Here is a 110,550-nt window from a genome sequence, read left to right as displayed (position 1 = left end):
AGAAGCACGTCCTTGCCCTCGAGGCCGGCGAGCAGGGCGTCGTCGGGCAGCCCGCCGTAGGCGTCGTGCCCGATCTCCCGGGCGAACCGACGATGGTCGGCAAGGCCGCTGCGCACCAGCTTGACCTCGTCGAGGGTCAACGTCGCGGAGCTCGCCGAGGCGACCGGCGCGCCGTCGAGCGCCTCGACCCCGGTCGCGAAGAACAGCAGCCAGGCCAGCCCGACCGCGACGGCCGCCGGCACCGACAGCCGCAGGCGGCCGACGGCGACCCGGGTCAACCGCAGCACCGCGAGCGGGAGGCCGACCAGCGTGGCCAACGCGAGCAGCGCTGCACCCACCGCGACTGCGCGGGCCCAACCGTCCCCGATCGAGTCGCCGAGCACACCGACACCTGGGCCGAGGTAGGCCCAGTCCCCCACCGGGTCGAACCGTCGGTCGAAGACGGCCCCGAAGCCCAGGTCGAGCACCTTGACCAGCAGCAGCAGAGCGATGACGAAACCGACCCCGAGAGCGGCGGCGGTGCGCACCCGCGGCCACGGCACCAGCGCCAGACCGGCGAACACGACGATCTCCAGCGGCAGCTGGAGCACCGCACGCCAGCTCACCCGGTCCACGTCGGCCGGCGCGACCAGGGCCAGCCACACGAGGGCGAACGCCAGCACCGTGAGCGCGACGGAGCCCACGCGGCGCAGCCGGCTCGGCTCAGCCACGGCTGCCTCCGAGCATCGGTACGGCGGACCGGGCCCGGGCACCGACCCGCCAACGGTCCACGGCCTCGTGGGCGAACGACTCGGCCAGGAGCACAGCCACCAGCACGAGCGCTGCCGTCTCCACGGCGAACGGCAGGAGTCCGATCGCAGCGACCGCGAGCACGGTGCCCACCGACGCGGCGACCACCTTGCACCACGGCCGCGGGGGCGGCTCGTGCTGGAGGCGCGGGACGAGGTGGACCACGACGGCGAAGACGTATCTCACCAGGCCCAGACCGAGCACCCAGGCTCCGTGGTCGGTCGCGACGACGGCGCTGAGCACGAGGATGAGGAACGCGTCCGCCTCCATGTCGAGGCGGGCGCCGAACGGGGAGGCGGTCCCCGTCGCACGCGCGATCCGGCCGTCGACGAAGTCGCTGAGCAGAGCGGTGACCAGCACGGCCGCCAGCGCGGTCCGCGGCGCGTCGACGGCGGCGAACACCGCGACGAGCCCGGCGAGGAGGATCCGACAGCCGGTGACGACGTCGGCCGCGGAGCCGCGACCACCTCGTCGTGGCCCGCGTTGAACCCGATGCACCGCGCCTCCGTGTCTTGGGGTGTCAGGGGCAATACGGGCATCGACGGGCTCCGGTTCATCCGGGCGGGCAGGTGGCGCTGGTGGTGGGTGGTCAAGAGCAGGCGTTCTGGGTTCGCGAGCCCGGGCGCGGCGAGATCCGTCCGGTGACCGTGCCCGCCCCCGGCGACGGTGAGGTGCTCGTGCGCACGCTGGTCTCCGGGGTGAGCCGCGGCACGGAGACGTTGGTCTTCCGTGGCGGCGTCCCTGCGGACCAGCACGACCGGATGCGTGCCCCGCACCAGGACGGCGAGTTCCCCGGGCCGGTGAAGTACGGCTACCTCAGCGTCGGCCGGGTCGAGGACGGCCTTGCCGCGCTCCGGGGACGCACCGTTTTCTGCCTGCACCCGCACCAGACGGCGTACGTCGTGCCCGCGACCGACGCGGTCGTGGTGCCCGACGACGTGCCCCCCGCCCGGGCGGTGCTCGCCGGCACGGTCGAGACGGCGGTGAACGCGCTTTGGGACGCCGCCCCGATGGTCGGTGACCGGGTCGCCGTCGTCGGTGCCGGAATGGTCGGCTGCTGCGTCGCCCGCCTGCTTTCTGCTTTTCCCGGCGTGGAGACGACGCTGGTCGACGTCGACCCGGACCGCGCGCCCACGGCCGCGGCGCTGGGCGTCGGGTTCGCCTTGCCCACAGACGCCCCCGACGGCCTCGACCTCGTCCTGCACGCGAGCGCGACGTCGGCGGGCCTGCAGCGCTCGCTCGAGCTCCTGGCGCCCGACGGTCACGTCGTCGACCTGAGCTGGTACGGCGACACCCCGGTCCGCCTCGACCTCGGCGGAGCGTTCCACACCGGCCGGCTCGCGGTTCGGGCCAGCCAGGTCGGCGAGGTGGCCCTCGCCCGCCGGCACCGGCGCACCCGGTCCGAGCGGCTGGCGCTGGCCCTCCAGCTGCTGCGCGACGACGCGTTCGACGCGCTGCTCACCGGCGCCTCGCCGTTCGCCGAGCTGCCGGAGCTCATGGCGGAGCTGAGCTCCGGCGCACGCGCCGCGCTGTGCCACGCGATCACCTACCCGGAGGTGCCGTGTTCAGCGTGACGGTGCGCGACCACGTGATGGTCGCGCACAGCTTCACCGGGGAGGTCTTCGGTCCGGCACAGCGACTGCACGGGGCGACGTACGTCGTGGACGCGACGTTCCGAGGCCCGGAGCTGGACGAGGACGGGATCCTCGTGGACATCGGGCGCGCCGCGGTGGAGCTCCACCAGGTGCTCGGGGACCTGAACTACCGCAACCTCGACGACGAGCAGCAGTTCGCCGGCACCAACACCTCGACGGAGCTGCTCGCCCGCTGGGTCGCGGACCGCCTCGCCGAACGGTTCCCGGCCAGCAGTGGGCCTACCGGTCCGACGGGGCTGGTCGTCACCTTGCACGAGTCCCACATCGCCTGGGCGAGCTATGAGCGGTCGCTGTGACAGCCCCGACCGTGTGGTTCCTCGTCCCGATCGGCATCGACGACCCCACCCGGCCCAGCGGTGGCAACATCTACGACTACCGGGTCCGCGACGGCCTGTCCGAGCTCGGGTGGGAGGTCCGCGAGCTGACCAGGCCCGAGCTGCTGGCGGCCGTCCCCGACGGCGAGCTCGTGCTGGTCGACGGGCTGGTGGGCTCCGCCGCGAGCGACGTACTCCTTCCCGAGACGGAGCGTCTGCCCCTGGTGGTCCTGGTGCACATGCCGTTCGACACCGCCGGAGAACGTCGGCTGCTCGAGGCGGCGTCGGCCGTGGTGACCACCAGCCGCTGGACCCGGGAGTGGCTGCTCGAGCACTACCGCCTGCCCGATCACCTCGTCGCCGTCGCCCCACCGGGGGTCGACATGGCCGACCCGGTGGCCGGCACCGAGGGTGGCGGCGATCTGCTGTGCGTCGCCGCGCTCACGGCCGGCAAGGGCCACGACGTGCTGGTGGCCGCGCTGGCGCAGGTGCGAGACCTCGACTGGCGCCTGACGCTGGTCGGCCCGCTGGACCGCGACCCCGGGTTCGTCGAGGCGGTGCGTGATCAGGTCGCCGACCTCGGTATCGGCGAGCGGGTGAGGTTCGCGGGGCCCTGCAGCCGTGAGGAGGTCGGGAAGGCCTATGCCGAGGCGGACGTCCTCGTGCTGGCGTCGCGGGGTGAGAGCTACGGCATGGTCGTGACCGAGGCTCTCGCGCACGGCCTGCCCGTCGTCGCGGGAGCGGTGGGCGGGGTGCCCGAGGCGCTCGGCCAGGTCGCGGACGGGAGCACGCCAGGCCTCCTGGTGCGGCCGGACGACGTCGATGCGCTCGCCTCGGCGCTGCGGAGCTGGCTCACCGACCCGCTGCTCCGCCGGCGGCTTCGGCGGGCAGCCGGGCAGCGGCGCCTCACCCTGACCGGCTGGGCGAAGACCACGGCCGAGCTCGCGACGGTTCTCCTCCGCGTGCGGGAGGTGGCCCGGTGACGGTGACCTGGTGGCGCTGGCTGCGGCTGCTGGCCGGTGTCGCGATCCTGGGGGCGCTGGCCGTCCGACTGGGCTCGGAGCCCGTGCTGGCCGGGCTGCGGGCCACGAGCGTGCCGGCGCTGGTCGTCGCCCTGGTCGTCACCGCGGGCACGACGTGGTGCTGCGCCCGGCGCTGGCGCCTCGTCGCGGCCTGCCTCGGCGACCGGTTGCCCGAGGGCGCGGCGTACCGGTCCTACTACCGCTCCCAGCTCGTCAACGCGACGCTCCCGCTCGGCGTCGTCGGCGACGTCGACCGAGGCATCCGCCACGGCCTTCGCGCCGTCGTGTGGGAGCGGGGACTCGGCCAGCTCGCGCAGGCCGCCCTGACGATCGCGCTCCTCGTCCTGCTTCCGTCGGCCGCCGGCTGGACCGCAGGGGTGGTCGCTGCGGCGGCGATCGCTGGGGTCCTCGTCGTCCTCCTCCTGGCCAGGCGGCAGGTCCGGCATCTGCGCTCCCCCGGGTTGCTGGCCCGCGTGGCGCTGTTGTCCGTGGTGGCGAGCGCCGGGCACCTGCTGGTCTTCGTGGTGGCCACCAGGGCCGCCGGGGTCGCGGTGCCCCTTCTGGAGCTGCTCCCGCTGGGCGCGCTCGTGCTGGTCGCCTCGTCGGTGCCCATCGGCGTGGCAGGCTGGGGGCCCCGGGAGGGGGTCGCGGCATGGGCGTTCGCCGCCGTCGGTCTCGGTGCCGACACCGGGCTCACCGTCGCGGTGACCTACGGGGTGATGTCGCTCGTCGCGACGCTACCCGGGCTGCTCGTGGTGCTCAGGCCCGCTCGGACGGCGGTGGCCCATGGCTGAGCGTCCCTACACCGTGCTGTCGTGCTGCATGTCGCTCGACGGCTACCTCGACGACGCGTCCGAGCAACGGTTGCTGCTGTCCAACGATGAGGACTTCGACCGGGTCGATGCCCTGCGGGCGGCGTGCGACGCGATCCTCGTCGGCGCGGCGACCGTACGCCACGACGACCCGCGGCTGCTCGTGCGTGACGCCCGCCGCATCCGCGCCCGCCGCGCGTCGGGCCTGCCGGACCAGCCGGTGAAGGTCACTGTCACCGAGCGGGCCAAGCTCGACGCCGAGGCGCGGTTCTTCACCGCGGGGACCGGCACCAAGCTGGTCTACTGCGGCAGCGACACGGTTTCGATGGCGCGCGAGCAGCTCGACGCAGTCGCCACCGTGGTCGACGGAGGCAGACCGGTCCGGCTGGACGCGGTCAGCGACGACCTCTACCAACGCGGGGTGCGGCGGCTGATGGTCGAGGGCGGTGGCTCGGTGCACACCCAGCTCCTCCGCCTAGGACTCGCAGACGAGCTCCAGCTCGTCGTCGCGCCCTTCTTCGTCGGCAACCCCGAGGCGACCCGGTTCGTCGGCCCCGGGACCTTCCCCTGCTCCGCCGGCCGTCGGGCCGAGCTCGTCGAGACCCGTCCCATCGGTGACGTCGCTCTGCTCCGATACGCCCTGTCCGCGCGCTTCGACGCCGCCGAGCTGTCCCGGTGGGCATCGTGACGGCCGCGCCCGCCGGCATCCGCACCCGCGTCCGCCTACCGCTGCGGCTCGCCGACGGCTTCGAGTGCGCCGCGGAGGTGATGAGCTTCGAGGGTCTCGTCGACGCGGGCGAGCACATCGCGCTGTCGCTGGGCGACCCGGGACCGGTGCCCCTGGTGCGGGTGCACAGCGAGTGCCTCACCGGTGACGTGCTCGGCAGCCGCCGCTGCGACTGCGGCCCGCAGCTGCGCGAGTCGGTGGAGCGGGTCGAGGCCGCCGGCGGCTACCTGCTCTACCTCCGCCAGGAGGGTCGCGGCATCGGGCTCTACGCCAAGCTCGACGCATACGCCCTCCAGGACGAGGGGCTCGACACCTACGACGCCAACCTCGCGCTGGGGTACGCCGAGGACGAGCGTGACTACACCGTCGCCGCGCAGATGCTGGGGGCGCTCGGCGCACGTCGGGTCCGGCTGCTCAGCAACAACCCCGACAAGGCGACGCAGCTCACCGCCCACGGGATCGACGTGACCGAACGGGTACCCACCGCGGTCCACCTCTGCGCGACCAACCGCAGCTACCTGGCCGCGAAGGCCCACCGCGGCCTGCACGGCCTCGACCTGGGAACCACCCGGCCGGCCTGACCGCGGAAGGCTCGCGTGAGCAGCGACACAGGATCTGTGGGCCTCTTCCGGCGTTAGCCTGAGTGACGGTCCGGGGACTCCACCAGGGAGCTGCGAGACCGCGCACGAACGGAGCCCCTGATGAGCACAGGGATGACCCAGCCCTCACCCGAGGAGACCGCGCCCTACGGCAGCGGCCCGACCGCGGCCCCCGCGCCGGTCAAGAAGGTGCGCACCCACCACCTGCGCGAGATGAAGGAGCGCGGGGAGCGGTTCACGATGCTGACGGCGTACGAGCAGTACGCCGCGCAGACCTTCGACGAGGCCGGCATCGACGTGCTGCTCGTCGGGGACAGCGCGTCCAACAACGTCTATGGCAACGAGACCTCGCTGCCGGTCACGGTCGACGAGCTGATCCCGCTCACCCGCGCGGTCAGTCGCGCCACCAAGCGCGCCCTGGTCGTCGGCGACCTGCCCTTCGGCTCCTACCAGGCCTCGCCCGAGCAGGCCTACCTCACCGCGGTCCGGTTCATGAAGGAGGGCGGCGCCCACTGCGTCAAGCTCGAGGGCGGCGTCGAGATGGTGCCTCAGATCGAGAAGCTCACCCGCGGGGGCATCCCGGTCATGGCGCACATCGGGTTCACCCCGCAGAGCGAGCACGCGCTCGGCGGCTACCGCGTGCAGGGCCGCGGCGAGACCGCGGCCCGGGTGCTCGCCGACGCGGAGGCCATCCAGGACGCCGGCGCGTTCGCGGTCGTCATGGAGATGGTGCCCGGCGACGTCGCCGGCGAGATCACCCGCAAGCTCCGAATCCCCACGATCGGCATCGGCGCCGGCAACGAGACCGATGGCCAGGTGCTCGTGTGGCAGGACGCCTTCGGCCTGCGGACCGGCCGGATGGCCAAGTTCGTCAAGCAGTACGCCGACGTGCACGGCGTCCTCCTCGACGCCGCCAGGGCCTACGCCGAGGACGTCAAGGCCGGCACCTTCCCCGGCCCCGAGCACACCTTCTAGTACGCCCACCCCCATGGGCTCGCGTAGCCGAAGTCGTAGGCCATCGGCGGGGCGTCGCCCTTGTGCACCGCGCAGTAGGCGTCGCGCGCGGTGGTGGAGGTGAACGGCGGGTTGTAGGCCTGGGTGAGCAGCAGGCTCTCGGCGACGGCGTTGGCCTCGGCCTCGATGGACGCGGCGACCAGGGCCCGATCCGACTCCGTCGGTGCCGACACCAGCGCCTCGGCGTTGCGCCACGCGGCCTCGCGCCAGCTCGAGACCATCTGGAACGTGCCCCAGTAGCCGAGCCCCAGCGGGTCGTTGGAGTCGTCCATCGTGGGGTCGAACCTGGCCGCGAACTCGGCCATCAGCGGTGCCGTGGCGTCGTAGAGCCACTGCTCCACCGCGTCGTAGTCACCCTTGATCGACGAGCCGTCCGGGGTGATGAGGCCGGTGGCGGCCAGCACGAACGCAAGGTCACGGTTGATGTGGGCGTTCATCCCGAGCAACAGGTCGCCTGAGCCCGTCACCGTCTTGTTCTTCGCCGCATCGAGCGCGACCAGCCAGGAGTGGGGCACCGCCGAGCGGTTGCCGCTCTTCCAGCCGTTGTAGGCGTCGAAGTAGTACTTCGCGAAGACGGCGTCGAGGTGGTTGAACGCCGGCAGGTCTTCGTAGTAGCCGGGGATCTCGCGGGTGTGCCCGTAGAGCTGGGTCATCCGGAGGTAGGCGCGGGCGAACACCGCGTCGTGACCGCAGCTGCTCGCGGTGGAGTCCGCGATCCGGCTCAGCTCCTTGAGGGTCGCCTTCAGGCAGTTGCTGCGGCCGGCGACGCAGTCGTTCTCGCTGGTGGGCACGTACTCGTCGGTCCAGCCGGCGAGGTAGGACGACCAGGGCACGTACGGCAGCGCGCCGTCGGCGTGCGCGGTGCTCGCCGTCAGACCAGGTGCGAGCGAGATGGACAACGCTGACGCGACCGCCGCGGCCACCATCCGGACGCGCGGACGCAAGGACTTCGCGAGCATGAGACTCCCTCCCCAGGGTGTGCTTTGCCCGAGGAGGCGATCTTCTCGATCCGTCCACACGAGCGCCACAGATTCGCCAAGATTGGGCCGGCAGGTCTAGACGCGCTCTTCCGACAACCCGCCCATATCTCGCCCGAACCGAACCCCGTCCGGCTACCTTGTCTCAGGGCTCACATCCTTCTCGGGTGGTTGTGGGTGAGGGAGTTTCGACAGATGGGCGACACGCCCAGTTCGAGGGATGCGATGACCGAGGCGCCGAGGCTTGCGCGACCGCAGCTGCTGCGCGGCGACAGCACGCCCACGCACGTGGACCCTCGTGTCTCCATGGTGCTCGCCGTCCTCAGGGGCCGGACGGTCGAGGACGTGGCCCGCGAGTGGGACATCGAGTCCTCGCTGGTGCACCGCTGGGTCGGTGACTTCGTGGTCGCCGGGTCCGGCGCGATCACCAACCAGCCCGACCCGGACGCCGCCCGCCAGCGCGACCGCTTCATGGCCGCGCTCGCCCACGAGCTGCGCACCCCGATGGCGGTCGCCAAGGGGTGGGCGCTGACCCTGGCCGAGGGTGGCCTCTCCGAGGACCGGGCCGCCGACTCGCTGCAACGGCTGCTGGGCGCGCTCGCCCGGCTGTCCGAGCACATCTACGACGTCGAGCTCGCCGCGTCCACCTCCCTCGGCCTGATCCAGGTCACCCTCGAGCCCGTCGACGTCTCCGCCCTGACCCGGCACCTCGAGGGAAGCCCGGAGGTGCGCATCGGTGCCGACGTGACCGTCCAAGCCGACCCTCGGCTTCTCGGCCGGGTGCTCCGCGACCTTTGGTCCACGATGCGCCGCGATCCCCAGCCCGACACGGTGGCCATCGATGTCGTCGAGGCCGGGTCGTGGCACGAGATCCGCATCGTCCGCGAGGGCTCCCCGATCAGCCCGATCGTCCTGCGCGCGCTGTTCGACCCCTTCGATGCCAATGACGACACGACCGGCGTGACAGACGGCCTCTACCTGGCGCGTGCCCTCGTCGTGGCTCACGGCGGTTTCCTCGGGGCAGAGGGCGATGAGGACGGCACCGTGCTCTACGCGCGGCTGCCACGGCAACCCGATAGCGAGCTACCAGGGCTCGGGATCGCTGACGAAACTCACTAGGGAAATCGCTAACGAAAGAGGAGACAGATGAAGTTCAAGCTCTCTTGCGGAGACGCCGTTCCGGGCTGCTCGGCGCGCTTCGAGGACGACAGCCGCGAGCGGATCCTGGAGCAGGTCACGCGGCACGCCCGCGAGGACCACGGCGTCACCGACGTCACCCCCGAGATGCTCGAGGCGATCGGGGCCAACATCGTTCCAGCATGAGGTCGGCGAGGGCTACGGTGAGGTTCATGCGCCTTCTCCCCCCGGTCGCCGCCGCCGCCCTCGCCCTCTCCCTCTGCGCCGCTCCCACCCAGGCGCACCCCGTCGCTGACACTCGCGCGGGTTCAGCCGCGGCCACACCGGCCGAGGCGACGTACGCCAAGGCGCCGTCCCTCAAGGTCCGCAAACTCGTCAGAGGCCTCGACCTGCCCTGGGACGTGAAGTCGATCGGCAGCGGCAAGCTGCTGTTCACCCAGCGCAACCGCGCCACCCTGTCGACCTGGAAGAACGGCAAGACCCGCAAGGTCAAGGGCTTCCCGAGCCACCGGATCTGGGTCTCCGGCGAGACCGGCCTGCTCGGCCTCGCGGTCGACCCCGACCACGCCGACAACGGCCGCGTCTACACCTGCCAGGGCTGGCGCCGCGGCGGCGGCCACGACATCCGGGTGATCGCCTGGTCTCTCGACGCCAAGGCGCGCCACATCCGCAAGGAGAAGGTCCTGGTCAAGGGCCTCCCGACCACCAGCGGCCGGCACGGCGGGTGCCGCCTCCTCATCGCCGAGGACGGCTCGCTGCTCGTCGGCACCGGTGACGCCGCTGTCGGCACCAACCCGCGCAACCTCGACTCCCTGGGCGGCAAGACGCTTCGCCTCAACCGCTTCAGCGGCGCCCCCTGGCCGAGCAACCCCTACGCCGGGGCGAGCTCCCCCCGACGCTTCGTGCACACCTTCGGCCACCGCAACGTCCAGGGTCTGGCCGAGCGCGCGGACGGCTCGCTCTGGTCGGTCGAGCACGGCCCGGACCGCGACGACGAGGTCAACCTGCTCGTCAACGGCGGCGACTACGGGTGGAACCCGGTCCCCGGCTACAACGAGTCGGTCCCGATGACCGACCACGGTCTCCCGGGCACCCAGATCGACGCCAGGTGGAGCTCCGGCTCCCCCACGGTGGCCACCTCTGGCGCCGCCTTCGTCTACGGCGACGGGTGGCGCGGGTTCGACGGCGCGCTCGCCGTCGCCTGCCTCAAGGCCAGCCGCGTCATCTTCATGACCTTCGACAGCTCGGGCACCCTGAAGCGGACCCGGGTGCCGGCCGCGCTGCGCAAGTTCGGCCGGCTGCGCGGTGTGACGTTGGCCCCCGACGGCGCGCTGCTCGTCACGACGTCCAACGGCGGCGGCTCCGACTCGATCCTCCGGGTCACGCCCGCCTAGTCAGCACACGACGAGCAGGTTGAACGGAGCGCCTTCAAAGGCGTGGTTGTCGTTGCGGTACAAGCCCACCCGCACCATGGAGACCCCCGAGCTGGTCGGTGCCGCGGAGGCATGATGGACGAACGTGTCATCGGTGAGCCCACCCACCTGGACCGCGTACGTGCACATCGACACGTCGCGGTCGAAGGTCACCACATTGGCGCCGTTGCTGCCGGTCGACGCGATCGCGCCCTCGGACCTCTCGACGACCAGAGTCCCGTTGGACCGGACCACAGCACGCAGCACGTCGCCAGAGTCGGCTGCGACACCGGAGGAGACCGCCGTCGACGCCGCTGGCACTTGTCCAAGCGACGCCTCGTCAATGTCGGCACCGCCCAGCGAACCGTTCGCCACCTGACGGCCGGTGATCGCACCGTCCTTGAGATCGACCGTCTTGACGGTGCGGTTCTTGATCTGCTTGGACCTCACCGAGTCCTTCGCCAGTGCCTTCCCGAGACCGATGTCCTGGTCGGCGACGGCAAGTCCGCCGACTCCGGTGACCGCGACGACCAGGGCGGTGGCCGAGGCGATGTTGGCGAAGGTGAGATGACGTCGTACGGGCATGGGATCCTCCTCGAGTGGGGAGGCCAGGGTCCCGCGATCCGGCGTCGAGCGCTACGCCGTCCAGTCGAGGAACGCGCCGCCGGCGGCGATCGCGCCGATCCACACGACAAGAGCCACGACCGGCATCACCAGGGTGCGCTTGGGGTACGTCATGAACCATCGGCAGGTCACCACCATCTGGACCAGCCACACCACGATGAGGACCCCGACGGCCCAGTAGGGCGCGACCAGACCGCTGGCGGCGTAGGGGAAGAACATGGCGGCCATGCCGGCCACGCCGACGAACCCCCAGGGCGAGATCCGTCGGTCCTGGATCGCCACCCGGTCAGTCCTCCACCACGTCGTCGTTCCATCGGGGGTCGTTGTCCCACGCCTCGTTGCGTTCCTTGACCTTCTCCAGCGCCCGCGCGGCCTCGGCCTCGGACGCGTAGGGACCGAGCCGGTCCTTGTAGGCGCACCCGTCCGGACCCTCCACGGCGTGGTGGTTGAGGCAGAACCAGTACTTCGTCATGTGCCCGAAACTATCGCGGGCCCCACGCTTTGTAGGGTCGTGAGACATGAACGCCATGTTCGAGGGCTACGGCTCGCGCGGACCGGCGTACGACGAGATGTTCGACGGCAGCACGCTGCGCCCGCCCTACCGCCGGCTGCGCTCCTCGCTCGACGCGATGACCACCCCGGACCTGGTGGGTCGGGTCGAGGCGCTGCAGGCGAGCTATCTCGACCAGGGCGTCACCTTCGACATCGGCGGCGAGGAGCGGGCGTTCCCCCTCGACATCCTGCCGCGGGTCATCGAGATGGACACCTGGTCCACGATCGACCGCGGGGTCCAGCAGCGGGTCAAGGCCCTGGAGCGCTTCCTCGCCGACGTCTACGACGCCGGGCAGGTGTTCAACGACGGTGTGATCCCCCGCCAGGTGATCGCGACGTCCTCCCACTTCCACCGGGCCGCCGCCAGCGTCCGGCCGCCGAACGGCGTCCGCGTGCACGTCTCCGGCATCGACCTGATCCGTGACAACGCCGGTGAGTTCCGGGTGCTCGAGGACAACGTGCGGGTGCCCTCCGGGGTCTCCTACGTGATGACCAACCGCCGCGCGATCTCCGCGGCGCTGCCCGAGACCATCTCCGAGCACCGGATCCGCCCGGTCGCGGCCTATCCCCAGCGGCTCCTGACGGCGCTGCGGGCCGCGGCCCCGGCCGGCGTCACCGACCCGACGGTCGTGGTCCTCACGCCCGGTGTCTACAACGGCGCCTACTTCGAGCACGCGCTCCTGGCCCGCACCATGGGCGTCGAGCTGGTCGAGGGTCGCGACCTGGAGTGTCGCCGCGGCCGGGTGATGATGCGGACCACCAAGGGGCTCGAACCGGTGCACGTGATCTACCGGCGGGTCGACGACGAGTTCCTCGACCCGGTGCACTTCCGTGCCGACTCCGTGCTCGGCTGCCCGGGCCTGGTCGACGCGGCCCGGGCCGGCAACGTCACCCTCGCCAACGCGATCGGCAACGGCGTCGCCGACGACAAGCTCGTCTACACCTACATGCCTGACCTCATCCGCTACTACCTCGACGAGGAGCCGGTCATCCGCAACGTCGACACCTGGCGGCTCGGCGAGCCCGAGGCCCGCGAGGAGGTGCTCGACCGGCTCGAGGAGCTGGTCCTCAAGCCGGTCGACGGGTCGGGCGGCAAGGGCATCGTCATCGGCCCGGTGGCGACCCGGGCCGAGCTCGACGAGCTGCGCAGCAAGGTGCTCGAGGACCCGCGGTCCTGGATCGCCCAGCCCGTCGTGCAGCTGTCGACGGTGCCGACGTTCGTCGACGGCCGGCTGGGCGCCCGGCACGTCGACCTCCGGCCGTTCGCGGTCAACGACGGCGACCGGGTGTGGGTCCTGCCCGGCGGCCTGACCCGGGTCGCCCTGGCCGAGGGCGAGCTGATCGTCAACTCGTCACGGGGCGGCGGGTCCAAGGACACCTGGGTCCTGGCCGGCCCGACCCAGACCGACCTGGAGGACAACGCCGACGAGGAGCGCCCGCCACCACCCCCACCCGCCGGGCCGAAGCACGTGGCCGAGGCAGCCCCTCCGCCTCCGGCGCCTGCCAAGCACGCGCCGGAGATGCCCAGCGGTCCGGTCCTGCGCGAGATGCAGTCCCAGGCCGAGCAGCAGCAGCAAGGGCGCGCATGCTGAGCCGGATCGCGGAGTCGATGTTCTGGATCGGCCGCTACGTCGAGCGCGCCGAGGACACCGCCCGCATCCTCGACGTCCAGACCCAGCTGATCCTCGAGGACTCCGGCATCGACGAGGCCACGACCTGCCGGTCCCTGCTGTCGGTCATGGGCGTCGAGGACGACGACCCAGGGTCAACGCCGGCCCACGTCGACCTCGCCCAGACGCTCGACCTCCTCTGTTACGACCCGAGTTCGCCGGTGTCGATCGCGTCGGCGTTCGGTGCCGCCCGGGAGAGCGCCCGCCGGGCCCGCGAGACGCTGTCGGTGCCGATGTGGGAGGCCATCAACACGACCTACCGCGCCATCCCGTCCGGCCAGTTCCACGCCCAGCGGCCCCCCGCGATCTTCCAGTGGGTGCGTGAGCGCGCGGCCCTCGTCAACGGCACCGCCGACGCCACCATGACCCGCGACGAGGGCTGGCACTTCCTGATGCTGGGTCGGTGCGTCGAGCGCGCCGACATGACCTCGCGGATGGTCGCCACGGCGGCGATGTCGGGCGGCATCGGGGCGCCGTGGACCACGACGCTGCGGGCCTGCGGCGCCTACGAGGCGTTCCTGCGCACCTACCGCGGCCTGGAGACCGAGCGCGGCGCCGCCGAGTTCCTGCTCCTCGACCGGCTGTTCCCGCGCTCGGTGGTGTTCGCCCTCAACCGCGCCGAGCAGTGCGTCGACAACCTCGAGGCCTCGGGCCAGCGGGCCGGCTTCCAGAACGAAGCGCAGCGGCTGCTCGGCCGGATGCGCGCCGAGCTGGAGTACCGCTCGCTCGCCGACCTGATGGACGACCTTCCGGCCCAGATGGAGCGGCTGCAGCGCACCTGCGCGCAGGCGACCGAGGCGGTCACCCGGCGCTACTTCGCCGGCTCCGAGGCGCTGGTCTGGCAGGGGATCCAGGGGTGATCGGCCGGTGAGAGGGCGGTGAGCATGCAGCTGCGGGTCGTGCACACGACCGGCTTCGACTACGACGGCAAGGCGGTCGCGTCCTACAACCAGGCCCGGATGACGCCGGTGACCTCGCCGGGCCAGATCGTCGTGCACTCCCGGCTCGAGGTCACGCCCAAGCCGTGGACCTACGAGTACCGCGACTACTTCGGCACCCACGTCACGGCGTTCGAGGTCGTCGACCCGCATGACTCGTTGACCGTCCGTGCCACCTCGACGGTCGTGACCGACCGGCCCCCGACGCCACCACCCAGCACGACCTGGGAGGCCCTGGGCGAGCGCGAGGTCGCCGACCGGTGGACGGAATACCTCACGCTGCCCGAGCTGGTCGCACCGCCGGCCGACTTCGCGCGCCGCGCGGCCGCGGTCCGGGCGGACTCGGCCCTGCCGGGCGAGGCGGCGCGGGCGCTGTGCCGTCTCGTGGCCGACGAGGTCGAGCACCGGCCGGGCTCCACGGACGTCCGGACGCCCGCAGCGGCCGCCTGGGGCCAGCGTGCGGGCGTGTGCCAGGACATGGTGCACCTGGTCATCGGCGGGCTCCGGTCGCTGGGCATCCCCGCGCGCTACGTCTCCGGCTACTTCCACCCCTCCGCCGACCCGGTGGTCGGCGAGCCGGTCGCAGGTGACTCGCACGCCTGGGTCGAGTGGTGGGACGACGGGTGGCACCCCTTCGACCTGGCCAACGACCGCGAGCCCTCCGACCACTACGTCACGGTGGCGACCGGCCGCGACTACGGCGACGTCAAGCCGCTCTCCGGCATCTACTCCGGGGCCGCCACGTCGCAGATGTTCGTGCAGGTCGAGATCACGCGACTGGCTTGAGCGCAGCCGTCACCCAACCGCCGGCCAACCCCCGCGGTGCGACGCTCGTCACACCATGACGGCCGTGCTGACCGACGAGGGACGCGCCTGGAGGTCCGGACAGGACACCCGGGCGCTGTCGCGTTCGCTGGCGACGGCCCACGACCGGTTCCTCGAGACCGGGCGGGCCGGGTCGAACGTACGCCCCCTTGTCGCCAAGTCCTGGAAGCGCTGCGTGTCCACCGGAGTCGACCCGGAGCGGGCCGCCGCCCCGGTCGAGCTCGCGGACGACGAGCTGGTCTCGTGGCGCGAGGCCCATCCGCTCGCACCCGTGATGCCCGTCATCCGGCGCCTGCTCCTCGACGACGCCGTGGAGGCCGGCCTGCTCGTCGCGGTGAGCGACGCGGTCGGACGGCTGCTCTGGGTGGAGGGACAGCCCGGCGCCAGGCGCCGCGCCGAGACGATCCACTTCGTCGAGGGCGCCCGCTGGAGCGAGGACTGCGTCGGCACCAACGCGCCGGGTACGGCGCTGGCGCTGGACCAGCCGGTCCAGATCTTCGCCCACGAGCACCTGTCCCGCCGGGTGACGGCCTGGAGCTGCACGGCGGCGCCGATCCACGACCCCGACACCGGGTCGGTGCTCGGCATGCTGGACCTCACCGGTGGCGACGACGTCGCTGCTCCGCACACCCTCTCGCTGGTGCGGGCCACCGTAGCCGCGGTCGAGAGCGAGCTCCGGGTGCGCCGGATGCTCGGGACCGACGTCACGCCCGTGCCGGCCGACCGGCGGGTGCTCCGCAGCCTCGGCCTCGCCGGGGCCACGCTGGGCGACGCGACCACCTCGGTCCGGCTCGGCCTGCGACACAGCGAGCTGCTGGTCCTGCTGACGGCCCATCCCGACGGGCTCTCGGGCGAACGCCTGGCGGCCCTGCTCAACGAGCAGGACCTCGCCGCGGTGACGCTGCGCGCGGAGGTCTCTCGCCTGCGCTCGATCCTCGCTCCGGTCGCCCTGCACTCACGGCCCTACCGGCTGGCCGAGCCCCTCGCCACCGACGCCGGCGACGTCCGGCAGCTGTTGGCGCGCGGTCTGGTGGCGGAGGCCGTCGAGCTCTACGCCGGCCCGCTGCTGCCGACGTCGGACGCGCCGGGGGTCGTCGAGCTGCGGGAGAGCCTGCACGCCCGGATCCGGGCGGCCGTCATCGCCGAGCGCGACCCGGCCCTGCTGCTGCGGTTCGCCGACAGCCCGCACAGCCGCGACGACTGGGATCTGTGGCAGGCCGCGACCCGCACCCTGCCACCGGGCACGGCGCTCCACCAGGCACACGCGCACCTGCAGCTGCTCGACAGCCGACTCGGCTGACGAGCCACGCTGGCCGGCCACGTCGCTCGGCAACGTTGCTGCAACGTCCTCGTCCCTAGCGTCGGGCCACCGGACGCCGGTCCGGGATGACCACGACATCGGAACCACATCGAGGAGACAGCGATGACCGTCTACGCCCAGCCCGGGCAACCGGACGCCAAGGTGACCTACAAGTCCCGCTACGACAACTGGATCGGCGGCGAGTGGGTCGCGCCGGTCAAGGGGCAGTACTTCGAGAACATCTCGCCGGTCAACGGCAAGGTGTTCTGCGAGGTGGCCCGGTCCACCGCCGAGGACGTCGAGCTCGCCCTCGATGCCGCCCACGCCGCCGCGCCGGCGTGGGGCAAGACCTCGGTCACCGAGCGGGCGGTGATCCTCAACAAGGTCGCCGACCGGATCGAGGCCAACCTGGAGATGCTCGCCGTCGGCGAGACCTGGGACAACGGCAAGCCGGTGCGCGAGACCCTGGCCGCCGACCTGCCCCTCGCCGTCGACCACTTCCGCTACTTCGCCGGAGCCATCCGAGCACAGGAGGGCCACCTCTCCCAGCTCGACGACGACACGGTCGCCTACCACTTCCTGGAGCCGCTGGGCGTGGTCGGCCAGATCATCCCCTGGAACTTCCCGCTCCTGATGGCGGTCTGGAAGCTCGCCCCCGCCCTGGCCGCCGGCAACGCCGTGGTGATCAAACCGGCCGAGCAGACCCCCGCGTCGATCATGCTGCTGATGGAGCTCATCGCCGACCTGCTCCCGCCGGGCGTCGTCAACGTCGTCAACGGCTTCGGCACCGAGGCGGGCGCGCCGCTGGCGTCGTCCAACCGGATCCGCAAGATCGCCTTCACCGGCGAGACCACGACGGGCCGGCTGATCATGCAGATGGCCAGCCAGAACCTCATCCCCGTCACCCTCGAGCTCGGCGGCAAGTCCCCGAACATCTTCTTCGAGGACGTCGCCAGCAAGGACGACGCGTTCTACGACAAGGCGCTCGAAGGCTTCACGATGTTCGCCCTCAACCAGGGCGAGGTCTGCACCTGCCCGAGCCGGGCGCTGATCCAGAACTCGATCCTCGACCAGTTCCTACCCGCCGCGACGGAGCGCACCAAGCTGGTCAAGCAGGGCAACCCGCTCGACACCGACACGATGATCGGAGCCCAGGCCAGCAACGACCAGCTCGAGAAGATCCTCAGCTACTTCGAGATCGGCGTTCAGGAGGGTGCCCGCATCATCACCGGCGGGGAGCGGGTCGACCTCGGCGGCGACCTGTCGGGCGGCTTCTACGTCGCCCCGACGATCTTCCAGGGCCACAACAAGATGCGGATCTTCCAGGAGGAGATCTTCGGGCCCGTCGTGTCCGTGACCGGCTTCGACGACTACGCCGACGCGATCGACATCGCCAACGACACGCTCTACGGCCTCGGCGCCGGTGTCTGGTCGCGCGACACCAACACGGCCTACCGCGCCGGCCGCGACATCCAGGCGGGCCGGGTGTGGACCAACTGCTACCACGCCTACCCCGCGCACGCGGCGTTCGGCGGCTACAAGTCCTCCGGCATCGGCCGGGAGAACCACGCGATGATGCTCGACCACTACCAGCAGACCAAGAACCTGCTGGTGAGCTACTCCGAGAACGCCCAGGGCTTCTTCTGAGCCGCGCCCGGGCGACGCGCATGACGGTGGAACGTGTGGGGATGACCCCGGAGGCCGCGGACCTGCTCCGCGACCTCCGGGCATCCCACGGCAAGCCCCTGATGTTCCACCAGTCCGGTGGCTGCTGCGACGGCTCGGCACCGATGTGCTTCACCCAGGGCTTCTACGTCGTCGGGCCTACCGACGTGCACCTCGGCGACCTGGATATCGGCCCCGAGCCCGGAGTCGACGAGGCGGGTCTCGTGCCCGTGCACATCTCGCGCGAGCAGTTTTCGTACTGGTCGCACACCCACCTGACCATCGATGTGGTCCCGGGACGCGGCGCCGGCTTCTCCATCGAGGCGCCCACCGGCCACCGGTTCGTCATCCGCTCGCGGCTCTTCACCGACGAGGAGGCGGAGGTCCTCGCTGGCCTGCCCGCGCCCTGACCTGCGACACTGGACGAGCGGATGGGCTGGCCGGACGACCGCGTCGGCGTACCTCTCGGGAGACCGGGGATACGCCGCCGAGGAAGGTCCGGGCTCCACAGGGCAAGGTGGTGGGCAACACCCACCCGGGGAAACCCGCGGGACAGTGCCACAGAGAACAGACCGCCCCGCCCCGAGAGATCGGAGCAGGGCAAGGGTGAAACGGTGGTGCAAGAGACCACCAGCGGCCCGGGCGACCGGATCGGCTAGGCAAACCCCACCTGGAGCAAGATCGAACAGCGCACGTTCGAGGGCGGCCCGCCCGAGTGCGCGGGTGGATCGCTTGAGGGCACCGGCAACGGTGCTCGTAGATGGATGGTCGTCACCCGGACTCCCGCGAGGGACCCGGGCACAGAACCCGGCCTACAGGCCAGCCCGTCCGCACTCCCGCCGGCGCCCCGCGACCGCCTGGGTCAGGTCAGCTCGCTGAACCGCTCCACGGCGTCCTGCCCACCGGACACGATGATCAGGTCGCCGTCCTTCACCACGGTCTCGGCGGTCGCGTGCGTGAAGTCCTCGCCCGCCCGCTTGACCCCGACGATGGTGACGCCGTGAGTCGAGCGGATGTGGGTGTCGCCGAGCGGGATGTCGAAGATCCGGCTCGGCGGACGGGTCTTGACGATCGCGTAGCCGTCGTCGAACTCGATGTAGTCGAGCATCCTGCCGCGGACCAGGTGCGCCACCTTCTTGCCCATGTCGTGCTCGGGACGGACGACGTGATGCACTCCGACCTGGGTGAGGATCCGGGCGTGGGCGTGGCTGATCGCCTTCGCCCAGACGTTCGCGACGCCGAGCTCGAGGACGACCGACGCCGAGAGGATGCTCGACTCGAGATCGTTGCCGACCCCGATCACCGCGCGGTCGAACTCGTGGACGGAGAGCTGACGCATCGCCTCCGCGTTCGTCCCGTCGGCGACCACGGCGTGGGTGAGCCGGCCGGCGACCGAGTCGACGATCTCGCGGTCCCCGTCGATGCCGAGGACCTCGGTGCCCTCCTTGACCAGCTCGAGGGCGAGCGACTTGCCGAATCGGCCGAGACCGATCACCACCACGCCGTCGGCCTTGTTCGACCTAGCCAATGATCGGCCGTCCTTCCGGTAGCTCGTACATGCGGTGGCGCTCACGCAGCGCCAGTGCCGACACCAGGGTGATCGGCCCAAGACGGCCCAAGAACATCAGACCCACCAGCAGATAGTGCCCGAAGGTCGGCAGCTGCGCGGTGATTCCCGTCGACAGCCCGACCGTCGCGAAGGCCGAGGTGACTTCGAAGAGCACGTCCTCGGTCTCGAACGTCGTGCCGGCCAGCAGGATCAGCGATGCCGACACCACGGCAGCGATCGACAGCAGCGCCACGGTCAGCGCCTGCCGGATGGCGCGGTCGTCGACCTGGCGGTCGAAGACGTTGACCCGTCGCTCGCCTCGCACCTCGGCGTAGATGACGAAGAACAGCAGGAAGAACGTGGTCACCTTGATGCCTCCGGCGGTGCCGGCCGAGCCCCCTCCGATGAACATCAGCACGGTGGTCGCGAGCAGCGTGCCCTCCTCCACCTGCCCGTAGTCGACGCTGTTGAAGCCCGCCGTGCGCGGCATCACCGCATGGAAGAAGCCCGCCAGGATCCGCCCGGGTGGGTCCAGACCACCCAGCGTCCCGGGGTTGGTCCATTCGTTCGCGGTGACGAAGAGTGCGCCGCCCAGAAGCAGGATCCCGGTGCCCGTGAGGGTCATCTTGGTGTGCAGGCTCCAGCCAGGAGGCCGCCACAGCTCGCGCCGCAGCTCGAACAGCACTGGGAACCCGAGGCCGCCGGCGATCACGGCGCCGGCGATCGGCAGGCAGATCCAGGGATCGTCCACGAAACCCACCAGGCTGTCGCTGTAGAGGGCGAACCCGGCGTTGTTGAAGGCCGACACCGCGTGGAACACCCCGAGGTAGGCGGCCCGGCCCGGGCTCTCGTCGTAGCCGATCGCGAACCTCAGCGTCAGCAGGAGCGCGGTGACGCCCTCGAAGATCAGGCTGACCTTGATGACGCCTCGCACCACCTGACCCATGTCGCCCAGGCCGAGGGCCTTCGTCTCCGCCGCCGCAGTGAGACGGGTGCGCAGGCCCATCCGCCGCGAGACGAGCAGGCCGAGGACGGACGCGAACGTCATGATCCCGAACCCGCCGACCTGGAACAGAGCCAGGATGACCACCTCGCCGAAGGTCGACCAGTACGTCGGCGTGTCCACGACGACCAGACCGGTGACGCAGACGGCGCTGGTCGAGGTGAACAGCGCGTCGGTGAACGAAGCACTGCCCGCGCCGCTTCGCGATGCCGGGAGCATCAACAGGGCTGTCCCCACCCCGATCGCCACGGCGAACGCGAACACCAGGACCTGACCCGGATGCCGGAAGAACACACGGCGTCGGCGCAGCCCGCCCGCGGTCGTGCCCCTTGCGTCGCCCATGATCCGCCCTGCCTCGGTGCTTGTCGTACCGCGGGACACCGTAGGGCAAGTCATCATCGGCGGCCCGCTGGGTCGACCTCACGGCTGGGCGACCTGACCCTCGGGCCCAGGTCACGCCCCTACGGGGTCGGTTGGGCGCAGCGGGGCCACCTCGCAGACGGACGCCCGCAGGGGTGAGCTGCCACTGATCGGGTCGCTCGGCGTCTGTCGCAGCACCAGGTTGAGGTTCGCGCTGTCCGGCCCGTACGCCGGGTAGCCGGGAAGCCCCAGCTCGTCGCAGGCCTCCCACCAGCCGTGCTGGCCGAAGACGACCTGCGGGTCGAGGCTGGCGTTGAGCTTCGCCCGGGCCCTGACGCTGCCGTGCGGTGTGTCCAGGGATACCCAGTCCCCGGCGGCGATGCCGCGGGCCCCGGCCGTGGCCGGGTGGATCTCGACCTGCGGGTCGGGCGCGCTCTTGCGCAGCGCGGCGACCTGACGGTGCTGGGTCTCGCAGAAGAACAGCGACTTCGCACAGCTGAGCACCAGCGGGTAGCGGTCGGCAAGATCCGGCCGGGAGCGGGGGCTGGTGAGCGGCTCCACGAACTCCGGCAGCGGCGAGTAGCCATGGGCGGCCAGCGTGGCCGAGTAGAGCTCCACCTTCCGTGACGGGGTCGCGAACCCTGTGTCGGTGTACTTGCGGTACCGGGTGGTCAGCGGCACCCGCACGCCGGCCGGGTTGGCCCGCAGCTCCTCCAGGGTGATTCCGCTCGGCGCGAGCTGATGGCGGAACGCCGCCTCGATGTCGCCGCCCCAGAAGTGCGAGCCAAGGCCCAGCCGGGCCGCGAGGTCGAACACGATCTGCAGGTCCGAGCGGGTCTCGCCGCGCGGCGGGACGAGCGGCTGGCGCAGCTGGACCAGCGACTGCGCCTCCTGGCTGTACTCGAAACCGATCTTCAGCGCCTCGGACTCGAACGGCGTCGTCACCGGCAGCACGATGTCGGCCAGCTCGGCGGTCGGCGTCATGAACAGGTCTGCCTGGACGAAGAAGTCCAGGCTCCGCAGGGCGTCGCGTCCCCGGGCGCTGTCGCCGTGGGCCATCACCATGTTGCCGCCGAAGCTCACCAGCGCCTTGATCCGCCCGTCGAGGGCAGCGGTGTAGAAGTCCTCCCCCGTGACGAACTCGAACCGGGCGGGTCCCAGCGGTCGCTGCGCGACGCCCACCGCCGGTGGGCGTCCGTCGGTCAGCAGCTCCATCCCGTCGATGGGGTTTGACGGCACCGCCTCGAACAGCACGTTCCCGCCCGGGACGTCCAGGCTGCCGGTCAGGGCGTAGAGGACGTTGATCGCGCGCATCGTCTGCGTCGTGCCGCTGTGCTGCTCCAACCCACTCCACGTGTAGAACGCGACCGGGCGGGCCTCCCAGATCGTCCGCGCCGCTTCGACGATCTCCGCAGCGGGCACCCCGGTGATCTCGGCCGCCACCTCCGGCCGGTAGTCGGCACAGCGCGCCGCGAGCAGGTCCCAGACCGGGTGGCCGTCCACCTCGTCGGCCGCGTTGGTCCACTCGCGGACGAAGTCGCCGTCGTACCAGCCGTTCGAGATCATCACATGCGTCATGGACAGGGCGAGCGCCGCGTCGGTGCCCGGCCGGACCCGCAGCCAGTGGTCTGCCTTCGCGGCCAGGCCGGCTTTGCGCGGGTCGACGACGATCAGCTTTGCGCCGCGCGCGACGGCGGCGGCGGTGCTGGTGGCATGAGCGAGCCGGGCGACGCTCGGGTTGTAGCCCCAGAACAGGATGCAGCCGGCGTTGTCGAGGTCCGGCAGGTAGACGCCGGGCACGGAGGCCCCGAACGTGTAGAGCGGTGCGAGGTAGCGGCCCCACCCGCACAGCTCCATGTAGGTGCAGAAGTTCGGGCTGCCGAAGCAGCGGACCAGCCGCTGGACCCAGTCGATCGCATCGCTGATCGCGGACGTGGACGGCGAGCTCGAGCTGAACCCCACCGACTCGGGCCCGTCCGAGGCGGCGAGCGCCGTCAGCCGGCCGGCCACCTCGTCCAGGGCCTCGTCCCAGCTGATCCGCTCCCACCCGGGATCCGCGGAGTCCTTGGGGCTCGTCCGCTTCATCGGGTGGAGAAGCCTGGAGGGGTGATACACAATCTCGGGTGCCGCCTTGCCCTTGACGCAGATGGCCTTGCCCGTCGGGTGAGACGGGTCCGGCAGCAGCGCGAGGAACCTCCCGTCGGCAACCTCGGCCCGCGCCCCGCAGCGCGACACGCACAACGGGCAGTACGTCGGAACCGGGTCCGCACCCATCACCCGATTGTGGTGCGGGCCCGACGTGCCCGCAATGGTCTGCCTGGCCCGCTCACCGGGCCAGCACAATGTGCCCATGAGCTGGGCTACCTGCACCCTCGGTCATGCCCACTGGGGACCCCGTGGCGCGGCCGGACTGCTGGTGGCGCACGACGGCCGGGTGCTGCTGCAGCTGCGGGCCCGGTGGGCCCATCAGGGCGGCACCTGGTCCATCCCGGGCGGTGCCCGCGAACGCGGGGAGACGAGCGTCGAGGCCGCTCTGCGCGAGGCCCGCGAGGAGCTGGGCGTCGACCCGGCCGGCGTCGAGACGCTGGGGTCGTACTTCGCCGAGTGCGGTGGCTGGCATTACGAGACAGTCTTCGCCCGAGCCACCGAGCAGCTCCGGCTCGAGGACCGCGCTGAGAGCGCCGCGCACCGTTGGGTGGCCGCCGACGAGGTCGGCTCCATGAGGCTGCACCCCGCGTTCCGGGAAGCCTGGACAAGCGCCGAGACCCTGCGCGAGTGGGTCGACCTCACTCGAGGGTGAACTCGACCTTCCGCGACGCCACGTCCGCCGTGGTGAGCCGCACCTGAGCCTCGGTGCCGAGCGGGAGCGGTGAGGCGGAGACGAGCGGCGCCTCGACCGCGGGGTCGCGGACCGTGACGATGCCCCGGGTGGGCTCCCGGTCGTCGACGTGGACGACCACACCGTGGAAGGACTCGCCCACGCGGGTCCGCAGCACGCCCGCCTCGACCAGGTCGAGCACCATCTGCTCGTAGCGGTTCGCGAGCTGGCTGGTCCGCTGCATCGTGGCCGGGAGGCCGGGCAACGCCGCGTGTACCCATTCCGGCACCTCGTCACCCGCGCAGAGCGCGAGACAGACCTCGGAGGCGTAGCGGTCGGCCAGCCGCCGCAGCGGCGCCGTGACGTGTGCGTACTCGGCGGCAAGCCCGGCATGCCGCGGCTCGGCGGGCACCTCGCCGTCGAAGGCGACGTAGCCGCTCCCCCGCAACAGCTGGGTGCTGGACACGATCAGCGCGGCCTGGTCCGGCTGGGTCGGGTCGAGCTCACGGATCAGGTCGGCGTACAGGAGCTCGGCCGGCCACTCGATGCCCAGCGCCCGGGCGGTGCGGTGCAGCCGCTGGACGTCGCGGTGGTCGGGGTCGGGCAGCGTGCGCAGCAGGCCGACCCGGGCGTAGACCATCAGCGACGCCGCGGCGAACCCGGTGAGGAGGGACATCTGCGCGTTCCAGCTCTCGACCGGCAGCATGTCGCGGAACTGGAGCCGGAACCGGTCCTCTGCGACATGCACCTCCTGCTCGAGGGTCGGCAGCGAGATCCCACCCCGGGCGGCCTCGCGGACGAGGCGGAGCTCCCCGACCTCCTTGAGCAGGTGCAGCGGCTCCGAGGCCGAGCCGTCGTCGATGGCCCGCTGCGCGTCCTCATAGGTCAGCTTGGCGATCGAGCGCACCAACGCACGCTCGACCTCGACGTCCGTCCGTGAGCCGTCGGAGTCGAGCCGGATCGTCCACAGCAGCGCCGGTCGGACCTGGTCCGGCAACAGTGAGGCGGCGTCCTCGGAGAGCACCTTGGGATGCAGCGGCACCTTGGAATCGGCGCCGTACAAGGTCTGACCGCGGTGGTGCGCCTCGACGTCGACCACGTCGCCAGGGGTGATGAAGGCCCCAAGGTCGGCGATCGCGTAGGACAGGACGTAGCCGTCTCCGTCGCGGACCAGGTGGAGCGCCTGGTCGAGGTCCATCGAGCCCGGTGGGTCGATCGTGACCATGGGGAGGTCGGTGCGGTCGAGCTCAGGCAGCCGCGGGTTCGCGGCGGCGGCCGCCGCTGCGGCCTCCACCTCCGGGGGGAACGACGGGCTGACCTCGAGCTCGGCCTGGATCTGCGAGATGCCGGACCGGAGGGTGTCGGCGGCGACTCCCTGCGCCGGCTCGGGCCCCACCAACGGCGGGCGGACGCTGACCACGCGGTTGCCCCACATGGCCCCGACCCTACGGTGTCCCGGTGATGTCCCAGTGATCGTGCTGCTGCCCCCGAGCGAGGGCAAGACGGCACCCCGACGTGGCAAACCGCTCGATCTCGCCACCCTCAGCCTGCCGGCGCTGACCGCAGCCAGGGAGCGTGTCCTCGACGCGCTGGTCTCGCTCTGCTCCGGCGACCCGGCCGCGGCGGTGCGCGTCCTGGGCGTCCCGAAGTCACAGCTCGACCTGGTCGACCTCGACGCCCGGCTCCGCACGGCCCCGACGGCGCGCGCGGACCAGGTCTACGCCGGGGTGCTCTACGACGTGCTGTCGCCGGCCACGCTGAGCTCCGCCGCCCGGCGCCGTGCCACGTCGCGGCTGCTGGTGACCTCCAGCCTGTTCGGGCTCGTGGGCCCGGCCGACCGCATCCCGGCCTACCGCCTCTCGGGGGACGCGGTCCTGCCCGGCCTCGGCGGCGTGGCCGCACACTGGCGTGGATCGCTGGGCCCGGCCATCGAGGCACTCGTCGGCGACCGGCTGCTCGTGGACCTGCGCAGCAGCATGTATGCCGCGTTCTGGCGGCCTCCCACCTCGCTCGCGCGCCAGGTGGCGACCGTGCGGGTGCTGCACGAGGTGGCCGGGAAACGGCAGGTTGTCAGCCACTTCAACAAGGCGACCAAGGGCAGGATCGTCCGCCAGCTGCTGGAGGCGGGCGCGGCCCCGCGCTCCCCCACGAGGCTCGCCGAGGCGCTGCGCGACCTCGGCTGGACCGTGGAGGTCGACGAGCCCGGCCGCGCGGGCACCCGGCTGGACGTGGTGGTCAGCGAGCTCTGAGCCTTGGTGGGTCGCCGTACGGTGACTCGCATGCGCGCACGGCTGGTCGTCGCGGTGGTGGCGGGGCTCCTCCTGTCCGGGTGCACCACCGACGGGCCGCCAGACCAGCCCTCGGCCGCACCCTCGCCCGAGCCGTCCACAGGCGGCCCGTCCGGCAGCCCGCCCCCCGTCGACGTGCCCAGTACCGAGTCGGACCGGCCGGAGCCGTCGCAGCCACCGCAACCGTCGGAGTCCGCGGCGCCGTTCGTGTCGGTGCTCGGGCTGGACCAGCAGACCCACCGCGGCGACCGGCTCCGGTTGGGCGCGGTCCGCGAGGACACCGCCGCCTACACGTCCTACGACGTCACCTACCGCAGCCGCAGCTCGACCCCACGCGGCGAGGAGTCCCTCACGATCTCGGGCGTGCTCAACGTGCCCAAGGGACCCGGGCCATTTCCCGCGGTCGTGCTGGCGCACGGCTACATCGACCCCGACGTCTACGAGCGCGGCCAGGGGATGACCCGGGAGCGTGGCTACCTCGCCTCCCGCGGCTACGTCGCGCTGCATGTCGACTACCGCAACCACGCCGAGTCCGACGACGACCCGCGCTACCAGCTGCGGATGCGGCTCGGCTACAGCGCCGACGTCATCAACGCGGTCAAGGCACTGCAGGCATCGACCGACGTCCCTGTCGCCGACGACCGGATAGCTCTCATGGGGCGGTCGATGGGCGGCGGCGTCATCCTCAAGGCGCTCATCGCCGAACCGGGCCTGGTGCAGGCGGCGGCACCCTGGGCGTCGGTCTCGTCGCTGGAGGGCGAGAACTACGACCAGTTCCAGCGCAACGACCCCGCGGACACCTCACGCCCCGACGACCCCGGCCGGCGCTACGGGCTGCCCGAGGACAACCCGGAGTTCTGGCTGGCCAACTCCTCCCGCCCCCACTTCGACCGGATCACCGAGCCGGTCCTGATGGTCCACGGGCGCGCGGACGACACGTGCCCGCCGCGCTGGGCGACCGCGACCCGGCAAGCCCTGGTGAGCGCCGGCGTCGACGCGCAGCTCCAGTGGTACGACGACGGCCACGCGTTCGGGCCGGCGTTCAACGCCGCGATGGACCGCACGATCCGGTTCTTCGACCAGCACCTCGCCTGAGGTCTGCTCCGACCTCGGACCCGTCCCTGCGGGACCATCGGCTCTGCCGGTCGTCGTCCTGTTGCGCTGGACTTGTCCCATGACCAGGGTCGGGGTCGCGTCCCGGTGGCGCTGGGCGATCTTCGTCGTCGCCGCCTTCAACGCGCTCGGGTCGCTGGGCGGCGCGGTGGGCCTGATATCGGGCTGGCTCACCCTCGGTGACTACACCGAGAAGCTGCCGTTCGACAGTCTCTTCCTGGCCGGCTCGGCGCTCGCGGTGCTGGTGTTCGTGCCACAGGCGGTCCTCACCGTGCTCGCCTTCCGCCGGTCCAGGGCCACGGCGAGCGCCTCGGTCGTCGCCGGGTCGGTCCTGGTGGGCTGGATCCTGCTGGAAGTCGTGATCCTGCACGTGTTCGCCGGGCTTCAGGTCTTCTACCTGATCGTCGGTCTCGTCCAGGTCGGCCTGGGGCTCCTGCTCGGCGAGCACGACCGCGGCTCACCAGCTGGTGGCGGCCCCCGCGAACGCGTCGTTGCCGGGCGGCCGGGCGTTGTAGAGCCGTAGCGAGGCTCGGTCCGGGATCCCCGCCTCCTCCGGGTAGTAGGACACCACGCTCACCGACGCAGGTGACAGCTCCATCCGGAACACGCCCTCGAGCGGCGCGCCGATCGCGTTGCTGACCAGGACCTTGATGGGCGTCACGTGGCTGACGACGACCACGGTCCGGCCCTCATGTGCCGCACGCACCCGCGCGAGCGCGTCCAGCACCCGCTCCTCGACGGTCTCGAACGACTCGCCACCCGGGGGCGCCTGGTCCAGCTGACCCAGCCAGGCCTCGAGGCCGGCCGGGTCGCGCTCGGCCACCTCGGCGAAGGTCAACCCGTCCCAGGCACCGAACTCCATCTCGGCGAAACCGGGCTCCTCGCCGACCGGACGGCCCAGCATCCCGGCGATCACCTCGGCGGTCTCCCGGGTCCGGCGCACCGGCGAGGTGAGCACGGCGTCGACCCGCTCCGCGAGGGGGGCGAGCCAGTCGGCGGTGGCGCGGGCCTGCGCCCGGCCCTCCTCGCTCAGCCCAGGGTTGTCGCCGCCCAGACCGCCCGAGAACCGTTTCGCCGACGTGTGCGCGGTGACGCCGTGGCGCACCAGCACCAGCGTGGTCGGCGCCGCGGTCGGCGGTCCCCATCCCCTCGACGGGGTGGCCACCGGGCCCGGTGCCGGGTCCTCGATCTCCTCGATCAGGGACGGGTCGTCATCAGCAGCTCCCGGCGTGGTGACCCCGTTGCGCTTCCCGTCCATCGCCTCGTTGGCGAGCCGGTCGGCGTGCGCGTTCTGCGCGCGCGGCACCCAGGTGTACGTCGTCCCGAACGGCGCCAGGCTGGCGGCTTCCGCCGCCAGTGGTTTCATGTCCGGGTGCTTGATCTTCCAGCGTCCGGACATCTGCTCGACGACGAGCTTGGAGTCCAGCCGTACCTCGATCTCGGCGTGTGGGGCGAACTCCGCGGCCAGCCTCAGGCCGCCGATCAGGCCGCTGTATTCCGCGACGTTGTTGGTCGCGAAGCCGATCGTCGAGCCGTCCTCGGCGATCACCTCACCGGTCTCGGCGTCCTTGAGCACCGCGCCGTACGCCGCCGGCCCGGGGTTGCCGCGGGAGCCGCCGTCGACCTCGATGACCACCTTGCGGTGGCGGAACGGGTCGCTCACAGGCCCGATTCTGCGGTGCGCACGAGGATCCGCTGGCACTCCTCGCAGCGCACGACCTCGTCCTGGGGCAGCGCCCGGATCTCGCCGATCTCGTGCGCGTCGAGGGTGAGCCGGCAGCCCCCGCACTGACGGGCCCGGAGCTCGGCGGCGCCCACTCCGCCCTTGGACTCGCGCAGCTTGTCGTAGAGCGCGAGGAGGTCGGCCGGCAGCCCCTCGGCGGCGGGCCGCCGCTGCGCGTCCAGGCCGGCGAGCTCGGCGTCGAGAGCCGCCAGCTTCTCGTCCCGGGCGCCGGCCAGCACGGCGAGCCGCTCGTCGGCGGCGGTGACCTGGGCGGTGAACGAGTCGAGGTCCTTCTGGGCGTCCTCGAGCCGCGCCATCACCTCGAGCTCCTCGTCCTCGAGCGCGGTGATCCGCCGCTGCAGCGACTCCAGCTCGCCCTGCATCCGCTCGAGGTCCTTGGGGTTGGTGATCAGCCCCTGGTCCATCCGATCGCGGTCGCGGGTCCGGCGGGCCTTCACCTGCTCGACATCGGCGTCGACCTTCAGCTGCTCGGCGGTCAGGTCGTCGACCAGGATCTGCGCGTCCCGGCGCTGGGCATCGAACCCGGCCCGCGACTCCTGGAGGGCCGCGATCTCGGCCAGCTCGGGCAGGCTGCGTCGCTGGTGTCGCAGCACGTCGGCCCGGGCGTCGATCGCCTGCAGGTCGAGAAGGGCCAGCTGGGCGGCGGGATCGGCTTTCAGTGGGAGGCTCCTTGCCATGGGTCTGTGACGACGGTGCTCACTCGGGTGCCCACCGTATCGCCCAGCGCAGCCCGCACCTTCGTCTCCACGACCGGCAGCCAGGTCCACTCGGCGGCCCAGTGGGCGACGTCGACCAGCGCCGGCCCGCCATGCTCCAGGAACTCGCTCGCCGGGTGGTGCCGCAGGTCGCTGGTGACATAGACGTCCGCGTCGGTGGCGAGCACCGCGTCGAGCATGAAGTCGCCCGCCCCGCCGCAGACCGCGACCCGGCCCACCGGCCGCTCGGGGTCGCCGCCGACGCGCACTCCCCCGGCCGTCCGGGGCAGGCGGTCGGCCACCAGGCCGGCGAACTCGCCGAGCGTCGTCGGGTCGACGTCCCCGATCCGTCCGGACCCCGTCTCGCCGCTGGTCGCGGGAGCGAGCTCCACGACGTCGTACGCCGGCTCCTCGTAGGGATGGACCGCAAGCATCGCCGTCACGACGGCCGCGCGGAGCGGGCGGGCCAGCACGACCTCGACCCGGACCTCGTCGACCACCTCCAGTCGGCCCACCTCGCCGACGGCCGGGGCCGCCCCCGCGCGGGGACGGAAACGGCCCTCGCCGGGGCCGCTGAACGACGCCGAGTCGTAGTCACCGATCACACCTGCCCCGGCCGCGGCCAGCGCCTCGCGCACCCGCTCGGCATCGGCCGCGGGCACATAGACCGTGAGCTTGTCGACCGGCGCCGGGTCCCGGGGCAGGACCGGCGCCAGGTTGCGCAGGCCGAGGGTCGTGGCCAGCGCCTCGCTCACCCCACCCACCGCCTGGTCGGCGTTGGTGTGCGCGGTCAGCAGCGCACAGCCGGCGTCGAGCAGCACCCCGAGCGTCCGGGCCTTCGGGGTCGTCCTGGCGATGCCGTGCACCGGCTTGAGGAACAGCGGGTGGTGGACGACCAGCAGGTCCGCCCCCCACGTGGCGGCCTCCTCGGCGACAGCGGGCGCCGGGTCGACGGCGAACAGCACCTTGTGGACCGGCTGGTCCGGGTCACCCGCCACCAGCCCGACGGCGTCCCACGAGTCGGCCGTGCCGGGCGGGTACCAGCCGTGCAGCAGGTCGACGACGTCGCTCAGCGTGGCCACGCACGGAGGGTAACCGTCAGTTGACCTGCCGGTCCCGGCCCTCCCAGTACGGCGCACGCAGCTTGAACTTCTGCAGCTTGCCGGTCGCGGTCCGGGCCAGCACCTCGCGGAACTCGATCGAGGTCGGGGCCTTGTAGCCGGCCGCCTTCTCCTTGCACCAGGCGATCAGCTCGGCCTCGGTGACCTCCGCGCCCTCGGCCAGCACGACCAGCGCCTTGATCGTCTCGCCCCACTTCTCGCTGGGGACACCGATCACCGCGACCTCGGCGACCGCGGGATGGGAGAACAGCACGTCCTCGACCTCGATCGAGGAGACGTTCTCACCGCCGGTGATGATCACGTCCTTCTTGCGGTCCATGATCGACAGGTAGCCGTCGTCTCCGATGACCCCACCGTCCCCGGTGTGGAACCAGCCACCCTCCAGCGCCCGCTCGGTCTCCTCGGGCTGCTCCCAGTAGCCCTCGAGGACGACGTTGGACCGGGCCAGGACTTCCCCGCCCGTCTCAGCGCTGTCGCCGTCGCCGGGCTCAGAGATCTTGAGCGTGACGCCGATGGCCGGCGCGCCGGCGCGCACCAGCTTGGCGGCACGTTCCTCGGCCGGCAGGTCGTCCCACTCCTGACGGGTGCGGTTGACCGTGAGCAAAGGTGAGGTCTCGGTGAGGCCGTAGATCTGGATGAACTCCCAGCCGAGCTCCTCCTGCACCCGCACGACCGTCTTCGTCGGCGGCGGCGCTCCGGCCATGATGATCCGCACCCGGTCGCGTCCCGGGATCTCGCCCTCCCACGTCTGGGCCGCCTCAAGGACGGCTGCGGCGACGGCTGGCGCGGCGCACATGACCGTGACTCCGTGCTGCTCGACCCGGCGCAGGATCTCCGCACCGTCGACCTTGCGCAGGATGACGTGGGGTACGCCGAGCCCGGTCATCGCGAACGGCATGCCCCACCCGTTGGCGTGGAACTGCGGGAGCGTGTGCAGGTAGACGTCGCGGTCGGTCACCCCGGCGTGGAGGGCGAAGGTCACCGCGTTGGTCCAGATGTTGCGGTGCGTGATCTGCACGCCCTTGGGCCGAGCCGTGGTCCCGGAGGTGTAGTTGATGGTGGCGGTGGCCGTCTCGTCGGGCTCCCACGGCTGTGGTTCGACGCCCTCCTCGGCGAACAGCTCGTCGTCGTCGCCCAGCACGAACCTGTGCTCGGCCTCGACCCCGGAGAGCGATTCGTCGAGCTCGGGGTCGACGTACAGCACTCGCGCGCCGGAGTGCTCGACGATGTAGCGCACCTCGTCCGGCCGCAGCCGGAAGTTCACCGGCACCAGAACCCGGCCGGAGCCGCAGACGCCGAAGAACGAGGTGAGGAGCCGGGCGCTGTTGTGGCTCACGACCGCCACCCGGTCGCCGACCCCGATGCCGCGCTGGTCGAGCCGGGCCGCCTGGCGACGGGCGAGAGCGCCCAGCTCGGCGTAGGTCACCTCGCCGAACGAGGAGGCGGGCTGGTCGGGCTCGTCGACGACCCCCACGCGGTCGCCGTAGACCTGCACGGCGCGGTCGAGGAAGTCAGTGACGCTGAAGGGGACGTGCATGCCACCCGACCCTAGTTCGCCGAGGTTGTCGACAGGTTGCACCAGACCTGATCCGGTGAGAGACCTCTCATGGCGCTCTCACTCGCGCCCCACCATCGGGCAAGATCATGGGTGTCATGCCATCCCGCCTGCCCGCACTCTGGAAGATCTTCCTCGCCCTGGCACTCCTGCTGCCGATGGGCGCGTTCGTGGCGGGGTCGCTGGTCGCCTCCGCCGCGGACGAGCCGCGCGAGCGGGAGACGATCATCATCCAGAAGACCAGCTCCTCCGGCTCCCCCTCCGAGGGGTCGACGCCGTCCTCGTCACCCTCGGCCTCCCCGACCGATGACCCCACTGACGACCAGAGCGACGACAGCGACGGCCGGGAGGACGACTCGGACGACATCGAGACCGTGATCCCCACTCCCGACGACGTCGATGACGACCGGGACGACGAGGGGCACGGTGGCTCGGGCTCGTCCGGGGGCGGCGGCGATGACGACGACCGCGACGACGACCACGGCGGTGGCGACGACGACTGACGCATCGGCGCGCGAGGACGCCCGACCGAGCCGGCCGGGCGTCTCCGTCCGCACCAGGATCACCGCGACCACGGCGCTGCTCGTCGCGCTGGCCCTCACCGGGGCCGGCACGATCGTCTTCCTCATCGAGTCCCAGCGCATCGAGGAACAGGTCGCCGACACCGTCGACCAGGAGTTCCGCGAGCTCGCGACGTTCCAGTCCGACGACGCCACGGGCGGCCGGCTCAACACCGTGGGTGAGCTGCTCGAGGGCTTCCTGCTCACCCAGGTGCCCAGCGAGCACGAGACGCTGGTCGCCTGGTTCGACGGAGACGTCCGACAGACCTCCGCCGACCCCGGCATCGACGCCGGGACCCCGCAGTTCCGGGAGGCTGCGGCGTCCATCGCGACCACCAACGGCACCACGTCGATCGTGCAGGACGAGGACGAGCTGCTGCTGAACGCCCAGACCGTGCAGTTCGCCGACGGCGACGTCGGCGCCCTGATCGTGGTGACCTACCTGACCGACACCCGAGCCGGTCTCCAGGACACCATCCGGACCTACGCGATCGTGGCCCTGCTGTCCCTCATCCTGATCACGGCGCTCGCCTGGTCGCAGGCCGGCCGCCTGCTCGCGCCGCTGCGCACCCTGCGCGAGACCGCCGACGAGGTGTCGGACTCCGACCTGTCACGCCGGCTACCGGTGTCCGGCAACGACGACATCACGGCGCTCACCCACACCGTCAACGGGATGCTCGACCGGCTCGAGTCGGCGTTCGTGGGGCAGCGCCAGTTCCTCGACGACGCCGGCCACGAGCTCAAGACCCCGCTCACGGTGCTGCGCGGTCATCTCGAGCTCCTCGACGTCGGCAGCCCGGAGGAGATCGCGGAGACCCGGGAGCTCCTGCTCGACGAGGTCGACCGGATGGCCCGGCTGGTCGGCGACCTCATCCTGCTCGCCAAGAGCGACCGGCCAGACTTCGTCACCCGGCGGCCGGTCGACCTCACCGGCCTGACCGTGGACGTTCTTGCGAAGGCCCGGGCGCTGGGCGACCGGCGCTGGTCCCTCGACGAGACCGCGAGCGTGACCGCGGACGTCGACGAGCAGCGCCTCACCCAGGCCCTCCTCCAGCTGTGCGACAACGCCGTGAAGCACACAGAGCCCGGCGACGAGATCGCGCTCGGCTCGTCCTACGACGCCGGCGTCGCCCGCCTCTGGGTCCGGGACTCCGGCCCGGGCGTTCCCTCACGTGACAAGGAGCAGATCTTCGAGCGGTTCGGTCGCAGCATCGTCCCGGAGCACGACGAGGGCTTCGGCCTCGGCTTGTCGATCGTCCGGGCGATCGCCCTGGCCCACCAGGGCACGGTCACGGTGTCAGATGCCCGGCCCACTGGCGCCGTGTTCACCCTGGTCATCCCGATCGACCCGACTCCGGATCCAGAGCTAGCCGACGATCTCGACACCGCGGTCGACACCGCGGTCGTCGCCCAGGTGGAGGACCAGACCGAGGAGCTGCCCATATGGCACGGGTCCTGATCGTCGAGGACGAGGAGCGGATCGCCTCCTTCGTCTCCAAGGGCCTGCGCGCCGACGGTCACCTCACGACCGTGGTCGCCGACGGCCGGGAGGGGTTGGACCACGCGATGTCGGGCGAGTTCGACCTGATGGTGCTCGACATCGGGCTGCCCAGCCTCGACGGGTTCGACGTCCTCGACCAGCTCCGCTCGCAGGGTTCCAAGCTGCCCGTCATCGTGCTGACCGCCCGCGACTCGGTGACCGACACGGTCAGTGCCCTCGAGGGTGGCGCGGACGACTACATGGCCAAGCCCTTCCGGTTCGCCGAGCTGCTCGCGCGGGTCCATCTGCGGCTGCGCCAGCGCAGCGACACGAGTGACGGGCGAGGTGACGTCCTCGAGGCCGGCGGCGTGAGCCTCGACCTCCGCACCCGCCGGGCGAGGGTGGGCAGCAAGGAGGTGGAGCTGTCGGCCCGGGAGTTCCGGCTCGCCGAGGTCCTGATGACCAACTCCGGCCAGGTGCTCTCCCGTGAGCAGCTGCTCGACCAGGTCTGGGGCTTCGACTTCGACCCCGGGTCCAATGTGGTCGACGTCTACGTGGGCTACCTGCGCAAGAAGTTCGGTGCCGAGGCCATCGCCACGGTGCGGGGCATGGGCTACCGGTTCGCCGGCTGACCCATTCGGGATTCAGATCTCGAGCCGCATCACCCAGCGCCACTTGGCGATCCGCCGGTCCCGGACGAAGCCAAAGTCGGCGTAGAGCTCCTCAGGCCCGGTGTGCAGGTAGGAGCCGCGCTGCTCCGGGCGATCGACGGTCTGCTCCGGGTAGGCCTCCACGACACCACCGCCGGCGGCCCGGATCTCCTCCAAGGCACCGGCGACCGCAGCGCGAGCGACACCCCGGCCGCGGTGCTTGCTGCCCGTGAAGATGCAGCCGATCCGCCAGCGCGGCAGCTCGACCAGTCCCTGCTCGTACTTCGCGGCGTTCTTGATGTTGGGCAGCTCGGCCGGTGAGCCGTACTGGCACCACCCCACGCAGGCGCTGCCGTCGTAGACCAGCACCTGGTGCACCGTCCGACGCTCGATGTGGCCACGCTTTGCCTCGCGGTTGCCCTCGGCGGTGCGCCCCGCGCCGACGCCCTCGGGGTGGAAGCCCATGCACCAGCACCCTCCCCAGACGCCGTTGTTGGCCTCGACGAGCGCCGCGAAGTCGTCCCAGGTGTCAGTGGTGAGCAGCCGGGTCGTGTAGGTCTCCGTCTCCACGAGGGGGAAGGTAGCCGCCACGACGGACAACCCGCGTCCTTGACGGTGCAGAGGGCGATCACGCCGTCAGGAGCCCGATGCGGTGTGAATCGGTAGGTCGCCCCTGGCCCGTGTGGTCCGGGCCCTCTCGGCGTCGCCGGTCACTTGGCTGGGTTGGTTCAGGTCCTCGGCTTGATCTTCCATTTCCAGACGGCCGGGGTCGGGTCGAGGTTGCCGGCGGCGTCGATGGCCCGCACCTGGAACTTGTGCTTGCCCACCTTGAGGTTCTGGTACTTGGTGGGCGACTTGCACTTCTTCCACTTCTTCTTGTCCAGCTTGCACTTGAACGTCGAGCCCGGCTCGTTGGACTTGAAGACGAACTTCGCCGTGTGGCTGCGGGTCTTCTTCTTGGGGTGCTTGGTGATGGTCGTTCGCGGGGCGGTGGTGTCGGCCGACAGCCCGGTCAACGCGGTCAGCGTGGTCCGGTTCCCGGTCCCGGTCAGCTCCCCATAATTGTTGCGCCCGGTGCCGTAGACCACCCCGTCGTCCCCGACCACCAACGAGTGGTACCAGCTGGCCGCGGCCGTGACGCCGCGGACCCCGGCCGGCAGGCCGGTCAACGCGGTCAGCGTGGCCCGGTTCCCGGTCCCGGTCAGCTGTCCATAGTCGCTGCTCCCGGTGCCGTAGACCACCCCGTCGTCCCCGACCACCAACGAGTGCATCCAGCCTGCCGCAGCCGTGACGCCGCGGACCCCGGCCGGCAGGCCGGGCTGTTCCCGGACATCACCGCTCCGACCTCCAAGCGCCCCGCCCACACGGAGCACACACCCCAACCTCACCCGGCCGATGCCACAAGCGTCAGAGCCAGAAGTCCCCCAGACCACCGGCACACGTCACCAACCAGGCGCAGCACAGCGCGACCGCCGGCCAACTCCCGGCGGGGACCCTCGCAACAGGTCAGCGGGGGGCGACCCCCGGTGGGTCTCGGGGCTGGTGACCCGGCCGGAGGCCGTCGTACTCCGTGACCGCCTCGCTCGGAGACGCACGGATCTGCCGCGTTGGGGGCTGTTGGCCGAGGGCGGACGCGGCGCGTCCTTACGCTGATCACGTGGATCTCTGGCCGTATCCCCGTGTCGAGTGCCGACAGCACGGCTGGCAGGACACGGTTCTATCGACCAGGTACGACCGCCGGGCCAAGCCACGGGACGTGCCCGACCTGTTCCTGTGTCGCTTGTGTCAGAAGGTCGGTGTGCCTCCTGCAGCCAGCAACTCGATCAAGGTCGGTCCGGAGTCGCAGCCAGTGGACTGACCGCTCATGCCACCGAGCGGCCGTCCGGTCATGCGGCGACTAGCGCGCTCCTGCCGATGTGCGGACGTTGCATAGGTCCAAGGGGCATAGTGCTCTCGTGGTCCGGCGCGAGGATTTCCTAGGCGAACTGGCTGCCGCTGTGCCTGAGTCGGGGGACGTGGTCGCAGAACACTTGGCCGACAACGACGAGCTGCTACTGCACGTGCTGATGGGCGACCTGTTGCGCATGACCGTGAACGCCCATGCCGCCGGTGAGGTGGCTGTTACGGACCGCGTCCTTGCATTCATCGACCGGTGCCTTCGCGAAGGTGACGACTACGTCATCAACGCCGTCGCCGTGTCATTCGTCGAGGACTTCGGTGTCTATCCCGGCGAGTCGGATGCGCTCTTGGAGCGGTGGCCACCTGCCCTCCGAGCCGAACTGGGACGCTGAAAGGCATCCGCTTCTAGCGCGTAGCGTGAACGCTTCTGGAGCTCCGCGGCCATCCGCTTCTGCCGCCGATCGGTCGTGCCGAGTTGAGGTCGCCGCAGTTTCATCAAGGGAGGTCGCTCAACCCGCACTCCCCGAGGTGAACTCGGCATGGGAACTGCAGGTTCGCCTGGATCCCTTGATGAACCGACGGGGAGCCGGACCCTGTCGCGCGCCGGGTTCAGTGGAGGCTCTGAACTGACGCGGCGACGGTAGTCGGCGCAGGGTTGTGCCGGTAGTGGTCGTTCTCGAACTCGACGGGTGGGACGAGCCCCGATCTCGCCGTGGAGCCGTCGATGGTTGAACCAGTCGAAGCCTCCATCAGACCCGGCGCGCGACATAGCTCTGACGCGCCATCGCGACCTCCTTGAGTCAAGGAAGTGTTGCGACGACCCGTTGAGAGCACCGGCATGAGAGTGCGCATCGCTGGCGAGCCGCGTCGGGTCTTTCCGCCGCCTGCTGGACACAGGATTCTCCGATGAGCGAACTCGTTGCCGCCCCGCGTTTCGGACAGCCAGCGTGGGATCGTGGAGACGATGAGGCGACACCAGCGCGTCACAGCCAGCGGGGTGCGCTGGCCGCAGAGCGAGCGGCTGCGCCGACGTCAGCGGTGGTACTTCGCCCTGATGGGCGTTTGTCTGGTGCTGATTCTGCTGGCCTGGAACCTGGTCCGGTTGTGGTCGACGACGGCAGCCGTGGTCATGTCAGTCGTCGCTGCCGTGCTCCCACCGATAGCCGTGGTCATCGCCAACTGGGGCGAGGACCACTGACGACGCGCGCGCCGGTAGTCATCTGCCCGGCGCCGACCCAGGCGACTCCGCCGGTGCGTCGGAATCTCGACGCCCGCGACGTGCGCTGCGGCGTCCGGATCTAGCGCGATCCGCTCGCCACCAAGGTGCCCCATTGCGCCGCCTGTCGGCGCTCGAACGGCACTCACATGCCGATGTGCGCTCGCATGGAATCTCGAGAACATCCGAAGGGTCGGTGAGTTCGGGGAGTACTCTGCCCACACAATCGGTGCACCCGACCCGCACCGCAACCGAGAAGGTCTCACATGCCGCGCTCCGCAAGCCGTCGCCTGACCTTGACCCTGTCGGTGTTCATCCTCGGCTGCGCAGCCATCGTCGGCGCTACCGCCACCGCCAGCTCCGCGCCGACGAGTCCGGGCCTCCTGCCCGATCTGCAGACGGTGGTGCCGCTGCACCTCCAGATCCAGAACCAGAAGCAGCGCGAGATCCTGCGGTTCTCGAACGGGATCGCGAACACCGGCGACGGACCCTGGGCGCTGCGGCCCGAGCACGTCGGCGGAGTGACCAACGCGATCCAGGAGATCCGCGACGCCGACGGCAACGTGGTGAGCGAGCATCTGGTCAGCACGTTCGAGTTTCACCCGGCGCACAACCACTGGCACATCGGCGACATCGCGCAGTTCGAGGTTCGCCGGGGCAGCCCCACCGGGCCGGTCGCCTCCAACGCGTCGATCAAGGTCACGTTCTGCCTCATCGACTGGTACAAGCTGGAAGACAACGCGCCCAACAAGGAGAAGGAGTTCTGGGACTGCGCGAACTCCTACCAAGGCATCTCGGCCGGCTGGGTTGACCAGTACCACCAAGCGACCGAGGGCCAGCAGCTCGACCTCACCAACGCGCCGAACGCCGACGACTACTACCTCGTCAGCACCTCAAACTACGCCGGCAAGTTCCTCGAGGAGACCACGGCGAACAACACGGCGTGGGTGAAGTTCCGCCTCTATCGGGACAGCAAGGGCAACCGCAAGGTGGAGGTCCTCGGCAACTCGCCGTGCGCCACCCCGGGTCTCTGCGGAGTCGGCGCACCCAACCGCTAAGCCGGACCCGCCCGCGCGCGATTTGGGCACTTCAAAAGGGCTTGCCAGAGACGCCGACGGTGTCACGAGCTTCGTCTGGGCAGCGCCCTAGGACTGTTCCTCAGGCCTTCTCGCAGGCGATCTTGTCGCCGTCCGTGTCACGCCATCTCCTCCGACTCCATGGCCCAACGGGGTCGTTCTGGACTGGCCCGGTCAGCCGAAGGCGATGACACCGCGGCAGGTCTGACCGGCATGCTTGGCCTTGAAGACGACCCGGTCGGTGCCGGACTTGTCCGCGATCCTGCGCTGGACCGAGAACGACCCACTCGGACCGCCGGTGGTGGCATTGCCCTTGGCGACGACCACACCGTTGTCCTTGATCTTCCAGGCCCAGGCCTGGCCGGACTTGTTGCTGTCGACCTCGCCCTCGACCTCGAGCTTGCTGTTGTCGGTCTTGACCTTGAGCTTCCAGTCGGCGGATCCCGAGCAGCTGCCGGTCTTGATGACGCGGTCGTCGTCGCCACCGCTGGCTGACGCCGGCGCGGCGGTGAGGGCGAGCGAGGCGGTGAGCAGGGATGCGGCGGCGAGGGAGATGGGGCGAGTGGCGTTCATGATGATGCTCCTCTTGGGTGGGCTCAGTGGGACGACGGTGATCGGGCGGTGGAGAACCCGCCGAAGCGGGCTTTGGGCTGGCGAGCCATGACGGGCTCGAGCGCCTCGGCGAGCTCGTGCGGAAGCGGACGGTCGGCGGGGTCGGGCTCGAGGGCGGCGGAGACGATCTTCTGCACCTCGTGAGGTGTGTCCTCGGGCATCTCGTAAGGCGGGTCGACGAGCTGTGGGTAGCGGAGCTCGGGATCACCCGAGTCCCGCTCCCCCGCGTCGAAGGGCCGGTAGCCGGCGACCGCCTCGAACAGCGTCGCGCCGAGCCCCCAGACGTCGCTCTCGGGACCGGGGCGCCCGCGGCGGCCCGGAGCGCACTGCTCGGGCGCCATGAAGGCATCGGTGCCGATCTCGCTGGTGAGGGACGCGGCGTCGGCGGCCGGGCGGGCCACCGACAGGTCGATGAGCCTCGCCGGGGCGCCCATGATGATGTTGCTGGGCTTGATGTCCAGATGGGTCCAGCCCAGCCGGCGCAGGTAGTGCAGCGCCCCGGCGATCTCGATCGCCAGCGGCAGGTACTGCTGCTCGGGGAGCCGCCCGTGGCGCCGGAGCAGGGACGACAGGCGGGGCCCGTCGATCTGCTCCAGCACCACGTGCGGGCGGGGGCCCTCCACGTCGTGTCGCAGCCCGCGGACCACGACCGGGTGGTTGACGGTCGTCAACGCGTGCACCTCGCGGCGCAGCCCACGCAGGGTCGACTCGTCGGTCACCTGGTCGGGCCGCACCACCTTGACGACGACGGGACCGTAGGTGATCTCGTCGAACGCCAGGTAGGCCTCGTACGCCGTGCCGCCCCCGAGCCGCTTCGCGACGATCAGGTCCGAGGTGATCTCGTCACCCGGCACGAAGCTCCAGCTGCTCCCACTCATGTCAGGTCCGTTCAGCCGCGGGTGTTGTGGCGGGTGCCGTCGTTGGTGTGACCGCGGGAGTGGTCGACGTTGTTCTTGCCCGGCCCGTCGTTGGTCAGGTCCTTGACCTTCTTGACCCGGCTGTGGTCGGTGTTGTTGCCGTTGGTCCTCGTGCCGGTGTTGGTGTTGGTGTCGTCGGGACCGGTGTTGTTGCCCGTGTTGGTGCTGGTGTTGTCGGAGCCGGTGCTGGTCATGCTGGTCGCCGTGTCACCGTTGGTGTTGGTGTTGCCGCTGGTCGAGTCGTCGTCGTTGCCGTCGTCGTCGCCACCGTCCTTGGTGGTCACGATCTGACCCGAGTCGTCGTCGCGCTTGAAGGCGACGTCGCTGGCCTCGTCGGCCATCGCCGGGGCGGTGAAACCGATCACGCCGGCGGCCGTCGCACCGACCAGTGCCATGGTGCTGAGTCGCAGTGCCTTGTGCATCGGGGTGTCCTCTCGTTGGTGGTTGACGAGTGAACGATCCCCTGCAGCTGTGAGCCGGCCATGAGTCCCCGATGAGACCCCTCTCATCGTGGCCCGCTGCCCCCGTGACGCGGTCCCAGCGGTCCTAGCGCCGCCAGGCGCGCAACCTCGAGGCCGGCCCCTCGGTCGAGACCGGCGACTCCGACTGCTCCCACACCCGGCGCCACTGCGCGACGGGCGGACCCGACGGGTCAGGGGTCTCGCCCGCGGCGGCGCGCTGCCGCGACTCCCACCAAGTGGTCCGGTCCTCGTCGAGCAACGAGGCGACGGCGTCCTTGATCCGGGGCGCGAACTCGCGCACCCCCTCACCGGGGCGGGCGTGCAACGGCTCGCCGAACCGAATCGTGAGCTGGCGGCGGCCCTTGCTGGGCCAGTTCTGGCCACGCGGCATCGCGGCGAAGGTGCCGCGGTGCGCGACCGGGACGACGGGCACGTCGTGCTCGAGGGCCAGGAAGGCCGCGCCCATCCGGAAGTTGCCCATCCAGCCGTCCTGCGACCGGGTGCCCTCCGGGAAGATCACCAGGCTCCACCCGTCGGCCAGCACCTCGCCGGGCGTGGTCGCCATCGTGCCGCCACGGCGGTCGATGGGGAACGTGTTGAAGACCAGCGACGAGCCGACGGCGCGCCACCACGTGTCGAAGAAGTAGTCGGCCGCCGCCGCCACCGCCGTACGCCGCCGCCACTCGTCAGGGAGCGACAGCAACACCAGCGGGGTGTCGAGGTGGGAGGCGTGGTTGGCCGCGAAGATGACCGGTCCCTCGACGCGCTCGAGCACGTCGAGCCCCTGGACGTCGGTGCGGACCTGCGAGCGGAACAGCGGCTCGAGCCCGCCCTTCTGGGCCACCTCGCGCGCGACCACCGCCGGCTTGCGCCGCGACCAGTCGCTGCGGAACACGGTCGACTTGGACGGCAGGACGTAGGGCTCCGCCGAGCGCGGCACCTGGCCGCGCCGGCCCCAGCGCCAGCCCCGGGCGACCTGCTTGACGTCGGAGACGCCGCCCTTGATGAAGCTCACTGTGGTTCAGTCCCAGCATCGGCTTGCGAGGTTTCGAGACGCCTCGCTCGTGCCTCGCTCGGCTCCTCAACCACCGGGAGGCGAGTCACCGGACGTCCGCGAGCAGGTGGGGCGGGTTGTGCAGGTAGGTGATCGACGGCGACGTACCGACCGTGCCCGACGCCATCTCCAGGGCGTCCTGCAGGGTGCTGGCCGCCCGGAAGCCGAGCCGGGCCGCGACCTTGCGGTCACCGCCCACCCAGATCACCTCGTCGACGTGGTCCATCGCGTGCGCCGCCCAGTACCACATGTAGAACGGGTGGACGCCGTGGTAGGCGTGCGAGGTCCGGTAGAGGTGGATGTACCACGGGTCCTGGGCGAACTGCTGCTCGTACTTCTCCCCCACCACAGCCGGGTCGGTCGACTCCGCGAGGACCTCCTCGTAGAAGTCGACGTAGGACGGGTGGTGCAGCTGGTTGAACCCCTCGTTGAGCGGGTGGTAGAGGATCACCGCGCCGCCCTTCCGGACCACGGGCTGGCCGCGGTAGGAGTTGAAGTAGTAGCCCAGGCCCATGCAGGTCGCGAGGATCGGGTTCATCGACGAGTTGACGTTGTAGGGGCCGAGGTAGGGCACGCCCATGACGAGCACGTCGGACTGCCCCTGCACCTCCACGAGGTGCTGGGCGTGCACCTTCTCCAGCGTCCGCTCGTGCACCGCCTCGACCTCGCCGGCGTTGACGCCGGTCAGTCCGTAGACCGAGCGCAGGTCGTGGAACATCTTGTGCTTGAGCTTCGGCGGGGCGACCGACAGCCCGCGGCGCATGCCGAGCATGGTGGCCTGGTCGCGGACCGACCACTCCCACTCGCGCTTCTGCAGGAAGTCGTAGGGCTTGGGGAAGACGTCGTTGTTGAGCGTCGTCTCGATCTGGAAGACCCGCACGTGGTCCTTGATGACCCGGCCCATCCGCCAGGCGGAGTGGTGCATGGCGGAGTGCTTGTGGTCCATGAAGGACCGCGAGTGCACCATCGTCTTGGCGTTGTGGTGGTGTCGCAGGGACTTGTACGACGCCAGCCCGATGCCCACCGACTTGTGGCCGCCGTCCATCGCGACCAGGTTGACGTTGACATAGACCAGCAGGTCGGACTCGGCGGCCCGCTTGCTGATCTCGATGTCCTCGCCCTTGTCGGTCGTGCCGAGGTGGGTGAGGTTGTCGCGGTCCTCGGCGTCGAAGTTGTAGAGCAGCCCCTGGGGGTAGAACGACCGGAACACCCGCTCGCCGACGATGTGCTTGAGCTCGGCGGCGGTCATCCGGCGGTGCAGCGCGTTGGCGGCGATCAGCTCGACGTCGTCGACGCCGGCCTCGGCGGCCATCGTCAGCACCTGCTCGATGATCCGGCCGCGGATGTCCGGCGCCTTCATCGTCGGCAGCGGCAGCGACAGGTCGTCGAAGGCGATGGTCAGCCGCATGCCGGGCTTGAGCAGCTCGGGCAGCGGCTCGGAGTCGACCGGGTTGAGCAGCGCCTCGCGGATCGCCTCCTCCACGTCGGGGACGGCGGGCAGCGACTCGGGCGGGTAGACCACCCGGGTGCCCAGCGGGAACTTGTCCTCCAGACGGAACCCGAGCCCCTCGTGCACGACGAGCGGCGGCGTCCGGTCGTCGACCTCGAGAACGAAACCCGGCCTACTCATGGGGGCGACTCACTGTGAACTCCTGGGATCGAAAGCGACCTTGACGGTACCGAGCCCACCGGCGGAGTGCGCGTGGTCGAGCGCCTCCCGCCAGCGGTGCAGGGGATAGCTGGCGACGGACTTGGCGATGCGGCTGACGGTGTCGTGGCCGACCAGCTCCAGCGCCTGGGGGAACGCGTCGCCCGACGAAGCGTAGGTGCCGACGAGCTCGAGCTCGCGGAACCAGGCTGCGGACAGGTCGGCAGGGGCCGGCATCCCGGACATGACGACCCGGCCACCGGCGCGGGTGGCGTGCAGCGCGGTCTCCAGCGACTGCTTGCTCCCCACCGCGTCGACCGCGACGTCGACCCCGCCGAGGAGGTAGGGCGTGGAGAACTCCGGCTTGAGCTGGAAGGCGCCCGTGGAGCGGCGCACCCGGCGCAGCACCTCACCGGGCGCGACGACCTCGGTGGCCCCGAGCTCGAGCGCCAGCTCCCGCTGGTGACCGTGCTTCGCGACCACGATGATCTCGCCGGCCGGGGTCAGCTCGCGCAGCGCGAGCGTGGCGAACAGGCCGACCGACCCGGCTCCACTGACCAGCACCCGGTCGTTGGACCGTACGCCGGCGCGCAGGGCGGTGTGCACGGCGCAGGCGACCGGCTCGACCAGCAGGGCCTGCTCGTCGGAGTAGCCCTCGGGCACGGCGTACATCTGGCTGCGGTGGGCCGCGAGCTGCTGCCCCCAGCCGCCGCCGGTGTCCTTGCAGAACCCGGTCTGCAGGCCCGGTGACAGGTGGCCGACGGTGACCCGGCTGCACCGGTTGGTCGCCCCGACCGCGCAGTTCTCGCACGGCTCGACGCCGCGGACCGCGCAGGTGAGCACCGGGTCGAGCACGACCCGGGTGCCGGCAGGGAGGTCCTCGCAGTCATCGAGCAGCTCGCCGACGACCTCGTGGCCCGGGACGAATGGCAACGAGACCACGGCCGAGAAGTAGAGGCTGGTCTTGCCGGAGAGCGCGCCGAGGTCGGAGCCGCAGATACCGGAGAGCCGGGTGCGCACCCGGGCCCAGCCCGGCCGGTCGGCCTTGGGCGGGTCGATCGTGACCAGGCGCAGCGGCGCGGCGTAGCCGGACAGCAGCCCGGGCATCCGCGACCCCATCGCCTTGCCGGCCACCGTGCGCGGCAGCGAGCGGAACATCTCGAGGGCGAGCATCATCTGGTCATCGCCTCGCCGGGTCCAGGCCGCGGGTCGCGCCGGTGGGACTGGCCCAGTCGGCGACGTCCCAGTGCGAGCGGCGGGCGTGGCGGTAGAGCGGGATGTCCGGGCGGACGGCGACCGCGTTGCCGACCGCCTCGAGCAGCGGCAGGTCGGAGTGGGAGTCTGCGTAACCGTAGGACGCCGACATGTCGATGCCGTGCTCGGCGGCGTAGGACCTCATCCAGGCCGCTCGCGACTCCCCGACCAGGGGTGAGGAGGCGAGGTGGCCGGTGCAGATGCCCCGGGAGTCGACGGCGAGGTCGGCGGCCTCGATGTGGTCGAAGAGCGGCAGCAGCGGCCGGGTCAACGGTCGGATCGCGCCGGTGATCAACACCGTGTGGTGACCGGCGGCGCGGTGCTCGCGGATCCGGCGTACGGCGTCGGGCGACAGCCGAGACAGCACGTGGTCGGTGAGGAAGTCGTCGGCCACTGCGTTGAGGTCGTCGAGCCGCGCCCCCTGGTATTCGCGGTAGATCCCGCGCAGGAAGTCGCTGCGGGAGCGGCGCTCGGCCTGCACCAGGCTCGGCACCTTGGACGCGATCCGGCTCAGCTCGGCCAGCCGCTCGTGGCCGTCCAGCTCGCGCAGCCGCACCCAGAGGTAGGTCTCGATGACGTTGGACGACAGGAGCGTCCCGTCCATGTCGAAGAACGCCGCGATGCCGGGCGCCTCGCCACCAACCTTGCGCAACGCGTTGTTCGCCGGCTTCCTGCGGAGCGCCCGGAGCTCGTCGAGGCGACGGACGGGTGCGGTGACGGCGGGGCAGTGCACCTCGATGAAGTAGTGCTCCCAGTCGATGACCGAGGTGTCGAAGGCGAACGTGGCGCGGTCGGTCTCGGACAGCGAGTCGTAGAGTGCCATCGTCTGCTTGTCGGAGAACCGCAGCTCCGCGGTGGCGTACTCCATGTAGAGGTCGAGGTAGCGCCTCAGGAACTCCAGGCGCCGGCCCTGCTGGTGCAGCTTGCGGGCCAGGTCACGGGCCCGGTCGCTGCGCGGCGCGTGGCCGATCGCGTAGTCGGCGATCTTCCAGGCCTTCTCGCTCGTCGAGAGCAGCCGCTCGACCGAGCGCGCACCCGGGAACCGCCACTCCGGCAGCCGCGCGGCGCCCCGGTCGCCCGCGGTGAACGGGTGCCGCTCGAAGTAGGTGCGCACCGAGCTGTAGAGCGTGTTGAAGGTCAACGGGTTGCGGTCGCCGCTGGAGACGTGGAAGTAGCCGACGTCGCCGGCCACAGGCGGGTGCGCCAACACTCCGACGATCGCGGCCACGACGTGGTCGACCGGCACGATGTCGACGATGGTGTCGGGCGATGCGGGGAACTCCGGGAGCTCGCCGCGGCCGTAGGCCAGGATCAGCGGCTCGGCCATCTTGAAGCCCTCGATCCAGCCCACGTGCGGCTTCTCGAGCGCCGACTCGATGATGCTGGGGCGGACGATCGAGGCCGTGCGCGGGCCGATGCCGTCGTCCCCGGCGCCGGCCGCCCAGCGCTCGACGACCCGCTCGCCCATCGCCTTGGTGAACGTGTAGCAGTCGGTCCAGCCCAGGCTCCGGGCCCGCTCGGTGCCGATCCGCACCAGCTCGTCCTTGACCCACTGCTTGCGGGCGGCCTCGGTGGCGCGGGCGGCGGTCAGGAGCCCGGCCCGGCTGTGCTCCTTCTCGGCCTTCTTGCGTTCCTTCGTGAGCAGGTCGGCGCCCCGGGAGCGGTGCTCGACGGCCTGTCGCTGGCCGAGCCCCCAGGCCAGCTCGGTCTCCAGGTCGACGTCGTGGTCGACCGGAGCCTCGGGGATGCTGCCGCGCCGCCGGCCGGCGACGTACGCCGTGGAGATGTGGACGTAGTGGATGTCCGTGCCCGACGCCTCGCGCGCCTCGTCGATGCGGGCGAGCAGGTCGCGGACGCCGATCACGTTGGTCGTGAAGCCCTCGTCGACCGGCGGGTCGAACGACACGTCGCCGGCGCAGTGGACGACGGCGTCGATGTCGGTGGGGAGCGCGGGCACGTCGGCGAGGTCTCCCTCGACAACCGCCACCCGGGCCGCCATCAGCGCCTCGACACCGCTGGCCCCCTCCACGAGGTCGGCGAAGATCGGCTTCTCCAGCAGCTTCGCGGTCCGGTCGGCGCCGCTGGTCGAGCCCTTGGGCCGGACCAGCACGCTGGTGCGCAGGTCCGGCACCTCGCTGAGGATCAGGTGGAGGAGCGCCTCGCCGACGAAGCCGGTGACCCCGGTGAGCAGGACGTGCTGTCCTGCCAAGCGCGCTGCGATCGACCCCTCCGTCACGCCCGCGATCGTGCCATGCGGCCCGGGGTCACGGCCATCGGGGTCAGGCCCCTGTCCGGTGCTTGGTCGCCTCCCGCCGCGACAGACCCGACAGCCGGTCGCCGAGCCGGTCGACCTCGGCCCAGACCCACTCCGGGTCGGTCCGGGCGTAGTCGCGCAGCGCCCAGCCGATGCCCTTGCGGAGCCAGAACGACGGGTCGCCCAGGTTGGCCTCGACGACCCGGCGGAGCAGGTCGGTGTCGGTGTGCGCGCCACGGCCGACCTGGCAGATCACGGCCGCCCGCCGCAGCCACACGTCGGCGTCGACCGACCAGCCCGCGATCACGGGCGTGACCGCCTCCCCGTGGCCGGCGAGCGTGTCGCGCACCAGGTGGGTGGCGGTCTCGTCGACGACGTCCCACCACGCCCCGGTGACGACCAGGTGCCGCCACAGCGGCAGCGAGTCCGGGTCGAGCCAGGCCCGGGCCCGCCGGTGGCGGGCGACCGCCAGCGCGGCGTACCACTCCTCGCGATGGGTGGCCTCGTCCCACAGCGCCCGGACCGCGGCCTCCCAGGTGGCCCGCGACGGCGGCTCGTAGACCGCGAGCAGCGGCCGGAGCAGGGCGCGCAGCTGCGGTGATGTGAGCCCGCGGTAGGGCATCGCGGACTTCATGTAGCGCTGCTGGCCCTCAGCACGCACCGGGTCGCCCGCGCCGGCCAGCGCGGCCCGGATCTCGTCCGCGAGGTCCGGGCCCAGGTGTGCGGGAGATGTCGCCACCTCCCGCACACTATTCAGGCCTCCCCCGGCACTCCCCGTGCGGGCCGACCCCCTGAAGGGCCACAACCGCCTCTCGGCTTACGTCGGGTCGACAGGACGGTTCCCCGACCGCCGTGGTCGTACACGGTGTGCAGGCGTGAACCGGACATGCCCCTCTCTGGGAGGGCGAAGGGGACGATGCTGGTGGGCGCAGAGGGGATCGAACCCCCGACCACCTCCTTGTAAGGGAGGTGCTCTACCGCTGAGCTATACGCCCGCTCGCGCGCCGACACGACGCCGCGCACACGATACGGGGCAGGCCCGGGACGGCTGCCACGGTGCTCAGAAACGACGTGCTCAGAAATGAGTTGAGCCGCTGGCGTCTCGGGTCACCAGCGGCTCAACTCGGCATACCGTAGCCAAGGTCAGGAGGCCCGACAAACCGAAACGCGAGAACTTTTCGCAATGGTCCAGACCAGGTTACGCGGGGCGTCTCACGACTGTTGCCGGAGCGTGGATCAGGCGTAGATCAGGCGTACTTCTGGAGCTGCCGAACGTGCTCGTCGAGGTCGCGGGCGGGGCCGTCGCTGTGCACCGCCCAGCGCACGACACCCGCCGGGTCGACGACGAAGGACGAACGCCGCGGGCACCCCTTGTCCTCGTTGAACACGCCGTAGGCGCGGCTCACCTCGCCGTGCGGCCAGAAGTCGGACAGCAGCGGGAAGTTGAGGCCGTCGGCGTCGGCGAAGGCGCGCAGGGAGTAGACCGGGTCGCACGAGACCGCGAGCACCTCGGAGCCGAACGTCATCAGCTCGGCCAGCCGGTCGCGGAGCCCGGCCATCTCGCCTGTGCAGACACCCGAGAACGCGTAGGGGTAGAAGACGATCGCCACCGCCTTCTCGCCGCGGTAGGACGACAGGCTGACGTCCTGCCCGAACTGGTCGCGGAGCGTGAAGTCCGGGGCGGGCGAGCCGACCTCGAGTCCGGTCACTCGCCTTCGTCCTCGTCGCCATGGTCCGGGTCGTGCTCTGCCAGCTCGCGCTTGAGGACCTTGCCCGTCGCGTTGCGCGGCAGCTCGTCCAGGACGACGATCTCGCGCGGCACCTTGAACCGGGCCAGGTTGTCCTTCACGTGGGCCTTGAGGTCGTCCCCCGAGACGTCCATCCCGTCGCGGAGCACCACGAAGGCGCGCAGCCGCTTGCCGAAGTCGTCGTCGTCGACGCCGATCGCCGCGACCTCGACGACCGCCTCGTGGCGGGCCAGACAGTCCTCGACCTCCTTGGGGAAGACGTTCTCGCCACCGGACACGATCATCTCGTCGTCGCGGCCCTCGACGTAGAGCAGGCCGTCCTCGTCGAACCGACCCACGTCGCCGGACGACATCAGGCCGTCGATCATCTGCTTGTTGCCGCCGCCGGTGTAGCCCTCGAACAGCAGGCTGTTGCCGACGAAGATCCGTCCGGACTCGCCCTGGGGCAGCTCCCGGTCGGACTTCTCGTCGTAGATCTTCACGACCGTGGCCCACGGCGGCTTCCCGGCCGTGGTGGGCGACTTGCGCATGTCGGCGGGCGTGGCGATCGAGGCGTAGGCGACCTCGGTTGAGCCGTAGGTGTTGTAGAGGTTGTCGCCGAAATGGTCCATCCAGGAGATCGCGAGGTCACCGGGCAGCGCGGACCCGGAGGCGGCGACCACCTCGACGGTGTCGAGGGAGTACTTGTCCAGGGTCTCGTCCGGCAGGGCCAGGATGCGTTGCAGCATCACCGGGATGACCACCATTCCGGAGCACTTGTGCTCGTCGACCGCCGCGAGGGCGGCCTCCGGCTCGAACCTGCGGCGCAGCACCATCGTGTGGCCCAGCAGCAGCGACAGCATCATGTGCGCGAAGCCCCAGGTGTGGAACAAGGGTGCGGCGATGTGCACGGTCCAGCCCTGGCGCAGTGGCATCCGGGACAGCAGCGAGATGGCCGCGTCTATGCCCGCCTCGTTGCGCGGTGCGCCCTTCGGCGTCCCGGTGGTGCCCGAGGTCAGGATGATGATCCGGGTGTGGTGGTCGGGCGGCTCGAGTGGCGAGTCGTCCAGCTCGCCCTCGATCAGGGCGTCGAGGGAGTCGTCGGACTGCTCCTCGGCGTAGGAGAGCACCCGCTTGTCGACAGGTGCCTTCGCGAGCATGCCCGAGAACTCCTCGTCGTGGATCACGACGGCGGGGTCCTCGCGCTCGAGCACGTCGACCAGCTGGGGACCGGAGAACGCGGTGTTGAGATAGATCAGGTCGGCGCCGATCTTGGCCGCTGCGACCGTGGCCTCGACGAAGCCGCGGTGGTTGCGCGCCATCAGCGCGATCGAGTCGCCCTCGTCGACGCCCTGCTTGCGCAGGGCGCGGGCCAGCGCGTTGGTGCGCCGGTCGACCTCGCCGAAGGTCAGGTCGCCACGCTCGTCGATGACCCACACCTTGTTGGGCAGGAGGGTCGCCATCGCCAGGAAGCCGCCGGCCGGGCCGGTGCCGTACCTCTTGAGCAGCGCGCCCGCCTTCGCCAGCGCCACCGGGGAGTAGGGCCGGATGATCCCCGAGCCGGCCAGGACCTTGAGTCCGTATCCGGCGGAGGAGGCGCGGGTCGTCAGCTTGTCGAGAGGGGAGGGCAGCAGCACGGTGTGAAGGATGCCACGCCGTCGTGGCGCGGTCAGGAGACGGTCAGGAGACGGTCTTGGGGGCGATCAGCCTGGTCGCCGACCAGTCCTTGCACACCGACGCCGTCGTGGTCTGGGCCAGGCCGGCGATGGGCGCAGCCTCGGCGATGTCGGCCGGGTCGACCGCGTTGGGCCGGCCCACCTTCGGGGTGAGCAGCCAGATGGAGCCGCCGCCGACCAGGTCGGTCAGCGCCTCGACCAGGCCGTCGACGAGATCGCCGTCCTCGTCGCGCCACCAGAGCAGCACGGCGTCCACGACGTTGCCGTAGTCGGCGTCGACCATGTCCGCGTCGATGGCGTCCTCGATCGTGATCCGCAGCTCGTCGTCGGTGTCGTTGTCCCAGCCCAGCTCCTGGACGACCATGCCCGCCGTGAGTCCCAGGCGATCGGCCGCGTTCGCCGCGGCGCCCGTCTGGCTCACTGCGGTTCCTCCATCTCGGTCGCACGCCCGTGGACCGGGCGGATCTGGGCGATAGTCCATCGGAAGTCAACCCCGCATGCAAGCCAGCACCCCGGGATGGACCTACTTGTCGGTAGGTCGTCGCGCTTCGAATCCAGTGACAGGATGGCCGGGTGAGCGATCCTTCCACCCCTGCTTCCCCCGCTGCTCCTCCCGTCCACACCGGCTCGACCCCGACTGTGATCCACGAGGGGCTCCCGACCCAGCTGCCCGACATCGACCCCGACGAGACCACCGACTGGCTCGACTCGTTCAACCAGCTGGTCGACGAGCGCGGTCGCGACCGGGCGCGCTACGTCATGCTCCGGCTGCTGCAGAAGGCGCGGGAGATGAACGTCGGCGTCCCAGCCTTGCGCAGCACCGACTACATCAACACGATCCCACCCGAGCGGGAGCCGTGGTTCCCCGGCGACGAGGAGATCGAGCGGCGGATCCGCGCCTTCATCCGGTGGAACGCCGCGGTGATGGTCTCCGACGCCAACCGGCCGGGCCTCGAGGTGGGCGGCCACATCGCGACCTACCAGTCCGCCGCCAGCCTCTACGAGGTCGGCTTCAACCACTTCTTCCGCGGCAAGGACCACCCCGGCGGCGGCGACCAGATCTACATCCAGGGCCACGGCTCCCCCGGCATCTACGCCCGCGCGTTCCTGGAGGGCCGGCTGTCCGAGGAGCAGCTCCTGCGCTTCCGCCAGGAGGTCCAGCACGGTGTCGGCAAGGGCCTGTCGTCCTACCCCCACCCGCGGCTCATGCCGGAGTTCTGGGAGTTTCCGACGGTCTCGATGGGGCTCACCGGCATCAACTCGATCTACCAGGCGCGCTTCAACCGCTACCTGCACAACCGTGGCATCAAGGACACCTCGCAGCAGACCGTGTGGGCCTTCCTCGGTGACGGTGAGATGGCCGAGCCCGAGTCGCTCGGTGCGATCCGGGTCGCCGCGCGCGAAGAGCTCGACAACCTGACCTGGATCATCAACTGCAACCTGCAGCAGCTCGACGGGCCGGTCACCGGCAACGGCAAGATCATCCAGGAGCTCGAGGCCAACTTCCGCGGCGCCGGCTGGAACGTGATCAAGGTGATCTGGGGCCGGGAGTGGGACGAGCTGCTGGCCCGCGACGTCGACGGCGTACTGGTCAACCAGATGAACAAGACCCCGGACGGCGCCTTCCAGAACTTCTCGGTCGAGGACGGCGCCTACAACCGCGAGCACTTCTTCGGGCCCGACCCGCGGCTGCGCAAGATGGTCGAGCACATGACCGACCGGCAGATCGAGAAGCTGCCACGCGGCGGCCACGACTACCGCAAGGTCTACGCCGCCTTCGACGCCGCCTCGAAGCACAGCGGCCAGCCGACGGTGATCCTGGCGCACACCATCAAGGGCTGGACGATCGAGGCCCTCGAGGGCCGCAACGCCACCCACCAGATGAAGAAGCTCAAGAAGGACGACCTCAAGAAGTTCCGCGACCGGCTCCGGCTGCCGATGAGCGACCGGGACATCGACGAGACCTACGACGCCACCGGCACCGCGCCGTTCTTCCACCCGGGCGCCGACTCCCCCGAGATCGAGTACATGATGGAGCGGCGTCGCGAGCTCGGTGGCTCGGTGCCCAGGCGCGTGCTCCGCGCCAAGCCGCTCAACCTGCCCGGCGCGTCGATGTACGACGAGCTCAAGCAGGGATCGGGGAAGAACAAGGTCGCCACCACCATGGCGACGGTCCGCCTCCTGAAGGACTGGATGAAGGACCCCGAGATCGGCCAGCGGATCGTGCCGATCGCCCCTGACGAGTACCGCACCTTCGGCATGGACTCGATGTTCCCGAGCGCCAAGGTCTACAACCCCGCCGGCCAGCTCTACCAGGCCGTCGACCGCAAGCTGCTGCTCTCCTACAAGGAGTCCGCCCAGGGCCAGCTGCTCCACGAGGGCATCTCCGAGGCGGGTGCGATGGCCTCGGCGACGGCCGCCGGCTCGGCGTACAGCACGCACGGCGAGCACATGATCCCGTTCTACATCTTCTACTCGATGTTCGGCTTCCAGCGGACCGGCGACTCGATCTGGGCGATGGCCGACCAGCTGGCCCGCGGCTTCCTCGTCGGCGCCACCGCGGGACGCACGACGCTGACCGGCGAGGGACTCCAGCACGCCGACGGGCACTCGCCCTTGCTGGCCGCCACCAACCCGGCGGTCGTGCACTACGACCCGGCGTTCGCCTACGAGGTCGCCCACATCATGGAGTCCGGCCTGGCCCGGATGTATGGCGAGACAGAGGCGCACCCGCACGGCGAGGACGTCATCTTCTACATGACGGTCTACAACGAGCCGGTCGCCCAGCCGAAGGAACCCGAAGGCGTCGACGTCGAGGGGATCCTCAAGGGTCTCCACAAGGTCGGCTCCGCCGAAGGCGATGGCCCGCGGGTGACCCTGCTGGCCTCCGGCGTGGGCTACCCCTGGATCGAGGACGCCGCCCGCATGCTCCGCGAGGACTGGGGCGTCGGCGCGGACCTGTGGTCGGTCACCTCGTGGAACGAGCTGGCCCGCAACGCCACCGCGGCCGAGGAGTGGAACCTCCTGCACCCGGGCGAGAGCCCGCGCACGGCGTACGTCGCCGACCGCCTGGCCGGCTCCCCCGGCCCGGTCGTCGCCGTGTCGGACTACATGCGCGCGGTGCCGCTCCAGATCGCCCGCTGGGTGCCCGGTGACTACCGGGTCCTCGGCGCCGACGGCTTCGGCTTCGCCGACACCCGCCCCGCGGCCCGGCGGTTCTTCCACATCGACGCCGAGTCAGTCGTGGTCCAGGCGCTCCAGGCGCTCGCCGACGCCGGCGAGATCGACCGGAGCCAGGTCGAGAAGGCGTTCGCGACCTACCGCATCGACGACCCGACCGCCGTCGCCGGTGTCCAGCAGGAGGGTGGGGACGCCTAAGCCAGCAGCTGCTGGGTGAGCGTCTCGAGCAGCCAGTCCCGGTAGGCCTTCGGCGTCCAGCCGGCCTCGAGGACCAGGCCGCGATAGACGTCGTGGCCGAAGAGCACGACGACGACGTCCGTCGCGGCCTCCGGGTCCAGCCCGGGCCGCAGGCCACCCAGCTCGGCCACCCGCCCCACCATGGCCGCCTGCCCTGCGCGACGGCGCGTCGTGAGCTCGCTCCAGTACGCCTCCACCGTGGCGTCAGACCCTGACGCCGCGGCCAGAGCTGGCCACAGCCGTGCCACCCGGTCGTAGATCTCGGTCCCGTGCCGGACTGCCAGAGCCAGGACCGCCTCGGGGGTGGCGGCGCCGAGCATCTCCGGCAGCCAGGGCGGCGGCCCTGAAGGAGCAGGAGCGTCAGCGCCGCTCGCGGTGGCCTGGGTGACCTCGCACAGCAGCCTGGCCTTGGTGTGGAAGCGGTAGTAGACGGTCTGGACCGACACCTCTGCGCTGGCGGCGATCTGCTCCATGGTCGTGTCGGCGTACCCCTGCTCGACGAACAGCTCGCGGGCGGCGGCGATCATCCGGCTGCGGTTCGCCCGGGCACCCGCGGAGCCGGTCGGCCGGCCGTTGACGGGCGTGGTCATGGTCGGATATTACTAGTGGTATCTCTAAAGGCATCTCTAAACTCTGGGAGCGTCATGACCGTGATCCGGAACAGCGTGACGCTGCGTTGCACCCCCGAGCAGGCATTCGACTACCTCTCGAACCTCGAGAACGAGCTCGAGTGGAACCCCAAGGTCGAACGGATGGCGAAGCTGACCGACGGGCCCGTCGGGCTCGGCACTCGCTTCGACGCCAAGTGGAAGAGCTCCCCCGCCCTCGTGGTCGAGATCGTCGCCTTCGACCGCCCGCGGTCATGGACGGCCCACAACGCTGGTCCGATCGAGGTGACGTTCGGCGGCGAGCTCGAGCCGGTGCCGGCAGGCACCCGGCTCGCGGTGACCTTCGACGCGCGGCCGCACGGATGGTTCCGGCTGGTCTTCCCGATCTTCTTGCTGGTCATCCGGCGCGAGGAGCGCGCCAACATGGCCCACATCCGCCGCGCGGTCGAGCGGCGGTACGCGAGCGCCTAAGCGCTGGCGTCCCGCACGGCCCGCAGCGGGCTGAGCGTCGTCGGGCGCCCGTTCTTGAGCAGGGCGCGGAAGCGGGCCCGGGAGTACGTCGCCGGCTCGGTCGAACGGATGAACTCATGGACGAGCTTGGCGAACCGCTGCGGGTGGTCCTTGTGGGGGAAGTGCCCGGCGTTGGGGATGACCTCGACCCGGGACTTGGGCGCCAGGGCGGCGGCGTTGGAGGCGTGCCGCACCGGGATGACCCGGTCGTCGCGCCCCCAGATCACCGCCATCGGCATCTCCTCGGTCAGGTAAGCCCGGTCGGCCATGCTGACGATCTGGCCCTTCCAGTCCACGACCGCGCTCACGACGTGGCGGATCGCGGCCCGGGCATGCGGGTCGCGTAGGGAGTCGTAGATCTCGGCGACCTCGTCGAGGTCGCGGGTGGCCTTGAACCTGGTGCGGGACAGCGCCTTGAGGCCGGCCTTGCCAACGTGCCGGATCCCCGGCAGCGTGAGGATGCCCATCGCCTGGTGGAAGCCCGGCGTCGTGACGGCCCGGATCGAAGGACTGACCTCGGGGCCGAGGCCGCCCGAGGCAACCAGGATCAGCCGCTCGGTGCGCTCGGGGAACTGGTAGGCGAACTGCATCGCGACGCCGCCGCCGAAGCTGTGACCCAGGACGGTCACCTTGTCGATCCCCAGCACGGTGAGCAGGTCGCGCATCCCGTTGGCGTAGCCGCCGACGCTGTAGTCGGCGCGCGGCTTGGCCGAGAGCCCGTGGCCGAGCAGATCGGGGGCGATCACCGTGTAGCGGCGCGCCAGCGTGTCGATGACCGGCTCCCACGTGGTGTGGTCGCAGCCGAGGCCGTGGAGCAGCAGGAGGGCGGGACCCGAGCCGACCTTGACGTAGGCCCGGCGGTGCCCGTGAAGGGTGACGAACTGGACCTCGTGCTCGAGCGGATGCTGCGCCGTCATGTGCTCTCCACTCCCCGTGTCGCTCTCTCGGTCGTTAAGGATCCAACCACAACGGAGAGCCCAACGGCAGACCAACAGGATACGAATTCATAGCGAATCCCCTTGTTTCTAGCCGGATTCGGCCACCGGTACCCAGTGACACGCCGAGTATGCCGTCACGCGTCTCGACCCGACTGACGGCCCAGGACGAGCGCGATCTCCAGGGTGAAGGCGTCTCGGGGGTCTCCTGGGGTCAGCCCCGTCACGTCGGCGACCTGCCTCAACCTGTAACGCACGGTGTTGGGGTGACAGAAGAGCACTCGTGCGGTCCCCTCGATCGACGACCCCGCCCGCAACCACGCCGTCAGCGTGTCGGTCAGCGCCCCTCTGGCATGGACCAGCGGCAGGTAGATCTCCTCCACGAGGTGCCGCCGGGCGTGGCCGTCACCGGCCAGGGCGCGTTCGGGCAGCAACTCGTCGCTGAGCACGGGTCGCGGCGCGTCGGGCCAGCCGGTCGCGGCGCGGTGCCCGGACACCGCGGCCCGGGCGGAGAGGGAGGCACTGCCGAGGTCGTCGGTCACCGGTCCGACCACGACGGGGCCTTCTCCGAAGAGGCCGAGCACGGCGGTGGCAGCCGCTCGGCTGTCCTGGACCCCGCCCAGGATCACCACCAACCGCTCGCCCTGCACGGCGCACAGCGCGTCGAGGCCGGCAGTCTGGGCGACCCGGCGCACCTCGTCGAAGAGGTCGGTGCCGCCGCCGCGGGACGGCGCATCGCCGAGTACGACGGCGACGCCCCCGCGGCCTGCCCAGCCCAGCGCGCTCGCCCGGGAGAGCACGGTCTCGTCCGCCTCGGCACGGAGGACGGCATCCACGACCAGCGCCTCCAGCCGGGCGTCCCACGCGCCGCGCGCCTCGGCGGCGCGGGCGTAGACCTCCGCCGTCGCGAAGGCGACCTCGCGTGCGTAGCGGGCCACCGCGGTGCGGACCTCGGGCAGGTCGGCGGGGTCGAGCAGGGCGTCGATGTTGCTCTCCACCACCTCGATGGAGAGCTTCACCAGGTCGACGGTCTGTTGCAGCGTGATGACCCCGGCCAGGGCCCGGGGAGCCGCACCGAAGACCTCCGAGGTCAGGGCCTGGCCCTCCACGCTGAGCGAGCCCGCGCCCCCGCGGAACCAGTCGACGAACGAGCGCACGCCCGCCTGCACGATCAGTCCGACCCAGGACCGGTCCTCGGCGCTGAGCTCCTTGAACCACGGCAGGTCCGCGTCCATCCGGGCCATCGCCGCCGTGCTCAGGGCCCCGGTCGACCGGCGCAGCGCGTCGGCAGCGCTGCGGGGCTTGTGCGGTGGCTTGTGCGGTGGCTTCTGGGGCGACTTCCTGGCGCGGGCGGGCACCATGTCATCCTGACACGTTTTTGTAGGAACCCTCCAAAGAACTGGCGGTCAGGTTCGTGGGCGCCGGAGCAGAGTCGGGCGCCGGCTTTGGGCAGAGTGGGACGGGTGCTGGTCATCGTCGCGCCCGGTCAGGGTGCTCAGTCTCCCGGCTTCCTCGCCCCCTGGCTCGAGGACGACACGTTCCGTGCGCGGTTCGAGTGGCTGTCCACCGTCGCCGGGATCGACCTCATCCACTACGGCACCGAGGCCGACGCCGACGCGATCCGGGCCACCGAGATCGCGCAGCCTCTGCTCGTCGCCACCGGCCTGGTCGCCGCGCTCGGGATCTTCCCCCACCCCACCGACGCCTTCGGCAAGGTCAGCGCCGTCGCCGGTCACAGCGTGGGCGAGCTGACTGCCGCCGCGGGCGCCCGCGTGATCACCGCCGAACAGGCGATGGTGCTGGTGCGCGAGCGCGGCAAGGCGATGGCGGGCGCGGCCGCGGCCACCCCGACCGGGATGACCGCCGTGCTCGGTGGCGACCGCGACGAGGTGCTCGCCGCGATCGACAAGCACGGCCTGACCGCCGCCAACGACAACGGCCCGGGTCAGATCGTCGCGGCGGGCACGATGGAGCAGCTCGCGGCGTTCGCGGAGGAGCCACCGGAGAAGGCCCGGCTGATGCCGCTGAGTGTCGCGGGCGCATTCCACACCGAGCACATGGCCCCTGCCGTGGGGCACCTTGCCTCGCTGGCCCGCTCGGTGTCGGTGCACGACCCGCGCACCAAGGTGATCTCCAACCGCGACGGCCGCGTGGTGCACAGCGGTGTCGACGTGCTCAAGAGGATCGTCGGCCAGATCGCGAGCCCGGTCCGCTGGGACCTGTGCATGGACACCATGCTCGACCTGGGCGTGACTGGCTTCCTGGAGATGCCGCCCGCGGGCACACTGACCGGGATCGCCAAGCGCGCGATGAAGGGCGTCGAGACCTTCGCCCTCAAGACGCCCGACCAGCTCGACGACGCCCGCGCCTTCTGTGACAAGCACGGGGAGTTCTCCGAGATGGAGAGCTCACCCACCTGGCGGATGGTCGTCGCCCCGTCCAAGGGCACCTTCCACATGTCCGGGGAGGCCGCCGACGCCTCCGTGCTCGCCGCCGGCGCCCCGATCGGCGACGTCGCCAGCACGCGCGACCGGGTCAGCGTCACCGCGGACCATGGCGGCCAGGTGGTCGAGTGGCTCGTCGAGGACGGCGACCTGGTCTCCCCCGGCCAACCCCTGGTCCGGCTCCACCCCGAGGGCGGTACGCACTGATGGCGACCCTGAGCACCTCCACCGGCGCCCCGCACGCCGCGATCCTCGGCATCGGCGCCTACCGCCCGTCGCGAGTGATCCCCAACTCCGAGGTCATCGAGGCGATCGACTCCAGCGACGAGTGGATCCAGCAGCGCTCCGGCATCAAGCAGCGGCGCTGGGCCACGCCCGAGGAGACCGTGCAGATGATGAGCGTCGCGGCGGCACGCAGCGCGCTCGCCCACGCCGGGGTCGACGCCCGCCAGATCGACGCGGTCGTGGTAGCCACGGTCTCGCACCTCCTGCAGACGCCGGCCGTCGCGACCGCCGTCGCCCACGAGATCGGGACCGACCAGGCCGCCGCGTTCGACATCTCGGCGGCCTGCGCCGGCTTCTGCCACGGCGTGGCGCTGGCCAGCGACATGGTCCGCGCGGGCAGCGCCGGCCACGTCCTGGTGATCGGCGTCGAGCGCCTCTCCGACCTCACCGACGTCGGCGACCGCGGCACCGCCTTCATCTTCGCCGACGGCGCGGGGGCCGCGGTCGTCGGACCGAGCGACACCCCCGGCATCGGCCCGGTGGTGTGGGGCTCGGACGGCGAGCAGTTCGACCTGATCCGGCAGAAGGAGGACTGGCGCGACGTGCTCGCCTCCGACAAGCCCGAGATGCCGCACCTGACCATGCAGGGCAACCCGGTGTTCCGCTGGGCGTCGTTCGCGATGGCCAAGATCGGGCAGCAGGCCCTCGACCGCGCCGGTGTCACCGCGGACGAGCTGGACTGCTTCGTCCCCCACCAGGCCAACATGCGGATCATCGACGCGATGGCCCGCGCCATGAAGCTGCCCGAAACGGTCAAGATCGCCCGCGACATCGCCGAGCAGGGCAACACCTCGGCGGCCTCCATCCCGCTCGCCCTAGACCGGATGATCGAGGAGGGCGACGCCAAGTCCGGCGACACCGCGCTCCTGATCGCCTTCGGCGCCGGCCTGGCGTACGCCGCCCAGGTCGTCGTCGTCCCCTGAGCTCCACCTCACGGTCAGCAACCGCTGCACCAACCGCTGCACCAACTGAAAGGGAAACAACTGTGGCAACCACCGAGGAGATCCGCGCCGACCTCGCCGAGATCGTCAACGAGGTCGCCGGCATCGACGCCGACGACGTCCAGCTCGACAAGTCCTTCGTCGACGACCTCGACGTGGACTCGCTGTCGATGGTCGAGGTCGTCGTGGCCGCCGAGGAGAAGTTCGGCGTCTCGATCCCCGACGACGAGGTCAAGAACCTCAAGACCGTCGGCGACGCCGTCGCGTTCATCGAGCGCGCCCAGGGCTGACACCCACGCCCGTCACCCGCACCACAGCAAGGAAGGCACCACCATGACCCGCACCCGTGTCGTCGTCACCGGACTGGGCACCACCAGCCCGGTGGGCGGTGATGTCCCCTCGACCTGGGACGCCCTCGTCAACGGTCGCTCCGGCGTCCGCCACCTGGATGACGAGTGGGCCGAGGAGATGCCGGTCAAGATCGCCGGCCGGATCGCGGTGGAGCCCACCGAGGTGCTTGAGCGGGTCAAGGCCCGCCGCCTGGACCGCTCCTCCCAGTTCGCCATGGTCGCGGCCATGGAAGCCTGGGCGGACGCGGGCCTCGCGGCGGTCCAGGAGCAGCTCGAGAGCGAGCGGGTCGGTGTGGCGATGGCCTCCGGCATCGGTGGCGTCACCACGCTCCTCGACAACTACGACACGCTCAAGGAGAAGGGGCCGCGTCGGGTCTCCCCGCTCGCCGTCCCGATGCTGATGCCCAACGCGCCCGCCGCGCAGATCAGCCTCTACGTCGGGGCGCGGGCCGCGGTCAACACCCCGGTCTCGGCGTGCGCCTCCGGCAACGAGGCCATCGCCCTGGCCGTCGACCAGATCCGGCTCGGCCGGGCCGACGTCGTGCTGGCCGGCGGCACCGAGGCGGCCATCCACCCGCTGCCGATGGCGGCGTTCGCCAACATGATGGCGCTGTCCAAGACCGCCAGTGGTCCGGAGGGCGGCGACCCCACGACCGTCTCCCGGCCGTGGGACACCGCCCGCGACGGGTTCGTGCTCGGCGAGGGCGCCGGCGTGCTCGTCCTCGAGTCCGAGGAGCACGCGCGGGCCCGCGGCGCGAAGATCTACGCCGAGGTGCTGGGCGCCGGCATCACCGCCGACTCCCACGACATCGCCCAACCCGACCCGGCCGGGCGCGGAGGCTCGCGGGCGATCCTGCGGGCGCTGGCCGAGTCCGAGATCGGCCCGGACGCCATCCACCACGTCAACGCCCACGCGACATCGACCCCCCAGGGCGACATCGCCGAAGGCCTGATGCTGCACGCCACGCTGGGTCAACACGTGGGCCAGGTCGTGGTCACCAGCACCAAGTCGATGACCGGTCACCTGCTCGGTGGAGCGGGCGCCCTCGAGGCGATCGCCACCGTGCTCGCGCTGCACCACCGCGTGGTGCCACCGACGATCAACCTCGACGACCAGGACCCCCAGGTCGACCTGGACATCGCCACCAAGGCCCGCGACCTGCCGCTCGGTGACATCGCTGCGCTCAACAACTCCTTCGGGTTCGGTGGCGCCAACGTCGCCGTCGCCTTCGGGAGCCGCTGAGATGACGGCCACGCAGGAGGCACCGGCGGCCAAGCCCGCCAAGCTCCCGCGCGAGCAGGACCCCCGCAACCCCGTCCACCGACTGACCGCGCTCGTCGACGAGGGCACCCTCGAGCTGATCACCCCTGATGACGACTCGGGGATGCTCGCCGCGGTGGGCAAGATCGACGGCTCGCCCGTGGTGGCGTTCTGCTCCGACGCGACCGTCATGGGCGGCGCGATGGGTGACGTGGGCTGCCGGGTCGTGGTCGACGCCTACCACCGCGCGATGACCGACGGTGTCCCGATCATCGGGCTCTGGCACTCCGGTGGTGCGCGCCTCGCGGAGGGCGTGCTGTCGCTGCACGCGGTCGGCCGGATCTTCCAGGCCATGACCCAGGCCTCCGGCCAGATCCCGCAGATCTCCGTCGTGCTCGGCCCGGCCGCCGGTGGCGCGGCGTACGGTCCGGCGCTGACCGACATCGTGATCCTGGGCCCCGAGGGACGGATCTTCGTCACCGGCCCGGACGTCGTGCGGTCGGTCACCGGCGAGGACGTCGACATGCTGCGCCTCGGGGGGCCGGAGCCCCACGGCCGGCGTTCCGGCGTCGTGCACATCCTCACCGAGTCCGAGCGCGAGGCTCTCGACCGGGCGCGGACCGTCGCCTCGCTCCTCGGCGCCCAGGGCAGCCTCCGGGTCGAGGACGTCACCGACGTCGACCTCGGAGCGATCCTGCCCGAGTCCAAGAAGCGGGCCTACGACGTGCACCCGCTCGTCGAGGCGGTGCTCGACGAGGGCACGATGCAGGAGATCCACGCCAAGTGGGCGCCCAACATCGTCACCGCTCTCGGCCGGTTCGGCGGGCGCAGCGTCGGTGTGGTCGCCAACAACCCGCTCCGTCTCGGCGGCTGCCTGGACTCCCTGTCGGCGGAGAAGGCCTCGCGCTTCGTGCGCATGTGCGACGCGTTCGGCGTCCCGCTGATCGTGCTCGTGGACGTGCCCGGCTACCTCCCCGGCGTCGGCCAGGAGTGGGACGGCGTGGTGCGCCGCGGTGCCAAGCTGCTGCACGCCTTCGGCGAGTGCGTGGTCCCGCGGATCACGCTCGTGACCCGCAAGACCTACGGCGGCGCCTACATCGCCATGAACGCGCGCTCGCTCGGCGCCACCAGGGTGTTCGCCTGGCCAGGGGCCGAGGTGGCCGTCATGGGCGCCGTCGCCGCGGTGCGCATCCTGCACCGGCGCAAGCTCTCCGACGTCTCCCCCGAGATCCGGCCGCAGGTCGAGATCGAGCTGGCCGCTGAGCACGAGCGACTCGCCGGTGGCGTCGAGAGGGCGGTCGAGATCGGCGTGGTCGACGAGATCGTCGAGCCGACCGCGACCCGCTCGGCCATCGCCCGCGCCATGGACGCCGAGATCCAGACCGTCGGCGTGCGCAAGGGCCACCACGGCAACATCCCGCTCTGACCCCTCTGAACGCGCCTGCCGCTGCGGTCACGCTGGCGTAACCGGGGTAGGACCCTCTCGTTGACCAAGGAGACGCCGGTCACAGGAGGATTCGATGCTGCATCTGGCACGCGCGCTGGCACTGGCGCTGGTCTCGAGCTTGCTGGTGCTCGGGTTCGGCGTCGTCTCGCCCGCCGGTGCCAGCGAGGCCACGCCCGAGACACATCCGGAGTGGGGCGCTACCTTCGCCAAGAACGGCCGCCTGCGGCGCGGCTGCCGCACCTACCACTACGGCTACAAGATCACGCCGCCTAAGGGCGACTGGCAGTTCGAGACGTTCATCGTCGGCCCGGGCGGCGTCGCGCTCGCGTCCAACACCTTCCAGATCAACATGGACGTGCTGGCAGACGACAAGGTCCCCTATCGCATCTGCAAGCCCTCGACCCGGGCCGGTGTCTTCAAGATCCGGGCCAAGCTGTCCTCGATGGACGGCGACGAGCTGACCGAGGGCTGGCTGCCCGTCACCCGGTTCCGCCTGCGCAACCCGCGCTGATCGCCCACAAACGTCACGGTCATCACACCCGGCGACCAGTGACCATGTCTACCCGCGGCTCGTTGCACCTTCCAGGAGGGTCCGATGAGCGAGGGAGATGTCGTGCGACGAACAGGTGTGGTGCTGATCCTGGCCCTGGCGATGGCGCTGGTGCTGGGCGTGGCCCCCATGGGCGCCGCGCAGGCCGTTGACGTCAAGCCGGAGTGGGGCTCGGTGAGCGCCCAGGACGGTGTCCTCAAGCGCGGCTGCCGCAGCTATGCGTACCAATACGCGATCACCCCGCCGAGCGACGGCTACTGGGATCTCAGCGTGCGAGTCGTGGGTCCCGCCGGCCGCACCCTGTTCTTCAGCTATCAGCACGGAGAGAGCCCGCACTCGGCCACCGCGACTTACCGACTCTGCCGGTCCGAGACGCGGCCCGGCCGCTACAAGCTCAAGGCTCTGGTCACCGTGCAGGACAACGACGAGCAGGTGCAAGGGCGCCTCCCGACCGTCAGGTTCACGCTGCGCAAACCCGGCTGACCCGCCTGCTGACTCCTCAGACGACTTGGTGCAGCCAACGGACCGGGGCGCCCTCGCCGGCGTGCCGGAACGTCTCGAGCTCGTCGTCCCAAGGCTTGCCGAGGAGCTTGTCGATCTCGCCGAGGAGCGTCGTGTCGCCGAGGGCGGCCTTGACGACCGCGGCCTTGAGCCGGTCCTCGGGGATCAGGATGTCGCCGTGCAGGCCGGTCACGGCGTGGAAGACCCCAAGCGTCGGGGTGTAGGAGAAGCGAGTGCCCTCGCTGCCGGGCGTCGGGTCCTCGGTGACCTCGAAGCGCAGGTGGTTCCAGCCGCGCAGAGCCGAGGCGATGGCGGCCGCCGTCCCGGGCTGGCCGGTCCACGACAGCTCCATCCGGTAGCTGCCGGCCTGGGCAGCCTGCGGGATCCACTGGGCGTGCACGGGCGCGTCGAGCACACCGCCCACGGCCCACTCGACGTGCGGGCACAGCGCGGAAGGCGCCGAGTGGATGAAGAGCACGCCACGCGTGCTGCGCTCGGCCGCTCGGACGTCGCCAGTCAGTCGTTTCGCGGTCACGTCGGTCTCCTTCACCTCAAGGTCGCGGAAGTGCGCCTTCCCCAGCGACTTCGACCTTCGGGTGACGGGTCTCTAATGACACGCCTGTAGTTGTGTTCCCCATTGTGACCCATGGGGCGGGTGTGCACCAGTGTTCGGGCCGATCCGCTCCGGACCGAGCGCCTCAGCGATGTTTGGCGGCGCGTGACTGGGTGCGCCGCGGCCCGAGCTCCATGAGGCTCGAGATGACGTCGTGGGCGATGCCCAGCCCACCGAGGTGGCTCTCCCCGTCGATCGTGGTGAGCGTCCCGTCGGGCAACCGCTCGACCAGGTGCACACCGTGGCGGAACGGGACGATGTGGTCGTCGTCGCCGTGCCACCAGCGCACTGGCACCGTGACCTCCGCGGCGCTGAACCCCCAGTCACGGGTGAACAGCAGCAGGTCGTTGATCGGCGCCGAGGTCTGGAAGCGGCTGCCGTTGAGCAGGTCGTCGAGGAACATCGCCTTGAACTCCGGACGGGCCAGGAGGTTCTTGTCACCGGTCGGCTGGAACGCCGCATACAGGTCCAGACCGGTGCCGGCGAAGGGCTTCACCAGCCGGATCGCCTGGGTGAGGGCCACGCCGAGCGGGACGCGGGCCACCCGGAGGAACGGGGACAGGTGGACGGCGAGCTGGATGATGCCGCCCTCGGCGGCGTCCGGGCCGACCGTCGGCACCACGCCGCCCAGCACACCGACGCCATGGACCCGGTGGGGCAGGCGCGCGCCCGCGGCCAGGACGTAGGGCCCACCGCCCGAGAGCCCGATCAGCCGGCAGGTGTCGACCGCGAGGGCGTCCAGCATCAGCTCGAGGTCGCCGGTCCAGTCGGCGATGTTGGTGTAGAGGTGCGGCGTCGAGGAGCCGATGCCCGGACGGTCGACGCCGATCAGGCGCACGTCGTTGGCCTGGGCGAAGGCCCGGGCCTCGAGGGGGATCTGCCTGCGAGCTCCGGGCGTGCCGTGCATCCACACGATCGCGGCCCCCCGGGGTGAGCCGTACTCGGCGAAGCTCAGTCGACGTCCGTCGCGGACGGCGACGGTGCCTTCGAGGGCGGGACGCTCGACATTCCTCACGAGCGGAGTGTCCCAGTTTCAGGCCTGTCTGACAGCAGCCACGTCGACGATGTTGCGAGGATCACCCACGGCTCCCAGGAGCCTGCCGTCGCCGACCACCCGCGGACCGTCGATCACGTCCACCACCACGCAGGTGACGTTGTCGCGGCCACCTGCGGTCAGCGCGCTCGCCGTCAGCTCCGCCGCGGCCCGCTCGGGGTCCTGCACGCGCAGCACCGCGGCGATCCGGGAGTCGTCGACCAGGTCGGTCAGGCCGTCGCTGCAGATCATCAAGCGGTCCCCGATGCGCACGTCGAGCCGGGTGAGGTCGAGATCCGACCCTTCGGGGTCGCCGTCGAGGGAACGGAGTACGACGTTGCGCCACGGGTGTGTGGCACGCGCCTGCTCGGCGAGCCGCCCCGACTCCACGAGGTGCTGCACGTAGGTGTGGTCCGTGGTGATCTGGCGCAGCTCCCCGCCCCGCAGCAGGTAGGCGCGGGAGTCGCCGACATGGCCGAGCACGACGCTGCGGCCGTCGCTCACCAGCACGGTGAGCGTCGTGGCCATGCCGAGCCGGTTGAGGTCGCGCTGCACCCCGAGCCGGACGTTGTCCCGCGCGGCGACGAACGCCTCGGTGACGACGCTCGCGGCGTCGACGCCGGGACGCTGCAGGACCGTCGCCGCGACGGCGTACGCCGCGGTGGCCGACGCGACCTCGCCGGCGGCCGCTCCGCCGACGCCGTCGGCGACGAGGGCGACGTAGGGGGCCACGAAGCCGGAGTCCTCGTTGGATGCCCGGACCAGGCCGACGTCGCTGACGCCGGCGCCGGAGAACCTCAGCATGCGGTGCTTCCCATCTGCCACCTCCTAGACCCGAGACCGGCAGGTGCTGGAAGTAGACCCTCACGACGCCGACGCGTCAAGACGGCACGCTCCGAGACCGCGCGCCACTACCGTTGCGGACATGACGTCGGACACAGCCGACGCCCACGGGGACGCGGGCGGCTCGGACCCCCTCCAGGTGCGCCGCCGCTCGCGCTGGTGGGTGTGGCTGGTGTGGCTGGTGTGCTTCGCGGTGTTCGTCGCGGTCGTGCGCTATGTCACCACCCACCCGGAGGAGCTGCCGACGAGCGACCGGTTGGTCACCGCCTCGACCCCGGTGGGCCGGCCGGTCTACCTGGGCATGTTCCAGGCGAACGCCGACTTCGGGCGCACTCTGGACATCAGCGGCATCAAGGTGTTCGCGGTCTCGACGGTCCCGGTGACGATCACCCCGCGCCTGTGCCGGGGAGGGGCGCTGGGCGTCACCAGCGACGCCGCCCTGTTCTGCGCCGAGCTGGTCGACACCGAGGGCGCGTCGATGACGGCCGGTGACCAGGTGATGCTCGAGGTGACCGCCGATGAGCCCGGGGTGGTCACCATCGAGCGGATCCGGGTGGCCTACCGCGACCGGCTGCAGTGCGCCACGCAGTTCGCCGGCTCCCCCGCCGTGGTGACGATCGTCAGCCGTTGATCCGCTTCTCCAGGGCCTCGGCGCGGTCGGAGGCATCGGTGAGCTGCTCGCCGTCGATGGCGTCGGTGCGGTGGAACCACGCGAGCGCGTCGGCCTCCCGACCTGCCGACTCGAGGATGTCCGCGTAGGCGTAGCGCAGCCTGACGACCCAGGGCTCGCGCGACTTGGACGTCAGGGGGGCGAGCTCCAGCGTGCGCAGGGCAGCGTCCAGCTGCCCCATGTCACGGCGCGCACCGGCCTCGACGATCGTCATCTCGGCCTTGGCCGCCGCCGGGAAGCCGGCCACCGAGGGGCTCTTCGCGAGCTTGATCGCCTGTTCGGGCTGGCCGAGCGCGCGATGACAGTCGGCCATCATCGGCAGGTAGGCCGTGGCGCCGTTCATCCGCTTCGCCGCGCGCAGGTCGGCCAGCGCCTCGGCGTAGTGGCCGGACGCGTACGCCGCCTCGCCGGCGGCCTCGCGCACGACCGCGAGCCGCGGAGCGCGGGCCCGGGCGGCCAGCGTGTGCCGGTAGGCGGTCTCCGGGTCCTCGTCGATCAGCAGGCCCGCGGCCGCCAGGTGGCGGGCCACGCGTGAGGCGAGCTTCTCAGGGAGACCCTTGAGCTGGGACGACACCGAACGGTCCAGCTCGGCGCCGGTGATGTCCTCGGGCAGGTCCGGGCCGTCGTACTCCTGCTGGTCCTTGGTGCGCGGGCCTTGGTCGTCGCGGGACCGTTTCCAGTCGCTGGAGCGAGCCGGGCGGTCACCGCGCTCGGGGCGGTCGTTGCGCCGGGGACCGGACGACCGACCGCCGTCGCGAGCGGGCTTGCCGGTCGACTGGCCGGTCGGCTTCCCACCGGAGCGCGCCGACGGCTTGCCACCGGAACGAACGGGCGGCTTGCCACCGCCGCGGGGGGCGGAGCCCTTCGGGCCGCCACGCTGACCACCCTGGGCAGGTCGGGACGGGCGACGGTTCTCAGGCACCCCGCAACTCTAGGGCTCCCGGACAATGCCTCTGGCATCGGCGACCCGGCGACAGCCGGCCAGGCGGAAGGCCTCGACCGTCTCCTCGAGGAGGTCGCCGTGCATCCGGGCCACTCCGCCCACACCCTCCACGAGCGCGTAGAGCGGCAGCCGGCCGAGGAAGACCGCGTCCGCGCCGAGGGCCAGAGCGGTGAGCACGTCGAGCCCGCTGCGGATCCCGCCGTCGACGTAGACCTGCGCCGAGCCTTCGATCGCGGCGACGACCGCCGGCAGGCACGACGCCGTGCTGGCCGCCCGCTCGAGCTGACGGCCGCCGTGGTTGGAGACCCAGACCCCGGCAGCGCCGGCCTGGACGCAGCGGCGAGCGTCGTCGGCGCGCAGGACGCCCTTCACGACGACCGGCAGGCCGGTCTGCTCTGCCAGCCACACGACGTCGTGCGGTCCGAGGTCGAGCGCCTTCTCGGCCCTCGGCGCCTCCTCGTAGCCCGGGTCGAAGTTGACCCGGAGCAGCTCAGGGTCGACGACGTCCCAGACGACCTGGTCGCCGGCGGCGTACTTCGTCGCGACGACCGGGGTGTCCACCGTGAGGACGATCGCCTCGGCACCCGCGTCGACCGCGCGTGTAAGCAGCGGCTCGGCGAGGGTCCGGTCCGCCGGCAGGTAGGCCTGCAGCCACCACCGGACTCCCGTCGAGGCGATGTCGGCGAACGTCGTCCCGGCGTTGCTGGACACGACCAGGACCGAGCCGGCGGCCGCGGTCGCCTGGGCCATCGCCAGCTCGCCGTCGGGGTGAACAGCCCGCTGCTGTGTGGTCGGCGCGATGCCCCAGGGCACCCGAGCCGGCGTGCCGAGCATCGGCACCGAGAGGTCGACATCGGTCACGTCCCGGAGGACGTGCGGCAGGAACCGTCGCTCGGACCAGCCCCACGGCGCCTCCAGGGTGCTGACGGAGTCGCGCGCTCCCTGGGCGAGGTACTCGAAGACCGGCGCCGGCAGCGCCGCCCGCGCGTGGTCTTCTCGCTCGGACAGCCAGGTCACCGGGGCCCGCTCATGGGGCGGCGACTCCGGCGAAGCTCTTCTTGCCCCGTCGCAGCACCAGAACCTCGCCGCCGAGGAAGTCGTCGGCCAACGGTACGTAGTCGGGGTCGTCCACTCGCTCGTTGTTGAGGTAGGCGCCGCCCTCGGCGACGGTGCGCCTCGCCTCGCTGCGGCTCTGCACCAGGCCGGCCTCGACGAACAGGTCGGTGACGGTCTTGCCCTCGGCTCCGGTCACGAGCGGGCGGGCGGTGGCGAGCGCCTGGCGCAGCACCTCGGGGTCCGCCTCGGCCAGCGAGCCGCCGCTGAACAGCGCCTCGGACGCCTCCTCGATGCGCCGCGTCGCCTCCGCGCCGTGCACCAGCGTCGTGACCTGTCCGGCAAGGGTGCGCTGGCCGCGGCGGAGGAACGGCTTCTCGGCGTGCTCGGCCTCGAGCGCCTCGATCTCCTCGCGGCTGAGGAAGGTGAAGATCCGCAGCAGCTCCCCGACCTGCTCGTCCTCGACATTGAGCCAAAACTGGTAGAAGGCGTAGGGCGACATCATCTCGGGGTCCAGCCAGAGCGCCCCGCCCTCGGTCTTGCCGTACTTCGTGCCGTCGGCCTTGGTCACGAGCGGGGTGGCGAAGGCGTGGGCGTGCCCGCCGTCGGCCCTGCGGATCAGCTCGACACCGCCGGTGAGGTTGCCCCACTGGTCGGAGCCTCCGAACTGCAGGGTGACGCCGTGGTCGCGGAAGAGCGTCAGGTAGTCCATCGACTGGAGCAGGACATAGCTGAACTCGGTGTAGCTGATGCCGCTCTCGAGACGGGTGCGCACGACATCGCGGGCCAGCATCCGGTTGACCGGGAAGTGCTTGCCGATGTCCCTGAGGAAGTCGATGGCCGAGAGGGCGGAGGTCCAGTCGTAGTTGTTGACGATCGTCGCCGCGTTGGCGCCGTCGAAGGAGACGAACGGCTCGACCTGCCGCCGGACCCGCTCGGTCCAGTCCTTGACCGTCGCGGCGTCGTTGAGGGTCCGTTCGCTGGAGTCCTTGGGGTCGCCGATCATCCCGGTGGCGCCGCCGACCAGGACGTACGGCGTGTGGCCGGCCTTCTGCAGGCGGATCGCCGTGACCAGCTGGACCAGGTTGCCCATGTGGAGGCTGGGGGCCGTGGGGTCGAACCCGACGTAGAACCGCACGCTGTCCGCCGTGAGCGCCTCGCGCAATGCGTCGAGGTCGGTCGAGTGGGCGACCAGACCTCGCCAGACGAGGTCGTCGAGCAGGTGGGGGTCGATCGGGGCGGGCACGGGCTAAGCCTGCCCCATGGCGTGACCAGGGTCCCACCCGGTTACCGGGTCTGTGCGCCTAGGCTCGACCGTTGGCGTCTAGGCAAGGAGAGGGCTCAGTTGATCGCGGGCAGGTACACGCTCGACCGGGAGATCGGTCGTGGCGGCATGGGTGCGGTGTGGAGCGGCACCGACCTGACCCTCGGCCGGACCGTGGCGCTCAAGCGGATCGGCACCGCACCCGGTGGCGGCACCCCGGACGTCCAGCGCGCCGAGCGGGAGGCCCGGTTGGCCGCCCGGCTCAACCACCCGCACGTCGTCGCCGTCTTCGACCTCGTCGACGAGCCGGAGTCCGGCGAGCAGTGGATGGTCATGGAGCACGTCGAGGGCACCAACCTCGCCGACATCGTCCGGTCGAACGGCGCGCTCACCCCAGACGCGATCGCCCCGATCCTCGCGCAGGTCGCCGATGCGCTGGCGGCTGCGCACACCGCCGGGATCGTCCACCGCGACGTCAAGCCCTCCAATATCCTGGTCACCCCCGACGGCAACGTGAAGCTGACCGACTTCGGCATCGCCCGCACCGAGGCCGACGCTGCGCTGACCCAGACCGGGCTGGTCACCGGCTCCCCCGCCTACCTCGCCCCGGAGGTCGCCAGCGGCCAGCTGGCGACCGAGGCCAGCGACGTGTGGTCGCTGGGCGCGACTCTGTGCCACGCGCTGACCGGCAAGCCGCCCTACGAGGTCGGCGACAACGTGATGGGCGCGCTCTACCGGATCGTCAACGACGACCCGCCCCGGCCGGCCAACGCCGGCTGGCTGGCCCCCTTGTTGGTCAAGTCCCTGGTCAAGAACCCGGCCGAGAGATGGAGCGCCGCCCAGGTTCGCGACTTCCTCGCCGCCGGTCCACCCATGGCCGCGTACGACGCCCGACCGGACGACCCGCCGGTCACCAGGACCACGGTGCTCGAGCCGGTGGCGGCCGGGCTCGTGACCCAGTCAGTCGCTCAGCCGAGGGCTCAACCGGCGGCTACACCGGTCGGCCGACGTACTCCGCGACCGCTCATCGTGGCCGCGGTCCTCGTGGTGCTCGTGCTCACCGCGGTGGCCTTCGTCATCGGCCTGACCTCCGACGACCCGGAGTCCAACTCGGCCGATCCGGGTCCGTCGCCCTCCGCCGCGAGCGACAAGCCGGTCACGGCCTCCAAGGCCGACATGGAGGCGTTCATCGACGACTACCTCGACCTCGTGGTCAGTGACCCGGAGGCGGCGTTCGAGATGCTGACTCCGCGGTTCCAGGAGGCAAGCGACGGGATCGAGGGCTATCGAGGGTTCTGGGACACCGTGGTCAGCACGAAGCTCATCTCGGTCGATGCCGACCCGGAGGCGATGGTCGTGGACTACCGCTACACCTACATCGTCCGCGGCGAGGGCCCGCGGACCGAGGACGTCTCGCTTCAGCTCGAGCAGACCGACGACGGCGGTTACCTGATCGACGGCGAGGCCTGAGGCTCCCGATCAGGCTTCCTGTACGCCGGAGCGGACCGATGGCATATTCGGGGGCATCCGGTCGCGGCGGGTCGCGACCGACGTAGGGAGGGGTCACCAGCATGGGAATCCGTCACGCCGTCAAGAACCTGTCCGGGCCGAGCGTCGTCGCCGGCCTCGTGCTCGGTCTCGCCTGCGCGGGCGGCGGCGCCATCGCCGCCGGCCAGATCACCGGCGCGCAGATCAAGGACAGGACCATCACGCACCGCGACGTCGCGAGCGACACGCTCAAGAGCCGCACTGTCAAGAACGAGTCGCTCAGGGGCAAGGACATCAAGGACGGCAGCCTGTCCAACCAGGACATCGACGTGTTCTACGCGGTGCTCACTGACGAAGGTGTCGTGGTCCGCCAGAGCGGGGGTGTCACCGGGCTGCGCCTCACGGGCGAGGGGCCGGGGCGCTACGCCGTCGACTTCAACGTCGACGTCACCGCCTGCGCCTACGTGGCCGCCGTCGGGAACGCGACCTTCGGAGCGGCGGAAGGACAGGCCGGCACCGGTCTCCTCAGCGGGACCGTCGACACGGTCCGGGTCAACACGACGACCAGCGACGGCACCACGGCCAACAAGCCGTTCCACCTCATCGTCGTCTGCTGACGCAGAGGACCTGTCACTGAGCGGGGCTGTTGCCGTTCCCGCTCCCCTGGCCGCCGCCCTGGCCGTTGGGGTTGCCGTTGGGGCTGCCGTCGGCCTGGCCGTTCGGGTTGCTGTTGTCGTCGCCCTGGCCGCTGCCGGTCCCCGTGCCCGTGCCGGTGCTGGGCGCATTGCCCTGGCCGTTGCCAGTACCGGTCCCGTTGCCGGCCCCGTTGCCCTGGCCGTTCTCGGCCCCGTTGCCCTGGCCGCCGCCGGTCCCGTTGCCCTGGCCCTGGTTGCCCTGGCCCTGGTTGCCCTGGTTGCCCTGGCCCTGCCCCTGGTTGCCCTGGCCCTGGTTGCCCTGGCCCTGGTTGCCCTGGCCCTGGTTGCCCTGGCCCTGGTTGCCCTGGCCCTGGTTGCCCTGGCCCTGGTTGCCCTGGCCCTGGTTGCCGTTGCCTTGGCCGTTTCCGTTGCCTTGGCCGTTGCCCGGCGGCTGGACGCTCTCGTCCATGGCGTCCATGCCGGACTCGGCCGGCTCCGGGACGGGAGCCTGGGAGGGGGCGTCGGAGGGGACCGCGGGCGTCGGCGCGGAGTCCCACGGTGCGGCGACGAGGCCGGCCCCGTAGGCCACTCCGATCCCGCCCAGGCCCACCACCGCGGAAGCGCTGAAGACAGCGGCCGCCAGCCGAGGACGCCTGGTCGGCCGGACCCTGCCGGTCGCGTTGGCGTTGATCCTGGCGATCCTGGCGAGCTGGCCGATGAGCTCCTCGTCGACCGTGGGATCACCAAGGTCCGCGCGCAGAGCGCGCGTGACATCTTCACGCGTTCGGGTGAACCTCACGCAGTTAGTATGTCGCGACGTCGATGCTTCGTTACGCTCTTTGCTCAGGGGCAGGGCGTTCGGGCGCCAGCGCCACCATCGGGTGGACTACGGAGATCGACATGGCGCGAGACGAGCGAGATCCGCTCGTCTCCGCGGCGCGCAGTGGTGACCCGGCCGCCTGGCGAGAGCTCTATCTGCTGCACAACCGGCGCCTCACCATCTGGCTCCGATCGCTCTCACTTCCAGACGCCGCCTCGTCCGCCGAGGACATCGCCGCCGAGGCGTGGCTGACGGCAGCGGCCAAGATCCAGGCCTTCAAGGGCGACGACGACGACTTCCCGGGCTGGTTGTTCACGATCGCCCGCAACCACGCCTCCAACAGCCGTCGTACGGCGCTGCGCCGACGCACCGACCCGGTGTCGATCCAGGAGTCCCCGGAGTCGACCTGGGGAGTGGCGACCTCCGACGTCGGTCCGGTCGACGACCTGGAGACGACCCGTCAGCTGCTCCAGTACCTCTCGCCCCGGGAGGCCGAGGTGGTCGCCTGCATCGACATCGTCGGCCTGGACGTGGCCACGACAGCGGCCGCTCTCGGCATGATGCCCACAGCCGTGCGGGTCGCCAGGCACCGCGCGCTGGGCCGGCTGCGTCGCCTCATGGACCAGGGCGAGGCGACAACCCGTGGGACCGCCTCTGGGACCTCGAACGCGATGAAGCCTACGCGCGGTAGCGCTCCCACCCGGCCCACGTCCGCAGCACCACGACCAGGACGCTGAGCAGAACGGCGGCGAGCACGACAGGGGCCAGGACCAGTGCTGGCCCCCGCACACCGAACGGGCTGGCCGAGCCGGCAACGGCCAGATAGCCGGCCGCCGTAACGGCCACCGACGCGACGATGCCGCCGGCGAGGGCGACCTGGGCCCCGATCCTGCGCCACCGAGCCACGCTGCTGCGACCTCGCAGGGTCCTGGGCAGCTCGGCCAGCGGCATCCAGAACGCCAGGACGATGTAGAACAGGCCGCCGAGGCCGGTCCCGGGGAGTCCGGCGTTGTTCATCAGTGACCCTTCTCGTAGACGAGCAGCGGACGGCGCAGGACCAGCTCGGTGACGATGGCCTCGAGCATGAAGAAGCCGTTGACTGTCCGCAGGACGAAGAAGCTCGGCAGGGAGACCAGCGCGCGTCCGACCTCGCCCCGCCGCCACGCGGCCACCAGCACGGGCACGATGACCGCCGGCACGTCGACCACATAGGCGAGCAGGATCCACGGGGCACTGAGGACGACCGCCAGGACCGGGAGCACGAACAGGTAGATGACCGAGGCGACCACGGCGTCGAAGAACGCCACGCCGACCACGGTGCTGAGGAAGCGGAGCGGCAGGATGCCCTTCCAGTGCAACCGGACGTTCTGGACGAACCCGTGCGACCAGCGCTTCAGCTGTTTGCTCATGAAGTCGAAGTCGTGGGGCTCGATGGGGTAGCAGAGCGCCTCAGGCACGAACTGCACCTTGTGTCCGGCCTGGTAGAAGGTCCAGGTCAGGTCCATGTCCTCCGCGCGGGTGCGCTCGGACCAGCCTCCGGCCTCGCGGAGCGGGTCGGTGCGGTAGGCCGAGAAGCAGCCCGACGAGATGAGCGGCTTGCCGTAGTAGTCCTGGGTCGGCTTGTAGAACGTGAACGACAGCAGGTACTCGATGTAGCGACCCCGCTCCCACACCGACCTGACGTATCGCGGCACCACGAAGCCGCAGGTCGCCGCCAGCTGAGGGTCGAGGTGCAGCGGATCCAACAGTCGTTCGATGGCGTCCGGGGCGAGCGTCGTGTCGGCGTCGATGGCCATGCAGTAGGGGGTGTCGACGTACTCGAGAGCGACGTTCTGCGCCCCGGCCTTGGAGCCGGTGTTGGACGGCGGGGTGATGACCTGGGCGCCCGCCTGCCGAGCCTCCAGTGCGGTGTCGTCGGTGGAGCCGTCGTCGACCACGATGACTCGAGCCGGCGCCGTCGTCTGCCCCAGCACGCTCCGCACGGTGTCGCCGACGGACCCGGCCTCGTTGTAGGCAGGGATGATCACGGTCAGCTGGTCGGCCGGCCGAAGGGCCTGGTGACGTCCCTCGGCGCGTTCGGACGTGCGCGAGTCGAGCCCGCCGAGAAGGGTCACCGTTTCTCCTGTCGCCAGGTCGCCTGAGCGTTACGTCGAGCACCACTCGGTGCGACCCTGGATCCGGAGTGATTCACCGGAACCAGACCGATCCGCAGGGGCACTCGAAGCGCGACACCGGGCCCACGAGCTCGTCGTACTCGACATCGTCGAGTCGCCACAGGTGCTCGTGGGTGCTCGTGGGCTCGGTGAGCGCGGTTGTCATCGCGCTCAGATGTCCGTGCGACGTTCGGTCACGGCGTGCCGGCCGTCACTGCCCTGGCTCGTCTCGACAGTCCGCATCCCGCGGGCCCTGCTCGCGGTGACCGCGGTGAGGATGAGGCTCAGGAGGCCGACGAGGGCCAGGATCCAGCCGACCATGGTGAGGTCGACGCCGTTGATCTGGTCGGTGACGGCCAGGGCCAGGATGAGGCCGACCGCCAGCAGGAATGCTCCGAGGCCGTAGCCCATGAGGTGCTCCTTGTTCGTAGGGACGTGGTTCGCAGGGATGTGCGAGCCGGAGGGGTAGGTCCCCTGGCTCGCGGCCCGACAAACGGGTTCGGGCGTCCCGTCTGAGGGTGAAGAAGCCCACGTGCGCGGGACGTAACGGAACGGGCCACCGGCGACAGGTTGGAAGGGCCTCCAGACAGACGGCCCTTGCACAGTCCTAGCGCGTGGACTCCACCTGAGGGCTCCTGGGCCCGTTCCCGACCGCACGGGTGACCAGGTGTACCGCCCCGGCGACGAGCAGGGCGAGGGCGAACACGGCGAGGGCGGTCAGCGGGTCGCTCATGGCGCTCGGCTCGACCAGCACCGTGATCGCCAGCGCCAGCATCATGGTGCCGCCGACCAGCTTGAGCAGACGGCCGTGCCGCTCCTGCATCTTCGCGACGCGCATCGTCGCCACCGCGAGCCCGAACACGACCAGCTCGTCGACCAGGAACGGCAGCATGTAGAGCGCGAACAGGAACGCCGCCTCCGCGAACCCGACCCCCTGTGCCTCCAGCAGCCCGGTCCACAGCACCGGGAAGCCGGCGGTGCACGGCGTCTCCAGCAGGGACACCCCCACGGCCAGCACCACGGTCGCTGCGAGCGCGGGCACCAGCTCTTCCCGCCCGGCTGCCGCGCGCATCCGTCGATAGATCCCCGGCTTCGACGAGTCCGGGATCGTGAACGACAGCCCCTTCTTGAAGGCGAAGTAGTCCTTGAGGCTCACCACCGCGAAGACGCCGGCCACCACGGCAACCACCACCTGGATCGCGCCGAGGTGACCGAGGACGCCCATCGCGGAGTAGATGCCGGCCATGTAGACGGCGTACATCGCGGCAGTGACCACCAAGAAGGTGCCGCCGATCGCGGCCACCCTGCGCCTGCTCCCGGTGCGCACGACGATCGCCAGCAGCACCGAGATGACCCAGAGCGAGCAGGGATTGACGCCGTCGACGAAGCCGATGACCAGGGTCGAGAACACCAGGGAGTCGCTGCTGACCTCGACATCACCGAGCAGCGGCACGTCGACCCGCGAGGTCGCACCCCCGGCGCCTGCGTCCGTCGCCGGTGCCGAGCCGTCGACCACCGCCTCGACCTCGTCGCGAACGGCTTCGGACCAGCCGATCCAGTGGCGGTCGCCGATGATCGTCACCGGGACCCCCGTCGCCTCGAACCCCATCCCGGCGGCGGTCTCCTCGAGCAGCACCCGGTTGCGCTCGTCGTGCCAGACCTCGTAGGAGCGCACCGTCAGCTGCGGGTAGTCCTCCACCGCGTCGGCCAGCCACTCCTTCTCCTTTGCGCAGTGGGGGCAGCCGTCGCCCCAGAACAGCGTGAGCACGACCTCGTCGTCGGCGTTGGCGACCGCGGTATCCGCCGTGGAGGCGAGTGCAGCGCCGGGACCGAGCCAGAGAGGGGTGGCGCCGACAAGCAGCGCCAGGGCGCGCAGGAGCCTTCCCATGATTCGAGGTTAGGTGGGGTCAGACACCGCGTCCGTCCAACCGGGGTCTGTTCGGTCACACCCGCCTCTCCCCGGCGGCGCCCGCCCGCTCGGGCGTCGCTCAGCGTGGCACCGGGGCGCGCTGGTCGACGTCGGCATCCTGGTCGAGCACCCTTGCCTCGTCAATCTCGGCGACGTAGAGCCGGAGTCTGGCTCCGCCGGTGGTGTGCTCGCGCATGAACTCGGTGAGTCCCTGTGCCAATGAGTGCCGGTTCAGGAACTGCAGGACCTGGTCAGTGACCCACACGTCGATCGACCGGCCGGCGGCCGCGACTCCCACCCCGGATGCGCTCGACGCATCTCCAGGATCCGTGCTTCCACGACCCCGGACATCTGGTGCGGACACGACACCGGCCGACTCGACCGCCGTTCCAGACCCGCCAGGCCCTCGTCCTCGTAGCGACGCAGCCACGCATGGACCGACTGCCGCGAGACACCCCAACGCTGCGCGACCTCGCTGACCGACGCACCATCGGCCAGCACCGCCAGCACCGCTTGGTACTTCTGTTCCTGCACGCTGAGCTCCCTGATCATGAGGGAGTGTCAAGGAGGAACCGGAGCCACCGTCAAGCAACTACCGAAGCCGTGTAAAGCACGAACCCGAGCCACTCCGTCAAGGAGGACCCGGGCTCACACAAGCTCGTTGTGGGGCGGGTGGGGCTCGAACCCACGACCCAAGGATTATGAGTCCTCTGCTCTGACCGACTGAGCTACCGCCCCAGCGCGGAAGCCTAGTCCCGGGTCACGGAGCATGCGGACTCAGCCGTCGGCGACGCCCGCCAACCAGTACGCCGCGGCGTCGCCCCACTCGGCGAGCTCGTCGTCGGTCATGCCCGCGAAGCAGCGGAGCCACGACTCGGCGCGGGCGAGGCGCGCCAGTCGGAGGGCTGCGGGCAGCGCGGCGCGGAGCTCGGCGAGTGGCGCCAGGTCGCTCCACACCTCGAGGGCCGGTTCGGCGATCGCCAGGACCCGCGGGTGGCCGACCGGGAGCGAGAGGTGCTGCGCGACGCCGCCGAGGGGCACCATGAGCGCACCGAGCGGCTCGCACAGCAACGCGTCACCGAAGTCGAAGAACCGCAGCTGACCGTCGACATCGAAGACGTTGTAGGTGTGCAGGTCGTTGTGGTTCAGCGTGAGAGGCAGGCCGAGGGCCGCGACCTGGTCGGCCGCCGCGGTGACCGAGGGCAGCGCCGCCTCGAGCGCCTCGGCGCGACCGGCCTCGAAGCAGCGAGGGTCACCCGCTGGCAGCGAGCCGAAGTCGGCGAGCCGCTGCTGGACGTAGGGCACGGCATCAGACGGGGCCAGCCGCTCGACGCCAGCCTCGGCCAGACGGGTGGCGTGTGGCGCGAGCGCGCGTTGCAGCTGCGCCGCCGCGACGAGCATCCGGCCGACCGTCGGCACCAGGTGCTCCTCCCCTCGCTCGGCCAGCCCCTCCCCCAGCACCGTGCCCTGGTCCGGCGTGAGCAGCAGGTCGCGAGCGCCGTCGGCCGCCGCGACCGGCACGACGTACGCCGGCGCGAGCTCGCCCAGGAGCACGAGCAGCCGTGCCTCGAACGCCTGCAGTGGCGTGTTCTGCTTCGCGAAGAACGTCCCCGACGGCGCCTGCACGCGCCAGACGGTCGACCAGGACCGGTCCCGGACCGGCTCCAGCACCAGCGGCTCCCCGACCGCGGACCCCACCCACCCGGCCAGCTCGGCGCGGAACGCCGGCGAGGCCCAGCGTGCGCTGGTGGACGGCAGGCGCAGGGCGAAGTCGGCGTACACGCCGACCATCCTGTCCTCAGGTCGTCCGGACGTGAATGATGCGGGACGCCAGTGTCGGGGGGTGTTACACAAGCGTCCCGCATCGGGGGGTGTCACCGCCGCGGGGCCTGCCCGATCGGCTCTCTCCGATCTGAACACACGCCCGATCACGTGACCAGCCGCGACACGCGAGTGTGACCAGTTGGGGACTCGGGTGCTGGCCCAGATGGGCTATGCCCGATAGTCCGAACGGACTATGGACAACCCTGGGGTGCATGCAGTATGTGGAACGATGGCTCCCCCGGTTGGATTCGAACCAACGACCCTTCGATTAACAGTCGAATGCTCTGCCAGTTGAGCTACGGGGGATCGGCGGTGAACCTTAGCAAGGAGCGACTCCGGGCCTGAAATCCGCCGGATGGGGCAGTTGCGGGGGCTGACCGACGTCGCCCCGGTCAGAGCCCGACGTCCTCCCGCGCGCTCGCCAGCGCGGTGTCCGCGGCGTGCGCGACCAGGGGGTCACCCGGGTCGATGCCCTCGTCGTACTCGAACAGCCAGGTGACCTCCCGCCCTCCCGACGGCGCCCGCCGAGCGATCACGCGCACCCCGCGGGAGCCCTCGACCGCCACGTGCCGCTGCAGCACGACGGTGGCGGTGACCCGTTCGCGCACCAGCTCGAGCAGCCGGCCGGGGTCGGCGATGGCGAGGAGGTACTCCGGTCGACGCTCGCCCCACGTGCCGACCTCGCGGACCCGGAGGACCTCCCCCTCGTTGTCCCAGTCGGCCGACTCGACCTGCTCCCAGGGCACCCGGACATGACCGACGCTGGTCGGGACGTAGAGGGCGTCGCGGGTGCCGACCACCAGGCCGGTCTCGCTCACGGCGCGGGCCAGCTCGGACTCCCCCGCCACGAGCTCGATCGACGGCCGGCGCCTCGGCATCCTCACCGGGACATCACTCGGGACATCACTCGGAGCCGACGATCCGGTCGCGCAGCGCCCGGCGGTGCGCCTCGAGTGCAGCGAGCTCACCGAACATCCGGTTGTAGGTCTCGGCCTCCTCGACCGGGTTGGTGCGCTGCAGCTTGGACTTCACCGCGGCGATCCGGCGCAGGGCGGTGAGCTCGAGGAGCCGCACGACGTGCTGGATGACGTAGGCCGCGTCGGGGGCCTTGTCGGTGAGGAGCGGCTCCACCGAGAGCGCACTGACCGCAGAGACGAGGGCCGGGTCGTTGCGCTGCTGGGCGGCGTCGCGCAGCCGGGCCGACCAGCCGTGGTCCGAGGCGCCCGCCAGCGGTCCACCGGCCGCGGAGACCAGCTCCCACACCGCCCGGTAGGTCGGGTGCATGAAGTCCTCGGGCCCGACCTCACTGGTGGTCCGGCCGATGACCATCGGGTGTTGCACCACGAGCTTGAGGGTCTCGCGCTCCATCGCGAAGCGAGGATCGCGCAGGTCCGGAAGCTGGCGGCGAGGTGGCCCGGAGGTATCAGGTGCCGGCGGTGACGTGGTCGTCGACGACGGTCGCGACCGGTTGCCGGCGCGCCGGACTTCCGACCGGGCCTCCTCGACGTCGACCCCGACCATCCCCGCGATCTCGCGGGCGAAGGCGTCGACCTTGGACTTGTCACGGATGCTCGACACCAGCCGGGCGCTCTCGCGCAGCGCGTCGACGCGCCCGTCGGCCCGGTCGAGGTCGTACTTCGACACGACGTTGGCCAGCACGAACCGGTAGAGCGGCACCCGGCGCGCGATCAGCTCGCGCACCGCCGCGTCGCCGTGCTTGATGCGCAGGTCGCACGGGTCGAGCCCGTCGGGCTCGACGGCGACATAGGTCTGGGACACGAAGTTCTGGTCACCGGCGAACGCTTTGAGTGCGGCCGCCTGGCCGGCTGCGTCGCCGTCGAAGGTGAAGATGACCTCGCCGCGGAACTCCTCGTGGTCGGCCATGTGCCGACGCAGGATCTTGGCGTGCTCGTCGCCGAACGCCGTCCCGCATGAGGCGACCGCGGTGCCGACGCCGGCGAGGTGGCAGGCCATCACGTCGGTGTAGCCCTCGACCACGACCGCCTGGGACATCAGCCCCATCTGCTTGCGGGCCAGGTCGATGCCGTAGAGCACCTTGCTCTTCTTGTAGAGCGTCGTCTCAGGGGTGTTGAGGTACTTCGCCTCGATCCGGTCGTCCTCGAAGATCCGGCGCGCCCCGAAGCCGATCGTCTCTCCCGAGGTCTCCCGGATCGGCCACAGCAACCGGCCGCGGAACCGGTCGTACCCTGAGCCTCCGCGCTGGCTCTGCGCGACGAGCCCGGCGGCGATGCACTCCTCCTCGGAGAAGCCGCGCTGTCGCAAGTGCTTCAGCAGGTCCTCGCCGCCGCGGGGGGCGAAGCCGAGGCCGAACCGCTCGGCAGTCTCGCCGTCGAAACCGCGCTCGGTGAGGAACTGCCGGGCCTGTGCCGCTGCGGGGGTCATGAGCTGCTCGGCGTAGAACTGCTGGGCCACCCGGTTGGCCTCGATCAGCTTGCCGCGCTGCGGACCGCGCGGCCGGTCGTCGCGGACGTCGCCCTCCTCGCGCTTGAGCTCGACGCCGTACTTGTCCGCGAGCCGCTCCACCGATTCGACGAAGCTCAGCCCGTCGATCTTCTGCAGGAAGGAGATGACGTCTCCGCCTTCCTGGCAGCCGAAGCAATGGAACGACCCCCGAGAGGGGTTGACGTTGAACGACGGCGTCTTCTCGTCGTGGAACGGGCAGAGACCCTTCTGCGAGCCGCCGCCGGCGTTGCGGAGCGTGACGTACTGACCGACGACGTCGTCGATCAGGGCCTTCTCACGGACCTCGGCGATGCTCTCGTCGCGGATCCGGCCTGCCATGTGGTGATCCTAGGCCGCGCCCTAGTAGGGGCCACTCATGATGTTCACAGGCGCCTCGCCACGGGCGAACCGGAGGAGCTGGTCGCGGACCAGCCGGTAGGCGCGCGGCCACATCGCGCTGCTCGCTCCGCCGACGTGCGGGGAGATCAGCAGGCCGGGCGCGGTCCACAGCGAGCTGTCCTCGGGCAGCGGCTCCGGGTCGACCACATCGACGGCGGCGGTGATCCGGCCCGACCGGAGCGCGGCGACGAGGTCGGCCTCGACCACGACCGGGCCGCGGGCGACGTTGACCAGGAGGGCGCCGTCCTTCATCCGGGCGAGGAACTCGGCGTCCACCAGGCCTCGCGTCTCGTCGGTCAGGGGTACGACCAGGACCACGACGTCGGCATCGGGCAGCAGGTCGGGCAGCTCGGCGATCGCGTGGACCCCCGCGCGGGCGGTCCGGGCGACCCGGACGACCTCGGTCTCGAACGGAGCGAGCCGGCGCTCGATGGCCTCGCCCACCGCACCGTGGCCGACGAGCAGCACCTGCTTGTCGGCCAGAGCCGGCCGCCACTCCGGCCGCCACTCACGCGCGTCCTGGCGACGTACGAAGCCCGGTATGCCGCGCAGCGACGACAGGATCAGGGTCAGCGCCAGCTCGGCGGTCGACGCGTCGTGGATCCCCCGGCCGTTGCACAGCAGCACGCCGTCCGGCACGTGGGGCCGGATGTTGTCGACACCCGCGGTGAGCGTCTGCACCACCCGCAGCGACGTCATCCGGGGCAGCACCTCGCTGATCCGGCTGTCGACCAGGTAGGGCGGGACGTAGACCTCGACCTCCGTGACGCTCGCCGGGACGTGGCGGGTGGGGTCGACCACCTCGTAGCGCAGACCCTCCGGCGGACCCTGGGCGCCGTCGAGCGCGAGCTCGGCGGGGTCGAACGGCAGCCAGACCAGCGGCGCGCTCACGAGGAGGGCCCGCAGAGCCGGTCGTGCCACGACAGCGCACTGACGTCGGTGAGCGAGGCGACCTGGTCGATGACCACTCGCAGCCGCGCCGCGTCGTCGGACGCCTCGCGCCAGTCGCTGCGCAGGGACGGTTCGAGGGCGTCCTCACCACGGTCGAGCAGGACGGCCACGAGCTCCGTGATGAGCTCGCGCTGGCGCACCATGAGGTCGATGCGGTCCTGGGCCTTCATGACGTAGTGCGCGGCGATCCCCTTGAGCACCGCGATCTCCAGGCGGGTGCGTTCGGGCACGACCAGGTCGGCCCGGTAGCGGATGAACGGGCCCGGGTCGGCGGCGAACGTGGCGGCCTGGACGGCGCCGCAGAAGCGCCCGATGAGGTCACTGGTGAGGTTCTTGAGTGCGGCCAGCGCACCGCGGCTGCCGTCGTAGGCCCTGGTCGGCCAGCTGCCCTGGGTCTGCAGCCCGGCCAGGACGTCCTCCAGGTCGTCGTCCGAGACGGTCGGCAGATACCACTCGCGGACCGTGGCCCACACCGCCGGCCGGTCCAGCCTGGTCAGCTCGACCTTGCCGGCGACGATCCCGTCCTCGACGTCGTGGACCGAGTAGGCGACGTCGTCGGCGAGATCCATCACCTGTGCCTCGAGGCACTGGTGGCCCGGCGGTGAGCCGGCGCGGAGCCAGTCGAAGACGGGCAGGTCGTCCTCATAGACCCCGAACTTGGTGTTGGCGGGGTCGGGGTCGCGACGCCACGGATACTTGGTGCAGGCGTCGAGGGTGGCACGCGTCAGGTTGAGGCCCACCGAGCGCCCGTCTGCGTCGACCGTCTTGGCCTCGAGCCGGGTCAGCAGCCGCAGCGTCTGCGCGTTGCCCTCGAACCCGCCGCAGGGTTCGCTCAGCTCGGCCAGTGCCCGCTCGCCGTTGTGGCCGAACGGCGGGTGGCCGAGGTCGTGGGCCAGCGCGGCGGTCTCGGCGATGTCCGGCTGGCTGCCCAGCGCCCGGGAGAGATCCCTGGCCACCTGGGCCACCTCCAGGCTGTGCGTCAGCCGGTTGCGAACGAAGTCGTCGGTCTCCGGCCCCACCACCTGCGTCTTCGCCGCCAGTCGCCGGAACGCCGCGCAGTGGACGAGCCTGGCCCGGTCGCGCTCGAACGCCGTCCGCTCGGGGGCCTCCACGCGCTTGGGGGGCTCGGCGACGAGTCGCTCCCGCGCATCCGCGTCGTAGAGGTCCTCGGGATTCATCGACGCCACCCTAGGGCGACCCGGCGGGCCCCGCCTCAGCCCGACGCGGGCGGGAAGCCGCCGAGGCGCACCAGGTTGCCGTGCAGGTCGATGACGTGGAACTCCACGCCTCCCCAGGGCTCGGACCTCGGCGGCGTGAGCCGAGCGGGCTCCGGGATCGCGACCTCGGCCCACCGGTCATGGCACGCCACCGCCTCGTCCGGGCTGCCGAACCGGATGTAGCAGGCGACGTCGTTGGTCCAGCGGTCGACGCTCGTGTCGAGCCAGAAGTGCAGCTCGATCCCCAGCTCCCGATGACGAAGGATCAGGTAGTCCGGCCACCGGCCCGTCTCGACGAAGCCGAGGCCGGTCCAGAAGGAGGCCGTCAGGTCGAAGTCCGCACTCGGCAGGATCGGGATGGTCACGGCTGGCATGGGACCAGTCTGGCCCGCGTGGACCGGTTTGGCTTTCGTTCTCGGCTGGGTGCCGGGTGCGCCGAGTCGGCGCTTCTGCCGGTGTGGCGCTTCGCGCGTGGTGCAGTACCGCCGACTCGGCGACAACACGTTCCCGTGCGGTGTTCCTCGTCAGCCCTTCGGGCTTCCTCAGAACACCGACACGTGAACGTGGTCGTAGTGGTTGGCGGTCGCTGAACCGCGGTTGGACATCCCGCGCCAGCCCTCGCCGCCGCGCTCGACCGACCAGATGCGCTGGGAGTAGATGACGTAGGAGACGCCGAGCGCCACGTAGTTCTCGCGGACGAAGTTGGCGACCTCCCAGCCCCGGGCGCCGCTCACCATGATGTCGATGGCGCGGCCGGAGCCGTGGTCGCCGCCGCCACCACGGAGGGTGCCGTAGCTGGTGATCTCGGGGAAGTTGGCGCAGACGGCGCGGTGGATCGCCACGATCGACGAGCTCACCCCGCTGTCGATGGAGGAGCCGTTGGTGCACTCGCCACCGAGCGTCGGGGGCTTCTCGTCGGAGAAGTAGCCGGAGGTCACCCAGCGCGACTTGCCACCGAGGACGATCTCGCTGCGGCCCCACATCTCACGGCCGGTCACGAGGACCTTCTTGCCGGCGTCGAGCTCACCGAGCTTCTCGGCCTTGTCGCCGGGTTGGTCCCAGATGTTCAGCTCGTCGGTGGTCCACAGCCGTGTGTCGGCGTTCTTGATCGCGGTCCGGATCGCGGCCTTCGACATGGCGTTGGGGATCTTGACCGGGGCCGCGTCGAGGGCGGCGCCCCGCGAGGTCGACCGGGTCACGGGCTGGTCGGCACGGTCGACGACCAGGCCGGTGGTCGCGGCGCTCGCGATGACGGTGCTGGACACGGGGTCACTGGCCAGCACGCCGAGGCCGACCGTCGAGACGGTCGCCATCAAGGCGAGGGGCGCCACGATCGTGATGGCACGGGGCTTGCGGCGGGCATTGGTTTCCCGCTTGTGGCTGTGGGCCACAGCGCTGATCCTTTGCTGTTGCTGACATGACATGCGCTTGCTGTAGCAAGCGCCGGCGGTCGACTCTGGCACAGGCAACGACGCCGCCACCAATCCCGATACGGTATTTGGGACGTGTCGCTGCTCACCCGCCGGTGACCTCGGTCGCCTCCTCGGACATGTGCACCTCGGACCCGTCGGTGTCCAGGAGCCAACCTTCTGGCAGCGCGACCTTGTCGCGGGGAGAGCCCTGGCGGCCACGTGGCGAGCCCAGCTCGCTCGTCGGGAAGGGTTCGCGGGGGTCGAGCCGGGCCAGCAACGTGTCCAGCTCGGCCAGCGTCGAGATGAGCGCCAGCGACCGGCGCAGCTCGCCGCCCGCGGCGAAGCCCTTGAGATACCACGAGACGTGCTTGCGGAACTCCTTGCAGCCACGCTCCTGCCCGAGGTGCTGTGCCAGCAGCTCGGCGTGCCGGCGCATCATCGCGGCCACCTCGCCGAGGCTGGGCAGCGTGGCGACCTGCTCGCCCGCGAACGCCGCGGCCAGGTCGCGGAACAGCCACGGTCGCCCGAGGCAGCCGCGTCCGACGACGACGCCCGCGGCGCCGGTCTCCGCCACCATCCGCAAGGCGTCCGCGGCCTCCCAGATGTCGCCGTTGCCGAGCACCGGGATGTCGACGTGCTCGACGAGCGTGCCGATCGCGTCCCAGTCGGCACGGCCGGAGTAGGACTGCGCAACCGTCCGCCCGTGCAGCGCAATCGCTGCGCAACCCGCCTCCTGCGCGATCCGGCCGGCGTCGAGGTAGGTCAGGTGGTCGTCGTCGATGCCCTTGCGGGTCTTCATAGTCACCGGCACGTCGTACGGCGTCGCGGTCGCGACCGCGGACTCCAGGATCCGGCCCAGCAGCCCGCGCTTCCAGGGCAGCGCTCCCCCACCGCCCTTGCGGGTGACCTTGGGGACCGGGCAACCGAAGTTGAGGTCGATGTGCCGGACGCCGAACTCCCCGCACAGGATCTCGGTCGCCTTGCCGACGTAGACGGGGTCGGTGCCGTAGAGCTGCACCGACCGCACCGTCTCGAGCTCGTCGAAGACCAGCATTCCGAGGGTCACGGCGTCCCTCTCGACGATGCCGCGGCTGGTGATCATCTCGCAGACGTAGAGACCGGCCCCCTGTTCGGCGCAGAGCCGGCGGTAGGCCGCGTTGGTGATGCCCGCCATCGGCGCCAGGACGACGGGGGTCGCGACGTGCAGCGACCCCAGGGTCAGGCCGGGGTGCTCGGCGAGTGTGGTGGACATCCCGCCATTCTCGCCGACGACACTAGTTCTTCCGATTCTTGCCTTTGCCCTTGTCGTCCTTCGGGGGCTTGGGCTTCTTGACCTCGCCGGTCCAGGTGATCGGGATGTCGGCCTCGGTCGGGCGGAAGCTCGCCGCGACCAGGTCACCCTTGTTGGGCACGAGGTAGACCAGGCACAGGTCCGCGGTCGCGCCCGGCGGGAACGGCGCCGGGAACGCGTCGGGGTTGCACGGCTTGAACTTGCTTCCGAACAGGGTCGACTCGACCAGGGTGTCGGTGGCGTCCAGGACGTAGAGCGGCTGAAGACGCAGCTCGCCGAGGTCGGTCTCGCCGCGGTTGGCGACGGTCGCCCGCACGAAGTACGGCTTCTTCGTCCTTGTCTCGTCGGACAGGTCCCAGCCGACGAACGACTCCGCGAACGAGGTCTTCTCCAGCCTGGTGACGGTGATGTCGAGCACGCCGACCACACCCTGGCGGATCTCGTAGGCGACGGTCGCGGTCTCGCCGACCTCCAGGCTCGAACCCTGGTCGGTCAGCTCCACCCCCTCCGGGACCAGCAACGAGTCATCGGGGCCGGCCGAGTCCGAGCCAGAAGCGCTCGACGACCCGCTCGACGTCGCGTCCTCGTCCGGATCCCCGGAGTCGTCAGAGCAGCCCACCAGCGCCACGGCGAGCACCACGCAGGCCAAGGCGCGCGACAGTCGTCCGGTCACCCGGCCAGTGTGCACCGGCGGTGTATTCAGGCGCCGATGAAACGCTCGGCGAAGTAGGAGCTGATTCCCGCGAGCGGGACCCGCTCCTGCTGCATGGTGTCGCGCTCCCGCACGGTCACCGCGTCGTCCTCGAGCGTCTCGAAGTCGACCGTCACGCAGTAGGGCGTCCCGATCTCGTCCTGGCGGCGGTAGCGCCGGCCGATGGCGCCGGAGTCGTCGAAGTCGACGTTCCAGGCCTTGCGCAGGTCGTCGGCCAGGGCCTTGGCCTTCGGAGAGAGGTCCGCGTTGCGGCTCAGCGGCAGCACGGCGACCTTGACCGGCGCCAGCCTCGGGTCGAGGCGCAGCACGACGCGAGTGTCCACGCCGCCCTTGGTGTTGGGTGCCTGGTCCTCGCTGTAGGCGTCGACCAGGAACGTCATCAGGCTGCGCGAGAGCCCGGCGGCGGGTTCGATGACGTAGGGCGTGTAGCGCTCGTTGGCGGCCTGGTCGAAGTAGGAGAGGTCCTGGCCGGAGTGCTTCGAGTGTGTCGTGAGGTCGAAGTCGGTGCGGTTGGCGATGCCCTCGAGCTCGCCCCACTCCGAGCCCTGGAACCGGAAGCGGTACTCGATGTCGACCGTGCGGGTCGAGTAGTGGCTGAGCTTCTCCTGCGGGTGCTCGTAGTGGCGCAGGTTGTCGGGGTCGATCCCCAGGTCGACGTACCAGTTCGTGCGCTCGTCGATCCAGTACTGGTGCCACTCCTTGTCCTCGCCGGGCTTGACGAAGTACTCCATCTCCATCTGCTCGAACTCACGGGTGCGGAAGATGAAGTTGCCGGGGGTGATCTCGTTGCGGAAGCTCTTGCCGATCTGGGCGATGCCGAAGGGCGGCTTGGCGCGGGAGCTGGTCACGACGTTGGCGAAGTTGACGAAGATGCCCTGGGCGGTCTCGGGACGCAGGTAGTGCAGCCCGGTCTCGTCCTCCACCGGGCCGAGGTGGGTCTTGAGCAGGCCCGAGAACTGCCGCGGCTCGGTCCAGGCCCCGCGGGTGCCGCAGTTGGGGCAGGCCAGGGTCGCCAGGTCGACAGCGTCCGGGTCGTCGAGCCCCTTCTTCTCCGCGGCCTCCTCCTGGAGGTGGTCGGCACGGAACCGCTTGTGGCAGGACTGGCACTCGGTGAGTGGGTCCATGAAGGTGTCGACGTGCCCGCTGGCCTCCCAGACCTGGCGCGGCAGGATGATGGACGAGTCCAGCCCGACCATGTCGTCGCGCTGCTGCACCATCGCCTTCCACCACTGGCGCTTGATGTTCTCCTTGAGCTCGACCCCGAGGGGGCCGTAGTCCCACGCCGAGCGGGTCCCGCCGTAGATCTCGCCGCACGGGTAGACGAATCCCCGCCGCTTGGCGAGGGAGACGACGAGGTCGACGGCAGAGGGCGGGGCTTTCGGCATTCGCTCAGGTTATCGAGCGTGTCGACTGCGTATTGAGGACGGTCCCCGGCTCGACGACCTCGTAGGCGCTGGGCTCGTCGAGGGCCCGGCTCAGGAGCGGCACGGCGCGCAGCTTGACGTCGTAGGCGGAGAGGGCACGTCGGTAGGCGCCCACGTGCTCCCACCGGGTCGTCAGGACCCACAGCTCCGGGTCGTCGACGTTGCGGCCGATCGTGCCGCTGAGGTGTCCAGGGCGCTCGGCGAGCGCGTCCAGGGCGCCCTGGAGCTCGGCGCGGAAGAGCTCGCCCTGCTCGACCGGGACCCGGAAGCGACTGACAACGAGCACTCGTGGACGCTACCGCGCCCACGAGTTGACAATGATTCTCAACCGACTTGATAATCGTTCTCATGCGCTCCGTCGTCGTCCCGGTCCTCACCGCTCTCGTCCTCGCCGGCTCGTCCACCCTCCTTGCCGGGTGTTCGGCCTTCTCCGGGGACGACGAGGCCGCGGACGACGGCGGGGTGCGCGTGGCCACCGGGTTCTACCCCCTGCAGTACGTCGCCGAGCGGGTCGGCGGCGACCTCGTGACGGTCGACAACCTCACGGTGCCGGGCAAGGAGCCGCACGACCTCGAGCTGACCATCCAGGAGACCGCCACCGTCGCGGAGTCCGACCTCGTGGTCTTCGAGCACGGCTTCCAGCCGGCCGTCGACGAAGCCGTCGAGACCAGCGCCGAAGGGGCGGTGCTCGACGCCTCCGAGGCCGTCGACCTGCGGCCGGCCGACGGCGAGGACGGGCACGAAGGTGAGGAGGAGGAGGAGGACGACCACGGCGACCTCGACCCGCACTTCTGGCAGGACCCCGCGCTCGTGGCGGACCTCGGCGACGCCCTTGCTGACGAGCTGGCCGAGCTCGACCCCGACAACGCAGACACCTTCGAAGCCAACGCCGCCGACCTGCGCGCGGACCTGGAGAGCCTCGACCAGGACTACGCCGCCGGGCTGGAGGGCTGTGACCGGGACACGGTGGTGGTCAGCCACGACGCCTTCGGCTACCTCGAGAAGTACGGCCTGCACTTCGAGGCGATCGCAGGTCTCTCCCCCGACGCCGAGCCGACCCCGGCCGACCTGGCTCGTCTGCAGCAGCTCATCGAGGACGACGGCATCACCACTGTTTTCGGGGAGCGGCTCGCTCCCCCGGCCCTGGTGGATACCCTGGCGCGCGACACGGGCGTGACGACAGCCGTGCTCGACCCCATCGAGGGACTCACGGACGAGACCGAGGGCGAGGACTACCTGACCCTGATGACCCAGAACCTCGACGCCCTCCGCAAAGCCAACGGCTGTCCATGACCGACCCGGTCGTCCTGACCAACGGCGCCGTCGCCATCGACGGTCGCCCGGTACTGCGCGGGATCGACCTGACCGTGCGGACCGGCGACTTCCTCGCGCTGATGGGGGCCAACGGCTCCGGCAAGTCCACGCTCGTCCGGGCTCTCACCGGGCTGCTGCCTCTCACCGCGGGCACGCTGGAGCTCTTCGGGACCCCGATCCACGACTTCGGGGACTGGTCCCGGATCGGCTACGTCCCACAGCGCGCCGGCGCCGGTTCGGGCGTCCCGGCCTCGGTCTGGGAGATCGTCGCCGCGGGGCGCCTCGGCCAGCGTCGGCTCTTCCGACCCCTGGCCCGCGCAGACCGTCTCGCGATCGACGAGGCGCTGGAGGTCGTCGGTCTCGCACACCGGGCACGGGACGGGATCTCCCGGCTCTCCGGTGGCCAGCAGCAGCGGGTCCTGATCGCCCGGGCGCTGGCAGGTGAGCCCGAGATGCTGCTGCTCGACGAGCCCACCGCGGGCGTCGACATCACCAACCAGCGCGCGCTCGCGGCCACGCTGCACGAGCTGAGGTCGCGCGGCTCGACGATCGTCCTGGTCGCCCACGAGCTCGGCCCGCTGGCGCCACTCGTCTCGCGGGCTGTGGTGATGCGCGACGGGCGGATAGTCCGGGACGGCCCGCCGCTCGCTGACCACGGCCTGGAGCACGCCCACCACCACGACCCGCTCCACGAGCACGACCACGGCCACACCGTACGACTGACCAGCCCGATCGAGGGGGGCCTGTCGTGAGTCTCGCCGAGGTGTTCTCGTACGAGTTCATGCAGCGTGCGCTGATCGCCGCGGTGTTCATCGGCCTGGCCGCCCCGGCCGTCGGCACCTACCTCGTCCAGCGACGGTTGGCCCTCATGGGCGACGGCATCGGCCATGTCGCGGTCACCGGCGTCGCGCTCGGTCTCCTCACCAGGACGTCGCCGACCTGGACGGCGGTCGTGGTGGCGGTCCTCGGCGCCGTGCTCATCGAGGTCATCCGTGAGCGCGGGTACGCGCACGGCGACGTCGCCCTCGCCCTCCTGTTCTACGGCGGCCTGGCCGGCGGCCTCTTCCTCACCGGGCTCGCCGGCACCGGCGCAGCCAAGCTCCAGGGGTTCCTCTTCGGCTCGATCACCACGATGAACGACACCGACGTGATCGTGACGATGTCGTTAGCGGCGGTCGTGGTCGTGACCTGCGTCGGTTTGTCGCCGCAGCTGTTCGCCGTCGCCCAGGACCAGGACTTCGCCCGCGTCGCCGGGCTGCGGGTCCGTTTCTACAACGTGCTGGTCGCCGTCCTCGCCGCGGTGAGCGTCACCGTCGCCATGCGCAGCGTCGGGCTGCTGCTCGTCTCGGCCCTGATGGTCGTGCCCGTCGCGACCGCACAGCAGCTGACCCAATCGTTCCGCACCACGCTGACCTCGGCGATGGGACTCGGCGTTGCCGCCTCCCTCGGCGGCCTCCTGGTGGCGGGCCTCGCACCGGCCAGCGCCAACGTCCAGCCCGGTCCGACCATCGTGCTGCTGGCGCTCGCCGGCTTCGCGGTGACCTGGCCGGTCGGCGCGTGGCTGCGCGGTCGCCAGCGCCTGACCGCGCCCTTCCCGGCCGAGGACGTGCCTCCGCTCGACCACGTCGACACCGAGGCGCACCCCCACGAGCACGGCCCCGACTGCGGCCACGTCGCGGTCAGGCACGGCGACCACGTCGACTACGTCCATGACGGCCACCGGCACGCCGCCCACGGAGAGCACTATGACGAGCATTGACCCCGGTCCGGCAGGCCTGCGCCCCACCCGCCAGCGCCTCGCTGTCGCCGAGGTGCTGGCCTCGTTCGACGACTTCCGGTCGGCGCAGGACATCCACGAGCTGCTCGCCCAGCGCGGCGACGGTGTCGGCCTCGCGACCGTCTACCGGACGCTCCAGAAGCTCGCCGAGGCCGGCGAGGTCGACATGCTCCGCACCGAGGACGGCGAGGCGATCTACCGGCGCTGCTCGGACTCGCACCACCACCACCTGGTGTGCCGTGACTGCGGCCGGACCGTGGAGGTCGAGGGGCCGGCGGTGGAGCGCTGGACCAGGTCGATCGCGGCGGAGCACGGCTATGCGCAGGTCAGCCACACGCTGGAGATCTTCGGCACCTGCCCCGACTGCTCCTGAGCCTTACCCGGATCCGCGTCAACCCGTCCGAAGTCGTTCGATCTCGGCGAGCAGCTCGACGTCCTCGCTGCCCGGACCGAGGTCGTCGGCCATCACCAGGTCCAGCGGCAGCCACACCCGGAACGTGCTCCCCAGCTCGCTGCTCTCCACGTCGATCCGGCCGCCGTGGGCCTCGACGATCTTCTTGGTGATCGACAGCCCGAGTCCGACACCCTGGATCGAGCGCTCCTCGGCATCCCGGGTCCGGAAGAAGCGCGTGAACAGCCGGTCGCGGTCGGCAGGGGCGATGCCGATGCCGGTGTCCTGCACCGCGAGCTCGATGTGGTCGTCGTGTCCGGCGAGGGTCACGGACACGCGGCCCCCGGCCGGCGTGTACTTCACCGCGTTGCTCAGCAGGTTGTCGACGACCTGCGCGAACCGCTGGGCGTCGACCATGATCCGCAGGTAGGACGGCATCTCCACGACGAGGGACAGGTCCTTGTCCTCCGCGGCAGGCCGGGCGGACTCGACCGAGGCACGGACGATCTCGCAGACGTTGCTGGGCGTCCGCTGCAGATCCAGCGGGCGACCGTCGTGCTGCGCCGACGACAGCAGGTCGGTGACCAGCCGGTGGAGGCGCTCGGTGTTGCGCGCCACCACCTTGAGGTAGTGGACGTCGTCCGGGTGCAGCCGGTCCTGCTCGTCGAGCAGGAGGCTGACGTAGCCGTGGATGGAGGTCAGCGGAGTGCGGAACTCGTGGGACACCATCGCCACGAAGTCGTCCTTGACGTCCATCGACCGCAGGAAGTCCGTCACGTCCTTGTAGGCCAGCGCGGCCCCCACGAAGTTGCCGGCGTCGTCACGCACCGACCGGGCCGAGACCGAGCACGCGCGCCGGGTCAGCGGGTCCGAGCCCACCCACATGCGGATGTCGTCGTACTCCTCGCCGTGGGCCGCGCGCAGGCTGGGCATCTCGTGCCGGGCGAGGCGTCGCACCCCGTCCTCGGCGAAGACCTCCCCGAGCTGCCCCGCCCTGCCGGCATGGCCGTCCGGGAACGCGAGGTCGAGGAAGTCCTGGTGGCGACGGTTGGTGGCGAGGTAGTTGCCGTCCTTGTCCAGGAGCACGAGGCCGACGTCCACGGACTCGAAGATCGCGTTGGCGAAGGCGCGGGTCTGGCCGAGCTGCTCGAGTGCGGCCGCGAGCTCAGCGGACCGGCGGTCCGCCTCCGTCTTGTGGCCCGACGAGTCTCGTCCCAACGCGCGAACGCGGTCCCACCACGTTGCTCCCATCAACCCTCCCTGCAACCCCCCGGTCGGCCTTGGCCGAACGCTGACCAGCATGGCACGGTGCACACAGGCGCGAAGGCATTTCGGCGGCGCCCGGGGCTAGGCCCAGCTCAGATTTGGGCACCGCCGTAGCGCCGGTCGCGCCGGGCATACGTCTCGATCGCGGCCCACAGGTCTCGGCGGTCCACGTCCGGCCAGAGCACGTCGGTGAACACCAGCTCGCTGTAGGCGGCCTGCCAGAGCATGAAGTTGGACAAGCGCTGCTCCCCCGACGTACGCCAGACCAGGTCGGCGTCGGACTGCTCGGGGACGTAGAGGTGCCGGGCGAAGGTCCGCTCGTCGATCTTGTCCGGGTTGAGCCGACCGGCCGCCACCTCTCGGGCGATCGACCGGGCGGTGTCGGCGAGCTCCGCCCGGCCGCCGTAGTTGACGCACATGGTCAGGGTGAGCACCGCGTTGTGGCGGGTGAGCTCCTCGGCGGCCTGCAGCTCCTTGATCACCGAGCGCCACAACCGAGGAGCCCGCCCGGCCCAACGCACCTTGACGCCGAGCTCGTGCATCTCGTCCCTGCGGCGCCGGATCACGTCGCGGTTGAAGCCCATGAGGAACCGGACCTCGTCGGGTGACCGGGTCCAGTTCTCGGTCGAGAACGCGTAGGCCGAGACCGCCTTGACCCCGATCTCGATCGCGCCCTCGACCACGTCGAAGAGCGAGCTCTCGCCCTGCTCGTGCCCCTTGGTCCGCGGCAGCCCGCGCTGCTTGGCCCACCGCCCGTTGCCGTCCATCACGATCGCGACGTGCCGGGGCACGAGCTCCTTCGGGATCGCCGGCGGGGTGGCCCCGGAGGGGTGCGGAGCCGGTGCCCTCACCTGGCGCTTCATCGGCGCTTCATGAGCGCTCGACGTGCGCCAGCGACCGGAGACCGCGCTCGAGGTGCCACTGCAGGTAGGCCGCGACCAGCCCGCTCGCCTCCGTGAGCCGGCGTGGGGTGGCCGCCTCGACGACCGGCCAGTCACCGGCGAGCAGGGCGCCGAGGAGCGTCACCGTCTCGGGCGCAGGGCTTGCCGACCCGGGCACCCGGCAGGTCGGGCAGAGCACCCCGCCCATGGACGGGTTGAACCAGCGGTGCGGCCCTTCCAGTCCACAGTGGGCGCAGTGCTCGAACGACGGGGCGTAGCCCGCGACGGACAGGGCCCGCAGGAGATAGGAGTCCAGCACCTGGGCCGGACGGCGCTCGCCGGCCGCCATCGCGCGCAGGCCGCCCACGAGCAGCAGGAACTGCTGGACCGACGGCTGCTTCTCCTCCGAGGCGAGCCGTTCGGCGGTCTCGAGCATCACCGTCCCGGCGGTGTAGCGCTCGTAGTCGTTGCCCAGCGTCCCGGAGAACGAGCTCAGCGTCTCGGCCTGGGTCACGGTGTCCAGGTTGCGCCCCTCGGCGAGCATCAGGTCCACGTGGGTGAACGGCTCGAGCCGGGAACCGAAGCGCGAGGTGGTGCGGCGTACCCCCTTGGCGACCGCGCGCACCCGCCCGTGCTCGCGGGTCAGCAGGGTGACGATCCGGTCGGCCTCTGCGAGCTTGTGGGTGCGCAGCACGACCGCCTCGTCTCGATAGAGAGGCACTCTGGAGATTCTGCTACGTCAGTGGGTGCCGACGCTGGTCACGCGCCGGAACGGCGGCGGCCGCTCTTCTGGTTCGGTTTCTGATTCGACTTCTGGTCCGCCCAGCAGCGCAGCGCGAAACCGGCGGCGATCCGGTTGAGCCGGTCGGGGGCGAAGCGCCACTCGAGGATGTTCCGAGCCTTGACGAACGTGGCGTTGGGGAGCTCCTCGGCCAGCATCGCGGCGTCGGCGGCCGGGTGGATGGGGTCCGCGGGGTGTCCCACCACCAAGGCGGGTGCGGTGATCGCCCGCCGTCGCTTGGACGACGGCGCGACCCGACCGAAGAAGAGACCGTGGACGACCGAAGCCATCGCGTCGGGGCGCTGGTCGAGGGTGTCGAGCACGATGCCCGTCCAGAACGGCACGATGCCGCGGGGGATCGGCCGGGTGAGCAGCCGGACCGCTGAGACGGTGAAGGGCAGGAACCGCGCGGTGAACAGCAGCGGTCCGAAGGCGAGGATGCCTGCCTCCAGCGCATTGTCGAGCACCGGCATCTCCACGATCAGTCCGCGGACCCGGTCGGGAGCGATGTCGGCGACCTCGAGACTGACGTTGGCTCCCAGCGAGGTGCCACCCACCACCGCCTGCTCGGCGCCCAGGTGGTCGAGCAGCGCGACCACCTGCTCCGCGAACGCAGTCATCGAGTAGACGAGCGGGTCGGCCGGACGGTCGGACCGGCCGTGCCCGAGCAGGTCGAGAGTGACCACGTGCAGCCCCTCGGCGGCCAGCGCCCGGGCCAGTGGCTGTTGCATGCGGCGTGGCATGAGCTGACCGTGGAGCAGCACGACCCAAGACTCCCCGCCGCCGTACTCGGTGTACTCCAGACGGTCGCGGCCTTCCTCGGTATCGAGGAAGAACTGCCCGATGCGCTCGGAGACCAACATGGCCTCACGATACTACTGGCGGGTAACCGGACGCCCGCCCGCGGAGAGAATTCGTCGCACCAGTGTGACGGAAGTGCCTCCGCCCACCCCCAGCCTGCCCGACACTGGGGTACGTGGCCTCCCCCGACCCCAGGAGGAGCTGGGCACTCTCCCTCACCCTGCTCCTCGGTGCCTACGCCGCCGGCGTGGGCGCCGTGCTGTTCGCTCCCGCGGAATCGCCCGTCGCCACGTTCTGGCCGGCCGCGGCCTTCACCGTCTCGCTGCTCGCACTCGCACCCCGGCGACACTGGTTCGTCCTGGTGCCTGCGGTGTTCCTCGTCAGCGTGGCCACGAACCTCACCGGAGGGCGCGCGCTCGAGGTGAGCCTCGGCTTCGGCCTGGCCAACACCACCGAGGCGGTCGTCGCGGGCCTGATCCTCACCGCCGGGCTGAGGCGAGCACCACGCCTGGTGGGCCAGGACGACGTGCTCCGACTGCTCATCACCGCCGCGGCAGCTGCCGCCGTGATCGGGCTGATCGCCGCGACGGTTGTTGACCTGGCCGGCACCGGTGCCTTCCTGCCGACGCTGCGGTCCACGGCGGCTTCGCACGCGGCGGCCCTGGTCACGTTGCTGCCGGTGACGCTGCTGATCGGACAGCCGTTCAGCCGATGGTCGGTAGAGCACCTGGCTCAGCTCCTGGCGCTGGTCGCCCTGACGCTGGCGATCTTCTGGCCGACCGGGACGCTGATCATCGCCCTGCCACCACTGGTGGCGCTCACCTGGGGCGCGCTGAGGCTGGGCATCCGGGTGCTGTCGCTCGAGCTCGCGAGCTTCGCGATCATCGTCTCGCTGCTCACCGCCGACGGTCGTGGCCCGTTCGCGTCCGCAACCTCCGGTGGCTCCTACGACGTCCTCGCCGCCGGAGCCGCGGCCCAGCTCTTCCTCCTCTGCACGGCGGTGATCACCCTCCCCCTGGCCGTGACCGCTCTGCAGTCGCAGCTGCTGCTCAGCCGGGTGCGCGCCGACGAGCAGCTCTTCCGCCGCAACTTCACCGAGTCACTCGTCGGGATGGTCTTCCTGGCCGTCGAGGAGGTCCCCGCCGAGGACCCGGCCGACGACGGCGAGAATGGGCTCGACATCCGCATCGTCGACCTCAACGACACCGCGATCCACATCCTGGGCGGCGATCGCGAACACCTCGTCGACGCCTCCCTCCTCGACCTGGTCGACTTCGACGAGGACTTCGCCGAGGCGCTCGCGGACACCATCGCGGGCCGCAGCGACGGCTGGCAGGCAGAAGTCGCCCTACGCGGGAGCCGTGCCGGGCACGTGACGCTGGCGCTCTCCCGGCTCTCCGAGGACTCCGACGAGCCGCTGCTCGCGGCGCAGCTTCTCGACGTCACCTCGGAGCACGAGGCCCGGCGCTCCCTGGAGATCGCCGAGCGGCTCACCAGCACCACGCTGGACACGACAGCCTGCATCATCATGATGACCGACCTGGACGGCACGGTCGTCCGCGTCAACCAGGCGACGAGCGAGATCACCGGCTACCCCGCCAGCCACCTCATCGGGCGACCGGTGTGGGAGCTGGGGCTGGTACCGGCCGATGCCGACGACATCGAGGCCCTGCTCATGTGGCCCAACCGGTCCGGCGTGCCGGTCGCCCGCGAGTCGGACGCCCTGACCAGGTCCGGCGAGAAGCTGCGGATCGTCTGGAACACCAACATCGTCCACGACGAGCACGGGAAGGCGGCGTTCGCCGTGATGACCGGCATCGACGTCACCGCGGAGCGCGCAACGGCGGGCCTGGTCAACCACCTGATGGAGGCCTCGTTCACCACCGCCCTGGTCGGTGTCGACACCGGGGGGCGGATCAGCGTGGTCAACTCCGGTACCGAGCACCTGCTCGGCTACGACCGGCACGAGCTGGTCGGAACGCCGTTCGTGGACCTGCTCAAGTCGAGCGAGCTGCTCGAGCGCACCGGCGCGGACAGTCCCGAGGAGGCGTTCGCGATCCTGGTGCGCGGGCTCGGCCACGACGGGGAGACCAAGGCGCGGGACTGGACCTGGGTCAACAAGGACGGCGCCGACCAGCTCGTCTCGATGACCTTGAGCGTCTCCGAGGACGACATCGCGGCGCGCAGCGGCTATCTCTGCGTCGCCCGCGACATCACCGAGCAGCGACACAGCCAGGAGATGCTGGTCGCCGCCCTGGAGAAGGAGCGGACCGCGGTCGAGCGCCTGCGTGCGCTGGACCAGGCCAAGAACGAGTTCGTGTCCACGGTGTCGCACGAGCTGCGGACGCCGGTGACCAGCATCGTCGGCTACGTCGAGATGCTGCGCGACGGCGAGGTGGCCGAGCCGCTGCCCGGTCAGGTGCCGCTGCTGGACACGATCGACCGCAACGGCAAGCGCCTGATCTCGATGATCAACGACCTGCTGATGTTGAGCGGGCTCGACTCGGACAATGTGCAGTGGAGGCACGACCCGGTCGACCTCGTGGAGACACTGCGCCCGGTCGAGGACGCCGTGCGCCCGCTGCTCAAGGGTCGCCGGCTCGCGCTCAACATCCAGTCACCGGGCCGCCCGATCAGGGTCACCGGCGACCGCACCCAGCTGGAGCGGGTGATGATCAACCTGCTCAGCAATGCCGTGAAGTTCACCGAGGACGACGGGGAGGTGGAGCTCCTGCTGACCGCGGAGAACGGTGAGGCGGTGCTGAAGGTCAGCGACACCGGCATCGGCATCCCCGTCGACGAGCAGCACGACCTCTTCCAGCGCTTCTTCCGGGCCTCGACCGCGCAGCACCGGCAGATCCAGGGCACCGGCCTCGGCCTGTCGATCGTCGCCGCGATCGTCCAGGGTCACGGCGGCCGGATCGAGGTCGACTCCGCCCACCTGCAGGGCTCGACCTTCACCGTGCGGATCCCGCTGGCGAGGTCGGAGCGGCTCACCCACTCGGCGTAGCTGGGCCTACGTCCCGCTAGCCCTGTTGACCGCCGAGATGACCGCCTTGAGCGACGCCGTGACGATGTTGGCGTCGATGCCCACGCCCCAGTAGACGGTGTCGTGCACCAGGCACTCGACGTACGCCGCCGCGAGGGCGTCGCCGCCCGAGCTGAGCGCGTGCTCGGCGTAGTCGAGGACCCGCACGTCGAAGTTGTGCTCGAGCCCGTTGATCGCCGTGACGAACGCCGCGATCGGGCCGTTGCCCTCGCCGTGCAGGGTCCGGACCTCACCGTCGACATAGACGTTGACGTCGAGGGCGTCCTTCTCCCCCGCGGCCGACGAGGTGTGCACCGAGTTGAGCCGGAGCGGGGTCTCGCGGTCGAGGTACTCGGCCCTGAAGACGCCCCAGATCTCGTCGGCGGTCATCTCGCCGCCCTCGGCGTCGGTGCGCTCCTGGATGACCCGGCTGAACTCGATCTGGGCCCGGCGCGGCAGGTCGAGCTTGTGCTCGGCCTTGAGCAGGTAGGCGACACCGCCCTTGCCGGACTGGCTGTTGACCCGGATGACGGCCTCGTACGAGCGGCCGACGTCCTTGGGGTCGATCGGCAGGTAGGGCGCCTCCCACGGCATCTCCGAGACGGGGATGCCCTGCTCTGCGGCCCGCCGGTCGAGGTCCTCCAGGCCCTTCTTGATCGCGTCCTGGTGGGAGCCGGAGAACGCTGTGTAGACCAGGTCGCCGGCGTAGGGGTGGCGGGGGTGGACGGGCAGCTGGGTGCAGTACTCGACGGTGCGGCGTACCTCGTCGATGTCGGAGATGTCGACCTGCGGGTCGATGCCCTGGCTGAACAGGTTCATCGCCAGGGTGACCAGGCAGACGTTGCCGGTGCGCTCGCCGTGGCCGAACAGGCAACCCTCGACGCGGTCCGCTCCGGCCATCATCGCGAGCTCGGTCGCGGCGACGGCGGTCCCGCGGTCGTTGTGCGGGTGGAGGCTGATCACCGTGTTGGCGCGCCGGGTGAGCTGGCGCCCGAACCACTCGATCTGGTCGGCGTAGACGTTGGGCGTCGCGACCTCGACGGTGGCGGGCAGGTTGAGGATGATCTCGCGGCCGTCCTCGGGCTGCCAGACGTCGGAGACCGCCTCGCACACCTCGAGCGAGAACGGCAGCTCGGTCGAGGTGAAGATCTCGGGGCTGTATTCGTAGCCGATCACTGTGGGGTCGAGATAGCTCTCGATGTTCTTCAGCACGATCTCGGTGCCGCGGGTCGCGATGTCCTTGATCTCGTCGTTGCTGGCCCGGAAGACCACGCGCCTGAACAGCGGGGCGAGCGCGTTGTAGAGGTGGATGTTGGCCCGGCGTACGCCGACCAGGGACTGCACGCTGCGCTCGATCAGGTCCTCACGGGCCTGGGTCAGCACCGAGATCGTGACGTCGTCGGGGATCCGGTCGCTCTCGACGAGCTGACGGACGAAGGCGAAGTCGGTCTCGCTGGCGGCCGGGAAGCCGACCTCGATCTCCTTGTAGCCCATCTTGACCAGGAGGTCGAACATCGTCATCTTGCGGGCCGGGCTCATCGGGTCGATGAGCGCCTGGTTGCCGTCGCGCAGGTCGGTGGAGAGCCAGCGCGGGGCCTGCGTGATGACCTTGTCGGGCCAGGTGCGGTCGGGCAGGTCGATCGGCGGGAACGGCGCGTAGCGCCCGAACGGCATCGGGCTGGGCTGCTGGGGCGGGATCCTCATGAATGCGGTGTCCTCTGTGAGTTGCCCGGGACGGGCTGTCGAGAAGGCCGGTCGCGCACACTCACTCCGCAGCGAGGGGGTCCGGCTCTGGCTCAGACCTCGCTGCGGCGGCGAAGGAGGAGGAACTCGCGCATCATGGCGGCACCACCTTAGCCCACCGGAACCCCGAGAGGTCCACGGTCCGTCCCATGAGCATGCTGCTGCGCGCCGCCGTCGTCTCGCTCGCCTTCGTGTTCGCCCTGGTGATCGCCGGCTGCGGGGAAGAGCCAGGCCCCTCGGTCGCCGAGGACCCGGCCACCGCCCAGATCGACTCCGCGGATTCCGACGCGCCCTTCGTGGAGAGGGACGGCGAGATCCAGGTGAGCTGCGGCGGAGGTGACGGTTGGTCACCGTCGATCATGACGTCCGGCATCGAGAGCCCCTTCTCGCAATCGGAGATGATCGAGATCTTCAGGGAGCTGCTGGCGAACCCGAAGTACGCGGGAGAGCTGGAGCTGTCGTCCCTGACGAAGGGCGCCGAGCACACGCCGTGGCGTCTCCTGGAGATCGACGGCGATGTCTACACGCTGGGCCTCGACACCTGGACCGAGCACGGACCGGTCGACGGAGCGTTCGTGATGGGGATCGAGCGTCGAGGCGACGGATGGGTGTGGACCGGCGGCGGCAACTGCCACCTCGCTGCCGTACTCCGTCCCGGGCAGACCTGGGTCGAGCTGCACGGAGCAGGCGTCGATCGCACGTCGACCGAGCCGATGCTCGACCTGAACGAGCGAACCTGCACCAGCGCACGCGACCCGTCGCCGTTCCTGCACGACCCGTACGTGGTGGAGACCGACGAGTCGGTCACCGTCTACTGGACCTCGACGCCTCCCCAGGGGGGCCAGACCTGTCCGGGCAACCCGACTGTCAGCCGGCCACTGCCCCTCCAGGAGCCGCTGGGCGACCGCGAGCTGCTCGACGGCTCGACCTACCCGCCGTCGCCCGTCGGGTGAGACAGTGACGTCGTGAAGACCCGGATCCAGTGCCCCTGCGGCGAGACGATCGTCGGCAAGGACGAGGACGAGCTCGTCGAGCTCACCAACGCACACCTCACCGAGCAGCACGACGGCCGGACCTACGACCGCGACATGATCCTGATGATGGCCACCTAGGCCTAGGGGACCAGCCCCTCCAGGATGTCCCCGACCGGCCGGGCCACCGCGCTGCGATGGCCGGTGCCGGCCCAGAGGTTGACGTGCTCGGGATCGCCGGCGGCGGCCGCAGCGCGGCGGATCGGGGCCGTCAGATGGTGCAGCGCCGGGTAGCCCAGCGGCGCCAGCCCGTCGTACGCCGCCACGAACGCGTTGCGCAGAGCGCCGGCCGGACGGCCGCTGAACGCCGCGGTGGTGACCGGAACCCCCCGGTCGGGGCCGCCGAGGCCGGCGCGGTGGGCGGCGTTGGTGCCGGCCTCAGGCGCGAGCAGCAGCAGGGAGCCGACCGCCACCGCCTCGGCACCCGCAGCCAGTGCCGCGCGGACATCATGGGGGCCGGCGATCCCGCCCGCGGCCAGCAGCGGCAGGTCGACCGCTGCCCGGACCGCCGTGACCAGCGCCGGAAGTCCGAGCCGCGCCGGCGGTGCGGCCGGCGTCAGGGTGCCCCAGTGACCCCCCGCGTCCGGTGACTGGACCACGAGCGCGTCGAGGCCGGCGGCAGCGGCCTGCCCGGCCTCGTCCGGCGAGGTGACCGTCTGGACGAGCAGGCTCCCGGCCCGGTGGAGCCGGTCGAGTTCCGAGCGACCTGGGATGCCGAAGGTGAACGACACCACCGGCGGCCCGACCGTCGCCAGGAGGTCGACCTTGGCGTGCCAGGCGTCGTCGTCCTCGATCGGCGAGCTCGGGAGGTCGACGGCGTACTGCTCCGCGAGTGGCAACAGCCGGTCGCGGTAGGCACGGTAGGCGTCGGGATCGACCGGCACAGGGTTGGGCGCGAACAGGTTGACGCCGTAGGCGGCGGTGTCCGCGCGCACCTCGTCGATGAGGGTCGCCAGGTCCTCGGCAGCCCGGTAGCCGCCGGCGAGGAACCCGCCGGAGCCCACCCCGGCGGCGGCCCGCACGAGCGCCGGCGTCGTCGGCCCGCCCGCCATGGGCGCGGCCAGCACCGGGGCCCGGCAGCCGAGCCGTTCCAGGACGCGACCCTCCACGACTCCTAGCCTGACAGGCATGGCACAGCTGCTCGTCGTCCACCACTCCCCCACGAACAGCGTCCGGGCGTTGACCGACGCGGTCGTGGCGGGCGCCCACGACGACGCGATCGAGGGCGTCGACGTCGTCGTGCGCCCGGCCCTCGAGGCGTCCGCGGCGGACGTGCTCGCGGCCGACGGGTTCCTGCTCGGGACGACCGCCAACTTCGGTTACATGAGCGGCGCTCTCAAGCACTTCTTCGACTCCGTCTTCCTCGAGGCCGGCGGAGCGTTGAGCGACGACGGCTCGGCCGCAGGCGGCAGCGGCGGGCGTCGGCCGTTCGGGCTGTGGGTGCACGGCCGGTACGACACGGCGGGGGCGGTCCGCTCGGTGGAGTCGATCGTCCGGGCGCTCCCCTGGACGCAGGCGGCCCCCGTGCTCGAGGTGCTGGGTGAGGTGACCGAGGAGCACCGGGCCGCGGCGTACGAGCTCGGCGCAACGGTCGCCGCGCTCCTGACCGACTGACCCGAAGCGACTCCGGGTCATCTCGACCGGGTCCGGTCGGCTCCGGTACGCCGGTAGGCTCGCCAACGCTCGACGGGTCCGGAGAGGGGAGGGTGACGTGCGCGCTCGCGGCGTACGCCTCGCGTCCCTCGTCACCGTCGTCCTCATCACCCTGGCGGGGTGCGGGGAGGACCCCGGCGGCGACGCCGACCCGGGACAGGTCGACACGATGGAGCCGCCGGAGCTCGGGGTCTGCCGGGTGCTCACGCCCGAGGACGTCCACCAGCGCAGCAACGCCACCAAGACCGTCGACTGCGAGGAACGGCACACCGCGGAGACGTTCGCGGTCGGGGACCTGCCGGCCGACCTGCACGACGTCGACTACGACTCCGCCGAGCTCGGAGCCTTCGCGTACGAGACGTGCGGCGAGCAGTTCGAGACGTTCCTCGGTGCCGACGAGAGCCTGGTGATGCGCACGGTCGTGAGCTGGGCGTGGTTCCGCCCCTCGGAGAAGGCCTGGGACAAGGGCGCCCGCTGGTACCGCTGTGACGTCGTCGGGGGTGGCGAGCAGAGCAAGCGGTTCGTCGAGCTGCCCAGGACGGCGCGCGGACTGCTGGAGGGCAAGCCGAAGGACAAGTGGCTGGTCTGCGTCAACGGCGACTCGGTGCAGTCGGCCCCCAAGATCCCCTGCACCGAACCGCACATCTGGCGCGCCGTCACCACGATCAAGCTCGGCCAGCCCGAGGACCCCTACCCCGGAGACCGCCTCGTCGAGGTGACCACGCGTGACTACTGCTCGGACTCGGTGGGGGCGTGGCTCGGCTACCCGCCCGAGTACGACTTCGGCTACACGTGGTTCCACGAGGCCGAGTGGAAGGCCGGCAACCGCCGTTCGGTCTGCTGGGCGAAGACCTCGGCGTGAGCCGGACCCTCGTCCTGATCCTCCTCGCCGCCTTCGGCGTGACGGGCTGCTCGGGCAACGACGCCCCGAAGGCCGCCACGACACCGTCGGCCACCCCGACGACACCGGCTCCACCCATCGCCGCACCCCCGCCACCCCGGCCGAAACGGCTGGAGTGCCGCCGGCTCAGCTTCGACGAGGCGCTCGCCCCGACCGACAGCGACCGGATCGTCAGCTGCAAGGCCCCGCACACCGGCCAGACCTACGCCGTGGGCCAGCTCCGCACGGTGGTCGCGGGCCACCTCGTCGCGGTGGACTCCGACCGCGTCCAGGACCAGGTCGCGAAGGCCTGCCCGCGCAGGCTGGCGGCGTTCCTGGGCACGACGGACGCGGCACTGCGCCTGACCATGCTGCGAGCGGTCTGGTTCACACCGAGCCTCGAGCAGTCGGACGCCGGGGCCAACTGGTATCGCTGTGACGTCGTCGCCGTGGCCGGGGACGACCAGCTGGCCCGGGTCCGCGGTTCGCTGGAGAACGCCCTGGCGGACCCTGCGGGCCTGGATACCTACGGCATGTGCGGGACGGCCGCCCCAGACGACCCGGACTTCGAGCGGGTCCTGTGCCGGGAGGACCACAGCTGGCGGGCGATCCGCGCGGTCGACCTGCCCGGCAAGGCCTACCCGGGGGAGAAGCGGGTCCGCGCGGCCGGGCAGGAGCCGTGTGAGGACGCCGGGCGAGAGGTGGCGCAGGACGCGCTCGACTACGAGTGGGGCTACGAGTGGCCCACGGCCGAGCAGTGGGCGGCCGGCCAGGACTACGGCCGCTGCTGGGCACCCGACACCCCGGCAGCGGACGACACCGCTGACGACAGCGCCGACGACGCCGATGCCGCGTGACCGTCTTCGTCACCGCCTCGGTGTGCGTGCTGCGTGACGGGGCGCTGCTCACCGTTCGCAAGCGCGGGACGAGCCGGTTCATGCTGCCCGGCGGCAAGCTCGAGCCCGGCGAGACCCCGGTCGAGTGCGCGGTGCGCGAGGCCGCCGAGGAGATCGGGCTGAGGCTGGCGGCGAACGAGCTCGTCGAGCTGGGGGACTGGACCTCCGTCGCCGCCAACGAGCCGGACGCCCTGGTCAGGTCGACGGTCTTCCGCGCGCCCACCGGTCAGCCCGATCCCGCGCCCCTCGGGGAGATCGAGGAGCTGCGCTGGCACCCCCTGGGCCAGCGGTCCCCCGACCTCGCCCCGCTGCTGCTCGACCACGTCCTTCCCGCGCTCGAGACCCCGGATAGCCTCGCGACGTGAGCTGGACGGAGAAGGACCTGCTCGACCTGTCCGGCAAGACCGTGGTGGTGACGGGCGCCAACTCGGGGATCGGGTTCCACACCGCCGAGCAGCTCGCCGCCCACGGCGCCCGGGTCGTGCTGGCCTGCCGCAGCACCGCTGCCGGGGCGGAGGCGGCGGCGCGGATCTCCGGGTCTACGCAGGTCGCCGAGCTCGACCTGGCCTCCCTGGCGTCGGTGCGACGGTTCGCCGAGTCCGTCGAGGGGCCCGTCGACCTGCTCATCAACAACGCGGGCGTGATGGCACCGCCGCGCTACCGCGAGACCGAGGACGGCTTCGAGCTGCAGTACGGCACCAACCACCTCGGCCACGTGGCGCTCACGGCGCGGTTGCTGCCGAGGTTGCTCGAGGCACCGGCGCCGCGGGTCGTCGCCGTCACATCCATCGCGCACCACGCCGGCAACGAGTCGGTCCTCGAGGCCAACCCTCGGCAGGGCTACAACCCGCAGGCCTCCTACGGCAACACCAAGCTCGCCAACCTCCTGTTCGCGCGCGAGCTCCAGCGCCGGGCGACCGCGGCGGGCTCCCGGCTCACCGCGACTGCCGCCCATCCCGGCGTCGCCGCCACCGGTCTGATCAGCAGCCGGGACGGGCTGGGCGCGATCGCACCGATCCGCTGGACCGCCCCCATCTGGACCAGGATCATCCTCCAGTCCGCCCTGGCCGGCGCCCGGCCGGTCATGTACGCCGCCACCGAGGCCGAGCCCGGTTCCTACACCGGCTCGACCGGGATGCGTGAGTGGCGCGGACCGGTCGGTCCGGCGAGGCTCAGCCGCTACGCACAGGACGACGCCCTCGCGGCGCGGCTGTGGGACAAGAGCCTCGACGAGGCGGGCGTCAGCCTCGATCTCTGAACAGCTCGGCCGCCATCAGCTCCATGAGCTTGTGCAGAGCCTTGACCGGTCGCACCATCACCGCGAACTCGGTGATCCGGCCGTCCTCGCCCCAGGTGATCATGTCGATGCCGTCGACGCTGATCCTCTTACCGTTGGGCCCGTCGAGCTCGGCTGCGAACTGGAGAACGGCCGAGTCGTCGGCGTACCACTCGCGGCGGTAGCTCAGCGTCGGCCCGAGCACGACCATAGCGGCGCTGAGGTAGGCCGTGGTGACCTGCTTGCCCTCCTGCGGGGTGTGCACCGCGGGCGAACGGAACACGCAGTCGTCGGCGAGCAGCGCGTCTAGCAGCGTGGGGTCCGCAGCCTCCACGACCCGGTGCCAGGCAGCGATCGTCTCGGGCATGTCTCGGGTGTCGGTGGTCATCAGAACCCCAGCTTCCTGAGCTGGCGCGGGTCCCGCTGCCAGTCCTTGGCGATCTTGACGTGCAGGTCGAGGTAGACCGGGGTGCCGAGCAGCGCCTCGATCTGGGCGCGGGCGCGGGTGCCGACGTCGCGCAGCCGCGATCCCTTGTGGCCGATGATGATGCCCTTCTGGGAGTCGCGCTCGAGGTAGAGGTTGGCGTGGATGTCGAGCAGCGGCCTGTCGGCCGGCCGTCCCTCGCGCGGGCGCATCTCCTCGACGACGACCGCGATCGAGTGCGGCAGCTCGTCACGGACGCCTTCGAGGGCTGCCTCCCGGATGAGCTCGGCGACCAGCGTCTCCTCCGGGGAGTCGGTCAGGTCACCCTCGGGGTAGAGCGGCGGTCCTTCGGGCAGCAGTCGGACCAGCAGGTCCGCGAGGAGCTGCACCTGGTCACCGCTGACCGCGGACACCGGCACGATCTCCGCCCAGTCGGTGTGGGTCTCGGTGCCCAGCGCGGCGATGTCCAGCAGGTGGGCGCCGATCCGCTCGGGGGCGGCGAGGTCGGTCTTGGTGGCCACGGCGACCTTGGTCGTCCGGCGCACCTTGGCCAGCTCACTGACGATGAACCGGTCACCGGGACCGATCTTCTCGTTGGCCGGGAAACAGACCGCGACGACGTCGACCTCGGCCCAGGTCGTGCGGACCAGGTCGTTGAGCCGCTCCCCCAGCAGCGTCCGCGGCCGGTGCAGACCGGGGGTGTCCACCAGGACCAGCTGCGCGTCGGGGCGGTGCACGATCCCGCGGATGACGGTGCGGGTGGTCTGCGGCTTGTCGGAGGTGATCGCGACCTTGGAGCCGACGAGCGCGTTGGTGAGCGTCGACTTGCCCGCGTTGGGGCGGCCCACGAAGGACGCGAAGCCGGAACGGTGGGCCTCGCTCATGCCTGCGCCTCGTCGAACTCGGCCCAGATCTGCGCGTCCGACAATCCTCGCGCCTTGCCGGAACGGTAGATCGGACCCGGGTCGACGGCGCGGGGCTGCCGCTGGGCGGCGCTTCGCCAGTAGCCCATCACGTCGTACGCCGGCGCCGCCAGCTTCCGCTCGCGCATCAGGTGCTTGCGGATCGCCCGCATGTCGGCGGACTCCCCCGCCATCCAGAAGTAGCCCGGGGTGCCCGGCCAGCCGAGCCCGGACACGACGTCGGCGAGCGCCGCCCCTTCGTCGAGCCAGGTCACCTCAGCGCGACCGGGTAGGTAGCCCTCGTGCAGCTCGGCGTCGGGGACCTGCGCCCAGATGCGGGTCGGCAGGTCGACGGTCTCGGCGATCCTCGCGATTGCCGGGAGCGCGGTCAGGTCGCCGACGAGCATCAGCCACTCGGCGTCGTCTGGCAGCTCGAAGGACCCCTTCGGCTCGGTGACCACGACCCGGTCGCCGAGGCAGTCGCCGGACGCCCACTCGGTGACCAGCCCGACATCGTGCACGACCACGTCGACGACGAGCTCGCGCCCGTCGTACGAGCGCACCGTGTAGTAGCGCACCTGGAATTGTCCGGGCACGACCAGTCCGACCCACTCGTCCGGCACCCCGGTCGAGACCAATCCGTCGATCTCGAGCGTCAGCCGGACCAGGTGCGGCGAGAGCTGCTCGCGGCGCAGCACCTGCGCGTCGTACTGCCGGGCCCTCGTGCTCACCGCTCAACCGTAGTCAGGGAGGCGATCCCCCACACATTGGCAGGGGCGCCGGCCACTTCGTGTCCACAGCCCGCCCGTTGTGCGCGTTCTCCACAGGGGTGTCGGCGGGTGTCCGTGGTGGCGGGTGTGCTGGAGCCATGACGGCCGTGACCCAGCACCCGCACCGTGTGATCGCGGCGCTGGCGGCTGCGCGCGGCGCGCTGGCCGAGGTGCACGACGCCCCGGTCTGGTCGATGGCCGGACCGGAGGTCAACCTGGCACTGGCGGAGGCGGACGCGCTGGAGGCGCAGGCCGCCGCGTTGCGGTCGCGGGTGCTGCTGCGGGCCAAGACCCTGGATCTGGCCGGCGACATCGGCGCTCGCTCGGTCGCGGCGTGGGACGCCCGGACCAGCCGGGTCAACTGGCGAACCGGGCACCGGCGTGCCTACCTGGCCGAGGGCCTCGAGGCACACCCGCTGACTGACAAGGCGTTGAGCGACGGCGCGCTGCAGGTCGAGCAGGCCGAGGCGATCCTCCACAGCCTCGACAAGCTGCCCGCCGACCTCGACCCCGAGCTCACGACGAAGGCCGAATCGTTCCTGATCGAGCACGCGGCGGAGCACGACGCCAAGGCACTGACCGCTCTGGGTCAAGCAGTCCTCGAGTACGTCGCACCCGAGGTGGCGGACGCCCATCTCGCCAAGCAGCTGGCCAGGTCGGCCGCCGAGGACGAGGAGGCGAACCGGCTGTACGTCTGGGACACCCCGGACGGCCGGGTCCGCGGCAAGTTCGACCTCGACGGCTACTCCGGCGCCTGCTTCAAGAAGGCGATGTTCGCGCTCTCCGCGCCGAAGCACCGCGCCGCCAAGGGGCCGCTGGGCGAGCGCAAGCCGACCGCGGAACGGCTTGGCGAGGCGTTCGCCGAGTACGTCCGTCGCTACCCCACCGACAAGCTCCCCGACGCCGGCGGTCTCAACGCCACCGTCGTGGTCCTCATGCCCTACGAGACGCTGATGGGTGGCCTCAAGGCCGCCAAGCTCGACACCGGCGAGCTCATGTCACCCGGCACCGCCCGCCGCATCGCGTGCGGGGCCGGCATCATCCCCGCTGTCCTGGGCGGCAAGAGCGAGGTCCTCGACCTCGGCAGGTCGAAGCGCCTGCACTCGAAGGCGCAACGCATCGTGGCCACCATCGAGCAGGGCGGCTGTGTCGCCGAGGGGCACGACTGCCCGCCCGCGTACACACAGATGCACCACCCGGACGAGTGGTCGAAGGGAGGTGAGACCAATCGCGACGGCTGGATGCTCTGCCCACCAGCCCACCGCCTCGTCCACGATCCCCGCTACACACACCATCGCCTGCCCAACGGCAGGGTCCGCTTCACCCGTCGCACTTAGGCCGACGAAGTCGCCGCGCGACAACTGGACGGTCGATCCGCGGCAGGAGCGGACGGCCGCTCCGTTGATGAGCGGACGGCCGCTCCGCGGCAGGAGCGTGCGTCTCCGAGCGCACGCTATGCGGTGCGGGCTCAGGCGGTTAACGCAACACCTCGGCTAGTGCTTGTGATGGTGTCTTGAAACCGAGGGTCTGTCGAGGACGGTCGTTGAGCTCGAGTGCGATGGCATCGAGGTCGTCTTGGGTCAGCGTCCGGAAGTCGAGCCGTCGTGG

At 70.9% G+C, this 110,550-nt stretch carries 115 protein-coding genes, 3 tRNA genes, 1 other RNA gene and 2 pseudogenes (1 of these 121 only partly in view); 53 read left to right on the top strand and 68 right to left on the bottom strand.

The window, feature by feature from the left end:
• Together ACYVC6_RS16295 and ACYVC6_RS16290 are read right to left on the bottom strand one after the other, a co-directional pair.
• Positions 1–710 carry the start of an alkaline phosphatase family protein gene (locus ACYVC6_RS16295; RefSeq protein WP_460715473.1) on the bottom strand. The gene continues 916 nt to the left of window position 1, outside the view, so 710 of the gene's 1,626 nt are visible here — the first part of the coding sequence; the start codon lies at positions 708–710; its stop codon lies off the left edge, out of view.
• The gene (locus ACYVC6_RS16290; protein ID WP_460715472.1) at positions 703–1,287 is read right to left on the bottom strand and encodes a CDP-alcohol phosphatidyltransferase family protein; all 585 of its coding nucleotides are present in this window, start codon (positions 1,285–1,287) and stop codon (positions 703–705) included. Before ACYVC6_RS16290 ends, ACYVC6_RS16295 begins: the two co-directional genes overlap by 8 nt.
• An 80-nt stretch (positions 1,288–1,367) precedes the next feature.
• Between ACYVC6_RS16290 and ACYVC6_RS16285 the strand changes: the two genes are divergently transcribed.
• The 7 genes from ACYVC6_RS16285 to panB all read left to right on the top strand — a co-directional run bounded on the left by ACYVC6_RS16285 (position 1,368) and on the right by panB (position 6,893).
• The gene (locus ACYVC6_RS16285) at positions 1,368–2,363 is read left to right on the top strand and encodes a zinc-dependent alcohol dehydrogenase (protein ID WP_460715471.1); all 996 of its coding nucleotides are present in this window, start codon (positions 1,368–1,370) and stop codon (positions 2,361–2,363) included.
• Entirely contained in the window at positions 2,360–2,740 is a 381-nt protein-coding gene (locus ACYVC6_RS16280) for a 6-pyruvoyl trahydropterin synthase family protein (RefSeq protein ID WP_460715470.1), read from the top strand. Before ACYVC6_RS16285 ends, ACYVC6_RS16280 begins: the two co-directional genes overlap by 4 nt.
• Positions 2,737–3,741: a glycosyltransferase family 4 protein gene (locus ACYVC6_RS16275; RefSeq protein WP_460715469.1), complete on the top strand. Its 1,005-nt coding sequence runs from the start codon at positions 2,737–2,739 to the stop codon at positions 3,739–3,741. The genes ACYVC6_RS16280 and ACYVC6_RS16275 overlap by 4 nt, the downstream gene beginning before the upstream one ends.
• Positions 3,738–4,574, top strand: a complete 837-nt coding sequence (locus ACYVC6_RS16270; protein ID WP_460715468.1) for a lysylphosphatidylglycerol synthase transmembrane domain-containing protein — start codon at positions 3,738–3,740, stop codon at positions 4,572–4,574. The genes ACYVC6_RS16275 and ACYVC6_RS16270 overlap by 4 nt, the downstream gene beginning before the upstream one ends.
• The gene (locus ACYVC6_RS16265; protein ID WP_460715467.1) at positions 4,567–5,280 is read left to right on the top strand and encodes a RibD family protein; all 714 of its coding nucleotides are present in this window, start codon (positions 4,567–4,569) and stop codon (positions 5,278–5,280) included. The genes ACYVC6_RS16270 and ACYVC6_RS16265 overlap by 8 nt, the downstream gene beginning before the upstream one ends.
• Positions 5,268–5,900: a GTP cyclohydrolase II gene (locus ACYVC6_RS16260; protein WP_460715466.1), complete on the top strand. Its 633-nt coding sequence runs from the start codon at positions 5,268–5,270 to the stop codon at positions 5,898–5,900. The genes ACYVC6_RS16265 and ACYVC6_RS16260 overlap by 13 nt, the downstream gene beginning before the upstream one ends.
• Before the next feature lie 132 nt (positions 5,901–6,032).
• On the top strand, positions 6,033–6,893 hold the full coding sequence (panB, locus tag ACYVC6_RS16255) for a 3-methyl-2-oxobutanoate hydroxymethyltransferase (protein WP_460715465.1): 861 nt from the start codon (positions 6,033–6,035) through the stop codon (positions 6,891–6,893).
• Here the strand turns inward: panB and ACYVC6_RS16250 are convergent.
• Positions 6,890–7,891: a DUF5995 family protein gene (locus ACYVC6_RS16250; RefSeq protein WP_460715464.1), complete on the bottom strand. Its 1,002-nt coding sequence runs from the start codon at positions 7,889–7,891 to the stop codon at positions 6,890–6,892. The two genes, panB and ACYVC6_RS16250, sit on opposite strands and share 4 nt — an antisense overlap.
• Positions 7,892–8,134: 243 nt before the next feature.
• On the opposite strand from ACYVC6_RS16250, the gene ACYVC6_RS16245 reads away from it, so the two are divergent.
• From ACYVC6_RS16245 to ACYVC6_RS16235, 3 genes are read left to right on the top strand one after another with little or no spacing between them, the layout of a single operon-like run.
• Positions 8,135–9,028 carry a sensor histidine kinase gene (locus tag ACYVC6_RS16245; RefSeq protein ID WP_460715463.1) on the top strand — a complete coding sequence of 298 codons (894 nt, stop codon included), beginning with the start codon at positions 8,135–8,137 and terminating at the stop codon, positions 9,026–9,028.
• Positions 9,029–9,055: 27 nt separating this feature from the next.
• The gene (locus ACYVC6_RS16240) at positions 9,056–9,232 is read left to right on the top strand and encodes a DUF1059 domain-containing protein (RefSeq protein WP_460715462.1); all 177 of its coding nucleotides are present in this window, start codon (positions 9,056–9,058) and stop codon (positions 9,230–9,232) included.
• 26 nt (positions 9,233–9,258) lie between these two features.
• A complete protein-coding gene (locus ACYVC6_RS16235) occupies positions 9,259–10,440 on the top strand; it encodes a PQQ-dependent sugar dehydrogenase (RefSeq protein ID WP_460715460.1) in 1,182 nt (393 codons plus the stop codon).
• Here the strand turns inward: ACYVC6_RS16235 and ACYVC6_RS16230 are convergent, their stop codons facing one another.
• From ACYVC6_RS16230 to ACYVC6_RS16220, 3 genes are read right to left on the bottom strand one after another with little or no spacing between them, the layout of a single operon-like run.
• Positions 10,441–11,043: a hypothetical protein gene (locus tag ACYVC6_RS16230; RefSeq protein WP_460715459.1), complete on the bottom strand. Its 603-nt coding sequence runs from the start codon at positions 11,041–11,043 to the stop codon at positions 10,441–10,443. It abuts the gene before it with no gap.
• A gap of 51 nt (positions 11,044–11,094) precedes the next feature.
• A complete protein-coding gene (locus ACYVC6_RS16225; protein WP_460715458.1) occupies positions 11,095–11,364 on the bottom strand; it encodes a hypothetical protein in 270 nt (89 codons plus the stop codon).
• A gap of 4 nt (positions 11,365–11,368) precedes the next feature.
• Positions 11,369–11,554, bottom strand: coding sequence for an SPOR domain-containing protein (locus ACYVC6_RS16220; protein WP_460715457.1), 186 nt, complete (start codon positions 11,552–11,554; stop codon positions 11,369–11,371).
• Positions 11,555–11,600: 46 nt separating this feature from the next.
• Here ACYVC6_RS16220 and ACYVC6_RS16215 point away from each other — a divergent pair, with 46 nt between their 5' ends.
• The 7 genes from ACYVC6_RS16215 to rnpB all read left to right on the top strand — a co-directional run bounded on the left by ACYVC6_RS16215 (position 11,601) and on the right by rnpB (position 18,863).
• The gene (locus tag ACYVC6_RS16215; protein ID WP_460715456.1) at positions 11,601–13,226 is read left to right on the top strand and encodes a circularly permuted type 2 ATP-grasp protein; all 1,626 of its coding nucleotides are present in this window, start codon (positions 11,601–11,603) and stop codon (positions 13,224–13,226) included.
• Positions 13,220–14,164: an alpha-E domain-containing protein gene (locus ACYVC6_RS16210; RefSeq protein ID WP_460715455.1), complete on the top strand. Its 945-nt coding sequence runs from the start codon at positions 13,220–13,222 to the stop codon at positions 14,162–14,164. The genes ACYVC6_RS16215 and ACYVC6_RS16210 overlap by 7 nt, the downstream gene beginning before the upstream one ends.
• A gap of 24 nt (positions 14,165–14,188) precedes the next feature.
• Entirely contained in the window at positions 14,189–15,028 is an 840-nt protein-coding gene (locus ACYVC6_RS16205; protein WP_460716497.1) for a transglutaminase family protein, read from the top strand.
• A gap of 55 nt (positions 15,029–15,083) precedes the next feature.
• A complete protein-coding gene (locus ACYVC6_RS16200; protein WP_460715454.1) occupies positions 15,084–16,367 on the top strand; it encodes a GAF domain-containing protein in 1,284 nt (427 codons plus the stop codon).
• A 123-nt stretch (positions 16,368–16,490) separates the two neighbouring features.
• Positions 16,491–18,014, top strand: a complete 1,524-nt coding sequence (gene adh / locus ACYVC6_RS16195; RefSeq protein ID WP_460715453.1) for an aldehyde dehydrogenase — start codon at positions 16,491–16,493, stop codon at positions 18,012–18,014.
• Between the two features lie 20 nt (positions 18,015–18,034).
• A complete protein-coding gene (locus tag ACYVC6_RS16190; RefSeq protein ID WP_460715452.1) occupies positions 18,035–18,442 on the top strand; it encodes a DUF779 domain-containing protein in 408 nt (135 codons plus the stop codon).
• Positions 18,443–18,464: 22 nt separating this feature from the next.
• An RNA gene (gene rnpB / locus ACYVC6_RS16185) (RNase P RNA component class A) lies at positions 18,465–18,863 on the top strand.
• A gap of 31 nt (positions 18,864–18,894) precedes the next feature.
• Here the strand turns inward: rnpB and ACYVC6_RS16180 are convergent.
• The 3 genes from ACYVC6_RS16180 to ACYVC6_RS16170 form a co-directional block, all read right to left on the bottom strand.
• The gene (locus tag ACYVC6_RS16180) at positions 18,895–19,560 is read right to left on the bottom strand and encodes a potassium channel family protein (RefSeq protein ID WP_460715451.1); all 666 of its coding nucleotides are present in this window, start codon (positions 19,558–19,560) and stop codon (positions 18,895–18,897) included.
• The gene (locus ACYVC6_RS16175) at positions 19,553–20,926 is read right to left on the bottom strand and encodes a TrkH family potassium uptake protein (protein ID WP_460715450.1); all 1,374 of its coding nucleotides are present in this window, start codon (positions 20,924–20,926) and stop codon (positions 19,553–19,555) included. The genes ACYVC6_RS16180 and ACYVC6_RS16175 overlap by 8 nt, the downstream gene beginning before the upstream one ends.
• Before the next feature lie 111 nt (positions 20,927–21,037).
• Positions 21,038–23,218, bottom strand: coding sequence for a molybdopterin-containing oxidoreductase family protein (locus tag ACYVC6_RS16170; protein ID WP_460715449.1), 2,181 nt, complete (start codon positions 23,216–23,218; stop codon positions 21,038–21,040).
• Positions 23,219–23,294: 76 nt separating this feature from the next.
• Here ACYVC6_RS16170 and ACYVC6_RS16165 point away from each other — a divergent pair, with 76 nt between their 5' ends.
• The gene (locus tag ACYVC6_RS16165; RefSeq protein WP_460715447.1) at positions 23,295–23,744 is read left to right on the top strand and encodes an NUDIX domain-containing protein; all 450 of its coding nucleotides are present in this window, start codon (positions 23,295–23,297) and stop codon (positions 23,742–23,744) included.
• On the opposite strand, the gene ACYVC6_RS16160 is transcribed toward ACYVC6_RS16165, so the two are convergent.
• Positions 23,731–25,197 carry an RNB domain-containing ribonuclease gene (locus ACYVC6_RS16160; protein WP_460715445.1) on the bottom strand — a complete coding sequence of 489 codons (1,467 nt, stop codon included), beginning with the start codon at positions 25,195–25,197 and terminating at the stop codon, positions 23,731–23,733. The two genes, ACYVC6_RS16165 and ACYVC6_RS16160, sit on opposite strands and share 14 nt — an antisense overlap.
• Positions 25,198–25,231: 34 nt before the next feature.
• On the opposite strand from ACYVC6_RS16160, the gene yaaA reads away from it, so the two are divergent.
• From yaaA to ACYVC6_RS16145, 3 genes are all read left to right on the top strand, one after another.
• Entirely contained in the window at positions 25,232–26,011 is a 780-nt protein-coding gene (yaaA, locus tag ACYVC6_RS16155) for a peroxide stress protein YaaA (RefSeq protein ID WP_460715444.1), read from the top strand.
• 30 nt (positions 26,012–26,041) lie between these two features.
• Complete coding sequence (locus ACYVC6_RS16150; protein WP_460715443.1) at positions 26,042–27,145, top strand: alpha/beta hydrolase family protein; 1,104 nt, start codon at positions 26,042–26,044, stop codon at positions 27,143–27,145.
• 79 nt (positions 27,146–27,224) lie between these two features.
• On the top strand, positions 27,225–27,686 hold the full coding sequence (locus tag ACYVC6_RS16145; protein ID WP_460715442.1) for a hypothetical protein: 462 nt from the start codon (positions 27,225–27,227) through the stop codon (positions 27,684–27,686).
• Here ACYVC6_RS16145 and ACYVC6_RS16140 read toward each other — a convergent pair.
• Genes ACYVC6_RS16140 through ACYVC6_RS16125 form a run of 4 tightly spaced genes read right to left on the bottom strand, consistent with a single transcriptional unit; the run spans position 27,621 to position 32,260 of the window.
• Positions 27,621–28,826, bottom strand: coding sequence for a bifunctional RNase H/acid phosphatase (locus ACYVC6_RS16140; protein WP_460715441.1), 1,206 nt, complete (start codon positions 28,824–28,826; stop codon positions 27,621–27,623). The genes ACYVC6_RS16145 and ACYVC6_RS16140 overlap by 66 nt on opposite strands.
• Complete coding sequence (locus ACYVC6_RS16135) at positions 28,823–29,584, bottom strand: zinc ribbon domain-containing protein (protein WP_460715440.1); 762 nt, start codon at positions 29,582–29,584, stop codon at positions 28,823–28,825. Before ACYVC6_RS16135 ends, ACYVC6_RS16140 begins: the two co-directional genes overlap by 4 nt.
• On the bottom strand, positions 29,563–30,684 hold the full coding sequence (locus ACYVC6_RS16130; RefSeq protein WP_460715439.1) for a Nif3-like dinuclear metal center hexameric protein: 1,122 nt from the start codon (positions 30,682–30,684) through the stop codon (positions 29,563–29,565). The genes ACYVC6_RS16135 and ACYVC6_RS16130 overlap by 22 nt, the downstream gene beginning before the upstream one ends.
• A 16-nt stretch (positions 30,685–30,700) precedes the next feature.
• Positions 30,701–32,260 (bottom strand): AMP-binding protein, encoded by a 1,560-nt coding sequence (locus ACYVC6_RS16125; protein WP_460715437.1) that lies wholly within the window; start codon positions 32,258–32,260, stop codon positions 30,701–30,703.
• Positions 32,261–32,376: 116 nt separating this feature from the next.
• Here ACYVC6_RS16125 and ACYVC6_RS16120 point away from each other — a divergent pair, with 116 nt between their 5' ends.
• Genes ACYVC6_RS16120 through ACYVC6_RS16110 form a run of 3 tightly spaced genes read left to right on the top strand, consistent with a single transcriptional unit; the run spans position 32,377 to position 34,950 of the window.
• Positions 32,377–32,781, top strand: coding sequence for a hypothetical protein (locus tag ACYVC6_RS16120; protein WP_460715436.1), 405 nt, complete (start codon positions 32,377–32,379; stop codon positions 32,779–32,781).
• On the top strand, positions 32,735–34,297 hold the full coding sequence (locus ACYVC6_RS16115; protein ID WP_460715434.1) for a sensor histidine kinase: 1,563 nt from the start codon (positions 32,735–32,737) through the stop codon (positions 34,295–34,297). The genes ACYVC6_RS16120 and ACYVC6_RS16115 overlap by 47 nt, the downstream gene beginning before the upstream one ends.
• A complete protein-coding gene (locus ACYVC6_RS16110) occupies positions 34,282–34,950 on the top strand; it encodes a response regulator transcription factor (protein ID WP_460715433.1) in 669 nt (222 codons plus the stop codon). The genes ACYVC6_RS16115 and ACYVC6_RS16110 overlap by 16 nt, the downstream gene beginning before the upstream one ends.
• Before the next feature lie 12 nt (positions 34,951–34,962).
• Here ACYVC6_RS16110 and ACYVC6_RS16105 read toward each other — a convergent pair whose 3' ends face one another.
• Positions 34,963–35,538 (bottom strand): GNAT family N-acetyltransferase, encoded by a 576-nt coding sequence (locus ACYVC6_RS16105; protein ID WP_460715432.1) that lies wholly within the window; start codon positions 35,536–35,538, stop codon positions 34,963–34,965.
• 158 nt (positions 35,539–35,696) lie between these two features.
• Positions 35,697–36,239 (bottom strand): hypothetical protein, encoded by a 543-nt coding sequence (locus ACYVC6_RS16100; protein ID WP_460715431.1) that lies wholly within the window; start codon positions 36,237–36,239, stop codon positions 35,697–35,699.
• A gap of 684 nt (positions 36,240–36,923) precedes the next feature.
• Between ACYVC6_RS16100 and ACYVC6_RS16095 the strand changes: the two genes are divergently transcribed.
• From ACYVC6_RS16095 to ACYVC6_RS16085, 3 genes are all read left to right on the top strand, one after another.
• Entirely contained in the window at positions 36,924–37,259 is a 336-nt protein-coding gene (locus ACYVC6_RS16095) for a DUF7674 family protein (protein WP_460715430.1), read from the top strand.
• A 572-nt stretch (positions 37,260–37,831) separates the two neighbouring features.
• Entirely contained in the window at positions 37,832–38,065 is a 234-nt protein-coding gene (locus ACYVC6_RS16090) for a DUF3099 domain-containing protein (RefSeq protein WP_460715429.1), read from the top strand.
• Between the two features lie 284 nt (positions 38,066–38,349).
• Positions 38,350–39,141, top strand: a complete 792-nt coding sequence (locus ACYVC6_RS16085; protein ID WP_460715428.1) for a lysyl oxidase family protein — start codon at positions 38,350–38,352, stop codon at positions 39,139–39,141.
• 192 nt (positions 39,142–39,333) lie between these two features.
• Here the strand turns inward: ACYVC6_RS16085 and ACYVC6_RS16080 are convergent, their stop codons facing one another.
• The 12 genes from ACYVC6_RS16080 to ACYVC6_RS16025 form a co-directional block, all read right to left on the bottom strand.
• Positions 39,334–39,732, bottom strand: a complete 399-nt coding sequence (locus tag ACYVC6_RS16080; protein WP_460715427.1) for a hypothetical protein — start codon at positions 39,730–39,732, stop codon at positions 39,334–39,336.
• Positions 39,733–39,755: 23 nt separating this feature from the next.
• Positions 39,756–40,649 carry a serine/threonine-protein kinase gene (locus tag ACYVC6_RS16075; RefSeq protein WP_460715426.1) on the bottom strand — a complete coding sequence of 298 codons (894 nt, stop codon included), beginning with the start codon at positions 40,647–40,649 and terminating at the stop codon, positions 39,756–39,758.
• A gap of 11 nt (positions 40,650–40,660) precedes the next feature.
• On the bottom strand, positions 40,661–41,110 hold the full coding sequence (locus ACYVC6_RS16070; RefSeq protein WP_460715425.1) for a hypothetical protein: 450 nt from the start codon (positions 41,108–41,110) through the stop codon (positions 40,661–40,663).
• A 124-nt stretch (positions 41,111–41,234) separates the two neighbouring features.
• The gene (locus ACYVC6_RS16065) at positions 41,235–42,164 is read right to left on the bottom strand and encodes a lysophospholipid acyltransferase family protein (RefSeq protein WP_460715424.1); all 930 of its coding nucleotides are present in this window, start codon (positions 42,162–42,164) and stop codon (positions 41,235–41,237) included.
• An 85-nt stretch (positions 42,165–42,249) separates the two neighbouring features.
• A complete protein-coding gene (gene larAH / locus ACYVC6_RS16060; protein WP_460715423.1) occupies positions 42,250–43,833 on the bottom strand; it encodes an NPN-dependent hydroxyacid isomerase, LarAH14/15/16 family in 1,584 nt (527 codons plus the stop codon).
• 9 nt (positions 43,834–43,842) lie between these two features.
• Entirely contained in the window at positions 43,843–45,027 is a 1,185-nt protein-coding gene (locus ACYVC6_RS16055) for a zinc-dependent alcohol dehydrogenase (RefSeq protein WP_460715422.1), read from the bottom strand.
• Positions 45,028–45,031: 4 nt separating this feature from the next.
• Positions 45,032–47,341: an HAD-IB family hydrolase gene (locus ACYVC6_RS16050; RefSeq protein WP_460715421.1), complete on the bottom strand. Its 2,310-nt coding sequence runs from the start codon at positions 47,339–47,341 to the stop codon at positions 45,032–45,034.
• 43 nt (positions 47,342–47,384) lie between these two features.
• Positions 47,385–48,098, bottom strand: coding sequence for a DNA alkylation repair protein (locus ACYVC6_RS16045; protein WP_460715420.1), 714 nt, complete (start codon positions 48,096–48,098; stop codon positions 47,385–47,387).
• Positions 48,099–48,279: 181 nt separating this feature from the next.
• Positions 48,280–48,354 (bottom strand) — tRNA-Val (locus ACYVC6_RS16040).
• Positions 48,355–48,606: 252 nt separating this feature from the next.
• Positions 48,607–49,068 (bottom strand): peroxiredoxin, encoded by a 462-nt coding sequence (locus ACYVC6_RS16035; RefSeq protein WP_460715419.1) that lies wholly within the window; start codon positions 49,066–49,068, stop codon positions 48,607–48,609.
• Positions 49,065–50,723 carry an AMP-binding protein gene (locus tag ACYVC6_RS16030; RefSeq protein ID WP_460715418.1) on the bottom strand — a complete coding sequence of 553 codons (1,659 nt, stop codon included), beginning with the start codon at positions 50,721–50,723 and terminating at the stop codon, positions 49,065–49,067. Before ACYVC6_RS16030 ends, ACYVC6_RS16035 begins: the two co-directional genes overlap by 4 nt.
• Before the next feature lie 43 nt (positions 50,724–50,766).
• A complete protein-coding gene (locus ACYVC6_RS16025) occupies positions 50,767–51,183 on the bottom strand; it encodes a DUF3052 domain-containing protein (protein WP_460715417.1) in 417 nt (138 codons plus the stop codon).
• A gap of 218 nt (positions 51,184–51,401) precedes the next feature.
• Here ACYVC6_RS16025 and aceE point away from each other — a divergent pair, with 218 nt between their 5' ends.
• Positions 51,402–54,140: a pyruvate dehydrogenase (acetyl-transferring), homodimeric type gene (gene aceE, locus ACYVC6_RS16020; protein WP_460716496.1), complete on the top strand. Its 2,739-nt coding sequence runs from the start codon at positions 51,402–51,404 to the stop codon at positions 54,138–54,140.
• Here the strand turns inward: aceE and ACYVC6_RS16015 are convergent.
• Complete coding sequence (locus tag ACYVC6_RS16015) at positions 54,137–54,769, bottom strand: TetR/AcrR family transcriptional regulator (protein WP_460715416.1); 633 nt, start codon at positions 54,767–54,769, stop codon at positions 54,137–54,139. The genes aceE and ACYVC6_RS16015 overlap by 4 nt on opposite strands.
• 54 nt (positions 54,770–54,823) lie before the next feature.
• On the opposite strand from ACYVC6_RS16015, the gene ACYVC6_RS16010 reads away from it, so the two are divergent.
• On the top strand, positions 54,824–55,258 hold the full coding sequence (locus ACYVC6_RS16010; protein WP_460715415.1) for an SRPBCC family protein: 435 nt from the start codon (positions 54,824–54,826) through the stop codon (positions 55,256–55,258).
• On the opposite strand, the gene ACYVC6_RS16005 is transcribed toward ACYVC6_RS16010, so the two are convergent.
• On the bottom strand, positions 55,255–56,214 hold the full coding sequence (locus ACYVC6_RS16005; RefSeq protein WP_460715414.1) for an alpha/beta fold hydrolase: 960 nt from the start codon (positions 56,212–56,214) through the stop codon (positions 55,255–55,257). The two genes, ACYVC6_RS16010 and ACYVC6_RS16005, sit on opposite strands and share 4 nt — an antisense overlap.
• A gap of 155 nt (positions 56,215–56,369) precedes the next feature.
• Entirely contained in the window at positions 56,370–57,590 is a 1,221-nt protein-coding gene (locus ACYVC6_RS16000; RefSeq protein ID WP_460715413.1) for a PucR family transcriptional regulator, read from the bottom strand.
• A gap of 105 nt (positions 57,591–57,695) precedes the next feature.
• Between ACYVC6_RS16000 and ACYVC6_RS15995 the strand changes: the two genes are divergently transcribed.
• The 7 genes from ACYVC6_RS15995 (at position 57,696) to ACYVC6_RS15965 (ending at position 63,993) form a co-directional block, all read left to right on the top strand.
• Positions 57,696–58,883 (top strand): acyltransferase domain-containing protein, encoded by a 1,188-nt coding sequence (locus ACYVC6_RS15995; RefSeq protein WP_460715412.1) that lies wholly within the window; start codon positions 57,696–57,698, stop codon positions 58,881–58,883.
• Positions 58,883–59,884 (top strand): beta-ketoacyl-ACP synthase III, encoded by a 1,002-nt coding sequence (locus ACYVC6_RS15990; RefSeq protein WP_460715411.1) that lies wholly within the window; start codon positions 58,883–58,885, stop codon positions 59,882–59,884. The genes ACYVC6_RS15995 and ACYVC6_RS15990 overlap by 1 nt, the downstream gene beginning before the upstream one ends.
• A 62-nt stretch (positions 59,885–59,946) precedes the next feature.
• Positions 59,947–60,192: an acyl carrier protein gene (locus tag ACYVC6_RS15985; protein WP_292673856.1), complete on the top strand. Its 246-nt coding sequence runs from the start codon at positions 59,947–59,949 to the stop codon at positions 60,190–60,192.
• A gap of 43 nt (positions 60,193–60,235) precedes the next feature.
• Entirely contained in the window at positions 60,236–61,495 is a 1,260-nt protein-coding gene (gene fabF / locus ACYVC6_RS15980; protein ID WP_460715410.1) for a beta-ketoacyl-ACP synthase II, read from the top strand.
• A gap of 1 nt (position 61,496) precedes the next feature.
• Positions 61,497–62,939 carry an acyl-CoA carboxylase subunit beta gene (locus ACYVC6_RS15975; protein ID WP_460715409.1) on the top strand — a complete coding sequence of 481 codons (1,443 nt, stop codon included), beginning with the start codon at positions 61,497–61,499 and terminating at the stop codon, positions 62,937–62,939.
• Between the two features lie 94 nt (positions 62,940–63,033).
• Complete coding sequence (locus ACYVC6_RS15970; RefSeq protein WP_460715408.1) at positions 63,034–63,471, top strand: hypothetical protein; 438 nt, start codon at positions 63,034–63,036, stop codon at positions 63,469–63,471.
• Between the two features lie 84 nt (positions 63,472–63,555).
• Positions 63,556–63,993 (top strand): hypothetical protein, encoded by a 438-nt coding sequence (locus ACYVC6_RS15965; protein ID WP_460715407.1) that lies wholly within the window; start codon positions 63,556–63,558, stop codon positions 63,991–63,993.
• A 16-nt stretch (positions 63,994–64,009) separates the two neighbouring features.
• On the opposite strand, the gene ACYVC6_RS15960 is transcribed toward ACYVC6_RS15965, so the two are convergent.
• From ACYVC6_RS15960 to ACYVC6_RS15950, 3 genes are all read right to left on the bottom strand, one after another.
• A complete protein-coding gene (locus ACYVC6_RS15960) occupies positions 64,010–64,546 on the bottom strand; it encodes a DUF3145 domain-containing protein (protein WP_460715406.1) in 537 nt (178 codons plus the stop codon).
• A 163-nt stretch (positions 64,547–64,709) separates the two neighbouring features.
• Positions 64,710–65,639 (bottom strand): alpha/beta fold hydrolase, encoded by a 930-nt coding sequence (locus ACYVC6_RS15955; protein WP_460715405.1) that lies wholly within the window; start codon positions 65,637–65,639, stop codon positions 64,710–64,712.
• Between the two features lie 18 nt (positions 65,640–65,657).
• Positions 65,658–66,461 carry a PP2C family protein-serine/threonine phosphatase gene (locus ACYVC6_RS15950; protein WP_460715404.1) on the bottom strand — a complete coding sequence of 268 codons (804 nt, stop codon included), beginning with the start codon at positions 66,459–66,461 and terminating at the stop codon, positions 65,658–65,660.
• A gap of 121 nt (positions 66,462–66,582) precedes the next feature.
• Here ACYVC6_RS15950 and ACYVC6_RS15945 point away from each other — a divergent pair, with 121 nt between their 5' ends.
• Positions 66,583–67,131: a hypothetical protein gene (locus ACYVC6_RS15945; RefSeq protein WP_460715403.1), complete on the top strand. Its 549-nt coding sequence runs from the start codon at positions 66,583–66,585 to the stop codon at positions 67,129–67,131.
• On the opposite strand, the gene ACYVC6_RS15940 is transcribed toward ACYVC6_RS15945, so the two are convergent.
• From ACYVC6_RS15940 to tyrS, 3 genes are read right to left on the bottom strand one after another with little or no spacing between them, the layout of a single operon-like run.
• A complete protein-coding gene (locus ACYVC6_RS15940) occupies positions 67,121–68,092 on the bottom strand; it encodes a tetratricopeptide repeat protein (protein ID WP_460715402.1) in 972 nt (323 codons plus the stop codon). The genes ACYVC6_RS15945 and ACYVC6_RS15940 overlap by 11 nt on opposite strands.
• A 9-nt stretch (positions 68,093–68,101) precedes the next feature.
• Positions 68,102–69,130 (bottom strand): alpha-hydroxy acid oxidase, encoded by a 1,029-nt coding sequence (locus ACYVC6_RS15935; protein ID WP_460715401.1) that lies wholly within the window; start codon positions 69,128–69,130, stop codon positions 68,102–68,104.
• Between the two features lie 10 nt (positions 69,131–69,140).
• On the bottom strand, positions 69,141–70,412 hold the full coding sequence (gene tyrS / locus ACYVC6_RS15930; RefSeq protein ID WP_460715400.1) for a tyrosine--tRNA ligase: 1,272 nt from the start codon (positions 70,410–70,412) through the stop codon (positions 69,141–69,143).
• A 99-nt stretch (positions 70,413–70,511) separates the two neighbouring features.
• On the opposite strand from tyrS, the gene ACYVC6_RS15925 reads away from it, so the two are divergent.
• Together ACYVC6_RS15925 and ACYVC6_RS15920 are read left to right on the top strand one after the other, a co-directional pair.
• On the top strand, positions 70,512–71,900 hold the full coding sequence (locus ACYVC6_RS15925) for a serine/threonine-protein kinase (protein WP_460715399.1): 1,389 nt from the start codon (positions 70,512–70,514) through the stop codon (positions 71,898–71,900).
• 101 nt (positions 71,901–72,001) lie between these two features.
• Positions 72,002–72,535 carry a hypothetical protein gene (locus ACYVC6_RS15920; RefSeq protein WP_460715398.1) on the top strand — a complete coding sequence of 178 codons (534 nt, stop codon included), beginning with the start codon at positions 72,002–72,004 and terminating at the stop codon, positions 72,533–72,535.
• Between the two features lie 13 nt (positions 72,536–72,548).
• On the opposite strand, the gene ACYVC6_RS15915 is transcribed toward ACYVC6_RS15920, so the two are convergent.
• Positions 72,549–73,352, bottom strand: coding sequence for a hypothetical protein (locus tag ACYVC6_RS15915; RefSeq protein WP_460715397.1), 804 nt, complete (start codon positions 73,350–73,352; stop codon positions 72,549–72,551).
• Between the two features lie 101 nt (positions 73,353–73,453).
• Between ACYVC6_RS15915 and ACYVC6_RS15910 the strand changes: the two genes are divergently transcribed.
• A complete protein-coding gene (locus ACYVC6_RS15910) occupies positions 73,454–74,110 on the top strand; it encodes an RNA polymerase sigma factor (RefSeq protein WP_460715396.1) in 657 nt (218 codons plus the stop codon).
• Here the strand turns inward: ACYVC6_RS15910 and ACYVC6_RS15905 are convergent.
• The 20 genes and pseudogenes from ACYVC6_RS15905 to ACYVC6_RS15810 form a co-directional block, all read right to left on the bottom strand.
• On the bottom strand, positions 74,052–74,390 hold the full coding sequence (locus ACYVC6_RS15905) for a hypothetical protein (RefSeq protein ID WP_460715395.1): 339 nt from the start codon (positions 74,388–74,390) through the stop codon (positions 74,052–74,054). The two genes, ACYVC6_RS15910 and ACYVC6_RS15905, sit on opposite strands and share 59 nt — an antisense overlap.
• Positions 74,390–75,487, bottom strand: coding sequence for a glycosyltransferase family 2 protein (locus tag ACYVC6_RS15900; RefSeq protein WP_460715394.1), 1,098 nt, complete (start codon positions 75,485–75,487; stop codon positions 74,390–74,392). Before ACYVC6_RS15900 ends, ACYVC6_RS15905 begins: the two co-directional genes overlap by 1 nt.
• Before the next feature lie 73 nt (positions 75,488–75,560).
• Positions 75,561–75,692, bottom strand: coding sequence for a hypothetical protein (locus ACYVC6_RS15895; protein WP_460715392.1), 132 nt, complete (start codon positions 75,690–75,692; stop codon positions 75,561–75,563).
• 5 nt (positions 75,693–75,697) lie between these two features.
• Positions 75,698–75,937, bottom strand: a complete 240-nt coding sequence (locus ACYVC6_RS15890; RefSeq protein ID WP_460715391.1) for a DUF6458 family protein — start codon at positions 75,935–75,937, stop codon at positions 75,698–75,700.
• Between the two features lie 196 nt (positions 75,938–76,133).
• Positions 76,134–77,414 carry a hypothetical protein gene (locus ACYVC6_RS15885; protein ID WP_460715389.1) on the bottom strand — a complete coding sequence of 427 codons (1,281 nt, stop codon included), beginning with the start codon at positions 77,412–77,414 and terminating at the stop codon, positions 76,134–76,136.
• Between the two features lie 100 nt (positions 77,415–77,514).
• Positions 77,515–77,733, bottom strand: coding sequence for an SAM domain-containing protein (locus tag ACYVC6_RS15880; protein WP_460716530.1), 219 nt, complete (start codon positions 77,731–77,733; stop codon positions 77,515–77,517).
• A pseudogene (locus tag ACYVC6_RS15875) lies at positions 77,721–77,984 on the bottom strand (helix-turn-helix domain-containing protein); the annotation flags it as partial. The gene ACYVC6_RS15880 and the pseudogene ACYVC6_RS15875, both read right to left, overlap by 13 nt.
• 115 nt (positions 77,985–78,099) lie before the next feature.
• Positions 78,100–78,173, bottom strand: a tRNA-Ile gene (locus ACYVC6_RS15870).
• 39 nt (positions 78,174–78,212) lie between these two features.
• The gene (locus ACYVC6_RS15865) at positions 78,213–79,217 is read right to left on the bottom strand and encodes a phosphotransferase (RefSeq protein ID WP_460715388.1); all 1,005 of its coding nucleotides are present in this window, start codon (positions 79,215–79,217) and stop codon (positions 78,213–78,215) included.
• A gap of 272 nt (positions 79,218–79,489) precedes the next feature.
• A tRNA-Asn gene (locus ACYVC6_RS15860) sits at positions 79,490–79,565 on the bottom strand.
• A gap of 86 nt (positions 79,566–79,651) precedes the next feature.
• Positions 79,652–80,143 carry a hypothetical protein gene (locus tag ACYVC6_RS15855; RefSeq protein WP_460715387.1) on the bottom strand — a complete coding sequence of 164 codons (492 nt, stop codon included), beginning with the start codon at positions 80,141–80,143 and terminating at the stop codon, positions 79,652–79,654.
• 19 nt (positions 80,144–80,162) lie between these two features.
• Positions 80,163–82,061, bottom strand: a complete 1,899-nt coding sequence (gene dnaG, locus ACYVC6_RS15850) for a DNA primase (RefSeq protein ID WP_460715386.1) — start codon at positions 82,059–82,061, stop codon at positions 80,163–80,165.
• 21 nt (positions 82,062–82,082) lie between these two features.
• Positions 82,083–83,042: a 2-hydroxyacid dehydrogenase gene (locus ACYVC6_RS15845; protein ID WP_460715385.1), complete on the bottom strand. Its 960-nt coding sequence runs from the start codon at positions 83,040–83,042 to the stop codon at positions 82,083–82,085.
• Complete coding sequence (locus tag ACYVC6_RS15840; RefSeq protein WP_460715384.1) at positions 83,009–84,250, bottom strand: deoxyguanosinetriphosphate triphosphohydrolase; 1,242 nt, start codon at positions 84,248–84,250, stop codon at positions 83,009–83,011. The genes ACYVC6_RS15845 and ACYVC6_RS15840 overlap by 34 nt, the downstream gene beginning before the upstream one ends.
• A gap of 35 nt (positions 84,251–84,285) precedes the next feature.
• On the bottom strand, positions 84,286–84,663 hold the full coding sequence (locus ACYVC6_RS15835; protein WP_460715382.1) for a VOC family protein: 378 nt from the start codon (positions 84,661–84,663) through the stop codon (positions 84,286–84,288).
• A gap of 168 nt (positions 84,664–84,831) precedes the next feature.
• Positions 84,832–85,680: an SH3 domain-containing protein gene (locus ACYVC6_RS15830; RefSeq protein ID WP_460715381.1), complete on the bottom strand. Its 849-nt coding sequence runs from the start codon at positions 85,678–85,680 to the stop codon at positions 84,832–84,834.
• Positions 85,681–85,804: 124 nt separating this feature from the next.
• Positions 85,805–86,953: a tRNA dihydrouridine synthase DusB gene (dusB, locus tag ACYVC6_RS15825; protein WP_460715379.1), complete on the bottom strand. Its 1,149-nt coding sequence runs from the start codon at positions 86,951–86,953 to the stop codon at positions 85,805–85,807.
• A gap of 22 nt (positions 86,954–86,975) precedes the next feature.
• Complete coding sequence (locus ACYVC6_RS15820) at positions 86,976–87,665, bottom strand: hypothetical protein (protein WP_460715378.1); 690 nt, start codon at positions 87,663–87,665, stop codon at positions 86,976–86,978.
• Between the two features lie 26 nt (positions 87,666–87,691).
• Positions 87,692–89,089, bottom strand: coding sequence for a glycine--tRNA ligase (locus tag ACYVC6_RS15815; RefSeq protein WP_460715377.1), 1,398 nt, complete (start codon positions 89,087–89,089; stop codon positions 87,692–87,694).
• A gap of 4 nt (positions 89,090–89,093) precedes the next feature.
• Complete coding sequence (locus tag ACYVC6_RS15810) at positions 89,094–89,414, bottom strand: antibiotic biosynthesis monooxygenase family protein (protein ID WP_460715376.1); 321 nt, start codon at positions 89,412–89,414, stop codon at positions 89,094–89,096.
• A gap of 62 nt (positions 89,415–89,476) precedes the next feature.
• Between ACYVC6_RS15810 and ACYVC6_RS15805 the strand changes: the two genes are divergently transcribed.
• The 4 genes from ACYVC6_RS15805 to ACYVC6_RS15790 are packed head-to-tail and all read left to right on the top strand — an operon-like array spanning position 89,477 to position 92,592.
• Entirely contained in the window at positions 89,477–90,421 is a 945-nt protein-coding gene (locus tag ACYVC6_RS15805) for a metal ABC transporter substrate-binding protein (RefSeq protein ID WP_460715374.1), read from the top strand.
• Positions 90,418–91,194, top strand: a complete 777-nt coding sequence (locus tag ACYVC6_RS15800; RefSeq protein ID WP_460715373.1) for a metal ABC transporter ATP-binding protein — start codon at positions 90,418–90,420, stop codon at positions 91,192–91,194. The genes ACYVC6_RS15805 and ACYVC6_RS15800 overlap by 4 nt, the downstream gene beginning before the upstream one ends.
• Complete coding sequence (locus ACYVC6_RS15795) at positions 91,191–92,201, top strand: metal ABC transporter permease (RefSeq protein ID WP_460715372.1); 1,011 nt, start codon at positions 91,191–91,193, stop codon at positions 92,199–92,201. Before ACYVC6_RS15800 ends, ACYVC6_RS15795 begins: the two co-directional genes overlap by 4 nt.
• Positions 92,188–92,592, top strand: coding sequence for a Fur family transcriptional regulator (locus ACYVC6_RS15790; RefSeq protein ID WP_460715371.1), 405 nt, complete (start codon positions 92,188–92,190; stop codon positions 92,590–92,592). Before ACYVC6_RS15795 ends, ACYVC6_RS15790 begins: the two co-directional genes overlap by 14 nt.
• An 18-nt stretch (positions 92,593–92,610) precedes the next feature.
• On the opposite strand, the gene ACYVC6_RS15785 is transcribed toward ACYVC6_RS15790, so the two are convergent.
• The 4 genes from ACYVC6_RS15785 to ACYVC6_RS15770 all read right to left on the bottom strand — a co-directional run bounded on the left by ACYVC6_RS15785 (position 92,611) and on the right by ACYVC6_RS15770 (position 96,401).
• Positions 92,611–93,861, bottom strand: coding sequence for a sensor histidine kinase (locus ACYVC6_RS15785; protein ID WP_460715370.1), 1,251 nt, complete (start codon positions 93,859–93,861; stop codon positions 92,611–92,613).
• Between the two features lie 107 nt (positions 93,862–93,968).
• A complete protein-coding gene (locus tag ACYVC6_RS15780) occupies positions 93,969–94,739 on the bottom strand; it encodes an isoprenyl transferase (RefSeq protein ID WP_460715369.1) in 771 nt (256 codons plus the stop codon).
• A gap of 7 nt (positions 94,740–94,746) precedes the next feature.
• Positions 94,747–95,478 carry a DNA repair protein RecO gene (gene recO / locus ACYVC6_RS15775; protein WP_460715368.1) on the bottom strand — a complete coding sequence of 244 codons (732 nt, stop codon included), beginning with the start codon at positions 95,476–95,478 and terminating at the stop codon, positions 94,747–94,749.
• Positions 95,479–95,516: 38 nt separating this feature from the next.
• The gene (locus ACYVC6_RS15770) at positions 95,517–96,401 is read right to left on the bottom strand and encodes an alpha/beta fold hydrolase (protein ID WP_460715367.1); all 885 of its coding nucleotides are present in this window, start codon (positions 96,399–96,401) and stop codon (positions 95,517–95,519) included.
• 113 nt (positions 96,402–96,514) lie between these two features.
• Between ACYVC6_RS15770 and ACYVC6_RS15765 the strand changes: the two genes are divergently transcribed.
• Positions 96,515–99,349, top strand: coding sequence for a PAS domain S-box protein (locus ACYVC6_RS15765; protein WP_460715366.1), 2,835 nt, complete (start codon positions 96,515–96,517; stop codon positions 99,347–99,349).
• Positions 99,350–99,355: 6 nt separating this feature from the next.
• On the opposite strand, the gene leuA is transcribed toward ACYVC6_RS15765, so the two are convergent.
• The gene (gene leuA / locus ACYVC6_RS15760) at positions 99,356–101,071 is read right to left on the bottom strand and encodes a 2-isopropylmalate synthase (protein WP_460715365.1); all 1,716 of its coding nucleotides are present in this window, start codon (positions 101,069–101,071) and stop codon (positions 99,356–99,358) included.
• Positions 101,072–101,259: 188 nt separating this feature from the next.
• Here leuA and ACYVC6_RS15755 point away from each other — a divergent pair, with 188 nt between their 5' ends.
• Together ACYVC6_RS15755 and ACYVC6_RS15750 are read left to right on the top strand one after the other, a co-directional pair.
• Positions 101,260–102,063 (top strand): hypothetical protein, encoded by an 804-nt coding sequence (locus ACYVC6_RS15755; RefSeq protein ID WP_460715364.1) that lies wholly within the window; start codon positions 101,260–101,262, stop codon positions 102,061–102,063.
• 12 nt (positions 102,064–102,075) lie between these two features.
• Positions 102,076–102,222 (top strand): hypothetical protein, encoded by a 147-nt coding sequence (locus ACYVC6_RS15750; RefSeq protein ID WP_460715363.1) that lies wholly within the window; start codon positions 102,076–102,078, stop codon positions 102,220–102,222.
• Positions 102,223–102,224: 2 nt separating this feature from the next.
• Here ACYVC6_RS15750 and ACYVC6_RS15745 read toward each other — a convergent pair whose 3' ends face one another.
• Positions 102,225–103,250, bottom strand: coding sequence for a nitronate monooxygenase (locus ACYVC6_RS15745; RefSeq protein ID WP_460715362.1), 1,026 nt, complete (start codon positions 103,248–103,250; stop codon positions 102,225–102,227).
• A 19-nt stretch (positions 103,251–103,269) separates the two neighbouring features.
• Between ACYVC6_RS15745 and ACYVC6_RS15740 the strand changes: the two genes are divergently transcribed.
• The 5 genes from ACYVC6_RS15740 to ACYVC6_RS15720 all read left to right on the top strand — a co-directional run bounded on the left by ACYVC6_RS15740 (position 103,270) and on the right by ACYVC6_RS15720 (position 106,828).
• On the top strand, positions 103,270–103,755 hold the full coding sequence (locus ACYVC6_RS15740; protein ID WP_460715361.1) for a flavodoxin family protein: 486 nt from the start codon (positions 103,270–103,272) through the stop codon (positions 103,753–103,755).
• A 97-nt stretch (positions 103,756–103,852) separates the two neighbouring features.
• Positions 103,853–104,656 carry a septum formation family protein gene (locus ACYVC6_RS15735; RefSeq protein ID WP_460715360.1) on the top strand — a complete coding sequence of 268 codons (804 nt, stop codon included), beginning with the start codon at positions 103,853–103,855 and terminating at the stop codon, positions 104,654–104,656.
• Positions 104,653–105,531 (top strand): septum formation family protein, encoded by an 879-nt coding sequence (locus tag ACYVC6_RS15730; protein ID WP_460715359.1) that lies wholly within the window; start codon positions 104,653–104,655, stop codon positions 105,529–105,531. Before ACYVC6_RS15735 ends, ACYVC6_RS15730 begins: the two co-directional genes overlap by 4 nt.
• Positions 105,528–105,935 carry an NUDIX hydrolase gene (locus ACYVC6_RS15725; RefSeq protein ID WP_460715358.1) on the top strand — a complete coding sequence of 136 codons (408 nt, stop codon included), beginning with the start codon at positions 105,528–105,530 and terminating at the stop codon, positions 105,933–105,935. Before ACYVC6_RS15730 ends, ACYVC6_RS15725 begins: the two co-directional genes overlap by 4 nt.
• A complete protein-coding gene (locus tag ACYVC6_RS15720; protein WP_460715357.1) occupies positions 105,932–106,828 on the top strand; it encodes an oxidoreductase in 897 nt (298 codons plus the stop codon). The genes ACYVC6_RS15725 and ACYVC6_RS15720 overlap by 4 nt, the downstream gene beginning before the upstream one ends.
• Here the strand turns inward: ACYVC6_RS15720 and ACYVC6_RS15715 are convergent.
• From ACYVC6_RS15715 to ACYVC6_RS15705, 3 genes are read right to left on the bottom strand one after another with little or no spacing between them, the layout of a single operon-like run.
• Positions 106,812–107,234, bottom strand: coding sequence for a nuclear transport factor 2 family protein (locus ACYVC6_RS15715; protein WP_460715356.1), 423 nt, complete (start codon positions 107,232–107,234; stop codon positions 106,812–106,814). The genes ACYVC6_RS15720 and ACYVC6_RS15715 overlap by 17 nt on opposite strands.
• Positions 107,234–108,154: a GTPase Era gene (gene era, locus ACYVC6_RS15710; protein WP_460715355.1), complete on the bottom strand. Its 921-nt coding sequence runs from the start codon at positions 108,152–108,154 to the stop codon at positions 107,234–107,236. The genes ACYVC6_RS15715 and era overlap by 1 nt, the downstream gene beginning before the upstream one ends.
• Positions 108,151–108,903 (bottom strand): siderophore-interacting protein, encoded by a 753-nt coding sequence (locus ACYVC6_RS15705; RefSeq protein WP_460715353.1) that lies wholly within the window; start codon positions 108,901–108,903, stop codon positions 108,151–108,153. Before ACYVC6_RS15705 ends, era begins: the two co-directional genes overlap by 4 nt.
• 137 nt (positions 108,904–109,040) lie before the next feature.
• Here ACYVC6_RS15705 and ACYVC6_RS15700 point away from each other — a divergent pair, with 137 nt between their 5' ends.
• A complete protein-coding gene (locus ACYVC6_RS15700; protein ID WP_460715352.1) occupies positions 109,041–110,279 on the top strand; it encodes a DUF222 domain-containing protein in 1,239 nt (412 codons plus the stop codon).
• 139 nt (positions 110,280–110,418) lie between these two features.
• On the opposite strand, the pseudogene ACYVC6_RS15695 reads toward ACYVC6_RS15700, so the two are convergent.
• A pseudogene (locus ACYVC6_RS15695) lies at positions 110,419–110,550 on the bottom strand (IS30 family transposase); the annotation flags it as partial.

The organism is Nocardioides dilutus (assembly GCF_054779555.1).
Note: the sequence above shows the minus strand (reverse complement) of the source record. Positions and strands in the feature narration are given on the sequence as shown.

What these genes read in the sequence shown, in the direction of transcription:
- ACYVC6_RS15965 (WP_460715407.1), top strand. Translation starts at nt 63,556, where the DNA reads ATGAGCGAGGGAGATGTCGTGCGACGAACAGGTGTGGTGCTGATCCTG.
- ACYVC6_RS16125 (WP_460715437.1), bottom strand. Translation starts at nt 32,260, where the DNA reads ATGCACGTCCCCTTCAGCGTCACTGACTTCCTCGACCGCGCCGTGCAG.
- ACYVC6_RS16175 (WP_460715450.1), bottom strand. Translation starts at nt 20,926, where the DNA reads ATGGGCGACGCAAGGGGCACGACCGCGGGCGGGCTGCGCCGACGCCGT.
- ACYVC6_RS15840 (WP_460715384.1), bottom strand. Translation starts at nt 84,250, where the DNA reads ATGAATCCCGAGGACCTCTACGACGCGGATGCGCGGGAGCGACTCGTC.
- ACYVC6_RS15910 (WP_460715396.1), top strand. Translation starts at nt 73,454, where the DNA reads ATGGCGCGAGACGAGCGAGATCCGCTCGTCTCCGCGGCGCGCAGTGGT.
- ACYVC6_RS15770 (WP_460715367.1), bottom strand. Translation starts at nt 96,401, where the DNA reads ATGTTGGTCTCCGAGCGCATCGGGCAGTTCTTCCTCGATACCGAGGAA.
- ACYVC6_RS15740 (WP_460715361.1), top strand. Translation starts at nt 103,270, where the DNA reads ATGGCACAGCTGCTCGTCGTCCACCACTCCCCCACGAACAGCGTCCGG.
- larAH (WP_460715423.1), bottom strand. Translation starts at nt 43,833, where the DNA reads ATGAGTAGGCCGGGTTTCGTTCTCGAGGTCGACGACCGGACGCCGCCG.
- ACYVC6_RS16165 (WP_460715447.1), top strand. Translation starts at nt 23,295, where the DNA reads ATGAGCTGGGCTACCTGCACCCTCGGTCATGCCCACTGGGGACCCCGT.
- ACYVC6_RS15890 (WP_460715391.1), bottom strand. Translation starts at nt 75,937, where the DNA reads ATGGGCTACGGCCTCGGAGCATTCCTGCTGGCGGTCGGCCTCATCCTG.
- ACYVC6_RS16235 (WP_460715460.1), top strand. Translation starts at nt 9,259, where the DNA reads ATGCGCCTTCTCCCCCCGGTCGCCGCCGCCGCCCTCGCCCTCTCCCTC.
- ACYVC6_RS16075 (WP_460715426.1), bottom strand. Translation starts at nt 40,649, where the DNA reads ATGAGTGGGAGCAGCTGGAGCTTCGTGCCGGGTGACGAGATCACCTCG.
- ACYVC6_RS15885 (WP_460715389.1), bottom strand. Translation starts at nt 77,414, where the DNA reads ATGGGAAGGCTCCTGCGCGCCCTGGCGCTGCTTGTCGGCGCCACCCCT.
- ACYVC6_RS16230 (WP_460715459.1), bottom strand. Translation starts at nt 11,043, where the DNA reads ATGCCCGTACGACGTCATCTCACCTTCGCCAACATCGCCTCGGCCACC.
- ACYVC6_RS15755 (WP_460715364.1), top strand. Translation starts at nt 101,260, where the DNA reads ATGAGCATGCTGCTGCGCGCCGCCGTCGTCTCGCTCGCCTTCGTGTTC.
- ACYVC6_RS16250 (WP_460715464.1), bottom strand. Translation starts at nt 7,891, where the DNA reads ATGCTCGCGAAGTCCTTGCGTCCGCGCGTCCGGATGGTGGCCGCGGCG.
- ACYVC6_RS16120 (WP_460715436.1), top strand. Translation starts at nt 32,377, where the DNA reads ATGCCATCCCGCCTGCCCGCACTCTGGAAGATCTTCCTCGCCCTGGCA.
- dusB (WP_460715379.1), bottom strand. Translation starts at nt 86,953, where the DNA reads ATGTCCACCACACTCGCCGAGCACCCCGGCCTGACCCTGGGGTCGCTG.
- ACYVC6_RS15895 (WP_460715392.1), bottom strand. Translation starts at nt 75,692, where the DNA reads ATGACAACCGCGCTCACCGAGCCCACGAGCACCCACGAGCACCTGTGG.
- ACYVC6_RS16070 (WP_460715425.1), bottom strand. Translation starts at nt 41,110, where the DNA reads ATGCACAAGGCACTGCGACTCAGCACCATGGCACTGGTCGGTGCGACG.
- ACYVC6_RS15780 (WP_460715369.1), bottom strand. Translation starts at nt 94,739, where the DNA reads ATGAAGCGCCAGGTGAGGGCACCGGCTCCGCACCCCTCCGGGGCCACC.
- ACYVC6_RS15950 (WP_460715404.1), bottom strand. Translation starts at nt 66,461, where the DNA reads ATGCTGAGGTTCTCCGGCGCCGGCGTCAGCGACGTCGGCCTGGTCCGG.
- ACYVC6_RS16110 (WP_460715433.1), top strand. Translation starts at nt 34,282, where the DNA reads ATGGCACGGGTCCTGATCGTCGAGGACGAGGAGCGGATCGCCTCCTTC.
- ACYVC6_RS15790 (WP_460715371.1), top strand. Translation starts at nt 92,188, where the DNA reads ATGACGAGCATTGACCCCGGTCCGGCAGGCCTGCGCCCCACCCGCCAG.
- ACYVC6_RS16215 (WP_460715456.1), top strand. Translation starts at nt 11,601, where the DNA reads ATGAACGCCATGTTCGAGGGCTACGGCTCGCGCGGACCGGCGTACGAC.
- panB (WP_460715465.1), top strand. Translation starts at nt 6,033, where the DNA reads ATGACCCAGCCCTCACCCGAGGAGACCGCGCCCTACGGCAGCGGCCCG.
- ACYVC6_RS16090 (WP_460715429.1), top strand. Translation starts at nt 37,832, where the DNA reads ATGAGGCGACACCAGCGCGTCACAGCCAGCGGGGTGCGCTGGCCGCAG.
- ACYVC6_RS15835 (WP_460715382.1), bottom strand. Translation starts at nt 84,663, where the DNA reads ATGCCAGCCGTGACCATCCCGATCCTGCCGAGTGCGGACTTCGACCTG.
- ACYVC6_RS16015 (WP_460715416.1), bottom strand. Translation starts at nt 54,769, where the DNA reads ATGACCACGCCCGTCAACGGCCGGCCGACCGGCTCCGCGGGTGCCCGG.
- ACYVC6_RS16055 (WP_460715422.1), bottom strand. Translation starts at nt 45,027, where the DNA reads ATGATGCTCGCCCTCGAGATGTTCCGCTCGCTGCCGCGCACGGTGGCC.
- ACYVC6_RS15785 (WP_460715370.1), bottom strand. Translation starts at nt 93,861, where the DNA reads ATGGGAGCAACGTGGTGGGACCGCGTTCGCGCGTTGGGACGAGACTCG.
- ACYVC6_RS16100 (WP_460715431.1), bottom strand. Translation starts at nt 36,239, where the DNA reads ATGCACTCGTTGGTGGTCGGGGACGACGGGGTGGTCTACGGCACCGGG.
- ACYVC6_RS16200 (WP_460715454.1), top strand. Translation starts at nt 15,084, where the DNA reads ATGACGGCCGTGCTGACCGACGAGGGACGCGCCTGGAGGTCCGGACAG.
- adh (WP_460715453.1), top strand. Translation starts at nt 16,491, where the DNA reads ATGACCGTCTACGCCCAGCCCGGGCAACCGGACGCCAAGGTGACCTAC.
- ACYVC6_RS16135 (WP_460715440.1), bottom strand. Translation starts at nt 29,584, where the DNA reads ATGGCAAGGAGCCTCCCACTGAAAGCCGATCCCGCCGCCCAGCTGGCC.
- ACYVC6_RS15990 (WP_460715411.1), top strand. Translation starts at nt 58,883, where the DNA reads ATGGCGACCCTGAGCACCTCCACCGGCGCCCCGCACGCCGCGATCCTC.
- ACYVC6_RS16005 (WP_460715414.1), bottom strand. Translation starts at nt 56,214, where the DNA reads ATGACGGCGCAGCATCCGCTCGAGCACGAGGTCCAGTTCGTCACCCTT.
- ACYVC6_RS15815 (WP_460715377.1), bottom strand. Translation starts at nt 89,089, where the DNA reads ATGCCGAAAGCCCCGCCCTCTGCCGTCGACCTCGTCGTCTCCCTCGCC.
- ACYVC6_RS16210 (WP_460715455.1), top strand. Translation starts at nt 13,220, where the DNA reads ATGCTGAGCCGGATCGCGGAGTCGATGTTCTGGATCGGCCGCTACGTC.
- ACYVC6_RS15975 (WP_460715409.1), top strand. Translation starts at nt 61,497, where the DNA reads ATGACGGCCACGCAGGAGGCACCGGCGGCCAAGCCCGCCAAGCTCCCG.
- ACYVC6_RS16160 (WP_460715445.1), bottom strand. Translation starts at nt 25,197, where the DNA reads ATGTGGGGCAACCGCGTGGTCAGCGTCCGCCCGCCGTTGGTGGGGCCC.
- ACYVC6_RS15970 (WP_460715408.1), top strand. Translation starts at nt 63,034, where the DNA reads ATGCTGCATCTGGCACGCGCGCTGGCACTGGCGCTGGTCTCGAGCTTG.
- ACYVC6_RS15700 (WP_460715352.1), top strand. Translation starts at nt 109,041, where the DNA reads ATGACGGCCGTGACCCAGCACCCGCACCGTGTGATCGCGGCGCTGGCG.
- ACYVC6_RS16220 (WP_460715457.1), bottom strand. Translation starts at nt 11,554, where the DNA reads ATGACGAAGTACTGGTTCTGCCTCAACCACCACGCCGTGGAGGGTCCG.
- dnaG (WP_460715386.1), bottom strand. Translation starts at nt 82,061, where the DNA reads ATGGCAGGCCGGATCCGCGACGAGAGCATCGCCGAGGTCCGTGAGAAG.
- ACYVC6_RS16245 (WP_460715463.1), top strand. Translation starts at nt 8,135, where the DNA reads ATGACCGAGGCGCCGAGGCTTGCGCGACCGCAGCTGCTGCGCGGCGAC.
- ACYVC6_RS15805 (WP_460715374.1), top strand. Translation starts at nt 89,477, where the DNA reads ATGCGCTCCGTCGTCGTCCCGGTCCTCACCGCTCTCGTCCTCGCCGGC.
- fabF (WP_460715410.1), top strand. Translation starts at nt 60,236, where the DNA reads ATGACCCGCACCCGTGTCGTCGTCACCGGACTGGGCACCACCAGCCCG.
- ACYVC6_RS15905 (WP_460715395.1), bottom strand. Translation starts at nt 74,390, where the DNA reads ATGAACAACGCCGGACTCCCCGGGACCGGCCTCGGCGGCCTGTTCTAC.
- ACYVC6_RS15715 (WP_460715356.1), bottom strand. Translation starts at nt 107,234, where the DNA reads ATGACCACCGACACCCGAGACATGCCCGAGACGATCGCTGCCTGGCAC.
- ACYVC6_RS16085 (WP_460715428.1), top strand. Translation starts at nt 38,350, where the DNA reads ATGCCGCGCTCCGCAAGCCGTCGCCTGACCTTGACCCTGTCGGTGTTC.
- ACYVC6_RS16170 (WP_460715449.1), bottom strand. Translation starts at nt 23,218, where the DNA reads ATGGGTGCGGACCCGGTTCCGACGTACTGCCCGTTGTGCGTGTCGCGC.
- ACYVC6_RS16145 (WP_460715442.1), top strand. Translation starts at nt 27,225, where the DNA reads ATGACCAGGGTCGGGGTCGCGTCCCGGTGGCGCTGGGCGATCTTCGTC.
- ACYVC6_RS16115 (WP_460715434.1), top strand. Translation starts at nt 32,735, where the DNA reads ATGACGACGACCGCGACGACGACCACGGCGGTGGCGACGACGACTGAC.
- ACYVC6_RS16205 (WP_460716497.1), top strand. Translation starts at nt 14,189, where the DNA reads ATGCAGCTGCGGGTCGTGCACACGACCGGCTTCGACTACGACGGCAAG.
- ACYVC6_RS16265 (WP_460715467.1), top strand. Translation starts at nt 4,567, where the DNA reads ATGGCTGAGCGTCCCTACACCGTGCTGTCGTGCTGCATGTCGCTCGAC.
- ACYVC6_RS15920 (WP_460715398.1), top strand. Translation starts at nt 72,002, where the DNA reads ATGGGAATCCGTCACGCCGTCAAGAACCTGTCCGGGCCGAGCGTCGTC.
- ACYVC6_RS16080 (WP_460715427.1), bottom strand. Translation starts at nt 39,732, where the DNA reads ATGAACGCCACTCGCCCCATCTCCCTCGCCGCCGCATCCCTGCTCACC.
- ACYVC6_RS15945 (WP_460715403.1), top strand. Translation starts at nt 66,583, where the DNA reads ATGACGTCGGACACAGCCGACGCCCACGGGGACGCGGGCGGCTCGGAC.
- era (WP_460715355.1), bottom strand. Translation starts at nt 108,154, where the DNA reads ATGAGCGAGGCCCACCGTTCCGGCTTCGCGTCCTTCGTGGGCCGCCCC.
- leuA (WP_460715365.1), bottom strand. Translation starts at nt 101,071, where the DNA reads ATGAGGATCCCGCCCCAGCAGCCCAGCCCGATGCCGTTCGGGCGCTAC.
- ACYVC6_RS16190 (WP_460715452.1), top strand. Translation starts at nt 18,035, where the DNA reads ATGACGGTGGAACGTGTGGGGATGACCCCGGAGGCCGCGGACCTGCTC.
- ACYVC6_RS16150 (WP_460715443.1), top strand. Translation starts at nt 26,042, where the DNA reads ATGCGCGCACGGCTGGTCGTCGCGGTGGTGGCGGGGCTCCTCCTGTCC.
- ACYVC6_RS15800 (WP_460715373.1), top strand. Translation starts at nt 90,418, where the DNA reads ATGACCGACCCGGTCGTCCTGACCAACGGCGCCGTCGCCATCGACGGT.
- ACYVC6_RS16010 (WP_460715415.1), top strand. Translation starts at nt 54,824, where the DNA reads ATGACCGTGATCCGGAACAGCGTGACGCTGCGTTGCACCCCCGAGCAG.
- ACYVC6_RS16240 (WP_460715462.1), top strand. Translation starts at nt 9,056, where the DNA reads ATGAAGTTCAAGCTCTCTTGCGGAGACGCCGTTCCGGGCTGCTCGGCG.